Here is a 94,765-nt window from a genome sequence, read left to right on the forward strand (position 1 = left end):
TGAGCGAGTCGCTGCGCAACGACGGCCGGATCTGGGTGCCGAAGGCCGCGGGCGACGACCGGCCCCCGAACAGGATCCCCGAGGACGAGCGCGACTACTACCTGGAGCGCGTCTACCCGTCCTTCGGCAACCTCGTCCCCCGCGACATCGCCTCCCGCGCCGCGAAGAACGTCTGCGACGAGGGCAGGGGAGTGGGCCCCGGCGGCCAGGGGGTCTACCTGGACTTCGCCGACGCCGTCGAGCGCATGGGCCGGGAGGCCGTCGAGGCCAAGTACGGCAACCTCTTCGACATGTACCAGCGGATCACCGACGAGGACCCGTACCGGGTGCCGATGCGCATCTACCCCGCGGTGCACTACACGATGGGCGGGCTGTGGGTCGACTACGACCTCCAGACCACGGTCCCCGGGCTGTTCGCCGTCGGCGAGGCGAACTTCTCCGACCACGGCGCCAACCGGCTCGGCGCCTCCGCGCTGATGCAGGGCCTGGCCGACGGCTACTTCGTGCTGCCGGCCACCATCAACGACTACCTGGCCCGCAACCCCCTGGACGACCAGGTCGACGACGGCCACCCCGAGGTGCAGGAGGTGCTGGCCGAGACCGAGGACCGGCTCAACCTGCTCCTGTCCGTCGACGGCGACCGCACCCCGGACTCCTTCCACCGCGAACTGGGCGAAGTCATGTGGGAGTTCTGCGGCATGGCCCGCACCGAGTCCGGCCTGCGCAAGGCCCTGGAACGCATCCCGCAGATCCGCGAGGAGTTCTGGCGGCGCATCAAGGTCCCGGGCACCGGAGAGGAGTTCAACCAGTCCCTGGAGAAGGCCAACCGCATCGTCGACTACCTGGAACTCGCCGAGCTGATGTGCCTCGACGCGCTGCACCGGGCCGAGTCCTGCGGCGGCCACTTCCGCGAGGAGTCGCAGACCCCGGACGGCGAGGCGGCGCGCAGGGACGACGAGTTCGGCTACGCCGCCGCCTGGGAGTTCACCGGCACCGGCGACGCCCCCACCCTGCACAAGGAAGACCTGGTCTTCGAGTACGTCCACCCCACCCAGCGGAGCTACGCATGAAGCTCACCCTGCGCGTCTGGCGGCAGCGCAACGCCGACGCCGAAGGCGCCATGTCCACGTACGAGGTGGACGGGATCTCGCAGGACATGTCGTTCCTGGAGATGCTCGACACCCTCAACGAGGAACTCATCCTCACGGGCGAGGACCCCGTCGCCTTCGACCACGACTGCCGCGAGGGCATCTGCGGCGCCTGCTCGCTGGTCATCAACGGCGACGCCCACGGCCCCGAGCGCACCACCACCTGCCAGCTGCACATGCGGTCCTTCCGGGACGGCGACACCATCGACATCGAGCCGTGGCGGGCGTCCGCCTTCCCGGTCGTGAAGGACCTGGTCGTCGACCGCTCGGCCTTCGACCGGATCATCCAGGCCGGCGGCTACATCACCGCGCCGACCGGTGCCGCGCCGGAGGCGCACGCCACGCCGGTGCCGAAGCCGGACGCCGACCTCGCCTTCGAGCACGCCGAGTGCATCGGCTGCGGCGCGTGCGTCGCCGCGTGCCCGAACGGGGCGGCGATGCTCTTCACCTCCGCGAAGGTGAACCACCTGAACGTCCTGCCGCAGGGCGCGCCCGAGCGGGAGACGCGGGTGCTCGACATGGTCGGGCAGATGGACGCGGAGGGCTTCGGCGGCTGCACGCTGGCCGGCGAGTGCGCCACGGCATGCCCCAAGGGCATCCCCCTGTTCTCCATCACCAGCATGAACAAGGAGTGGCTCCGCGCGACCCGCAGGGCGGCCAAGGGGTAGCGCCGGTCCGGCCATTCCCAGAACGTTCGCCGACAGGTGCGGACGGACGGGGCCGGGAGAGGTGCTCCTCCCGGCCCCGTTTCGCTGTGCGCGCCCGGCATTCAGGAAGCGCACATCCGCTTTCCCGGCAGTCGTCATGTGCAGTACAGCCGGCGTCGGAAGAACTGTGGCGGACCCGTCCCCGGCCCAGGAGAGCACCCATGACCGGCGTACTGACCGCTGACCGCCCCAAGAAGCCCGCCGCGCCCCGCCGCTACACGATCGCCCTCGCCCGTGACGAGGAGGACGTGCGGGCCGCCCAGCGGCTGCGGCACGACGTCTTCGCGGGGGAGATGGGCGCGCTGCTGGCGAGCCCGCACCCCGGACACGACGTCGACCCCTTCGACGCGTACTGCGACCACCTGCTCGTGCGGGAGGAGACCAGCGGGCAGGTCGTCGGAACCTACCGGCTGCTGCCGCCGGAGCGCGCGGCGGTCGCCGGGCGGCTGTACGCCGAGAACGAGTTCGACCTCGCGCCGCTGGACGCGATCCGGCCCGGGCTCGTCGAGGTCGGCCGCTCCTGCGTGCACCCCGACCACCGCGACGGCGCCGTCATCGGCCTCATCTGGGCCGGCATAGCCCGCTACATGACCGACCGTGGCCACGAGTGGCTGGCGGGCTGCTGCTCGCTGCCGCTCGCCGACGGCGGAGCCCTCGCCGCCGGTACCTGGGACCGGGTGCGGGCCAAGCACCTGGCGCCCGAGGGGTACCGGGTACGCCCGCTGCTGCCGTGGGTGCCGCGCCCGGCGGCGCCCGCCGCGCGCACCGAACTGCCGGCGCTGCTGCGCGGCTACCTGCGGCTCGGCGCCTGGGTCTGCGGCGAGCCCGCGCACGACGTGGACTTCGGCGTCGCCGACCTGTACGTGCTGCTGCCGATGAGCCGGGTCGACCCGCGCTACCTGCGGCACTTCCTCTCGCTCGTCCCGGCCTGATGAGCGCCTGGCTGCCCGTCGCGCCCTGCACCCCCGGGGCGTGCGTGGAGGCGTCCCGGCGCGCGGTGGCCGCGCCGCGTGCCGTGCTGCGGCTCACCGCGGTCGCCGCGCTGCTCCTCGCCGGGATCGTCGTCGTGTGCGCGCCGCCCGGCCTGCGGCGCAGGCTGCCCGCGGACCTGGTGCGGCGCTGGTGCCGGTGGGTCGTGCGCGCCTCGGGCGTCCGGGTCCGCGTCACGGGGGCCGCCGCGCCCGAGGGCGGACTGCTGCTCGTCGCCAACCACGTCTCCTGGCTCGACATCCCGCTGCTGGCCGCCGTACGGCCCGCCAGGATGCTGGCCAAGAGCGAGGTCCGGCGCTGGCCGGTGGCGGGGGCGCCCGCCGCCCGCGCCGGAGTGCTGTTCATCGAACGGGACCGGCTGCGGGCCCTGCCGGGCACGGTCGACGCGATCGCGGAAGCCCTGCGCGCGGGCGCCGCGGTGGCCGCCTTCCCCGAGGGCAGCACGTGGTGCGGACGCGCACGGGGGCCCTTCCGCCGGGCGGTGTTCCAGGCCGCGCTGGACGCCGGGGTGCCCGTCCAGCCGGTCCGGATCCGCTACCGGTCCGGGCGGCGGGAGGTGAGCACGACCCCCGCCTTCGTCGGCCTGGACACGCTGCTCGCCTCGGTGTGGCGGGTGGCGTCGGCACGGGGGCTGACGGCCGAGGTGGAGGTGTGCCCGGTCCTGCCGCCCGGCCGCTCCGGCGACCGCCGGCGCCTCGCCGAGATGGCCGAGCACGCGGTCCACGACGGAGCCCGAAGGGAGGGGGCTCACGGCCACCAGGGGAAAGCACCTTCGAAAAGTATGTGTGCTTTGTGAGGTTTGTTCCGTTTCCGGACCGCCGGATGCGGACAACCGGAGAGCAGGCACTCGAAAGGAGGGTGATGGCAGATGATCACCCGTGAGGAGATCGCCAACGTTCTGGACCAACCGGTCTATGACGGGGACGGCAACAAGATCGGCGACGCCAAGCATGTCTTCTTCGACGACATGACGGGGCGCCCCGAGTGGGTGAGCGTCAAGACCGGCATGCTCGGCTCCAGCGAGTCCTTCGTGCCCGTCCGCGACGCCGCACTGGTGCAGGACCACCTCGAGGTTCCCTACGGCAAGGACCAGGTCAAGGGCGCGCCCACTGTCGACGTCGACGCGGGCGGCCATCTGTCGGAGAGCGAGGAGCACCGGCTCTACGACTACTACGGCATCAACTTCGACAGCGTGCTGTCCGAGGCCGAGCGGACGGACGACGGCCGCTGGGCGGCGGGCCCGGGCACGGCGGGCGCCGCGGGCACGGTGGGCGCGGCCGGCCTGGCCGGCACGGGCCGGGCCGGTACGGGCCGGGCCGGTACGGACGGCGGCACGACCGGTCGGGAAGACGCCTGGGACCGGGCGGACATGACCGACGAGAGGGCCATGACCCGCTCCGAGGAGCAGATGCACCTCGGCGTGGAACGGCGCGAGTCCGGCCGCGCCCGGCTGCGCAAGTACGTGGTCACCGAGGAGGTCCAGCAGACCGTCCCGGTGACGCACGAGGAAGTGCGGGTGGTGCGCGAGCCCATCACGGACGCCAACCGCGACGAGGCCCTGGCCGGTCCCGAGATCAGCGAGGCCGAACACGAGGTCACGCTGCACGCGGAACGCCCGGTCGTGGAGACCGAGACCGTCCCGGTGGAGCGCGTCCGGATGACCATGGAGGAGCACACCGAGAACGAGACGGTGCGCGGCCAGGTCCGCAAGGAGCGGATCGAGGCCGAGACCGAGCTCATCGAGGAGGACGACATGCGGCGGGACCGCGAGTGACCGCACCCCTCCGCACCTGCGGGACCGGGCGCCGGTGAACGCCGTTCGCCGTCACCCGGTCCCGCCGTTCAGCGCCCGGGCCAGATGGGGCGCCGTGGCACTTCCCGTGGCGGCGGCCACCTCCGCAGGGGTGCCCGTCGCCACGATCCGGCCCCCGGCGTCGCCGCCGCCCGGTCCGAGGTCGATCACGTGGTCGGCGCCGGCCACCACGGCCATGTCGTGCTCGACCACGACCACCGTGTGACCGGCGTCGACCAGCCCGTGCAGCTGGCGCATGAGCACCTCGACGTCGGCCGGGTGCAGCCCGGTCGTGGGCTCGTCGAGCAGATAGAGGGTGTGCCCCCGCCGCCCCCGCTGCAGCTCGCTCGCCAGCTTGATGCGCTGCGCCTCGCCGCCCGACAGCTCCGTCGCGGGCTGCCCCAGCCGCAGATACCCCAGACCGACGTCCAGCAGCGCGGCCAGACTGCGGGCCACCGCCGGCGTGTCCGCGAAGAAGTCCGCCGCGCCCTCCACCGTCAGGTCGAGCACCTCGGCGATGTTCCGCCCCCGGTACGCCACTTCGAGCGTCGCCGGGTTGTAGCGCGCCCCGCCGCAGTCGGGGCACGGCGCATAGGTGCTCGGCAGGAACAGCAGCTCGACGCTGACGAAGCCCTCGCCCTGGCAGGTCTCGCAGCGCCCTCCCGGCACGTTGAAGGAGAACCGGCCCACGCCGTAACCCCGCTCGCGGGCCTGGCCGGTGGCCGCGAAGACCTTGCGCACGACGTCGAACAGGCCCGTGTACGTGGCCAGGTTGGAGCGCGGGGTGCGGCCGATCGGCCGCTGGTCGACGCAGACCAGGCGGTCCACTCCCGCCAGGTCCTGCGTGATCTCGCCGACCAGCGTCGACTTCCCGGATCCGGACACGCCCGTGACGGCCGTGAGCACGCCGAGCGGGAACCGCGCGGTCACCGAGCGCAGGTTGTGCCGTTCGACCGGACCGACCGTGACGCCTCCCTCCGGCGCGCGCACCTCGCGCACGGGTACGGGGGAGCGGTCGAAGAGGTGGCGGGCAGTGGCGGACTCCGCGACCCCGGCGAGCCCCTCGACCGGACCGCTGTAGAGCACCCGTCCGCCGTGCTCGCCCGCCCGCGGGCCGACGTCCACGATCCAGTCGGCACCGCGCATCACCCCGAGGTGGTGCTCCACCACGAACACCGAGTTGCCGGCCGCCTTCAGCCGCTCCAGCACCGTCAGCAGGGCCTCCGTGTCCGCCGGGTGCAGTCCCGCCGACGGTTCGTCCAGGACGTACACGACTCCGAAGAGGCCGGACCGCAGCTGCGTCGCCAGCCGCAGCCGCTGCAGCTCGCCCGCCGACAGGGTGGGCGTGGCGCGGTCCAGGCTCAGATAGCCGAGGCCCAGCTCCACGACGGGCGCGATCCGCGCGGTGAGGTCGCCGGTGAGCACCCTCGCCGTCTCGCTCCCGGTCGGCAGCAGCCCGGCGAGGTCGGTCAGCGGCAGCGCGGCCAGCTCGGCGATGCCGCGGCCGCCGACGGTCACCGCGAGCGCCTCCCGCCGCAGCCGCCCGCCGCCGCACACCGGACAGGGCGTACTGGTCAGGAAGCGCTCCGCCTTCGCCCGCAGGGCGGCGCTCTTCGAGTCGGCGAACGTCTTCAGCACGTACCGCCGGGCGCTCATGTACGTGCCCCGGTACGGCCGCTGGATCCGTCCCGCCTCCCGGACCGGGTCGACGGTGACCACCGGCTGCTCGTCCGTGAACAGGATCCACTCCCGCGCCCCGGCGGGCAGCTCGCGCCAGGGCCGGTCCACGTCGTACCCGAGCGCGTCCAGGACGTCCCGCAGGTTCTTGCCCTGCCAGGCGCCCGGCCAGGCGGCGATCGCGCCGTCCCGGATCGACAGCGACGGGTCCGGGACCAGCAGTTCCTCCGTCGTACGGTGCACACGGCCGAGCCCGTGGCACTCCGGGCACGCCCCGGCCGCCGTGTTCGGCGAGAAGGCGTCGGAGTCGAGCCGTGCCGCGCCCGGCGGGTAGTCCCCGGCCCGGGAGAAGAGCATCCGCAGGGAGTTGGAGAGGCTGGTGACCGTCCCCACCGACGAGCGGGACGTCGGCGTGGCCCGGCGCTGCTGGAGCGACACGGCGGGCGGCAGCCCGGTGATCCCGCCCACCTTCGGCGCGCCGACCTGGTGGATCAGCCGGCGCGCGTACGGCGCCACCGACTCGAAGTAGCGCCGCTGCGCCTCCGCGTACACGGTCCCGAAGGCCAGCGAGGACTTGCCGGAGCCGGACACCCCCGTGAACACGGCGAGCACGTCCCGGGGGATGTCCACGTCCACGCCCCTCAGGTTGTGCTCACGGGCGTCGCGCACCCGGACGTACGGGTCGTGGGGGCTGTGCATCGGGGAAGCTCCGTTCACGGACTCCGGCCGCGGCGGCGGCCGTGCGGGCGAGGGCGGCAGGGGCGGGCGGCCGGGACAGACCGAGGGACGGACGGCGGGGCGGTCGGTGGGGGCGGTCGGCGGGTGCGGACAAACTCCGCGATTCTACGCCCGGGCAGCGAGCGGTCCCGCGCCGACGACACGGGCGAGCCGCCGGTAGGAGTCGAGCAGCGCCGCGCGGTCGTACGTGCTGGTCGTGACGAGCACCTCCTGCGCGCCCGTCTCGCGCACGAGCGCCTCCAGCGCGTCGGCGACCTGCTCCTCGGTGCCGGCGATCTGCCCGGTGAGACCGGACTCGTACAGGTCGCGCTCCTTGGCGGTCATCGTCCGCGCCTCGACCTCGTCGGCCGGCGGCAGGGGAGGGAAGGCGCCGCGGGTGCGGGCCTCGGCCATCGACCAGGCCTCCGGCACCAGCAGCCGCCGGGCCGCCTCGGGGGTGCCGGCCACCGCGACCGTGCCGGAGACGACGACGTACGGCTCCCTGCTCCACCCGGAGGGGCGGAACGCGGCGCGGTAGCGGTCGATGCCGCGCCGCATGCGGTCGCGGTCGCGCAGGTCGCCGATGACCATCGGCAGACCGGCACGGGCGGCGACGGCCGCGCCCTCTCCCATGGCCAGCACGAACGGCGGGACGGTCAGCCCCTCCGCGGGCCGGGCGTGCACGCCCGTGGCGGAGGTGCCCCGGAACCAGCCGAGCAGCTCCGCGAGCTGGGCGTCGAAGTCGTCCGCGTCGTCCTTGTCCCGCCCCAGGGCCCTGCGCACGCCGTCGGTGAAGCCCACCGAGCGCCCGAGACCCATGTCGATCCGGCCCGGGAAGAGTGATTCGAGCACGCCGAACTGCTCGGCGACCACCAGCGGCCGGTGGTTCGGCAGCATGACGCCCCCGGTGCCCACGCGGATGCGGGCGGTGGCACCGGCCACGGCCGCCGCGAGCACGGTCGGCGCCGAGCCCGCCACTCCGGGCACGCCGTGGTGTTCCGCCACCCAGAACCGGTGGTAACCCAGCGCCTCCGCCTCCCGTGCCAGCTCCACGGTGTCGCGCAGCGCCTGGCCGGCGCTGCTGCCCGCCCGGACGCGGGAGCGGTCGAGAACGGAGAAACGGGTGGTGGCGGTCGCGGAGGTCACACCTGCTTCAACGCCCGCACGCCGCACAGATTCCCGGTCCCCGCGCCAGGTTCTAGGGTGGCCGGGTGAGTGACAGCAGCCGGCCCGCGGTGGCCGTGTTCGACCTGGACAACACCCTCGCCGATACGGCGCACCGGCAGCGGTTCCTGGAGCGCCGCCCGCGCGACTGGGACGCGTTCTTCGCCGCCGCGCCGCAGGACCCGCCGCTCGCCCGGGGAATCGGGCTGGTGCGCGCGAGCGCCGAGGAGTGCGAGATCGTCTATCTGACCGGGCGGCCCGAGCGCTGCCGCCGCGACACGCTGGACTGGCTCGCCGCGCACGGCCTCCCCGAGGGGCCGGTCCACATGCGGGGCGACGCCGACCGGCGGCCCGCCCGGCGCACCAAGCTGGAGATCCTGCGGCGGCTCGCCCGCACCCGAGAGGTACGCGTCCTCGTCGACGACGACGAGCTGGTCTGCGACGACGCAGAACGGGCCGGTTTCCGCGTCGTCCGGGCCCGCTGGGCGGACCGGTCGGCGGAGCTGCGCGCGGCGCAGGAGCGTGAGGGGCGCACCTGAGCGCCCGGTGACCGTGCCGGGCCGCCGGGTGCCAGGGCGGTGAGCCGTCAGTCCGACTCCTCCAGGCGGAAGCCGACCTTGAGGCCGACCTGCCAGTGGGCGACCTCGCCCTCCTCGATCTGGCCGCGCACCTGGGTCACCTCGAACCAGTCCACGTTGCGCAGGGTCCGACCTGCACGGGTGATGCCGTTGCGGACCGCCTGGTCGACGCCGTCGGGCGAGGTGCCGACGATCTCGGTGACCCGGTAGGTGTGGTTCGACATGCGGGTACTCCCTTCCACGGGCAAGTTGCGTGCCGTACATCCCTCATCTGCCGTACGTCCCTCCACCGTGCCCCACGTCGCGACGGACCGCGAGGCGCCGGGTTCCGGCGCGGCAACTCTCCGTCATCCCTTGACCTTCTCATTGGTACATACCAAAATCCCAGACACCCGTACGAGCTGTTCCGGGCTCGTCCCCCCCTGTCGGGTCTCCTTTCGTGTGCGCAGGACATCCATCCCTGTCCGCTCCGCCCCCTGTCCGTCCGTGAGACAGAAGGACCCTTCGTGAGACGTCGCCTCCTCGCCCTTGTCTGTGTGTCCGCCTCCCTGACCGGCGGCTGCGGCCTGATGCCGCAGGACGACGGCGGTGGCCGGAGCACCGTCACCGTGTGGCTGATGAAGGACAGCGCCTCGCAGGACTTCCTGCGCCGGTTCACCGAGGGCTTCGAGCGCGAGCACTCCGGCCTGGCCCTCGACATACAGATCCAGGAGTGGACCGGCATCGGCGAGAAGGTGCAGGCCGCGCTGAAGGCGGACGGCTCGGACGGGCCCGACGTCATCGAGGTCGGCAACACCCAGGTCCCGCAGTACGCGGAGGGCGGCCGGCTGCAGGACCTGACCCTGGAGTCGATGCGGGACTGGGGCATCCGCGACTGGCTGCCCGGCCTCGCCGATCCCGGGCAGTACCTGTCCCAGCAGTTCGGCATCCCCTGGTACGCGGCCAACCGCGTCGTCATCTACCGCAAGGACCTCTTCGAGCAGGCCGGCGTCGACGAGCCGCCCCGCACCCGCGAGGAGTGGCTGAGCGCGACCGAGAAGCTCGACGCCGACGGCAACCAGGGCATCTACCTCGCCGGCCAGGACTGGTACACGCTGTCCGGCTTCATCTGGGACGAGGGCGGCGAGCTGGCCACCCAGGCCGGCGACGGCGGCAGCTGGACGGGCGCCCTGGACTCCGCCGCGGCCCTGCGGGGCATGGACTTCTACCAGGAGCTGCAGGCGCTGGGCGACGGACCGGTCGACGCCGACGAGGAACACCCGCCCCAGGCCCAGGTGTTCGCGAAGGACGATGTCGCCCAGATCGTCGCGGTGCCCGGACTCGCCCAGTCCGTCGTCCGCGACAACCCCTCGCTCAAGGGCAGGCTGGGCTTCTTCCCGGTGCCCGGCAAGAAGGCCGGCAAGCCGGGCGCCGTCTTCACCGGCGGTTCCGACCTGGTCGTCCCGAAGAACGCCGACGAGCGGGAGGGCGCCCTGGCCGTGGTCGACGCGCTGGCCGGGGACAAGTGGAACACCGACCTCGCCCGCGCCATGAACTACGTGCCCAACAAGAAGTCCCTCGCCGGGGCCGTCTCGGGCGACGAGGGGTCCGCCGCCATGGCGGCCGGCGCCGCACAGGGCCGGGCGACCCCCGGCACCCCCCGGTGGGGCGCCGTCGAGGCGGACAACCCCATCAAGGAGTACATGACGAAGGTGCTCAACGGCGCGGACGCGAAGTCGGAGGCCCGCCGGGCCTCCGACCGCGTCACCGAACTCCTCGACCTCAACGCACGCTGATCCGCAGCGGGTTCAGCGCAGCACGCTCAGCGACAGCGCGAACCGGTCCGCGCCGTCCGTCCACCAGTGGGCCAGCTCCAGACCGGCAGCCGCCAGCTCGTCGCGCACGCCCTCCCGCCGGAACTTCGCGGACACCTCGGTACGCAACTCCTCCCCTTCCGCGAAGTCCACGGCCAGGTCGAGCGCCTGCACCTTGACCGTCTGCGCGGTGCGCGCCCGCAGCCGCATCTCGACCCACTCCCGCTCGGCGTTCCACAGTGCCACGTGCTCGAACGCCGCCGGCGCGAAGTCGGCCTCCAGCTCACGGTTGACCACGGACAGCACGTTCTTGTTGAACGCGGCCGTCACCCCGGCCGCGTCGTCGTACGCCCGGACCAGCACCTCCTCGTCCTTGACCAGGTCCGTGCCGAGCAGCAGCGCGTCGCCCGGGGCGAGCCGGGCGCGCACGCCGGACAGGAACGCGGCGCGCTCCTCCGGCAGCAGGTTGCCGACGGTGCCGCCGAGGAACGCCACCAGCCGGGGACCCGGCGTGTCGGGCAGCGTCAGTCCGCCGGTGAAGTCGGCGATCAGGGCGTGCACCGCCAGGCCGGGCCGCTCGGCCACGAGGGCCTGCCCGGCCTGGGTGAGGGCACTCTCGCTGACGTCGACCGGCACGTAGCCGCGCAGCCCGGTCAGCGCGTCGAGCAGGACCCGGGTCTTCTCCGACGAGCCCGAACCCAGCTCCACCAGGGTGCGCGCGCCGGTCGCCGCGGCGATGTCACCGGCCCGGTCGACGAGGATCTCCCGCTCGGCCCGGGTCGGGTAGTACTCGGGCAGCGCGGTGATCTCCTCGAACAGCTCGCTGCCCCGCGCGTCGTAGAACCACTTCGGCGGCAGCCACTTGGGCGTGCTCGTCAGCCCCGCCAGGACGTCGGCGCGCAGGGCGGCGTCCGTGGCGTCCTCGGGCAGCGTGCGGGTCAGTCGGAACTGGCTCACGTGCGGGGCTCCTTCTCGGCGGCGACAGCGTCTGCGGGGGCGGGCTCGCCCGGGTCCTTGAGCGGGGTGAGCAGCACGTCGGTGCGGGTGGCGGTGAGCAGGGTGCGGTCGGGCACCTGCTGCCAGCCGGGATCGTCGTCGTAGGGCTCCGAGGCGACGACGGTGCCCCCGGCACCGGGGCGGGTCAGGTACCACAGGGTGTCGCCCCAGGTGGTGGCGGTGACCGTGGTGCCGTTGCTGAGCAGCAGGTTGAGCCGGGAGGCCGGGGCCGCGCCGGCGACCTCGAGGACCGTCTCGGCGAGCGCCCGGCCCTCGTCGTCCCCGGCGCGCAGCCGGGACAGGACGAGCGCCCACACGAGCGCGGAGTCGTTGCGGGCCTCCAGCGACAGCAGCTCTTCGGGCGGCAGGGCCGCGGCCACCGGCGCCAGCGAACCGGGCCAGCCCCCGACGGCGCCGTTGTGGCTGAACAGCCAGGCCCCGGCGGCGAACGGGGCCGCCGCGGCCTCGGCGTCGGCACCCGCGAGGGTCGCGTCCCGTACGGCCGCGAGCAGGGCGCCGGCGCGCACCACCCGGGCCAGGTCGGCGAAGGACTGGTCGGCCCAGATGGGCCCGGCCCGGCGGTAGCGGGCCGGGACCGGGTCGCCCTCGGCGTACCAGCCGACGCCGAACCCGTCGGCGTTGACCGTGCCGTGGCGCTGGTGCCGGGGCGCCCAGGACTGGCGGTACAGGGCGTGCGGCGGGGCCACGAGGAGCCCGCCGAGCGGCTCGGCGGGGCCCACGTAGGCGAGGTGACGGCACATCAGCCGACCTCCGCCGACCGGGCGGTGCGGAAGCCGGAGAAGATCTGCCGCCGGATCGGGTAGTCCCAGTTGCGGAACGTGCCCCGGCAGGCCACCGCGTCGACGGCGAAGGAACCGCCGCGCAGCACCTTGTAGTCGGGCCCGAAGAACACCTCCGAGTACTCCCGGTACGGAAACGCCCTGAACCCCGGGTACGGGGCGAAGTCGCTCGACGTCCACTCCCAGACGTCGCCGATCAACTGCCGTACACCGAGCGGCGACTCGCCGGCCGGGTAGCTGCCGGCCGGTGCCGGGCGCAGGTGCCGCTGGCCGAGGTTGGCGTGCTCGGGGCCCGGGTCTGCGTCGCCCCACGGGTAGCGCCTGGTGCCGCCGGTGACCGGGTCGTACCGGGCGGCCTTCTCCCACTCGGCCTCGGTGGGCAGCCGGCGCCCGGCCCAGCGGGCGTACGCGTCTGCCTCGTACCAGCACACGTGCAGCACCGGCTCGTCGGCCGGCACCGTCTCCGTGACGCCGAAGCGGCGCCGCAGCCACTGCCCGCCGTCCCGGCGCCAGAACTGCGGTGCCGTGACGGAGTGCCGGCGGATGTGGTCCCAGCCGTCCGGGGTCCACCAGCGCGGGTCGTCGTAGCCGCCGTCGTCGATGAAGGCGCGGTACGCGCCGTTGGTCACCGGGACGGTGTCGATGAAGTACGGCGCCACCTCGCGCCGGTGCGCGGGCCGTTCGTTGTCCAGGGCCCACGGCTCGGTCCCGGTGCCCATCGTGAACGGGCCGCCGGGGACCAGGACCTCGGACGGCCCGGTGTACAGCGGTACCGGCTCCGGGTCGGGGGCGGTCAGGGCCTGCGGGCCCCTGCGGAGCTGGTGCGTGATCAGCATGGTCTCGTCGTGCTGCTGCTCGTGCTGGGCGATCATCCCGAAGGCGAAGCCCGCCTCGGTGAGCCGGGTGCCGTCGAACGCGGTGCGCTCCAGCACGTCGAGGGCCCGTCCGCGCACGTCCGCCGCGTACCGGCGGGCCTCGTCGGGCGCCAGCAGCGGCAGGCTCGGCCGCGCGGAACGCGGGTGCTCGAAGGCGTCGTACAGGCTGTCGATCTCCGGGCGTATCGCCTCCTGCCCGCCCACCGCGCGCAGCAGCCACTGCTCCTCCTGGTTGCCGATGTGCGCCAGGTCCCAGACCAGCGGGGACATCAGCGGCGACACCTGGCCGGTGAGGTCGGGGCCCTCCACACAGCTGGTCAGCAGCGTCGTGCGGTCCCGCGCGGTGAGCAGCGTGGCCAGCGCGCGCTCCCGCAGGGCGTCCGCGGTGGCGGTGGCGGTGGCGGTCGGGGTCTCCTCGGTGTCCTCAGTGTCTCGGGTGCGGTCGGTGCGGTCTGTCATGAGTGGGTTTCCCTCCCGTGCGGGCCGCGGCCGGCGCCGCCCGGTCCGTCCAGCAGATCGTCGGCGGGGCAGCGGCCCCGCAGGACGTAACGCTCCAGGTACCCGGCGACGGCACCGGTCACCTCGGCCGTCGCACCGAGCCGGGGCAGCGCGTCCAGCGCCGCCGTGAAGCAGGTGACGGCCGCCTCGCGCAACTCGGGGTCGGTGAGGGCGTCCCGGGCCGCGGCCTCGTAGAGCGGATTGTGGGGTCCTGGCCGGCCCAGCGTCCGCTCGGCCAGCGGCTTCACGGCCCGGTAGGCCGTCTCGGCGGCCTCCGGGTCGTCGAACAGGGCCGCGGTCACCGCCAGCGGCACGATCCAGCCGTCGTCCCCGGGCTGCGCGTCGATCATGCGCAGCTCCAGGTGCCCGCGCGGCCGCACGGGCGGGAAGAGCGTGGTGAGGTGGTAGTCGAGGTCCTCCCCGGTCGGCGGCCTCGGCACCTGGTTCCGGGTCCACTCGCGCAGGGTCAGGCCCTCGGGCACGTCCCAGGGCCCGCCGTCACGGCGTACGCACATCACCTCGGCGTCCAGGACGTGCCGCGTCCAGGCGCCGCGCGGGTCGGAGTCGAGGGGCGGGCCGCCCGCCCGGCCGGGGCCGATCTGCGTCCACCGCAGCTGCCGGGTCGACCGCCAGCCGGTGGGCCGGCCGCCGGCCAAGGGCGAGTTGGCGAACGCGGCCACCAGGACGGCGCCCAGCTGGTGGGCCAGCCACCAGCGGCGCACATGACCGAGCGGGCCGGGCTCCTCGTGGCCGGCGTCCACGCACACCTGCACGGAGGCGGACGTGCACATCATGAAGCGGCCACCGGGGCCGGTACGGTCGAGACAGGCCTCCATGGCGTCGTAGCGGGGCTGCCGGAGATAGCGGCGCGGCTCCTGCCAGGGGTCGTGACCGAGGCCGACCAGGGCGAGACCGTCCTCGCGCAGTACCGCGCGGACGGCGTCGAGATCGGCGGAGACGGTACGGACGCACTCCATGAGGGAGGCGGCGGGGAGCGAACTCAGCTCCAGCTGACCACCGGGTTCGACGGTCAGCGCCGACTTGAGCGGGACGGCCCGCAGGGCGGTGTAGAGCGCCCGGAGCCGTTCGGGTGACACGGGGAGCCGCGGCGCGCGCAGCTCGTGGACGAGCCATTCCACTTCGACGCCGAGGAGCGCGGGCGGACCGGTCTTGAAGCATATGCCGTGGACCAGCGCCTCGACCTCGGCCTCACTGACCGCGGTCCGCGGCCGGATACAGCCGTCAACCGAATCTGACATGTCTGGATCCTCCTGAGATTCCACACCATGTCGCCGACCCGTGTACGGGGTGGATCAGGGCCGGCACACCGTCCCACCCAAGACCCTCGGGCCGCTCGGCACAAGGACGCGCAGCGGGACGTTCCGGCTCGGTAATGTCCGTGAACCAGCCGTTCGCAGGGGCTTCTCCCGGCGTCTGCCGACAGCAAAACCCCGTTGCGACGCGTCACCAGCATCACCCAGGATTGCCGTATGAGCACGACGGGGGAGACCGCGGGGCACGCGGTCACGGCGTCCACGGGGGTGTCGCCGTGAGCGCGCGCCTGCGGGGCATCGCACAGCAGACGGAGCAGATCGTGGCGGCGGGGAGCTACCGCGCGCCCGACGGCCGCGAGGTGCCGGTCGGCGCGGCGGTCGAACGGGCGCGCGAGGGCACGCGGATGCGCGGGCCCGAGTCCTTGGCGCCCGGCCCGTACGCGGCGGTGCGGACGGTCTTCGAGGTCACCGGCGAGAGCAGCCTGGAAGCCGCCCGCCGGCTCGGCGGCGAGGTCGCCGTGCTCAACTTCGCCTCCGCCCGCAACCCGGGCGGCGGCTACCTGAACGGCGCACAGGCCCAGGAAGAGGCCCTGTGCCGGGCCTCGGCCCTCTACACCTGCCTGCTGCGGGCCCGCGAGTTCTACGACCACCACCGCGCCCACCGCGACCCGTTCTACACGGACCGCGTCATCCACTCGCCCGGCGTGCCCGTCTTCCGCGACGACCGCGGCAGCCTCCTCGACGAGCCGTACACGGCCGGTTTCCTCACGTCCGCCGCGCCGAACGCGGGCGTCGTGCTGCGCACGGCACCGCAGCGCGCCTCCGCCCTGCCCGCCGCGCTGACCGCCCGCGCCGAGCGGGTCCTCGAGACGGCCGCCGCCCACGGATACCGGCGGCTGGTGCTCGGCGCCTGGGGCTGCGGAGTGTTCCGCAACGACCCCGCGCAGGTCGCCGGGGCCTTCCGGACGCTGCTCGGGCCCGGCGGCCGGTTCGCCGGGGCCTTCGAGCGGGTGGCCTTCGGCATCCTCGACCGCACGCCCCGCGGCACCGTCCGGGAGGCGTTCGCCCGCGCCTTCCCAGGGCCGGCTGAAGGGGCCGGGACGGCACCGGCCCCGTCAGCCGCCGGCGCCGGTCAGGTCCAGCCGTAGCGCTCGCGCAGCCGCTGCCGTACGAGGTTGAACCGCATCCGGTCCAGGGCACACGCCTCGCGGCGCATACCGGCGTCGTGCAGCCGCAGCACCCGGTCCACGTCGACCCACGAGTCGCGCCCGGAGCGGTCCCAGGGCCCGTTCCCGATCGGCACCCAGTCCCGGTTCCCGTCGTGGCGCTTGCTGGACAGCTGTACGGCCAGCACGGTGCCGCCCGCCTCGCGGGCGACCACCAGCACGGGCCGGTCCTTGCCCCTGCCGTCCGCCTCCTCGTAGGGGACCCACGTCCACACGATCTCGCCCGGGTCGGGGTCCCCGTCGTGCGCGGGGGAGTACTCGGTACGCACCCGGCCCACGTCCTTCGGGTCGGCCTCCGTGGTGGCGGTGGGACCGTAACGGCCGGGGACGGCGTCACCGGTGCTGTCGATGTCGTCGGTAAAGGCGCTCACGGGCCGTACCGTACGGGACGGCCCCGCACGCGCGTCCGGCAGCCTGCGCCGGAGCGTCCCCGCACGTCGCACGGCGGGCGAGCGTCCCGTGCCGGGGCGGCGCCGTGCCCGATCGGATGGCAGGCTGATCACCGGGCCCCGCTCGCGGCGGGGCGCGGCCACCGTCCGCACGAGTCAGAAGGCGACGTCATGACCGACCAGCTCATCGTCAGCGTCCTGGGCACCGGCATCATGGGTGCCGCGATGGCCCGCAACCTCGCCCGCGCCGGACTCGACGTCCGGGTCTGGAACCGCAGCCGGGACAAGGCCGAGCCGCTGGCCGCCGACGGCGCACGGGTCGCCGCGGACCCGGCAGAGGCCGTACGGGACGCGGACGTGGTCCTCACCATGCTGTACGACGGACCGGCCGCCCTCGACGTCATGCGCCGCGCCGTACCCGGCCTGCGCCCCGGCACGGTGTGGGCGCAGGCCACCACCGCGGGCGTCGACGCGGTCGCCGACCTGGCCGCCTTCGCCGACGAGCACGGCCTCGTCTTCCTCGACGCGCCCGTCCTGGGCACCCGGCAGCCGGCCGAGGCGGGCCGACTGCTCGTGCTCGCCGCGGGCCCCGCCGCCGTCCGGGACCGGGTGGCGCCCGTGTTCGACGCCGTCGGCTCGCGCACGGTGTGGACCGGCGAGGACGGGGCGGCCGGCAGCGCGACCCGGCTGAAGCTGGTCGCCAACAGCTGGGTCCTCGCCGTCACCAACGCGGGAGGCGAGACCCTCGCGCTCGCCAAGGCCCTGGGCGTGGACCCGGACGCCTTCTTCGACGCCATCGCCGACGGGCCGCTCGACATGGGCTATCTGCGCACCAAGGCGTCCCTGATCCGTGACGGCGCGCTGACGCCCGCCCAGTTCGCCGTCACCACCGCCGAAAAGGACGCCCGGCTGATCGTCGAGGCGGGCGAGGCCAACGGCGTACGCCTGGACGCGGCCGCCGCCGGCGCGGAACGCCTGGCGCGGGCCGCCGCCCAGGGGCACGGCGACGAGGACATGGCGGCTGCGTACTTCGCCAGTTTCGAGGAGAAGCGGCAGGAGAAGCAGGAGAAGCAGGAGAAGCAGGAGAGGCAGGAGGAAGAGCAGTCGGACTGACCGCGCCGGCCCGGCCACGCGGTGCGCGACCACCGACGCACACCGGAACCGGAGCGCAAGAACCCGGCGCACCAGAACCAGCACGCAAGGGCCCGCTGCACCAGAACCAGCGCACACAGCACCAGGCAGATCAAACACACAAGGAGTTCTCATGTCCAAGCCGCCCCTGCCCCCAGAGGCCGTCGCACTGCTGCGCCGCGCCAACCCGTGCGTCATGGCCACCCTCCGCTCGGACGGCACCCCCGTCTCCACGGCGACCTGGTACCTGTGGGAGGACGACGGCCGCGTGCTGGTCAACCTCGACGCGGGCCGGGTGCGTCTGGGACACCTGCGCCGCGACCCGCGGGTCACCCTCACCGTCCTCGCCGAAGACGACTGGTACACGCACGTCACGCTCATCGGCCGTGTCACCGAGATGCGCGACGACGAGGACCTCGCCGGCATCGACCGGCTCTCCACGCAGTACACGGGCAAGCCGTACCCCGACCGGCAGCGCCCCCGGGTCAGCGCCTGGATCGAGGTGGAGCGCTGGCACGGCTGGGGCTCCATGAAGGACAGCGACCAGCCGTCCACCTGACGGCACGCCGGCCGGTGACGGGGCGCGGGGTGCCCGCGCCCTGTCACCGGCGGTGCCTACTCGATCTCGCGCATCATCTTCTCCATGGAGCCGACGGAGAGCCGGGTCCGCGTCAGCTCGTCCAGGGTCTGGCGCTGTTCCTCCGCAGTGCGGCGCTGCAACTCCACGGTGTCCTCCAGGAGCCGCGCGTATCGCGTGGCGAGCTCCTTGTACTGCTCCTCGCGCGCCGCCAGCATCCGGGCCCGCCAGGTGGCGGCGACCTGCCAGACGATCACGATCAGCAGACCGAAGAACCCGGCCGCGCCCACGGCGCCCACCAGGCCCCCCACTCCATTGCCGTCCTCCCCGGCCTCCAGCGTGCCGACGACCAGCCCCGCGGCCTCCAGCCGCTGCAGGTGCATGTGCAGCAGTGGACGGCCCATGCCGATCAGCCGGGCCAGCGCGCTGACGTAGCAGGGGCGGCTCAGGGGCGAGTCGGGGACGGCTCGGGGTGGGCTCCGGGGTGGTGCACGGCGTAGCATCCTTCGCGCGGCATCGCGTGTCGGTCACCGTCCGGGTGAGGCATGGAGGCGCCGCGGAGATGCCCGTGGAGGCATTGACCCGTGTCAGTCGAGTTCAACCACACCATCGTCCTCTCCCACGACCGGGAGGAGTCCGCCCGATTCCTCGCCGGAATCCTGGGCCTGGAGGTCGGCGAACCGGCCGGGATGTTCCTGCCCGTGACCACCGCCAACAGCGTCACCCTCGATTTCGCCACCGTCGACATCGACTTCCCCATGCAGCACTACGCGTTCCTCGTCTCGGAGGACGAGTTCGACGCCGTGCTCGCTCGCCTCGTCGAGGGCGGGATCCCCATCCACGCCCATCCGCACGGCCAACACCCGCGCCGGATCAACCGCAACGACGGCGGCCGGGGCGTCTACTTCATCGACCCGTCGGGGCACGGCATGGAGGCCTTCACCCGCCCCTACGGCAGCGATCCGTCCTCGCCGTTGAACGGCGTCACGGAGGACGTGCCCGGGGCCCGCTGAGGGTCCGCCGACCGGCGTCCGCCCCGGTCTCCGCGCACCGCTGCCCCGTTGTCAGACCCCTTCCGCATACTGGTGGCCACAGGAGCGGGATGTGAGGGGGGATGGACGTGCGGACGGTGTACAGGGGCGAACTGCCGGTCGTCCACGGCGGGTTCCACGTGGACAGCCGCCGAGGGGCGTACGATCCGCGGCCACCGGAGTCGTCGGAGGCCTGTGCCGGGCAGAGCAACGGCCTGTGCGGCGCGGCCGTTCCGGGCTGCCTCTTCCTGGGCACGGGCCTGCGCCGCGGCCGCGTCGCCCTGACCGTCGAGGTGCACCGGGCCGCCCCGCCGCTCGACGACGGCTGGGAGGACGTCGTGGAGGCGTCCTTCCGGCCGGCCGCCGCCTCCGCGGCCGTGCTGCGCTGCTGCCACGGCACGCTGTGCGAGGTGGACCTGCCGGCCGCCGACCACCGGGTGCGGTACTGCGGGCGCGGCATGGACCCGGCCGCCGACGGTCCCGCCCGCGCCGCCGGTTCCGGCCGCCCGGTCGGGCAGTACCTGCTGCAGTTCTGGCCTGCCCCGCCCGCCGCGGACCGGGTCGTCCGCCAGACCTCGCGCAGCGCCGAGAGCCGGCACCGCCACGCGCGGGCCCTGACCCGGCCCGCTCCCCGCGCGGGAGGCGAGCGGGAGTGGGCCGAGGCCAGGTCCTGGGGCGGCCGGCTGCCCAGCCGGCGGGTCCGGGCCGTCGGCGACGACGCGCGGGGACTCGTGCCGCTGGACCGGGACCTGCTCGACGCCGTCGACGCCCTGTGCCCGGCGGCGCAGCGGAGCCTGGCGCGCTGGGCGGCCCGCCGCGCCTTCAGCGAGACGGGACTCGAGGACCTCGGCTGGATCGCGCCCGCGCTGGCCGCGCTCGACCGGGGAGATCCCCTGCCGGCGCCGTTCGACGATCCCCGGCGGCCCTGGGACCGCTTCTTCCACGACGACCGCATCGCCTGCACACCGCCGGACGCGTCCGGCGGGCCTCCGGACCTCCCCCTGCGACAGGCCCTGGCCCTGCCCGCACTCCGTGCCGCGGCCGACCCCGACCCGCTGCGTGCCGCGCTCGGTGCCCTCTTCGCCGCCGCAGTCGCCCACGGCACCGGCTACCCGGCCCTCTTCGCCGCGGCCCGCCGGACCTTTCCCGGCCTGGGCACGTGCGCGCCGGCGCGCCCTCCTAGCGGGCCTGGCGGGCCAGCAGCTTCCGCAGCGCCCCCGCGACCTCGTCCGGCGCCTCCTCCGCCATGAAGTGCCCGCAGTCGACGGTGTCGTGCCGCAGGTCGGGGGCCCAGGCCCGCCACAGCGCGGCGGCGTCGTAGCCGAGCGCCGCGCCCCAGTCCTGCTGGAGCACGGTCACCGGCATCCGCAGCCGATTGCCCCGCTCCCGGTCGGCCAGGTCGTGGGCCACGTCGACGCCCGCCGAGGCCCGGTAGTCGGCCACGATCGAGGGCACCGCCTCGCGGGAGGCCCGGAGATAGGCGGCGCGGACGTCGGCCGGCAGGGCGCCGGGGTCCCGGGCCCACAGATCGAGGAAGTGGCCGAAGAACGCGTCCGGCGCGGCGCCGATCAGCTGCTCCGGCAGACCCGGCGGCTGCGCCATCAGGTACAGGTGGAAGCCCACCGCCGCCGTCGTGCCGTGCAGCACGTCCCACATGTCCAGGGTCGGCAGCACGTCCAGCGCGGCCAGGTGCGTCACCGCGTCCGGGTGGTCGAGCCCCGCCCGCACCGCGACGAGGGCGCCCCGGTCGTGCCCGGCCAGCGCGAACCGGTCGTGCCTGAGCGCCCGGGCGAGGGCCACGACGTCGGCGGCCATGGCCCGCTTGGCGTAGGCGGTGCCGTCCGGGTCGGCGGGCTTGTCGCTGGCGCCGTAACCGCGCAGGTCGGGGCAGATGACCGTGTGGTCGGCCGCCAGGTCGGCGGCGACGTGCCGCCACATCAGATGGGTCTGCGGGAAGCCGTGCAGCAGCACGAGGGGGCTGCCCGAGCCGCCGACGGCCACGTGCAGGCCGATGCCGTCGGCGACCTGGACGCGGTCGTACGTGAAGCCAGGGATGGTCGGGGTCGGTTCCATGACTGGGTCGTGCCTTTCCGAAAGGTTCTCGTGGTGCGACGGTCGCTGCCCGGCGTGCCGGGACACACCACGAGCCTCGCGCGCCCGGATCAGCAACCGATCAGCACGCGTACCGTGGTGCGGGAGTGGCGGTGGCTGATCGGAGAGCGGACGCAACATGGAACCGGTCACGTTCGGTGTCCTCGGACCGGTCACGGCCGAGCGCGGCGGTGCCCCTCTCGCCCTGAAAGGCCCCCGGCACCGCGCCGTACTGGCCCGGCTGGTCGTGGCCCGGCGGCGGGTCGTCCCGCTCGCCCGGCTGGTCGAGGACCTGTGGGACGCGCCGCCACCGCGGGCCGTGGGAGCCGTGCGCACGTTCGTCGGAGACCTGCGCCGAGCCCTGGAACCCGAGCGCCCGCCGCGCGCCCCCGCCGGACTGCTGGTCACCGAGGGCCCGGGCTACGCCCTGCGCGCCGCGCCGGACGCCGTGGACGCGTGGCGCTTCGAGACGGCCGTCACCGAGGCCGGCCGGGGACCCGCGTCCCGGGCCCCGGACCGGATCCGGGCGGCGCTGGGGGAGTGGCGCGGGCCCGCCTACGCGGGGTTCGGCGAGGCGGACTGGGCCCGCGGCGAACGCTCCCGGCTCACCGAACTGCGGCTGGGCGCCGTCGAACGCCGGGCGGAGCTGCTCGTCGGCCTGGGCCGTGCCGCCGAGGCCGTACCCGACCTGGACGCGCACCTCGCCGAGCACCCCTGGCGCGAGGAGGCCTGGCGGCTGCTCGCCCTCGCGCTGTACCGGACCGGACGCCAGGCGGACGCCCTCGACGTGCTGCGCCGGGCGCGCACCCTGCTGGCCGGACGCCTCGGCATCGACCCGGGCCCCCGGCTGCGCCGCCTGGAGGCCGGCATCCTCGCCCAGGACCCGGAACTGGACCCGCCCCACGAGCCGGCGGAGGCGGCCGCGCGGCTGTGGGCCCGGGCGACCGAGGCGTACGACCGTACGGTCGCCGCCGGTGCCCACGCCCGCCTCGAATCGACCGTCGGTCTGCTGCGCTCCCTCGCCGTCACCGGCGGCGGCGGTCTGGAGGCGGCCCGGGAGCACCGCACGGCAGCGGTCGCGGCGGTGGAGGAGACGGGCGACCCCGAACTGACGGCCCGGGTGATCGGCGCCTACGACGTCCCCGCCAACTGGACCCGCAGCGACGAGCCGGAGACGGCCCGCCGGATCGTCGCGGCGGCCGAACGCACCCTCGCCGCCCTGCCGGACACCCCGGCCACCGAGGCGTCCCGCTGCCGCCTGCTCGCGACCGTCGCCCTGGAGTCCCGCGGCGTCCGCTCCCCGCGCGGGCCGCGTGCGGCGCGCGAGGCCGAACACATCGCCCGCCGCCTGGACGACCCCGCGCTGCTCGCCTTCGCCCTCAACGGCGTCTTCATGCAGTCCTGCACCGCCGCCGGCCTCGCCCCGCGACGCGACGCGGTCGGCGCCGAACTCGTCGCGCTCGGCACCCGGCACGGGCTCGTCAACCACGCGGTACTGGGCCGGCTGATCCGCCTCCAGGCCCGCTCGGCCCTCGGCGACTTCACCACCGCCGACACGCACGCCGCCGCCGCGGACGACCTCGCCGCACGCCACGAACGGCCCCTGGTGACCGTCTTCACCGGCTGGTACCTGGCGCTGCGGACGGCCGCCACCGGCAGCCCGTACGACAGCGCCGAGGCCGCCTACCGCCGCGCCGCCGCGCGGCTCGACGGCGCCGGGATGCCGGGCCTGGAACGCGGACTCCTGCCGTTGGCCCTGCTCGGGCTGCGGCTGGCCCGCGGCCGTCCGGCCGCCGTGGACGCGCGCGCCGACTGGGGTCCGTACCGGCCCTGGGCCGAGCCGTTCGCCCTGCTCGCCGACGGCCGCACCGCCGCGGCCCGGACGGCACTCGGCGCCCTCGCCCAGCCGCCGCCCGACCTGCTGTACGAGGCGCTGTGCTGCGCCGAGGCCGCGCTCGCCCTCGACCTGGGCGACCGAGAGGCCCTGGAGCGGGCGTACGAACGGCTGCTGCCCGCGTCGGGCGAGCTCGCGGGCGCCGGCAGCGGGCTGCTCACCTTCGGCCCCGTCGACGCCTGGCTCGCCACGATCCGCCGGGCCCTCGGCCGGTGAGCGACGCCCGGGGGCGCCGGGGCCGAGGTTGCGCCGACCCGCGACGGGTACCCGCGGGCGCATGAAGTGGCAGCAGGTGCAGGACGGTCCGTCGGCGGTCTACGTGGTGGTGCTCGACCCCGGCGAGGACCCGGTCGCCGAACTCACCGCCTTCGCCCGTGACAGGTCCCTCGGCGCGTCCCAGGTGACGGCCGTGGGCGCCTTCTCGCAGGCGGTCGTCGGCTGGTTCGACCGGCAGGCCAAGGACTACCGGCCCATCCCGGTGGAGCAGCAGTGCGAGGTGCTGTCGCTCATCGGGGACGTCGCCGTCGCCGACGACGGTCCCACCCCGCACCTGCACGCCGTACTCGGCCTGTCCGACGGGTCGACCCGCGGCGGCCACCTGCTGTCCGGCCGGGTCTGGCCGACGCTGGAGGTGGTCGTGCGGGACAGCCCCGCCGAACTCGCCAAGACGCACCGTCCCGACATCGGCCTCGCCCTGATCGACCCGGGATGAGCGGGCCGCAAGGGAGGAACGGCATGAGCGAACGACGCCGCCCCCGATGGGCCGAGGACCCGGATCCGCGCGCACGGTCCGGTCTGATCGGCCGCCGCTTTCCACGTACCGGAACCGAGCCGGCCACCGCCCAGAGCCCGCTGCGGCTCAGGCTGGTGCTCTCGGCCGTCTTCCTGCCGCTGTTCCTGGCCGGGGCCGCGTACTGCGGCGTGTGGGCGGCCGGCACCGGCCCCGGCGACAGTCCCGGCCGCGGCACGCTGGTGGCCGTCGCCGCCGTGTGCGCGGCGTTCGCCCTGCTGGCCGTCGCGGACCTCGTGGTCGTGGCCGGACGGCTGCGCCGCGAACGCGGCACCCCGGTTCCGCACTGAGGTCCCGTACTGGTCGTCGGTGCGCAATCCGCGCCCTCCGCAGCCCGGCCCGCTAGTCTGCGCCCCTCCGCGGCCCGGCCTGCTGGTCCCCGCCCCTCCGCGGCCCGGCCCGCTAGTCCGCGCTCGTCCGCAGCCTGGCCCCCTGCCGCAGCAGTTCCCGCTGGACCAGCCGGTAGGGCAGACCGCGGGGACCGCGCCCGTGCCGGACGGTCAGGGCCGCGCACACCCCGGCCGCGTGGCCGGTCGCCATGGCGATGGGCATCACCCGGTACGACGAGTGCGCCACGTGCGTCCCGGAGATGCAGCGCCCCGCGACCAGCAGCCGCTCGGTGTCCCGCGGCACCAGGCAGCGCAGCGGGATGTCGTAGAAACTCCCCTGCGGAACCCTCTTGAGGACGGTGCCCGAGCCGCGCGGATTGTGGATGTCGACCGGGTAGGCGCCGTGCGCGACCACGTCCGGGAAGGTGCGCGCCGCCAGGATGTCGTGGCCGGTGAGCCGGTAGTCGCCGAGCACCCGGCGGCTCTCCCGCACGCCGATGTGGGTGCCGCTCTGCACCACGTACGACTCCTCGAAGCCGGGCACCCGCGTGCGCAGGAAGCGGTCGATCTGCGCCAGCTGCCGCCGGGCCGTGTACTCGGCGCGGGTGAGGTCCCAGACGTTGCTGCCGAGGACGCGGTTGACCCGCGTGCTGTTGACGGCGATCTCCCGCGGGTGCGGCGTCGCGAAGAAGAGGATGTCCTCGCGCGGCAACCGCAGCTCGCCCTCCGCCCTGGCCTCCTCGATCAGGTCCCACAGGCCGTGCACACCGCGCCACTGGTCGGGATGCTCCCGCACGTAGTCCGCGAAGTCGGGCCGCGCGAAGTCCGCCACGCGGAACATCAGCGTCATGGGCTGCACCAGCCCGTCCTCGGGCCTGCCGATCTCGTACGGTGCCCCGCAGGCGGTCGCCACGTCGCCGTCGCCCGTGCCGTCCACCACCACCCCGGCGTCGATCACCACCGGTCCCGACTTCGTCTCGAACACCACCCGCCAGCCCGAGCCGTCGTCCAGCGGCAGTGCGCCGGAGGCGAAGGAGTGGAACAGCATCCGCACCCCGGACTCGTCCATCATCTCCAGCAGCGAGAGCTTGAACAGCTCCGGGTCGAAGGGGACCGTGTACCCGGTCTTCGGAGACGGCGGCAGGCAGCCGCCGCGCCCCATGAGCCGGTCGAGCAGCTGCCACAGCACGCCCGCGACCACCGGTTCGCCCTCGCCGTGGTCGGTGGGCAGCAGCCGGGAGGTGTCGCCGGCCTCGGTGAACGCGGCCTGCCGGTGCTCGTTGTGGAACGACATCAGCGGCATCACCAGCGCCACGGTCGCGTTGCCGCCGAGGAACCCGTACCGCTCGACCAGCACGACGTCGGCCCCGGCGTCCGCCGCGCCGACCGCGGCGGCGAACCCGGCGGGCCCGCCGCCCACCACCAGGACGTCGCACCGGCCGCCGTGCCGGGCGGACCGCGGGGGCAGCGTGACCATACGGGGCTCGCGGGGCTCTTCCAGGACCGGCATCGCTCTCCTCCGGGTCGGGCATTCGGCGGTCACGGGTTCCGGCGCCGGGGGGCGCCGAACCGACGTTCGGCCCCCCGGTCAGGCGGTCAGGCGGTCAGCGGCCGAGGCCCGGTCACGTGCGCTCCTCCTCCAGCCGGTCCCCCTTCCGACGCTCCTCCTTCCGCCGTTTCTCCTCCCGTCGCTTCCTCTCCCGTCGCTTCCTCTCCCGCTCGCGCGTCCGCCGCGCCCGGCCGGTCGCCGCCGCCGATCGCGTCCAGCAGCGAGCCGCAGCGCACGCAGGTGCCCAGGGCGGTCGCGGACAGTTCCCGGACCCGCTCGCGCAGATCGTCCCGGCGCTGCGGATACTCGTCCCACAGCCGGTCCACCTCCGCCAGCAGCAGCCCCGCCTGCTCCCGCGCCACCCCCACCAGCGCCGGGGCGCCCAGCCGGCGCGCGAAGTCGAAGACCTTGCCGGAGTACGGCAGCGGCAGCACCGGTACGCCGGTGAGCGCCGCGAAGATCACGAAGTGCAGCCGCATGCCGACGGCCACGTCCAGGTGGCGCATGAAGCCGAGGACCTGCCCCGGGCTGTAGTCGCCGTGCAGGATCCGGCCCTTGTGCGGCGCCGTCATGTGCGACAGCACGGCGTGCGCGTGCCGTACGTCGTGCCGTTCCATCGGCAGGAACACCACGTGCGCGTCGAGCCTGCGCACCAGGAAGTCCGCCACGTCGGCGAGCAGCGCGTGGTAGTCGCCCTCGTCGAGCTTCTCGGCGGCCCGCCCCGGCTCGCGCACCGACATCCCGACCAGCCGCGCACCGGACGGAATGCCCTCGTCGCGCATCATGGCCGCGGTGAACGGCTCGGGGGCCAGCAGCAGCGCCGGGTCCGAGGTGACCACGACCTCGCGCTCCAGGCCGACCTCCTCCAGCACCAGCCGGGACTCCTCGTCCCGCACCACGACGTCGTCCATCTCCGCCAGCACCGTGCGCACCGCTTCCCGGTCCTCGGCGTCCGTCAGCGGCCCGGCGCCCACCGCGTAGGCGAACGTGGGCACCTTCCGCAGCTGGGCGGCCCGCACCAGCCGCAGATAGCGCCGCGCCTCGCCGTCGTAGAGGATGCCGCCGCCGCCCAGCACCAGCAGATCCAGGCCGGGCAGCGCGTCCAGCACGTGGTTGCGGGGGACCCCCTCCCAGGCGACCACCTCGTCGGCGTCGCGGTGATGGGCGCGGGTGTGCTCCGCGTCCCGGCTCAGGACGACGAGGTGGGCGTCCGGCCGGTGGGCCCGCAGACAGCTCAGGACGCAGGTCAGGATCGCCTCGTCACCGGTGTTGAAGCCGCCGTAGGAACCCAGCACGCCGATGCGCGGGCCCGGGCGGGCGGAGTGCGGATGCGAGGGCCGAGTGGTCATCCGGGGCTCCCGTCACGTCGTAGCGAGACCGGGGCGCGCCCCTTTCGGCGCGCGGGCCGCGCAGGGTGCCGGGTTGCCTGCGCCGGATCGCGGAAACACCCTGACCAAGAACCCTTGCGCGCCCCCTGTCTCCCGCCCGTACGAGGAGCCCCGGTGAACGTCTCCCTCAGCGCCTGGCTGCTGACCGTCGCGGGCCTGTGCGTCCTGGTCGCCGCCGACTTCTTCGTCGGCCGCAAGCCGCACGACGTGTCGATCCGGGAGGCCGGGGTCTGGACCGCCGTATGGGTGGTCCTGGCCTGCCTGTTCGGTGTGGGACTGTTCGTGGCCGGGGGCGGCGGTCCGGCCGGGGAGTTCTTCGCCGGCTACGTCACGGAGAAGTCGCTCAGCGTGGACAACCTCTTCGTCTTCGTGCTGATCATGGCGAAGTTCGCGGTGCCCTCGCAGTACCAGCAGCGGGTGCTGATGGTCGGTGTCCTGGTGGCCCTGGTGCTGCGCGCCGCCTTCATCGCGGCCGGCGCGGCGATCATCTCCGCCTTCTCCTGGGTGTTCTACCTCTTCGGCGCCTTCCTCATCTGGACCGCCTGGAAGCTGATCCAGGACGCCCGCGGAGGCGGTCACGACGAGGAGTACGAGGAGAACAGGCTGCTGAAGTCGGTCGAGCGGCGTTTCGGCGTCGCCGACCGGTACCACGGCACCAGGCTGTGGGTGGAGGAGAACGGCAGACGGGTCATGACCCCGATGCTGGTCGTGATGCTCGCCATCGGCTTCACCGACATTCTCTTCGCCCTGGACTCGATCCCCGCCATCTACGGTCTGACCCAGGACCCGTACATCGTGTTCACGGCCAACGCGTTCGCCCTGATGGGGCTGCGGCAGCTGTACTTCCTCATCGGCGGACTGCTGAAGAGGCTGGTCCACCTCTCCTACGGCCTGTCCGTGATCCTCGGCTTCATCGGCGTCAAGCTCGTGCTGCACGCCCTGCACGAGTCCGGTGTGCACGTGCCCGAGATCGGCATCCCGTTCTCGCTCGGCTTCATCGTGCTGGTCCTCGCGATCACCACGGCGACGAGCCTGTGGGCGTCGCGGCGGGAGCGCGCGTGACACCCCGCCCGAGGCTCCCTAGGTCGCCATCTCCTGGGTGCCCAGGACCGTGAGCAGGGCGAGCCGCTCGGCGTCCCGGGTGCCCGGTTCTGCCGTGTAGACCATGATCCGAAGGTCGTGGCCGGCCACGCCGAGCACGTCGCAGTCCAGGACGAGGGGGCCCACCCGGGGGTGGTCGATGGTCTTGCGGGCCGCCTCGTGCCGGCCGACCGCGTCCGCCCGCCACAGCTCGTCGAAGCGGTCGCTGCGGGCACGCAGCTCCTCGACCAGCTGCCCCAGCCGGCGGTCGGCGGGGTAGCGGCCGGTGGTCGCCCGGAGGTCCGATACCAGCGCCGCCTCGAACGCCCGGCGTTCCGCGGCCGTGAACCGGGCCCGGCTGCCCGGTCCCACGAAGTTGCGCCACACGCTGTTGCGCTCCGGACCGCGCCAGTGCGACGGGTCGCCCATCAGCGCCGCGTACGGCGGGTTGGCGAGCAGCAGCGTCCAGGCCGCGTCGTACACGGCCGCCGGAGTGCCGGCCAGCCGGTCGAGGAGCCGGTGGACGCTCGGCGGGATGTACGCCGGCACCGTGTCGGGGCCCGGTGGCACCAGGCCGGCCAGCCGGAACAGGTGCGCCCGCTCCTCGGGGTCCAGCCGCAGCGCCCTGACCAGCGCCTCCACCACCTGCGCCGACGGGTGGGCCGCCCGGCCCTGTTCGAGGCGGGTGACGTAGTCGACGGAGACGCCGGCCAGCAATGCCAGCTCCTCGCGCCGCAGCCCGGCGGCCCGCCGGTGCCCGCCCGCCGGCAGCCCGGCCGCCTCGGGGGAGACCCGGTCCCTGCGCAGCCGCAGCGCCCGCCCGAATTCCGTCGTCGTCATGGTTCCAGTGAACACCGGCCTGCCTCCCGTCTTCCTGGTACCCGTGGTCCCAGGAAGACGGGACGCCTGGCTGCCGGCACCGCACCGACGCAGCCTGGAGCCATGACGAACACACTGATCACCGGAGCCAACAAGGGCCTCGGCTTCGAGACGGCCCGCCGCCTCGTCGCCGCGGGCCACACCGTCTGGGCCGCCGCCCGCGACGCCGAGCGAGGCCGCCGGGCCGCCGCGGAACTGGGCGCGCGGGCCCTCGTCCTCGACACCACCGACGACGCCTCCGTGGCCGCCGCGGTGGAGACGGTCGCCGCCGAGGGCGGCCTCGACGTGCTGGTCAACAACGCCGGCATCGAGCAGCGCGGCGCGGACAACTCCGTGACCGGCGCCGACGGCACGACCGCCGACCTGCTGCGCACCGTCTTCGAGACCAACGTCTTCGGCCTGGTGCGGGTGACCCACGCCTTCCTGCCGCTGCTGCGCCGCTCCGCCGCGCCGGTCGTGGTCAACGTCAGCAGCGGCCTGGCCTCGCTGACCGGGCTCACCTCTCCCGAGAGCCCCGGGTACGGCTATCCCGGGCTCGCCTACCCGGCCTCCAAGACCGCGGTCAACGCGCTGACCGTGCAGTACGCGAAGGCACTCCCCGGGATGCGGGTCAACGCCGTGGAGCCGGGCTTCACCGCGACCGACCTGAACGGCAACACCGGTACGCAGAGCGTGGCCGAGGGCGCCGAGGCCATCGTCCGGATGGCCCTGCTGGACGCGGACGGACCGACCGGAGGCTTCTTCGACGCGTCGGGTCCGCTGCCCTGGTAGCCGGCACCCCGGCACCCCGGGGCCTCCGGCACCCAGGGGTCTGCGGTAGGCCGGTCAGCACTCCACCGGGGACGGCCGGCCGCGCGTGACGACGCGGGTGCCGTTGCCGTCGACCACCCGGGCCTGGAGCGAGCCGCAGGCACACCGGGTCCACAGGGTGCCGCCCGCGCCCGTGGGATGTGCGGAGAGCACCTGGAAGGGCTCGGCACCGTCGGGCCACCCGCAGTGCGGGCAGACGACACCGGTCGTGCTGGGCATGGCGACTCCTCGGGCGTGAGTGGTACGTCGGACGGCTGGTGCGCACGTTGGGTCATGGTGGCGCCACAGACAGAGTGCGGCCGGAGATCCGTTCAAGTCCAGTTTGACTTTCCGGACTTCACCGTGAAGCGTGCGCTTCATGATTGATCTGCGCAGGCTGCACGTGCTCCGCGCCGTCTCCCACTACGGCACCGTCACCGCCGCGGCCCGCGCCCTGCACTTCACGCCCTCCGCCGCCTCCCAGCAGATCCGCCAGCTCGCCCGGGACCTGGGCGTGGATCTGCTGGAGCCGCAGGGGCGAGGGGTGCGCCTCACGCCGGCCGCCGAGAGCCTGCTCGCCCACGCCGACGCCATCGAGGCCCGCTGGGACGAGGCCGAACAGGATCTGCGGGCGGGCGAGGGGGACCCCGCCGGGCCGCTCAGGGCGACGGGCTTCCCGGTCGCCGTCGCGGTGCTCCTGGCGCCGATGGCCGCGCGGCTGCGCGAGCGGCATCCGCGGCTGTCGGTGCGGATCCGGGAGGTCGAGGTGGCGGAGAGCTTCGACCTGCTCTTCGAGGGGGAGAGCGACCTGGCCGTGGTGGAGGCGACCCCGGCCAACCCGCCGTCGGCCGACGCGCGCTTCGACCAGCGGCCGCTCCTGGACGACCCGTTCGACCTGGTCGTGCCCGAGGGCCACCCGCTCGCCGGACGGGACGGGGCGGACCTCGCCGAGGTGGCGCACGAGGCCTGGATCGCGCCGGTGGCGAAGAGTCCCTGCCGTCCGCACGTGATGGCGGCGTGCGGCGCCGCCGGGTTCACCCCCGACGTGGTTCACCACGCGTGCGACTGGAACGTCACCGCGCACCTGGTCTCCCACGGGCTCGGCGTCGCGCTGATACCCCGGTTGGCGCAGCTGACCCCCGAGCTGCCGATCGTCCGGGTGCCCTGCGCCGACCGGCCGCACCGCAAGTTGCTGACCTGCACCCGCAGCGGCGGCCACCGGCGTCCGGCGGTCGCGGCGGCGCTGGAGGAACTGCGCGCACTGGCCGCGGCTGCGGTGGCCTGACGCGGGGCCTGACGCGGGACGGGACCGGGGCTCGGCAGAGCCCCGGTCCCGTCCCGCGTCGTCCTGGAAGCGCGTCAGGCGGCGACGGCCTCGTCGGCGTGGCCGTGCAGGCGCGCGACGACCTCGGTCAGCTGCGCGGCGACCTCGGCGTCGTCCGCCGGGTGGGTCTCGGCGAAGCGGGTCAGCGAGCCGGGGATGGACAGCTTGAGGTCCTCGATCACCTTGCCGCCGGCGATGCCCACGGCCTTGCGGGCCTCGTCCTGCGCCCACACGCCGCCGTACTGGCCGAAGGCGGTGCCGACCACGGCGACCGGCTTGCCGGTGAAGGCGCCGTCGCCGTAGGGGCGGGACAGCCAGTCGATGGCGTTCTTCAGGACGGCCGGGATGGTGCCGTTGTACTCCGGCGAGAAGAGGAGGAACGCCTGGGCGCCCTTCGCGGCCTCGCGGAGCTTGGCGGCGGCGGCCGGGACGCTGCCCTCGACGTCGATGTCCTCGTTGTAGAAGGGGACGTCGGCGAGCCCCTCGAACAGCTGCACCTCGGCACCCTCCGGCGCGAGCCTGGCAGCCGCCTCGGCGAGCTGGCGGTTGGTCGAACCGGCGCGAAGGCTGCCGACGAGCGCAAGGATGCGGACTGACATGAGTACTCCCAATGCAAGAACAGGTGGCCATGCGGAAACAGCAGGCGAACGGCGGCGCCGAAACACTGCCGTTACGATCCGGACCGAGGTCCGTTTAATTTCTAACATCCCAAACGGACCGCGGTCCAGTTTTCTTCCCGATGCTTTACGCTGGATTCATGTCCGCCGCCCTGCCACCGTTCCCGAAACCTCAAGAGGCCCTCGACGCACCTGAGTTGCTGCAGGTCGGCTCGGGGACCGAGGTGGACGAGCCCTGCCTGCGCGCCGACGCCGCGCGCAACCGCGCCCGGCTGCTGGACGCCGCGGGGCGACTGGCCGCCGAGCACGGTGCGGCCGCACTCACCATGGAGGGCGTCGCCGCCGCCGCCTCCGTGGGAAAGGGCACGGTCTTCCGCCGCTTCGGCGACCGCACCGGACTCCTGGCCGCCCTCCTCGACCACTCGGAGCGCAAGTTCCAGGCCGCGATCCTGAGCGGCCCGCCTCCCCTGGGCCCCGGTGCCCCGCCCGTCGAACGGCTGCGCGCCTTCGGCTGCGCGCTGCTGCGGCGCTCCATCGACGAACTCGACCTGCTCCTGGCCGGCGAGCCCAGCGCCGAACGCCGCCACACCTTCCCGCCCCGCCGATTCCTGCGCTCCCACGTGGCCCTGCTGCTGCGGGAGGCGGTGCCGGACGCCGACACCGAACTGCTGTCCCACACACTGATGGCCTACCTCGACGCCGCCCTGCTCCACCACCTCACCGAACAGTGCGGGCTGCCCCCCGAGCGCGTGCGGGCCGGCTGGCTGGACCTCGTCGCGCGAGTGACCCGCACGGACCCGCCCGCCTGATCCGCTCTCCTCCCAGCGGGCCTGAACTCACCTTCCCCCGGGCGGCGTTGCCCCGCCCGCTGCCCCGTATCCGGCTTCTGCCAAGATGCCGTACGTCATGGTGCAGATACCGAATCCGTCCGCCTCCGAGTCCCCCTTACCGCGCTCCGTGCCCACCAGCGCCGACGTGGCCCGCCTGGCCGGGGTCTCCCGCGCGACCGTGTCCTACGTCCTGAACAACACCGACGCCGTCCGGATCAGCGAACCCACCCGCCGCCGCGTCCGCGAGGCCGCCCGCGAACTCGGCTACGTGCCGCACGCCGCCGCCCGCTCCCTGCGCGCCGGGTACAGCCGGATGGTCCTGACCCCCGCGCCGTCCTTCGCCGCGGGACCCCTCTACACCCGCTTCCTCAGCGAACTCCAGTGGGCCCTGGGCCGTCTCGACTACACCGTGGTGCAGTACGGCTCCGTCGGCCTGCACGGGGACGAGGCCGCCCGCGCCTGGGCCGAGCTGCGCCCGGTCGCCGTCCTGGCACCCGGCTCGGACCTGGGGCCACAGGGGGTGGAGGTCCTCAAGCGCTCGGGCGCCCGCGCGGTCGTCACCCTGGGCCCGGAGGCCGTCGAGGGCGCGCACGCCCTGCTCGCGGACCAGGAACGCGTGGGCCGCAGCGCGGTCCGCCACCTCTACGACCGCGGACGCCGCCGCATCGGCGTGGTCGTGCCCGCGGAGGAGGGCCTCGACGCCTTCTCGGCGCCCCGCCTGGCCGGCGCCCGCCGTGCGGTGCACGGCACCGACGCCGCCGTCACCGAACTGCCCCTCGCCTACGAGGAGCGCGATGCCGCCCGGCTGGCCGCCCGCTGGGCCTCCCTCGGCCTCGACGCGGTGTTCACGTACAACGACGAGTACGCGATGCTGCTGATGCGGGCCCTGCAGGACGAGGGCCTCGCCATTCCCGGCGACGCCGCCGTGATCGGCGCCGACGACCTGATGCTCGGCCGCCTGCTCAGACCCCGCCTGAGCACCGTCCACCTCGAACTGCCCTCGGGGCGCGACCTCGCCGCGCTCGTCGACCGCGCCGTGCACGACCCCGGCGCCGCGCCCGAGCGGCACAAGGTGCTGGGCGCGGCGGTGGTCCACCGGGAATCGAGCTGACGGGCTCCGGGCCCGGAGCCCGGTCCCGCCCGTCCCGACCCGGTGCGTGCTACTTGGCGTCCTGACCCGCGGCCTGCGCCTGCTGCTCGGCGACGGCCTTGCGGACCTCGTCCATGTCGAGCTTCCGGGCCTGTCCGATCACGTCCGTCAGCGCCTCCTCGGGCAGCGCGCCCGGCTGCGCGAACACGGCCACCTGGTCACGGACGATCATCAGCGTCGGAATCGACTTGATGTCGAAGGCCTGCGCCAGCTCCTGCTGCGCCTCGGTGTCCACCTTGCCGAAGACCAGGTCGGGGTTGGCCTCCGCCGCCCTCTCGTAGACCGGGGCGAACTGACGGCACGGACCGCACCAGGACGCCCAGAAGTCGATCAGTACGAACTCGTTGTCCGTGACCGTCTGGTCGAAGTTCTCCTTGGTGAGTTCCACGGTGCTGGTCATGAGGTGATCCCTCTTCCTGGTTTCGGGGGAGAAGCCGTCGGCACAACACTGCCGACCTGGTGGGTATTCCGCGCGCGTACCCATGTGGCCCCGTCGCACACCACCCAGCAGACTGGCCCCATGACGCAATCGGAATCCCTCACGTACGACGTCGTCGTGATCGGCGCGGGCCCCGTCGGCGAGAACGTCGCCGACCGCACCCGCGCGGCCGGCCTGTCCACCGCGATCGTGGAGAGCGAGCTGGTCGGCGGCGAGTGCTCCTACTGGGCGTGCATGCCGAGCAAGGCCCTGCTGCGCCCGGTCATCGCCCGGGCCGACGCCCGCCGCCTGCCGGGCCTCGCCGAGGCGGTGAGCGGCCCGCTCGACGCCGCGGGGGTCCTGGCCCGCCGCGACGAGTACACCTCGCACTGGAAGGACGACGGCCAGGTCCGGTGGATCGAGGGCATCGGGGCCGACCTGTACCGCGGCCAGGGACGACTCGCCGGGCCGCGCACCGTGGAGGTGGCCGCGCCGGACGGCACCCGCCGGGTCCTGACCGCCCGGCACGCCGTCGCCGTCTGCACCGGCACCGGCGCCTCGCTGCCCCCGCTCGACGGACTCGCCGACGTCCGCCCCTGGACCAGCCGCGAGGCCACCGCCGCGGAGCGCGCGCCCGGCCGGCTGATCGTGGTCGGCGGCGGCGTGGTCGCCGTCGAGATGGCCACCGCCTGGCAGGCCCTGGGCTCGCAGGTGACGCTCCTGGTGCGCGGCGACGGCGGACTGCTCGCCCGGATGGAGCCCTTCGCCGGAGAACTGGTCGCCGAGGCGCTCACCGACGCCGGAGTGGACCTGCGCACCAACACCTCCGTCGAGTCCGTCACCCGCGAGAACGGCACCGTCGTCGCCGTCACCGCAAGCGGCGACCGCTTCGAGGCCGACGAGATCCTCTTCGCCACCGGCCGCACGCCCCGCACCGGCGACATCGGCCTGGAGACCGTCGGACTGGAGCCGGGGTCCTGGCTGTCCGTCGACGACAGCCTCCGGGTCGAGGGCCACGACTGGCTCTACGCCGTCGGCGACGTCAACCACCGCGCCCTCCTCACCCACCAGGGCAAGTACCAGGCGCGCATCGCGGGCGCCGCCATCGCCGCCCGCGCCTCCGGGGCGCCGACTCTCGATTCCGGCCCGTGGGGCGCGCACGCGGCGACGGCCGACCACGACGCCGTACCGCAGGTCGTGTTCACCGACCCGGAGGCGGCGTCCGTCGGCCTCACCCTCGCCGAGGCCGAGCAGGCCGGCCACCGGGTCAGGGCTGTCGACATCGACCTGGCCACGGTGGCCGGCGCGAGCCTGTACGGCGAGGGCTACAAGGGCCGGGCCCGCATGGTCGTCGACCTGGAGGACGAGATCGTCCGGGGCGTCACCTTCGTCGGCCCGGGCGTCGGCGAGCTGATCCACTCCGCGACGGTGGCCGTCGTCGGCCAGGTCCCCCTCAGCCGCCTGTGGCACGCGGTCCCGTCCTACCCGACGATCAGCGAGGTGTGGCTGCGCCTGCTGGAGGCGTACCGGGACAACTGAGGGGCGCTGCCGGGCGTTGGGTGCCGGTCGCCGGTTGTCACCGGGCGTGGTCCGACGGCCGGACCGCGCGCCGGACTGCACCGCACGGCGGCCGGCGTCACACGGCCTGCGCCCGGCCGGTCCCACGGCCTGCGCCCGGTCCGGTGTCCTGCCCGGCCCGGTCCGTCAGGACGCCGAACCGGGCAGCCCTGGTGAGCCGGACGGTCCGGGCCGTCCGGGCCGTCCGGGCCGTCCGGGCAGCTCGAAACCGAGGGCCGACGCCGCCCGCTCCGGCGTCGGCTGGGACCACAGGTCGGCCATCGAGGCGTTCGACGCCAGGGAGCGCAGCTCGGCCCGGTCCAGGTACAGCGTGCCGTCCAGATGGTCCGTCTCGTGCTGCACGATCCGGGCCGGCCATCCCGTGAACACCTCGTCCACCGCCCGCCCGTGCTCGTCCCGGGCCCGCAGCCGTACCTCGGCGTGGCGCGCGACCACCGCCTGCCAGCCCGGCACGCTCAGACAGCCCTCGAAGAACGCGGCCCGCGCGGCGCCCACGGGCTCGTACGACGGGTTGACCAGTACCCGGAACGGCTGCGGCACCCGCCCGCGCGCCGCCCGCACCTCCTCGGGCACCGGCGCCGGGTCCTCGATCACCGCGATCCTGAGCCCCACCCCGACCTGGGGAGCGGCCAGACCCACGCCGGGCGCCGCGTGCATGGTCAGCCGCAGCGCCGCCACGAACCGCGCGAGGAGCGCGGGCGCCAACTGCCCGTCGAACGGCTCGGCCGCGCGTCGAAGCACCGGCTCGCCGGCCGCGACGATCGGCAACGGCCCGCCGAGGGCCAGCAGTTCCTCGACCCGCTCGGCAAGCGGGGCGCGGTCACTCGGAGTTCCCATGGCGCCAGGATGCCACGGCGTACCGGACCTGCCCGTACCGCCACTGTGACGCACGCCACTTGTGTTGCCGGGAACTCAGGCCCGCTCCGCTCCGACCACTGGGACCGTCCCCTCTTTCACCACGTCCCCGGAGCGCCCACCGATGACCACCACATCCCCGACCACCTCGGACGAGGCATCAGGGTCGGCCGGCCCGCCGCGTCCACCCGGCAGATGGTCCACCCTGCGCCCCCTGATCCTGCGCCTGCACTTCTACGCGGGCCTCTTCGTGGCCCCCTTCCTGCTGGTCGCGGCGACGACCGGCCTCCTGTACGCCGCCTCGTTCCAGGCCGAGAAGATCGTCTACGCCCATGAGCTGACCGTCCCCGACGTCGGTGAACGCAAGCTGCCGATCTCCGAGCAGGTCGCCGCCGCGCGGCAGGCGCACCCCGAGGGCAGTGTCGCGGCCGTACGGCCCTCTCCCGCGGACGACGCCACCACCAGGGTGATGCTGTCCGGAGTCGAAGGCATCGACGAGGGTCACACGCTCGCGGTCTTCGTCGACCCGTACACGGCGAAGGTGCGCGGGGCCCTCGAACAGTACGGTTCCAGCGGCGCGTTGCCGCTGCGCACCTGGATCGACGAGTTCCACCGCGACCTGCACCTGGGCGAAACGGGGCGGCTGTACAGCGAGTTCGCCGCCAGCTGGCTGTGGGTGATCGCGGGCGGCGGACTCGTGCTGTGGTTCTCCCGCCGCCGCGCCCGCCGCAAGCTGCGCGGCACGTCCGGCCGTCGGCGCACCCTGGGCCTGCACGGCTCGGTCGGCGCCTGGGTCGCGGCCGGCTTCGTCTTCCTCTCCGCGACCGGCCTCACGTGGTCGACGTACGCCGGAGCCAACATCGAGGACCTGCGCGTCTCGCTCGGGCAGACCACCCCGTCCGTGTCCGCGTCGGTGAGCGGGGGAGGCGAGCACGCCGGGCACGGCGCCGCGGCGGGCGCCGGCGGGGACGCCGCGCACGGCGTCGGTCTGGACAAGGTCCTGGCCGCCGCCCGCGCCGAGGGACTCGGCGACCCGGTGGAGATCACCCCGCCCGCCGACGCCTCCTCCGCCTACGTCGTCGCGCAGGTGCAGCGCAGCTGGCCCGAGAAGCAGGACTCCGTCGCCGTGGACCCGGCGACGGGAGAGGTCGCCGACGTCCTGCGGTTCGCCGACTACCCGGTGCTCGCCAAGCTCAGCCGCTGGGGCATCGACCTGCACACCGGCAGCCTGTTCGGCCTGCCCAACCAGATCGCCCTGATGCTGCTGGCGGCCTCGCTGATCCTGCTCATCCTCTGGGGCTACCGCATGTGGTGGCAGCGCGGCCGGGGTTCCGTCTTCGGCCGACCGATCCCGCGCGGCGCCTGGCAGCAGGTGCCGCCGCTGCTCCTGGTCCCGCTGCTCGCGGCGATCGCCGTCCTGGGCTACTTCCTGCCGCTCCTTGGCATCCCACTGGCCGCGTTCATCGCCCTCGACGTCGTGCTCGGCGAGATCGCCCACCGGCGGGGCCGCCGGACGTACGCGGGCGGTGCGGCCGGCAGACGCTGACGGCCACGGCAGGCACGGCACCCGGCGGCGTGGCGGCGCGCACCGCCACGCCGCCCGGCGGGGACCGGCGCCCTCAGGGCTCAGCGACCGGCGAAGTCGCCCGCCAGCGCCGAGGCGATCCGCAACTGGGCGTCGGCCTCCTCCTGCCGGCCCTGCCGTTCGAGGGTGCGGCCCAGCATCAGCCGGGCGTACTGCTCGACGGGGTCGCGCTCCACGAGGGTGCGCAGTTCGGCCTCCGCCCGCCCCAGCTGGGCCGAGTGGTAGTAGGCGCGCGCCAGCAGCAGCCGCGGCCCGGTCTGCTCGGGCACCTCCCCGACCAGCCCGTCCAGGACGCGCGCCGCGGCGGCGTAGTCCTTGGCGTCGAAGAACATCCGCGCGCGCTCCCAGCGCTCCGCGGCCGTTCCGTGCTCGTAGTACGTCGTGTCCACTTCCAGCCTCCTTCGGCGCCTTCAACCACGCCTGATGGTTGAACATTCCACAACCGCTCGGGGTGTCGCGCCGCGGCGTCCGGCGACCGATCCGCCTCGCGGAGGTGACGCCGGGGGGACCGTCTGACGGGGGCGGCCGCGCGGGGTTAGGTTGTGCGCCATGAGCAACCTTGACCGCGCGGCGGTCCCCAGCCTGTGCGGCGGCCGCGGCTTCGTCGTGGCGGAACCCGTGCGCGAACTCCTGAGCCCTCGCAGCGTCAAGCTGGGCGAGTCCACCGAGGTCCGCCGGCTGCTGCCCAATCTGGGCCGCCGCATGGTGGGCGCCTGGTGCTTCGTCGACCACTACGGCCCCGACGACATCGCCGACGAGCCCGGCATGCAGGTGCCGCCGCACCCGCACATGGGCCTGCAGACCGTGAGCTGGCTGCACGAGGGCGAGGTACTGCACCGCGACTCCACCGGCAGCCTCCAGACCATCCGCCCGCGCCAGCTGGGCCTGATGACCTCCGGCCGCGCGATCAGCCACTCCGAGGAGAGCCCGCGCTCCCACGCCCGATACCTCCACGGCGCCCAGCTCTGGGTCGCCCTCCCCGACGCCCACCGCCGCACCGACCCGCACTTCGAGCACCACGCCGAGCTGCCCCTGGTCACGGCCCCCGGCCTGACGGCCACCCTGATCCTCGGCACCCTCGACGGCACCACGTCACCCGGCACGACGTACACCCCCCTCGTCGGTGCCGACCTGGCCCTTGCCGCCGGCACGGACGTACGCCTGCCACTGGAACGGGACTTCGAGTACGCCGTCCTCTCCATGTCCGGCGAGGCCCACGTCGACGGCGTGCCCCTGGTGCCGGGCTCGATGCTCTACCTCGGCTGCGGCCGCGGCGAACTGCCCCTGCGGGCCGACTCGGACGCGGGCCTGATGCTCCTGGGCGGAGAGCCGTTCGAGGAGGAGCTGATCATGTTCTGGAACTGGATCGGGCGCTCCCAGGAGGAGATCGTACAGGCCCGCCGGGACTGGATGGAAGGGACACGGTTCGGCGAGGTGAAGGGCTACGACGGGGCTCCACTGCCCGCCCCGGCGCTGCCGCCGGTGCCGTTGAAACCGCGCGGGAGGACGCGCTGACCTGTGGTAATGCGTCGATTTTGCTGATCGCCGGGGTGTGGGCTGCCGGCAATCGTCGTTGCTTTCGGTCCGCGTGCTGGAAAGCTCCTGAACAGCTCGCCGGCCTCAGGCCGGAGTGGTTGGCGATCCCATGGTGTGGCTGTCTGTGGGCAGCTGTGGCAGGACACTTGCTGACTCAATGCTGACTTTGCTGACGTGCCGTCAGTTTAGGTTGAAGGGCCCTTTGCCCATTTCCGGCGATCGCGTGGGTGTCAGCAGGGTTGGTAGGGGTCGGGGCAATGCTGACCTGCCCGGAGATCGAGTCGGGCGTTGGAGAAGGACAGTGCTGTTCGCGCTGCTGTCTTGTGGGGACCCCACAAGACGCTGGTGTCGCCGCTGACCGTCGGCAGCGCGTGCTCGGTCCGATCCGAGGAAGATGTGGCTGAGAGTGACTGTCAGGTTCTTCATCTGCTCGTGGTACGCGCTGGCCTTCACTTCTGACCCGCGGTAATGGGCGGAATGGTCTGCTGTGAAGCCGAGTCGATCCGCGACTGGTCCGGATCTTGGTATGTGGTCCGCAGTCCGTGGTGCCGGCGAGCGACCCCCGTGGTACCACATGGCACAGGTTGTAGAGACCGTCTACGGGCGTCCACGTCAGTCCAGAGTGACCGTGTAAGGCCAGCTCACACCGTTTTGATCTGAGGACGTCGACGCAGTTGGTGACCGGCGTGTGATAGCGGCGTTCGACGAGAAGCTCCGCAGGTGTGGTCCGGCAGAGCTCTTCAGCGGGCGGGTCTTCTGCGTCTGTCGTGAGCGTCCTTTCACTTGGGACTCCTCCTCTCCGAGTACGGAGATGGGGACGCGGTGACAGCAAGCGTCCAGGGTCGAGCCACAGCGTGCGGCCCGGGAACTGTGCGCGGTCGACTGCGGCGCGCACTGTCCGCTACTGCAAAGTTCACGCCTCGGCGTCCCGGCTCTGGCTGTCCTCTCGAGGGCGCGCGGATGGCTGACCGTGCACGCGACCATCCAGCGACCATCCGACGCGGGGAGGGTGAGGGTCGCCGGTGGCTCGGGGAGCAGCCTGGTCCACGGCTGGTTCGGTCTACGGGGGCGCGGGGAGGGGTGCTCGGCATTCTGTGCGGGATCTGTTCATAGCCGGTCGGGCCTGTCAACATCTCACTGACAGGTGACGTTGGGGGGCTTGCGTGGTGTCGGTGCAAAGCAATGATCAGCGGTTGTTGGAACGCATTCTGGAGGACCAGCATCGCAAGCTGGCGCCGGACAAGAACCGGGATGACTTCTTCACGTTCTTCGCCGCGGACAAGGCTCTGCAGGACTGGGATCTGGACAACGACGAGATTACGGACGGAATCGTCGACGGCGCGCACGATTGCGGCATCGACGGCATCTGGACCTTCGTGGACGAGCGCTACATCACCGCTGATGCACATCAGTTTCTCCCGTCACGTGCCGGCAAGATCGAGCTGGTCATCTTGCAGGCGAAGAACTCCTCGGGATACCAGGAGTCGGTGATCGAGAAACTGCACTTTCATCTGCCCGCCCTGCTGGACATGGGCCGGGACGAGGAAGACCTGGTCGCCCACACCAACGCCAAGCTGCTCGAACGCACGCGCCGCTTCCTTCATATCCTCGAAGAACTGGCATCGTCCTTCCCGCAAGTTCGCATCAAGGTCATTTATGCGAACAAGTCGGCAGAGACACCGCACCCCAACGTCAAGGCCAAGGGTGACAGGCTCAGACGTCAGCTGGCGAAGATCACATCCGACACCCGGGCCGACCTGGAATACCTCAACGCCGCTGACCTGCGCGAGCGGACTGCCCGCGGAGCCAAAGCCGTCGCGCAGCTAGTGTTCACCGAAACGCCGATGAGCACATCGCTTGGCGAGGGCTATGTTTGTCTGGCGCGGCTTGACGAGTACTACCGCTTCATCACGTCCGACAACGAGGCCCTGCGGTTGGAGCTGTTCGAGTCCAACGTGCGCGACTACGCGGGGTCCACGGCCGTGAACAACGCCATCGGCGAAACCCTGAAGTCCGGGACTGGCGAGGACTTCTGGTGGTTCAACAACGGTGTCACCGTCGTCGCGGACGCTGCCCAGATCGCCGGCAAGCGAATCGTGGTCAAGGAGCCCCAGGTCGTCAACGGGCTCCAGACCAGCCACGAGATCTACAGCTACATTCAGAACGGTGGTCAGCACCGCGACCGGTCCCTCCTTGTCAAGATCGTCGTCGCGCCTGAGTCCGGCACGGCTCGCGACCGCATCATCCGAGCGACCAACAGCCAGACCCAGTTGCCCGCCGGCGCATTGCGGGCCACCGAGTCCATTCAGAAAGACATCGAGGAGAGCCTCGGCCAGGCGGGCGGCTACTACTACGAGCGCCGAGCCAGCTACTACCGCAACCTCGGCTTCCCCCTCGATCGGGTCGTCAGTATGGCCAGACTTGCCCGCGAGTTCACCGCCTTCGTTCTGCGCGAACCGCATACCGCGCTGCGGCACTCCGACGCGCTACTGCTCGACGACCAGCACTACGCGCAGATCTTCTCCCCTCGGCACGACCTGGACATCTACCCCTTGTGCCTCGATGTGCACACCAGGCTGCGCGCGTTCCTCACAGGCTATGCCGAAGATCGGCCCTTGCTGGGTGACTCGCTGGAGAACTGGCTCTACCCGCTGGCAGCCATGTCCGCCTACACACTCACTCGGCTGCGGCAGCCTTCGCCGCGAGACCTGCTCAACATCGACCCCGGGCACCTCGGCGATGACTTGATGTTCCGCATGACAGGCACTCTGGAACAGAGCTTCAAGAGCGTCCTCCGCCGCAACAAGGCCGGCGGCGTTGACCGGATCGCCCGGACCCCCGAATTCACCACCAAGATCCGCCAAGCCGTCGTGTCCCAGAGCCGCTACCACATCGAAGGCTGAGCGCCGACCAGGAAAGCTGCCGGGCTTGCCCACGGCCGATGATGAGATCGGCTGGTGGGGCCCTGCCCGGTGTCTAGTCATAAGGCGTCACCGAGGGCAGGGTCTGGCGTCCGGCGGCGGGTGAGCCAGCCTCCACTCGTGCCAGAACGTCACAGTCCCCGACGAACCCCCTGAGGGTCAGGTACCACCAGTCGGTCAGGCGGTCGTCGAGGACGGTCGTGCCCTCGAGTGCCTCGGTGAGGGTGCACAGGCCGAAGAAGGCGGGCACCAGGGTGCGGGCCGCGCGGGCGGGGCGGACACCCTCGTTGACGTGCCCTGCCAGCCGGGCCTGCGCGAGCAGTCGCGTGGTGGCGGCGGTCCAGAGCGCGAATGGGTCGGGGATGGGGGCTTTGATGACGGTGCGCTCGGTCCATAGACGGGCGCCGGCGCGCGCTACGGGGTCCTGGGTGAGGGCGTGGGCGATGTCGTAGCTGAGGGTGACGAGTCGTTCGAGCGGCGTTACGGTCTCGTCTCCATAGCGTGCTGCGAGCTCGGGCCAGGTGGCGAACCGGTTTTCAACGACGGCGACGGCGATTCCTTCCTTGCTGGTGTAGTGGAAGTAGACCGCGCCGCTGGTCCGGCCCGACCTCGCGCTTATGTCGTTGACGCTGGTGGCCGCGTATCCGTGTTCGGCGAACAGTTGGGCTGCCGCTTCCAGCAGTGATCTGCGGGTTGCCTTCGCCCGTTCCTGCAACGTTCCGTCCGCCCTCGTCTGTTCTGATGTCGGGTTTCGAGTCACGAACTTAGTGCGCCAGCGTACGCCCGGAGCCCAACGGGAACTTTCGGACGGAAATTACACAGTTCTTTCGAATGCGAACGCGCGCGAGTGGTAGTGGGGCACGACGCTCCGGGCCTTGCACGGTCAAGCGAACGTGCCAACCGTCGGGCAGACGCGTGGCGTTGACGTCCTCCACGGCCGCGCGAGGCGGGTCGCCGCACAGCTACCCGTCTGTTTCCGGCGCCCATCGAGTCACCGAAAAGGGTTATTGCCCGATTTGCCTGGGCGGAAATAACGTAGCGGAAACTATCTTTCCGTTTTCTGCGGAGATGGGAACGCCACATACATGCGAAAGCATGGGAGGCCCAAGTGACCACCTCGGCCCACGATCTGCTCGACTGGTCGCCCGAAGCCGTTGTCTTCGACTGCGACGGCACCCTGATGGACAGCGAACGCCACTGGCAGGAGGCTCGCAGCCGGGCCTTCCGGGAGCACGGCCTTCAGCCACCGCCCGGGTTCGCGGAGCAGGCCCTTGGCCTGCACTACGAGGACTGCGGCCGGCTCATGGCGCGGTCCGTGCACAAACCCGAACTGGCCGAGAACCTGACAGCCGCGCTTCTCGACCACTTCCTGGCACTGGTCACCGACGAGCCGGTGACGATGCCGGGTGCGGTCCGGCTCGTACGGCTGCTCTCAGGCCGCCTGCCGCTGGCGGTGGCCAGCAACTGCCCGAGGGTGGTGGTGGAGGGCAGCTTGGAGCGGGCCGGGCTGCTCGGGCACTTCCAGTACCTCGTCGTCCCCGACGCCGGGGACCGGGTGCGCCCCAAGCCGCATCCTGACGTGTACGCCGTGGCGGCCCGGCTCTGCGGTGTCCCCCCGCACCGGGCGCTGGCGGTGGAGGACTCCCTGACCGGTGTGGAAGCGGCCCGCCGGGCAAGCCTGCGGGTCCTGGGCGTCGGTCCCCGGCCGCAGGGTGACGGCGCCACCCGGGCCGACGGGTGGTTACCGTCACTGGACGCTCCCGAACTGCTGGCCTGGGCCCACGCGCTCGGCAGCTCGCGGGGGCCACAAGCGCCTTGAGGGCCGGCCGCGGTCCGACGACGCCAAGCGCTCACCCCCGGGTGGGTGCAGAAGGCGACACCCTGGTGGTGCGGAAGGCACCCATGACACCGCCGCGCCGTCGGTCTGCACAACCGTCCTCTGGGGGAGAGGACAGCGGCGACTACCGGTTGTTGTGGCCCGGCAATTCCCGGCAGCAGAACCATGCGGACGCGTGCTGCACCTGAGGCGTAGGCGTGAACCACTCAGCCGTGTCGTCGTGAGTGCCGGCTCGACCGTCGGCGCACGGTGAAGACGCAGGCGAGGACGCCAAGCGCCCAGGCGATCAGGAGGGCGCCCCACAGGGGCATCGTGACCATGGGGATGAGGAGGCGGATCTCGACGCTCGACCGGTTCTCGAAGATGAAGACCAGAGCGATCGCAGTGATCAGGGCGAACGGTACGAGGCGGCGGACGGCAGGGCGGGAAAGAAGCGACCTGTGCGTCTTTTCTGTGCTTGGCTGAGTCATGAGGTGCTCCCCATCTCGCTCCCCCTACGATCGGTGTTGCTTCGGTGTACGGACGGCCCTACTGAAGGTGTGGCGCCCGTCGCGGGAGTTTCCGCATCTGTCCCTTCGTCGAGGTCCGGTTGCTCCGGGCACAGGGGCGGTCGTCCCAGTGCCAGCCGGGTCACGCGAGGCCAGTCGGACGCTGTCCCGCGGGGCTTCGGCCTACCAGGGCGGTGGCGTGGCACGCGCACCCGTAGGGCTCCGGGCGCGCTGCGGCACACCACAGGACAGGGCAGAACGACGTGTTCACCGTCGATACCGACCGGCATCGTGGCGGTGTCGGTCTCGACGGTGACCTCGCCGGCGCTGAGCCGGACGAGGCCGCCGGAGCGCGGCCGGCTCGCCAGGCGTGCCGCTTCGGCGGTGCTGCCGACCCGGATGCACACCACTCCCAGGAGCCCCGAGTCCAGCCTCTCTCTGCGCCCCGGGTGGGCTACGTCAATGGCGCGCCCGTAGGAGTTGTTGCCGACTAGCACGGCCTTGAGGCCGGTGACGCGTCGTCCGTCGGCTGTCATCCGCAAGGCGGGCGCGTCCTCGCCGGTGAGCAGTCTGGGGAGGTTCTGCAGGATCGTACGGGCCTTCGCGCCCCGGTAGGCGGGGTCGTTGACGACGGACGCGTACGTGCCGAACGAGGCGTTGTTGACGAAGACGCGGTCCGCGGCGTACGCCAGGTCGACGCGGAGTTCCGCACCTCCCGTCAGGGCTTCCAGCGCCGCCACCGGATCGTCGCGGTCGAGGCCGAGGTCAAGGGCGAAGTGGTTGCGGGTTCCGGCCGGGATCACCGCGAACGGCACGTCATGGCGGGCGGCGACGTCGGCGACCAGAGCCTGGGTGCCGTCGCCGCCCGCCACCCCCAGCAGGTCCGCTCCGTCGGCGACGGCCTGCCGGGCCAGCGCGGTGACGTCCTGACCGGGGTCGAGCACGTGCACACGGCAACCTGCGGCCCGTGCCCTGTCCACCAGGTGGAACCGGTCCACCTTGCCGCCGCCGGATCGGCGGTTCATGAGCACCCAGGGGCGGCGGGGCGTTCCGGCGACCTCTTCGTAGAGGGCGGGAGCAGGGGCCAGGGCCCAGCGCGCCGCGACGACGGCCAGTACCCAAAGGCCCAACGACAGCAGGGCGGCCCCCAGCAGGCCGGCCGCGGCGCAGAGCGCGAGGACGGTGAGCGGCGCGGCCACCGAGAGTGCTGTTCCGATGATGCGGGCGACACCGGTATGGGCCAGGGCCCACCACACGCCGACGGCCGCGAGCGCGAGTCCCGCGATGCCTGTCAAAGCCCACACCACGCTGCGCAGCCCGGCGGTGACGAGCGGCACCAGGATGCAGGCCGACAGAGCCAGCAGGGCGAGGCGGGCGAGAGCGGTGCCGCCCTCGCCCCCGGGCGGTACGCCCCTTACGCGCCGCCTGCTCGTGTCCGCGCCTCGTGCACCCACGTGTTGGTCTTCCGCTCTGTCACACGTCTAGTCAGGGCTGCGTTCCCCGGACAGGTCGTAGAGGTTGCCGCCGGGCTTGATCACGCTGAGGGCCCAGATGATGAAGCCCGACATGGTGATCATCACGACGGACCACAGCGGGTAGTACGGCATGGAGAGGAAGTTGGCGAGGATCACGAGTGCGGCGATGACCACGCCGGACACGCGCGCCCACGTCGCGATCTTGAGCAGCCCAGCGCTGATGATCACGGCGAGTATGCCCAGGACGAGGTGGATCCAGCCCCAGCTGGTGAGGTCGAACTGGAAGATGTAGTCGGGTGTGGTGACGAAGACCTCGTCCTCGGCGATGGCCATGATGCCCCGGAGGATGTCGAGAAGGCCGACGAGCAGGAGCATGACGGCGGCGAAGACGGTCAGGCCGGTCGCCCACGCCTGCCTCGACGAGTGCGTCGGCCGGGTGTGTGTGGCGGTCATCGTGCGCCTCGATTCGTGGCGTGCGGATGGTCAGCGGGTGGAAGAGCTGGATGCGGTGGGGGCCTGGCCCGCGTGTTCCGCCGGGCTGTGGCCGCTCAGGACCAGTTCCTTCGCCCTGCGGAACTCCTCGTCCGTGATGGCACCCTGATCGCGGATCTCGGAGAGCCGGGCCAGTTCGTCGACGCTGGAGCGCTGTCCGTCGCTCGCGGTCTTCCTGATGTAGGCGTTGAACTCCTCCTGGCGCGCGCGGGCGTGTTCCGTCTCCCGGCGGCCCATGTTCTTCCCGCGTGCGACGACGTAGACGAATACGCCGAGGAAGGGCAGGAGGAGGCAGAACACCAGCCAGCCGGCCTTGGCCCAGCCACTCAGCCGGTCGTCGCGGAAGATGTCACCGATGACCCGGAAGAGCAGGACGAACCACATGATCCACAGGAAGACCAGAAGCATCGTCCAGAACATGTTGAGCAAGGGGTAGTCGTACGCCAGGTAGGTCTGCGCGTTCATGTCCGTCCTCCGTCCCGGGCGGGCCGTCGTTGCGTACCGACCTCAGGGTGGTCATGGAGCTCGGCGCCCGGCATCACCCGGCACGGGTGAGCTGGCCGCAGGTCCCGCGGCTGCCGCCAGGACCGCCATGACGATCAGGGCGGCTGAGGTGATCCCGAGGACGAGCGCCACCGTGGTGACCGTGGTGTCGTTCCAGAGCAACAAGGTCAACGCTCCCGCCGTGAGGACGGCGCCGGTGGCCCACGTCCGGTGCTTCGCCAGCAGACGTCCCGTGGACCCGGTGTCCACACCACTTCGGTGCAGGGCCCGGCCGGCGGCGGCCGTGGCACGTACGGCCGCCCCTCGGGCGGCACGGGCGGCGCGCCCGGGCCCGTACAGGTACGCGGCCAGCGCGGTGACCACCGCGACGACCAGCAGCGTGCGGGTGCTGTCGTGCAGGAACCGGACGAACGTGTCGTAGACGGTCGCCGCCGCGTCGGGCGGCAGCGTCGCGGGCGGTACCGAGTCCAGGTAGGCCCCGCGCACCACCGCCAGGGCCACGAGCAGCAGCGCCATCATCGCCCCGACACCGGTCGCGGTGGCCATCAGCATCACACGGTGGGCGGGTGCGGTCCACACGGCGAGCGCGGCCAGGACGGTGGTCAGCACGGGCAGCCAGACGCCGACGACGTTCAGCAGCCGCATCAAGTCCTGCGCCTTGCCCAGCTGCTCCGACTCGAACAGCGTGACCGTCCGGTCGCTGTCCGGGATCGCGGCGGCGGCCTTGTCGAAGCCCGCGTCGGCCAGCCGCGCCTGTACTTGATCGACGACCTCCCCCACGTTCAGCAGGACGGAGCCCTCCCCGATACTCAGAGCACCCCGCCCTTCACCGGTGAGCATGTGTACCACCGCGGCGTGCGACCGCTGGTTGGCCCCCTCCCACGCTCGCCGGAAGACATCGCTGGTGACCACGCCGCTGACGGTGGCCTCGGCGGTGGACCGTACGGCGTCGCGCAGTGGGGCTTCCAGGGACTCGGCGCCGTCCACGATGCGGGGCGGTGCCCCGGCCTCCCGGAGCGTGGCAGCGAGCGAGTCGGTCACCGCCTTCACGTCCACCTGTGCCACCACCCGGTCGGTGAGCCGGTCGGTCAAGGCGTCCTGCACGGCCGGCGCGGACGCCAGCGGCGCCACGGTCGCCACGTACCGGTCGGTGTCGGAGACGGTGTCTTGCACCCAGGCCGCGACCACGGCCAAGGGGGCGAGCAACAGAGTCAGCAGGAGAAGGACCGAGGAGCCGGCCACGCGGGCCCGCCGGTGGCGTACCGACGCCTGCCGGCGCAGAAGCTCGTACTCCGCCCGCTCACCGGCCGACAGGGCGGGGGAGCGGTCGCCAGGCCCGCCGGAGCCGGGCGCTCCGGCCGGGGTGCTCGGGGCCATCGATGTTCCTTCCACCGGCCCGTGGTCAGGTCATGGCTGCGGGCGTTCCTGCCTTCGGCGGGCGTGCCCCGCGCAGCGCGGACCGCCACCCCAGGGCGGCCACCGCCTCGGCCAGCCCCAGCAGGACCAGCCACAGGCCGAGAAGCCGGGTCAGGGCACGGGCCGACTCCGCGGGCAGCGCGAGGACGACGATCCCGGCGACGACCGCCAGTACCGCCATCCCCATGACCAGGCCGCGGTGCGGCAGATTCTGGGTGACCAGGGCGGTGTAGAGGGTGAGGATGCCGGACACCAGCCAGACCATGCCGACGATCAGTGACAGCGCGGCGATGGTCTGCAGCGGGTTGCGCAGACACAGCACCCCGGCCAGCAGGTACAGCACGGTCAGCAGAAGCCCGGGCAGCCGCTCGTGTCCCTCCCGCGCGAAGACGGCTACGAACCGGAACACACCGGTCAGCAGCAGGTACAGGCCGACGAGGACGGCCAGGACGTGCAGGGTCGCCTCCGGCCAGACCAGGACCAGGACGCCGGGGACCAGCGTGGCGACGGCCGATCCCATGAGCCAGGTCCAGGACCGGCCGAGCCGGGTGAGGACGTGCGCAGGGTCGTCCATGGCTCCGGGGACCGCCCCGCCGGACCCGCCACCCCGGCCCGGGGGTCCCGCATCTCGGGGCACGGTCATGGCGCCTCCTCGTGGACCGGCCGGTCGCCGCCGGGCCGCCCGGTGGGGACAGCCCGTGAGCACCGCAGGACTGATAGGTGTCCGTTTCAGGGTCGGGGCCGGCACCGAGGGCCGGGATCACCCGTCAGGGGTGATCCCGGCCTGACGGCGTGGCAGTGAGGTGGGATTCGGGAACACCTGTCCACCGGGCCCGGACGAGACGAAGAGACGTGAAATGAGCGATACCACCTCAGGAGGCGGCAAGGGCCGCACCTCGTCAGGACCGCCCCCACGTGGCGGGCACCGTTCTCGCCGAGCCGCCGGGGCGATCACGGTCGTGCGCGCTGTGTCCGTCGCCGTCGGGCTCGTCACCGCCTACTACCTGCTGCCGCTGGACGAGCGGCTCACGGCCGGTACAGCGGTGCTGCTGGTGTGCGGCCTGCTCGCGGTCCTCCTGGTGTTCTGCTGGGAAGTGCGGGCCATCGCACGTTCCCCTCATCCGCGTCTGCGAGCCATCGAGGGCCTGGCCGCGACCCTGGTGCTCTTTCTGGTCCTCTTCGCCGGCTCCTACTACCTGCTGGAGCGCTCCGCGCCCGGCTCGTTCAGCGAGCCGCTGAACAGGACGGACGCGCTGTACTTCACCCTGACCACCTTCGCCACCGTCGGCTTCGGCGACATCACGGCACGCTCCCAGACCGGGCGAGTGCTCACGATGGCCCAGATGACGGGAGGGCTGCTGCTGGTCGGTGTCGCCGCCCGGATCCTGGCGAGCGCGGTGCAGGCAGGACTGAACCGCCAGCGCCGAGGGGCGACGGCGCCGCCGCGTTCCGCAGCCGGGTCCGTGGAAGAACCGGAGGCCGGACCATGACGATACCCAGCGTCTTCACCGCCTCCCTGCCACCCGCCGAGCGAGCCGCGTACGGCAGGAAGGCCCGTAAGCGGGCCTCGCGTTCGTGTCACGGCTGGTACGAGACGGGACAACGACGAGGCGATCCGGTCGACCTGCTGGAGCGCCAGTCCGGCGAGCGTGTCCCGGCCCTGGTGCCCATCCGCTACGGCCGTATGCTGGAGTCGCCGTTCCGCTTCTACCGCGGCGCGGCAGCGATCATGGCGGCGGACCTGGCGCCCCTTCCCGGCAGCGGACTCCAGGTGCAACTGTGCGGGGACGCACACCCGTTGAATTTCCGGCTTCTGGCCTCACCGGAGCGCCGCCTGGTCTTCGACATCAACGACTTCGACGAGACGCTGCCAGGTCCCTTCGAATGGGATGTCAAACGTCTTGCGGCCGGGTTCGTGATCGCGGCCCGGTCGAACGGCTTCTCGTCCACGGAACAGGACCGCACCGTACGGGCCTGTGTGCGGGCCTACCGGCAGCGCATGCGGGGATTCGCCGGCATGCCGACCCTGGACATCTGGTACGCCCAGGACGACGCCGACCACGTACGGCGACTGCTGGCGACGGAGGCCGCGGGGGAAGCGGAGCACCGGCTCAGGATCGCGGCTGTGAAGGCCCGTACACGCACCCACATGCGAGCGTTCGCGAAACTCACCCGCGTCACGGCCGAAGGCCGGCGCATCACCCCCGACCCGCCGCTGATCACCCCGCTCGCCGATCTGCTCACCGACCCTGCCGAAGCCGGACGGGAGGAGGAACTGCGGTCCGTCGTGAAGGGCTACGCACGGTCACTGCCGCCCGAGCGCCGGCACCTGCTGCGCCACTACCGGCTCGTGGACATGGCCCGCAAAGTGGTCGGCGTCGGCAGCGTAGGAACCCGCTGCTGGGTACTGCTCCTGCTCGGCAGGGACGACGACGACCCCCTGCTGCTCCAGGCCAAGGAAGCCTCGGAATCGGTGCTGGCGGCCCACACGGGCGGCGAACGCCACGCGAACCAGGGCCGCCGGGTCGTGACCGGCCAACGCCTGATCCAGACAACCAGCGACATCTTCCTCGGCTGGACGCACGTCACCGGCCTCGACGGGAAGGGTCGGGACTTCTACGTGCGTCAACTGTGGGACTGGAAGGGCATCGCGCGACCAGAGACCATGGGACCCGACCTGCTCTCCCGCTTCGCCCGGCTGTGTGGAGCCTGCCTGGCCAGAGCCCACGCCCGCTCCGGCGACCCCATCGCGCTCGCGGCGTACCTGGGTGGCAGCGACCGCTTCGACCGCGCGCTCACCGAGTTCGCCCACGCCTACGCCGACCAGAACGAACGCGACCACGAAGCCCTGACGGCGGCCTGCCGCTCCGGCCGGATCACGGCCGCCCGGGTGTGAGGCCGGCCGTGGAACGACGAGCGGGCCGACGCACACCGTCCGCGGGCGTCATTCCGGGAGTTGCCGCATCTCCATGACGCGCAGTCCCAGTGACTGGCAGCGGGTGAGCAGCCCGTACAAATGGGCCTCGTCGATCACCGTGCCGAACAGAACGGTCTGGCCGGACATGACGACGTGCTCCAGCTCCGGGAACGCGTTGGCCAGCGTCTCCGACAGGTGTCCCTCGATGCGGATCTCGTAGCGCACGAGCGGTCCCTCCACCGGACGGGGCTCGGGACACCGTCCGGGGCTCCGGGGCGGACATTGTTCTGTGCGACGATCCTGCGCCTTCTCACCCCCCGGCGCCCTCACCCGGTACAGGTGACTCCGGCCGCAGTGCCAGTGCCTTTCAGTGCGTCACTGCGATCTTGACGACGACGATCGCCAGACCGAGCAGTACATTGACCGTCGCCGTGGTGGCCATCAGCCGCAGTGGGGCGCCCGCGCGGTGTGCCGCGGCGAGGGACCAGCCCACCTGCCCGGTGACGGCGACGGACAGCGCCAGCCACAGGGTGCCCTGGACGTCCAGCCCCAGCACGGGGCTGACGGCGATCGCCGCGGCCGGAGGCACGGCGGCCTTCACGATGGGCCACTCCTCGCGGCACACCCGCAGGATCACCCGCCGGTCCGGAGGGCGCCGCGCCAGACGCGCACCGAACAGTTCGGCGTGGACGTGGGCGATCCAGAACACCAGGCTGGTGAGCAACAGCAGCAGAACCAGTTCGGCGCGGGGGAACGAGCCCAGGGCGCCGGCGCCGATCACGACGGAGGCCGCGAGCATGGACCCGTAGACACCGCCGGTGTAGTCCGCGTGGGCCCGGTGCGCGGCCCGCCGCTCCCGCCGGTCCGTGGATCGCCCTGTCCCGGTCTCGCCCGCGGTCACCTGTGTCTCCTTCGAGTTCAGCCCGTCGGCCCGGACGGTTCGGCTGTCCGGTTCCCAGCACCGGGTTCGGGCTCGGGTTCGGACGGGCGGCCTGCTCGGGCGGTCGGAAGGTGTGCGGTGACCAGGAAGCTCGCGAGCGCGACGCCGCCCGTGGCCAGGATCGCCGCCTTCAGCCCGTCCAACTGGGCGGAGGCGTAGGAGTCCGTCACGGCGTCGACCTCGGACGGCGGCAGCCCGGCTTCCTCGGCCGCGGAACGCACCTGCTCGGTCGGGACGAAGGTGATGCCGGCCTCCAGACGGACCCCGACCTCGTCCCGGGCGGCCGGGGACAGCCGGGGGTCGTCCGCGACCTGGGTGGTGAAGGCGCCTGCCAGTGCGCCGACCAGTATGGAGCCGATGAGCGCGGTGCCCAGCGACGAGCCCAGATTCTGGGCCGTGAACTGCAGCCCTCCGGCCTCGCTGCGTTCCTCCTCACCGACACCGGACTGCACGACGTTGCCGAGCTGCGAGGCGAGCAGTCCGACGCCCACCCCGAGCACGGCCATCGCCCCGGCGAACTGGGCGTCGTCGATGACCGGGTCGATCGTGGCGAGCAGCCACACGACGGCCGCCGCCAGAATCGCCAGGGCCAGCCGCACCACCCGGCGCGGTCCCATCCTGTGCCCCAGCGCGGACCCGCACAGGGAGGTCACCAGCATGGTGGCCGACACCGGCAGCAGGCGCAGCCCGGTCTGGAAGGCGTTGAAACCCTGCACCACCTGGAGGTAGAGCGGGATGGCGAAGAACAGGCCGAGGAGGATGAGGTTCTGGCTGAGCAGGGTTGTCAGGCCGGCCCGCAGTACGGGTCTGCCCAGCAGGGACAGGTGCACCAGAGGGTCGGTGCCCCGGGCCTCTCGGCGCCCTTCCCAGACCCGGAACAGGGCCAGCACGGCGATTCCGGCAGCGATGACGAACAGGGTGGGGGAGAAGCCCAGGACGGTGAAAGGTGGGTTGCGGGGATCGACCCAGCCCCAGGTGCTGCTCTGCAGCACCCCGAGTACGCCCAGTCCCAGCCCGACGGCGGAGAGCGCCGCGCCGACTCCGTCCAGCCGGGGGCGCTGCGCGGCCGGGATGGGTGTCGCGATCACCCGCCGGCACAGCAGCACGGCCACGACGACGAGTACCTCACCGGCGAAGACCAGCCGCCAGGTGAGGTAGGTCGTCATCCAGCCGCCCAGCAGTGGGCCGACCGCGATCCCGGCGCCGGCGAGCCCTCCGACGACCGCGTAGGCGATAGCGCGGTCCCGTCCGCGGTACGACTCCGCGACCAGGGCGGCCATGGCCGGCAGCACCATCGCGGCCCCGAGCCCCTCGATGACGGACCAGCCCAGCGTGAGCACCCACAGGCTGGGTGCCACGGCGGTCACGGCCGACCCGACCCCGTAGACGGCCATTCCCGTCAGGAACATGCGCCGCCGTCCCAGGATGTCCCCGAAGCGGCCGCCGATGAGCATGAAAGCGGCCATGACCAGCGCGTACAGGGTGATGACGGCTTGGATGGCGGTGACCTCCGTGTCGAAGTCCTCGACCAACTGGCTGATCGACACGTTCATCACGGACGTGTCCAGAACCATCAGGAACTGGGCCGTACCGAGGACTGCCAGGGCCCGCCAGTGCTTCACGTCGTCTCACCTCGCCGGGTCGACCGGTGCGCTGCGGCACGTTCCTCCCATCGCACCTCTGCGGCGGCGCCGCGTGCCTCACCCCTCGCGGGGGAGGTCACAGGAGGCCGAGGTCGCGCGCCCGGCGTACGGCGTCGCTGCGCCGGTTCACCGCCAGCTTCCGGTAGGCGCTCTTGAGATGGGTCTTCACCGTGTTGACCGACACGTAGAGGTCGGCGGCGATCTCCTCCGCGGACATCATGCGGGCCAGCCGTCGCAACACGTCACGTTCGCGTCCGCTCAGTTCCACCGGCACCAGGAGCGCGGGGTCGGCTACGGGCTGCACCGGCTCGCCGTGCGTTTGTCGTCGGCCGGACGGGAGCCAGCCCTCGGTGAGCTCGTGCAGCGGGGCTGCGGCCAACAGCGGCTCGATCCAGCCTCCTGCCTGGAGGAAAGGACGCCGCAGTCGCTCGCGCCGGGCGTCGAGAAGCGCACGTGCGACGAGCCGGCGGGCGGTGACCGTGTCTCCCGACTCCTGCGCCACCCGGGCCCGCACCAGCGCCGCCCCCACGCTCACCGCGGGGCCGGTGCGTCCCTCGGAGCGAACGGCGCCGAGCAGTTCTGCCGCCGCGCGGGGACGCCCCGCGGCGACCTGGATCCCCGCCGCTTCGACGGCGCACACCGGTTGGTCGCCACCGACGCCTTGGAGAAGGCGCACGGCTTCGTCCGGCCGTCCGTCGGCGAGGCAGGCGGCGGAGCGGACGACCGCCGCGTGACTCTCCGCCCAGGGAGACGCCACTGCCGCGGACACGGCCGGATCCGCCGCCTCGGCAGCGGCGTCCGCTTCACCGCCGTCGAGGAGAAGGCGCGAGACGGTCATGGCCCGACCCGCCGTCGGTACCGGGTCGTGCTCCCGCGCCGGGAGCCGTGCCGTCTCGTCGAGCAGGACTCGGGCCCGGTCCAGTTCCTGTCGGTCCACGGCCACCGCGGCCAGGACCAGTCGGCCCAGGCCCGCGCCGGGGGGCCGGGGCAGACCCGCCCGCTCCGCCTCGGCCACCGCGGCCAGCGCCCTGCGTTCCGCCCGCCCGGGCCAGCCGCCCAGGTAGTCGAGCAGGGCCAGGTGCCCCATCGACTCCGTCCGGGGCAGGACGGTGGCGGATCCGCCCGGGGCACTGGCCACACGGGTCAGTACGTCACGTGCGTCGTCGAAGCGTCCTTCCCACAGGCGGGCCGAACCCACGTGTGTCATCAGCAGGGCGGTCAGTTCCGGGTGCTCGTCCAGCAGGTGGTCAGGCAGGTCCTGGCGCAGCGCCTCGGCCGTCGCGGCGGCCTGCTCGGCCCGTGGAGGGCATCCGGTGAGCCGGGCGGCGAGCGCCTCCAGCAGCGCCCAGCTCAGCCGGGCCGCCGCCAGGACGGGAGACTCCTCGGTCGCGGAGAGCTGTTCCTGGGCCCGTCGCAGCCAGCCCAGCCCTTGATCGAGGTCGCGTCGGTCCAATGCCCCGGCCGCCCGCACGAGGTCGCTCGCCGGGCTCCTTGCTTCGGGCCCCATGCCGGTGAAGAGCTGGGCCAGAGCGTCCGAGCGCAGGCCCGTGAAGAGCTGCCCGATCGCAAGGTCATTGACGAGCGCGCCGGCGGCCAGGTCGAAGTCGCCGCCCGCGGCTCCATGGACGAGCGTCTCTGGGAGGAAGCCGGAACGGCGTAGCCATCGCGCGGCTCGCAGGTGCAGCTCCGCTTCCGCACCGGGCAGGCGTTCGCGCAGATGGGCCCTTAGGCCGTCCGCCAGTAGGTGATCGTTCAGCGCCTGCGGGGTCCTCCGTCGGCGTCAGGGAGCTGGTGCCGTGGCGGCGTCGTAGGTGGCGCGGGCGGCGGTGATGTCGGCTCGGTGGTGTTCCGCCCAGCCGACGAGCTCGGTGAGGGTTGCGTGGAGTTCGCGGGCCATGGGCGTGAGGCTGTATTCCACCTTGGGTGGCACGGTGGGGTAGACGGTCCGGATGAGCAGGCCGTCGCGTTCCAGCTTGCGCAGGTTCAAGGTGAGCATGCGTCGGCTGATGCCTTCGATGCTGCGTTCCAACTCGGTGAACCGGACCGGCCCGTGTACGGCGGCGACGAGGATTCCGATGCTCCATTTGCCCGCGACGTGGTCGAGGACCTCGGTGATCGGGCATGCCTCGTTGCCGACCTGGTCGGACACACCGGTGTGACTGCGTGACATGAAAGTGCCTCCTTCCGCAGCGCGTCATGGTTACAGAAGATGGCTGCTGTAACAAGTCGTGCACCATTGGAAGGGGTTCCCGTGCGGAGAACCAACTCATCAGCACAGACATCGCGTTGGTCGGCACTGGCCGTGCTCTGTGCCGGGCAGTTGATGGTCATCCTTGACGGGACCATCGTGAACGTGGCGTTGCCGTCCATCCAGCGCGACCTCGGGTTCTCCTCGTCGGGTCTGGCCTGGGTGGTCAACATCTACCTGGTCCCCTTCGGTGGTCTGCTGCTGCTTGCCGGACGGTTCGGCGACCTCATCGGGCGCAAGCGCGTCTTCATCACCGGCCTCATCCTCTTCACGGCTGCCTCGCTGCTGTGCGGTGTGTCCCAGGACCCGGCGGTGCTGCTGGCCTCCCGGTTCGTCCAGGGCATCGGCGGCGCGGTGACCTCCGCCGTCACCCTCGGCATGGTCGTGAACCTGTTCCCGCAGCCGAAGGAGCGGGCCAAGGCCATCGGCGTCTACAGCTTCGTCCAGTCCGCCGGCGGCTCGATGGGCCTCCTCGCCGGCGGCGCCCTGACGCAGACCGTCAGCTGGCACTGGATCTTCTTCGTCAACGTACCGATCGGCATCGTGGCCGCGCTGTTGGCCGGGCGCGTGCTCGCGTCCGAGCACGGTGTCGGCCTCGGCAAGGGGACCGACGTCGTGGGTGCGCTCCTGGTCACATCCGCACTGATGCTCAGCGTCTACACGATCGCCGAGACCACCAACTACGGCTGGACTTCCGCGCACACGCTGAGCTTCGGCGCCGCGGCGCTCACCCTGCTCCTCGCCTTCGTCGCCCGCCAGGCGAAGGCGCCCCAGCCGCTCCTGCCGTTGCGTGTGTTCCGCTCGCGCAACGTCTCGGGAGCGCTCGGAATCCAGGCCCTCATGGTGGCCGGGATGTTCAGCTTCCAATTCCTATGCGTGCTCTACCTGCAGAAGGTGCTCGGCTTCGACGAGATACACACCGGCCTCGGCATCTTCCCGGTCTCGGTCGCGATCGGCGCACTGTCCCTCGGCCTCTCGCCCAAACTGATCGCGCACTTCGACCCCCGTGCCGTACTCCTTCCAGGACTCGTGCTGATCGCGGCAGGACTCGCCGCGCTCGGCCGCGTACCGGCAGGCGGGAGTTATGTCGTGGACGTCCTGCCCGCGCTGCTGCCGCTCGGCATCGGCTTCGGCCTTGCGATGCCGTCGCTCGCCACGCTTGCGATGTCAGCGGCCACGCCCCAGGATTCGGGGATCGCCTCCGGCATGTTCAACACCATGCAGCAGATCGGCAGCGCGTTCGGCCTCGCGGTCCTCAGCACACTCGCCACCTCGCACACGGATGCCCTGCTGGGCGACGGGGCAAGCACCGCCTCGGCACTCACGGGTGGTTACCAGCTCGCCTTCCGCATCGGCTCGGGCCTCGTCGCCGTCGCTCTCCTCCTCGCCGCCACCCTGCTGCGATCCCCCGCCACAGCGCAACCTCCAGCGGCCGAGACAAAGCCGGTCGCCGAGAACGCCGCTCACTGACCAGGCGGCCACGCCACCCCAGGCCGAGCTGCGCTCACAGGAGGAGATGTGCCTGTCGTGCCCTCGTTGATCATCGCCCCCATCCGTGCCGAGTTCCTTGCGTCATTGCCGCAGCGGGTCAGTACCCATCCGCTGGGATGTCATCGTCGGCGGATCCCGGATGAGGTGATCTTCGACAAGCTCATCGAAGTACTGGTGTCCGGGATGGGATACGAGCGAGTGGCGGACGCGACATGCTCGGCGACCACCTTGCGCAGGCGCCGTGACGAGTGGATAACGGTCGGCGCGGGCGAGGCCCTGCGCCTGGCCGCGCTCGCCGCCTACGACCGCATGATCGGCCTTGGCCTGGAACAGCTCAGCGCCGACGGCTGCCAGACCAAGGCCCCCTCGGGCGGCGAATGCGCGGGCAAGAGCCCCGTCGACCGGGCCAAACAAGGCATCAAACGCTCACAGCTCACCGATGCGTACGGCATCCCGCTGGTCACCGAGCCCGCACCGGCCAACATTCGCGATCACACCATGCTGCCCGCCACCCTCGACCGCTACGCCGACCTCGCCAAGACGCTCGGCCCGCTGCCCGAGCGACCGGCGCTGAGCCTGGATGCGGGCTACGACTACCGGCCGGTCTACGCCCACCTAGACACACGCGGCATCACCGCGAAGATCGCCAAACGGGGTGAACAGACCCCGATCCAAGCCGACGGACGGTGGGTCGTGGAGCGCACGAACTCGTGGATGAACAACTTCGGCAAGCTCCGCCGGTGCACCGAACGCCGCCGCGTCTGCGTCGAGTTCTTCATCGCCCTCGGCACCGCGATCATCACCATCCGTAGCCTCATCCGCCGGGCAAGGACCCTCTATCGCTGGCCCAACCGCCCCCGAAGCCCCCGCATCCGGTGACCTACTGGCGGACGCTCTTAGTATCTCCCGGAAGAGAGGGTGCAGCCGGTACCAGGAGTGTCCCAGCCGCTCGATGAACGCGTTCTCCCGGTGCAGGTTTGCGAGGAGCCGTTCGGAGTCGGTCCGCAGTGTGAGGGCGTCGGCCAGGTCCGGGCAGAATCGGTCCAGGACGCTGACCCGCAGCAGCAGGTCCTGCGACTCCTCCGTTCTCCCCTTGAGGACCTCCGCCAGCAGAAAGTCCGCGACCGTGCTGTGGTCCGCCTCGAACTCCTTCAGATACCGCTCGGGGTCGGTGCTCTCCCGGGCCGCCAGGGCGGACAGCCGCAGCCCGGCGGCCCAGCCCCGGGTGCGGTCCACCAGGGCGGACGTGGCAGGCCCGGGAAGGTGCACTCCGTGCAGTCGCAGCAGCGCCCCGGCTTCCTCCGGCGTGAAGGACAACTCCGCGCCGCGGATCTCGGTCAGTTGGTCGGCAGCCCGGTAGCGGTGCAGTGGGAGCAAGGGCTCGGTGCGGGTGACGAGCACGAGGTGCAGTCCCGGCCCGGAGTGGTGAAGGACGAACTCCAGCTGTCGGGCGACCTCGGGGTTGGTCATCCGGTCGTACTCGTCGAGCACGAGGACCACGGGATGGTCGAGGCCGTTCAGTTCGGCGGCGAGCGACGCCAGCAGCCGTTGCCCCACGCCGCTCGCGTCAGCGGGTGCCCCCGCGGCGTCGGCCGCCCGTGCCCCACACAGGCGCAGGGACTCGAAGACGTAGGCCCAGAAGACACCGGGCCGGTGATCGCCGGCCTCTACGGTCAGCCAGGCGACCGGCAACCGCAGACCCGCTGCCCAGTCGGCTGTCAGAAGTGTCTTCCCTGCGCCAGCCGACCCGTTGACCAGCGTCAGCGGTGTGTGTAGGGCCTGGTTCAGGTGAACGACGAGCCGCTGACGCCGCAAGAAGGTGGCGGGCCGAGAGGGAAGCGCGAACCGTGTGCGCAGGTACGGGTCCCCCAGCGGGTCGGTGCCCGTTTCGGCCGGTGACCGCCCAGTGCCGTCGGAGGGGCCCACGTCCCTCACGCCCACGGCCCGTGGCAACGCCTACGCGAGAACGGCACGTTCAGATGGGGCGTCCGACGGACGCCCACCTTCGCGCTGACCGGGACGAGGGTGACGGGTGCGCCCGAGCAGGCGCTCCAACAGCGCATCGTGACGCCCCCTTCCGGCAGCGACCGCGCCGCCGCGGTGGCCGGCCGTGGATCTTCCGAGTCCCAGGGACTCATGGCAGGTGCCGCCCTGCGGCTGGTACCAGTATCGCTTCCGGCACCTGTCTGGGCATGTGGAAGCGATCTGGGCGGCCCACTCCTGGCAACGCTTGCTGAACAAACCGGACGGGCGCAGCGCAGAGGCGGTTGAACTGCGAGGCACGGGAGGGTTCGGTTCGAGATTACCGTCGGCAGGGTCCTCGCGATCGCCGTCGGCCGTGCCTCGTGGGCTGCGGTGGGATACTCCATCCTCATACGGGTCCGTGGGAGCAGGCAGCGGGGCGTTCCAGGCTGCCCACGCGTGCAGCGCTGTGATGTGCGCGCCGTGCGCGTGACGCCCACCCGAAGGCGAACCGGACGCTTGTCACCCCGATGGGCGGTCCGTCCACGCCCAGCACCAGAGGCCCTGTCCGTGCCGCGGTTCCCCGTACGACGACCACGGGGCACTCGGCGTGTGCGGCGAGCCCGGTCGTCGTGCTGCCGAGAATCAGTTCGGTGAACGGGTTCAGGCCGGAGATCAAGGTTCCGTACTTCGGCATCCCGGGCCGCCCAGGCGATGGCATGGAGACTCGAGGCGGAACCAGCCACCCTTCCGATCAAGACGCCGCTCAGCGCCTCTCCTTCCGCCTCACGGTCTCTCGAAGCCCGGAGAGGACTCTTCCCCGGCCACGCTCCGGGAGGTCGGTCCTCAGGCCCCACGGGGCTCGGCTCAGATGGCCGTGCGTCCCCACTGGGACCCGATCTGCTGCCACTCGTCCTCCCATGCCGTGCGTCGTCGACGGTTGAGGACCAGCCTGGCTCCGTAGTAGCCGGCAGCCGCCGCCGTGACGACGGCGAACGACGAGGCGGCGCCCATGAAGGCGGCGTCCACGCCTGCCTGTGTCACGGTCGGGGGCGCGGGCGTCAAGTTGTTCTGCCGGTCCGTCCAGACCGACACGCGGGAACCCGCCTTGAGTCCTCCGTCGACCGCGGCCTTGCCCGAGTGCCGGGTACCGTCGGACGCCGTCCAGCGCACGGTCGCGTCGACGCGGCCCCCCGTCGTCCCGTCGGCCAGAGCGTTGTGGGGTACGTCCGACACCAGCGTGGCGGTGACGGCATGGCGTTCCGCGCGTCGCTGCGCGGCGCTGTGGGCGGAGACCTGTGCCCCGAGCACTCCTGCGACGGGGCCCACCAGAGCGATGACGAGCCAGACGATCAGCAGGATCCATGCCTCGAGCACGTCCTCGCGCCGACGCAGCGGATTGCGGCGCCAGCGCCACAGAGACCGTCGAATGGTTCTGTTCCAGCGCATCGTGACCACCTCCGGCTGTCGTCTCCAGCGTCACGCCGTGGGACCCGGTGCAACAGGGGCCCTTCGGGCACCGCCCGGGTTCCTCATGGGTCGTCCGGCCCTGATCGTTCGCGGTGCTCCGTAGGACGTCTACGACGCGTCGACGTGCGGACGGCCGACGAGGAGATCGCCTCCCGTCGATGCCCGCAGAGAGCCGACGCAGCCGCCCTGTCAGGTCACTACGACGCTCGTGGGGGACCGGCCGCGTTTCATGCCTTGGTGCACGCGCGAAGAGGGCCGTTCGGTACCACGTCGGGACCCTCAGCCGTCTAGTGGGCACGGCGCCGGCGCGTAACCCTGGGTGGAGAGCCTCATCGACGGAGAGGGACGGTCATGTACGCACACGTTGGCGACCGGCTTGTCGTCGAGAGCCCTTCCACCGGTGTCACTCGGCGGGACGGTGAGATCGTCGGCCTGCACCACGACGACGGGACGCCCCCGTACGACGTGCGCTGGTCGGACACCGGGGACGTCACGCTGGTGTTCCCCGGCCCCGACGCGCATGTGGACCGGCTCGGGGAACCGCGGCGGTCGATGCCGCAGGCGACGCGGACTGCCGGCCGGACGCACCATGGCTCGGTGTACGGCGGTGACGCGGGGGACGTGGGGCGGCGCCTGGCCGCAGCCCGTCGCCGCAAGGGTCTCAGCATCGAAGCGGTTGCCGAGAGAGCACGTATGGCACCCGGCTATCTGTCCTACTTGGAGACGCATACGGCCGACCCGGGCTCCGGCACTCTGGTGCGGCTGGCAGACGCCTTGGGGACGACGTACGGCGCATTGCAGGGAGGTGGCACGGACCGACCGCCCGGGCGGGGATCGGCGCTGCGCGACCCGCACCTGCTCGGCCTCGGCGAAGAGGAGTGCCGGGGCCTGCTCTCCACTCACGGAGTGGGTCGCATCGCGTTCACTTCGGAGCACGGTCCTGCCGTGTTTCCGGTCAATTACGAGGTGACGGACGGGGCCGTGGCCTTCCGTACCGCCCCCGGCTCCACAACGGCCTCGGCCGTGGACCAGCGGGTCGCCTTCGAGGTCGACCAGGTGGACGACGCCATGAGCCAGGGATGGAGCGTCCTGGTCGTGGGTCGTTGCCGGGCCGTGACAGATCCCGTTGAAGCGGAACGGCTGGACGAGGCCGCGCACACCAGGCCCTGGGCGGGGGGACGGCGGATCGACTGGCTGGCCGTGGACATGGAACATCTGACCGGGCGGCGCATCACCTCGGCGGCCGAGTCGTGAGCGGTGCGCCGTTGGGCGCGGCAATGGAATCGACTCGGCCGACATGGCTTCCCTGCCCCTGACCGTCGTGGCGCCGGAGCTGCCGCCGGAGGAAGTGGCTGCCCTGCGTGCGGTGTGTCCCACTGCACAGTGACGCACTCGATGGCCGTCCTCCGGAGATGGAGCTACGGGTTTCGAGTGACGGTGGCGTGTAAGTCGCCTGCGAGCCAGGTGACCAGCGCCCTGACCTCACCCGAGCGTCCCTGATCCACGGCGGCTCAGTGGGCGGGGTCTGTCTCCCGCTCCTGGCGGACGACGACGACCGGGCAGGCTGCGTGCTGAGCGCAGCGCTGGCTGACCGAACCGAGCATGGCCCGGGCGAACGCGCCCCTGCCGCGGCGGCCCACCACGAGGAGGTCGGCCCCTTCCGAGGCGCGGATCAGGATCTCCGACGGGTCACCCTCGACGAGTACCTCTTTGAGACCCGGCGGCCGTTCGTCCGGGAAGATGGCATGCAGCTCCTCGGAGAATCGCTCACGGGCCTGCTGGAGGTCGAAGTCGGGGTCGATGGCGGGACCGGTGAAGCCCGCCGCGGACGGTGTGTCCCACACGTGGACCGCCTCCACGACACCACCGATGGTGCGCGCGTACCGATCCGCCCAGCGCAGCGCGGCGTAGGAGGAAGGGGACCCGTCCACGCCCACGACCACGCGTGCTGTCGGCTCAGAGGATTGCATGGCCACCTCACTCGTACGTGCTTCCCGTCTCTGTCCACGCTGCCCGCTGTCGGCGTGACGCGCCAGCCGACTACATCGGTGGTTCACGCCGTGTATCCGGTGCCCCTTGGGCCCCGGGGAGGAGGTGCGAGGCGAGCAGTTGTTCCCGAAGCCCTTCCGCCAGCCCGGACAGCCGCTGCGAGATCACGGCCCGCCCCGGCTGAGGAGCGCGTAGCCGAAGGGTCTCGGAGGGAAGAGCCGCCAGGTCCGCCGTCAGGCGGACACGTGCCGCGGACAGGGTGTCTGGCTGGCTCAAGCGATGTCCGTCGCGCATCAGCGTGCGAAGGAGTGGTTCCGCACCGGCCGGTGCCTCTTCCTCCCGTAGCGCGATGATGTCCGGGTGGCCCGGACGTCGGTACACCTGCTTGCTCCCCGGCAGCGTCGTCTTGCCCGACGCCAGTTTCATGACCGGGTGGCCGTCGTACTCCACGAGCTTGTAGGCGGAATCGAGGTAGGGAGCGTCGGCGGAGGTGCCGACACGGGTGCCGACCGCGTAGACGTCGATGGGCGCGCCCGAGCGGACCAGGGCGTCGACCCGGTACTCGTCGAGGCCACCGCTGGCGATGACGCGCACGCCGGGCAGGCCGGCGGCGTCCAGTTCGCTTCGGGCCCGCCGGGAGAGATCATCCAGGTCGCCGCTGTCCAGCCGGACGGCGCAGCCCGGCCTCCGCTCAAGGTCACGCAGGACCCGGGCTGCCGTGCGCACCCCGCGCACCGTGTCGTACGTGTCCACCAGGAGTGTCACGGGCCCGGGATGGGTGCGGGCGAAGGCGCGGAAGGCCGCCTCCTCGTCAGGGAACGCCTCGACGTAGGAGTGGGCCATCGTGCCGGACGCGGGCAGCCCCCATCGGGCAGCCGCGGCCACGTTGCTGGTGCCCGCGAAGCCTGTCAGCGCCGCGGTGCGGGCGGCCTGCAGCCCGGCGCAGGTGCCGTGCGTGCGGCGCAGCGAGAAGTCGACCACCGGGTGCCCGGCAGCAGCCAGGACGGAGCGTACCGCTTTGGACGCCACGGTCGTCTGGTGCGAGATCTGGTTGAGCAGAAAGGTCTCGACCAATTGGGCCTGCGAGATCGGAGCGGTCACCTCCAGGAGTGGCTCTCCCGCGTACACGATCCGGCCCTCGGGCACGGCGCGAACCTCGCCGGTGAACGTCATGCCACTCAGGGCGGCGACGTCGGCGGTGGGCCGACGCAGGGCGGAGGCGAACACCTCCAGGTCGGCGGCGGTGACGTGGAAATCACTGAGGTAGTCGAGCACCGGTTCCGTCCCCGCGCTCACGAGGAAGCCCCGCTCGGGAGGCAGTGAGCGGACGAAGAGGCTGAAGGTCGCCGATTCGTTCATGCCCTCACGCAGATACGACAGGGCCATGGTGACTTCGTACAGGTCGGTGGTGGTCACTTCCGACATCGCAGTCACCTGCTCGCGACGGTCGAGGTCCCTGTCCGAGTCCAGTCTTTCGCGCTGTTGCAACGCGGGGAAGGGCCGCACGGCCTCTTCCCGCTCCTTCCGCCAGCGATCGGTCCCGGAAGTGCGGGCGGGAGGGTGAGACCATCAGGGCGCTGTAAGGGGCTGCCGGTCCGGCCCGATCTGCTTGCCCGCGCACCGCTGTCCGGGTACCGACTGTCGTGCGCGGAAAGTCGTCGGGTCAGTAGATTCGGGGGAGCTGCTCGCCGAGCGGCATGTCGATCACGCGTCGGATCCCTGCAGGTGTGCGTAGGACGACTCGACCGGCGGTGCTTCGCGTATGCACATCGCCGATACGCACCGCGTCCCGTCCCTCCGGGAGCGAGCGCAGCGCGGTGAGCGCGTCGGCCTCGTCCGCGGGGGCGACGAAAGCTACCAGGCATCCGGCGCCGCCCAGGGTCAGTGGATCCAGGCCGAGCAGGTCACAGGCCGAGACGACCGCCTCGGGGACCGGAACGGAGCCCGCGTCGATCTCGACCGCCACCCCCGAGTCACGGGCGATCTCGTTGAGTGCTGCGGTGAGGCCGCCCCGGGTGGGATCACGCAGGCTGTGGATGCTCCGCCCGATCGGCGCCAGCGCGTCGACGAGCCGGTGCAGAGGTCTGCTGTCCGAGGCGACGCCGTGGCAGGTCAGTCCTTCGCGTGTCGACAGGATCGCCGTACCGTGCAGGCCGATCGGGCCGGAGAGCAGCACCGCGTCCCCGGGGCGGGCGAGCGAGGCGGACGGGCGCAGCGCCAGGTGCCGCTGGCCGACGCCGGTGGTGGTGATGAACACCTTGTCCACCGCGCCGTGTCCCACGACCTTCGTGTCGCCAGTGACGACGGGTACTCCGACGTCGAGGGCCGCCGCGCGCAAGGAGCGAGTCACCGCGCGGAGTTCGGCATGAGCAAATCCTTCCTCGATGATCAGAGCTACGGCGAGGGCGATCGGTCGGGCACCGCGCATGGCCAGGTCGTTGACCGTGCCGTAGACGGCCAGGGAGCCGATGTCGCCTCCGGGGAAGAAGAGCGGGCTGACGACGAAGCCGTCGGTGCTGACCACGAGGTCGGGGTGGTCGGGTAGCAGGGCGGCGTCCTCCAGGGCGCCCGGTCGTCCGCCGAGAGCGTGCAGCACATGGGTGTTGTCCAGCAGGTCGTCGGTCATCCGGCCGCCCGCCCCATGGCCGAGCGGAACCGCCTCGTCCTCGTGAGCGGGTGGGAGGCTGGTGGCGTTCATGAGGGCGCTCCTTCTTGGGACGTCCGGGCAGTGGTGTCCGTGGGAGGCGGGTATCTGTGAGCACGTCGCCGGCTGCGCACTCGGGATCTTCGGCGGTCGTGGGACCACCAACGGCACTTCGCACGGCGGCATCGTCGACCGGGCGGAAGCCTCGGCGGGACCCGGGCCGTCGGCCGGCCCGGACTCGGCCCTGGTCGGTCGCCCGGAACATCGGCTAGTACGGCATGGGGCGTCCCGACGGTGTACGAAGGTCAGGTGGATCCGGCCGGCGCGGTGGGCGCGGGCGCCTTGTCATCTGGAGCCGTTCCATGACGATCGCCTCGTCTCGCGGTAATCCCCTGATTCACAGCCTCACTCACGTACGGGGGCCGGACCAGGGGCCTCTGGGTTCATGGCGCGGCCCCGGTCGGCCTAGTCCGGGGCCGAAGGTCCCTCCTTGCGGGCCCAGACAGTCCCTGCCACGTCGGCCGTGGCGGTGCGACCGTAGAAGTGGCAACCCACGCCGCACGAGGTGGCTGGAAGAAAGAAGGCGGTGGGGATGATGGCACTTCCCCTGGTTGTGGGCGTCGACGGGTCGGACGGCAGTGTTCTGGCCATCGACTGGGCGGTGGACGAGGCGCTGCGTCGACGGCTTCCGCTGCGCCTGGTCTACGCATCTTTGTGGGAGCGGTACGAGGGCGTTCTGCCGACCATGACCCGGGAGCGCTCCTCGGGGCAGGTGATGGCGGACAACATCGTCGGAACTGCCGCCGAACGTGTCCGGCGATACGACCCCGACCTGGAGGTCTCCACGGACACCGTGCCTGCGGAAGCGGTGTCCGCGCTCCTGGCCGAAGGGATGCACGCCACCGCCGTGGTCACCGGCTCACGAGGACGTGGGGAACTCAAGGGAGCACTGCTCGGCTCGGTCAGCCTGGCCGTCGCCGCCCGGTCCGACTGTCCCGTGATCGTCGTCCGAGGTGACAAGTCCGCGTTGTCAGGCGCCCACGAGCGCGTCCTCCTGGGCGCAGGCGACCCCGGCACAAGCCGGGAGGCGGTTCGCTTCGCATTCGAGGCGGCCGAGACAAGGGGCTGCGAGCTGGACGTGGTGCGGGCCTGGCGGTGCCCGGAGTACGAGAGTACCGATGTCGGGGCGCCAGCCGGTTCCGAGCATCAGCACGAGGAGCGGGCTTCTGCCCTGATCGACACCTTGATCGCCGAAGCGGTGACGGCACATCCGAGCGTGCGACTGCGCAGGGCGACGATCGAAGGGCCGGCCCGAAAGGTGCTGGTGGCGCGGTCGGCTGCCGCCGATCTGGTCGTCGTGGGTGCCCGGCACAGGTCGGGCCATTTCGGCCTCCAGCTCGGACGCGTCACTCACACCTTGCTGCAACACGCGGCCTGCCCGGTGGCAGTGGTCCCGCAGGCGGCGTGACACCTGCCGGACCATCCGGTGCGCGGTGCCGCAGACCGGCGCCGCGCATCCTGTGTGACGCATCGGGGTCGACCTCACTCGGGCATGGCGTCCACCCGTCGGGGGAGAAGGAGGGCCGACCGGCCCTGGCACCCGGACCCGGCTGGGGGAAGACTGGCCCTGTAGGCGGGACGCCTCCTTGAGGAGCGATCGATGATGCACAGCGAGCCGGCCGGCCGGGCGACCGCGATCAAGGTTTTCCTCCTTGACGATCACGAGGTCGTCCGGCGGGGCGTTCACGACCTGCTGGACGACGAACCGGACATCACCGTGGTCGGTGAGGGGGCCACCGTCGAGCAGGCGCTGGTGCGCGTTCCCGCGCTGCGTCCGGACGTGGCGGTGCTGGACGTACGCCTGCCGGACGGCGACGGGGTGAGCGTCTGCCGGGAACTGCGCTCGAGCATGCCGGACCTGGCCTGTCTGATGCTGACCTCGTTCGACGACGAGGAAGCACTGCTCGACTCGATCATGGCGGGCGCGGCCGGGTACGTCCTGAAACAGATCGAGGGTTCCGACCTGGTCTCCGCCGTGCGCACCGTGGCCCGCGGCCAGTCGCTGCTGGATCCGAGCGCCACCGCGAGACTGATGGCGCGGCTGCGGGGCGGTGAGGAACAAGGGGAGGAGCCGGAAGCGCTGCCCGGTCTGACCGAGCGGGAACGGGACATCCTGGCCCTCATCGGAGAGGGCCTGACCAACCGGCAGATCGGCCAGCGTTTGTACCTGGCCGAGAAGACCGTCAAGAACCACATCTCCCGCCTGCTCGCCAAGCTCGGTGTGGAGCGGCGAATCCAGGCCGCCGTCATCGCCACCCAGGCGCAGGACCGGATGCGAGCCGAAGGCCGCTGAGCGCCGTCGCGAGTCCCTGTCCCGGTGATCTCCGGCCGGCCCCGAAGCAGCAGCGAGCTCCCGTGTCAGGGTCGCTCCGCAGCCGCTACCGTGGCACGTAGGCGGTCGGAAAGCCGCACTGTCCCTGGGCGTGGAGGCCGGCGGTGGACGAGTCCGAGGAGACGCGGGAGGCCAGTGTGCGCCTGCCGCAGCTGCGGCTGGACGAACTGCTGGGCGAGTTGCAGGCCAGGCTGGACGCGGCTCGCGGCACTCGGGACAGGGTGCACAGCCTGCTGGAAGCGGTGCTGTCGGTCGGCAGGGAACTGGACCTGGAGCAGGCCCTACGTGGCATCGTCGAGGCCGCGGCGACGCTGGTCGACGCCGAGTACGCCGCGCTGGGCGTGATCGGCCCGGACGGCAGGCGGCTGTCCGCCTTCCACACGGTCGGAGTCAGCGAGGAGGAGATCGCCCGCATCGGGCCCTTCCCCGAGGGACACGGCATCCTGGGTGAGCTGATCAGGCACCCGGAGCCGTTGCGTCTGGCCAAGCTGTCCGACCACCCCGCCTCCTACGGGTTTCCGGCACACCACCCGCCGATGAACAGCTTCCTGGGCGTCCCCATCCGGGTCCGCGACCACGTCTTCGGCAACCTGTACCTGACGGAGAAGCGCGGCGGGCAGGCGTTCGACGAGGACGACGAGTCGGTGCTGTCCACCCTGGCCGTGGCGGCGGGCGTGGCGATCGACAACGCCCGGCTGTACGAGGAGACCCGGCTGCGTGAGCGCTGGCTTCAGGTGAACGCCGAGATCATGCACACGCTGATGTCCGGCGCCGAACAGGGCGGCGCGCTGCGGCTGATCGCCGAACGGGCCCGGGAGATCACGGCCTGCGCCCTCGGCGTGGTGGCCCTGCCGGTGCCGGGTACCGACGAGCTGGCGGTGGAGCTGGCGATCGGACGCGAGGCCGGGGCCTGGCGCGGACGGGTGCTGCCCGTGCGCGGCAGCCTCATGGGGGAGGCGTTCGTCCGGAGCGTGCCCGTGAGCAGTCAGGATGTGTCGCACGACGAACGGATCACGGCGGGTCCGCCGCGGTTCGCGGGCCTCGGGCCGGCGGTGGCGGTCCCCATTGGTGCGGACGAGCACGTGCGCGGCGTGGTGCTGCTGGTCCGCGAGGCGGGCGGGCCCGTGTTCACCGAGAAGGAGACGCAACCGCTACAGGTGTTTGCCGCTCAGGCGGCGGTGGCGATGGAACTGGCGGAACGTCGCCGGGACGCGGAGCAGATCGCCTTGCTGGAGGATCGCGACCGCATCGCCCGCGACCTGCATGACCTGGCCATCCAGCGCTTGTTCGCCACGGCCATGACCCTGCAGAGCGCAGGGCGGTTCATCCAGCACGACAAGGCGGCGGAACGCGTGCAGCGTGCGGTGGGCGACCTGGACGAAACGATCAAGATCATCCGCTCGACGATCTTCGGCTTGCGTTCCAGGGAGGACGACCCGGTGTCGTCCACACTGCGGGCCCGCGCGGTCCGGGCGGTCGCCGAGATGGCGCCGGTGCTGGGCTTCGCGCCCGGAGTCCGTATGGAGGGCCTGCTCGACACGCGCGTACCGAAGGAGACCGCCGACCAACTCGTCGCCGTCATGACGGAGTCCCTGACCAACATCGCCCGCCACGCGCACTCGAGCCATGCCGACGTCGCGCTGGAGACCGACGGCAAGTGGGTCCGGCTCACGGTCTCCGACAACGGCGTCGGCATCGCGCCCGGCGGCCGCCGCAGCGGACTGCGCAACATGGAAGAGCGCGCGAAAAAGCTCGGCGGAGAACTGCGGCTGGAGCGCCCCCAGGACGGAGGCACCCGCCTCGTGTGGCGGGTGCCCGTGGATCAGGCGGAGGGGGAGGACGCCGGAGCGACGCCGTGATCGTCGAGGCCGGTCTGGGCCCCGTCCGCCTGTTCCGTGCGTCATGGGCTCCGGATGTGGTCGACGCCGCGTCGCGGTAACGCGGACCCTTCGGGGCCGTACCCGAAGCGCACCACTATCGGTGTCGGACCACGGCGTGTCGTCGTCGGCCCGATCTGCTCGGCATCGGCGCCGCGCTGACGCCGACGAACCCCGTCGTCGGCTACCACCTCGTCTACGCGACGGTACTCGTCGCCCCCTGGCCGCTGGATCCGCCGGTGACGTACCCGGCCTCGGTCGCCTGTGGGCCCGCCTTCCCGTCGTCCGCGGCCGGAAGTGGCTGCGCCGTACAGGATCGGTGGTAGGGGCCCGGCGAGGGGACTCTTGGCCGCGACCGGGGACCTGCGGTCCCTGTTCCTGGGACCGGGCGTGGGACACGCTGAAATCAGAGGACCGATACAGGAGGTGGGCAGCATGACCCGCACGATCACGGTGGGGATCGACGGTTCACCCGAGAGCCACGCCGCCGCCGAGTGGGCGGCCCGCGAGGCCGGGCTGCGCGACCTGCCGGTACGGCTGCTTCACGTGTGGGAGCCGGTTCCGGCTCCCATGGCCGAGGACCCGGTTCTCGGCACCGAAACCCACCAGTACTGGACCGAGCATGTCCCACGGAAGATGGGTGAAGGGCTCCGGCTGCGCCACCCCGGTGTCGAGGTGAGCTGCGACCAGCGGTCCGGCCCACCGGCGAACACACTGGTCGAAGCCGTCGAAGAGGCGGAACTGCTCGTCCTCGGATCACGCGCCCTGAGCGGCCTTGGCGGATACCTCGTCGGTTCCGTCGGACAGGCCGTGATCGCCCACACCGAGATTCCCGTGGTCCTCGTACGGGCCGGTGAGATGGCCGCCGACGAACACGTCATGGATCCCGCCGGGATCCCGTCCGCGGCGACCGCTTTCCGGCCGGTCGTGGTCGGCATCGACATCGACGGTTACGACGGTGACGTGCTCGCCTTCGCCTTCGAGGAGGCACAGCGCCGCAGGACGGCGTTGCACGTGGTCAGCGGCTGGCAACTGCCGCCCTACTACCCCTACGTGCTGGCCGCCGGCTCCGTGCCCGACGAGGGAGTGGCCCGCAGGAAGGCGGCCGACCTCACCCGGGTGATCCTGCCCTGGCGGCAGAAGTACCCGGACGTCGAGGTCGCCGAGGTGTCTCGCTCCGGCAGTCCCGCCCGCCGCCTGGTCGACGTCGCACACGACGCGTCCCTGGTGGTCGTCGGCAGGCGCATCCGCCGCAACCCGTTCGGCGCGCACATCGGCGCCGTCACCCACGCGGTGCTGCACCACGCCACCGCACCCGTCGCCGTCGTCGCGCATCCCTGACGGTCCCCGTCGCGAGGAGGAGGCGTCATGTATCTGCCACTGGTGGCCGGCGTGGACGGCTCCGAACCCAGCCTGCGGGCCGTCGACTGGGCGGCCGACGAGGCATCCCTGCACGAAGTGCCCCTCCTCGTGCTCTACGGAGCGCTGTGGGAGCGGTACGAAGGGGCGGCGCTCGCACGTGAATTGGGCAAGCCGTCCGCTCAGGTGCAGGCCGAGGACATCCTCCGGGCCGCCGCCCGGCGCGTCCGGCGTCGGCATCCCGACCTACCCGTCACCACCGAAATGGTGCCCGACGAGGCTGAGCACGCCCTGGTCTGCGCCGGACGCAACGCGTCCATGATCGTCGTGGGCAGCCGCGGCCGCAGCGGCGTCGCGGACCGGCTGCTGGGGTCCGTCAGCCGGACCGTGGCCGCCGCGAGCGACTGCCCGGTCGTCGTGCTGCGCGGCAACCACGACAACCGGGCTGTCGCCGGACGGCACAGCAGGATCGTCGTCGGTCTCGGCGAGGCACCGGCGTCCGTCCTGCGGTTCGCCTTCACCGAGGCACGCCTGCGCCGCGTGCCGCTGACTGTCGTGCGGGCTTGGCGCTGCCCCGCCCACGAGACGGTTGATCACCCCCTGCTGACGGGGGAGCCCGCCCGGCTGTACGAGGAACGGGCAGCCAAGGAGCTGGAAGCAGCCCTGGAAGACGCACCGTCCGACATCGCTGTGGGTCGGCACACCGCCGAGGGCCCGGCGCGCAGCGTGCTGCCCGCTGCTTCCGCCGAGGCCGACCTGATGGTGATCGGCCGTCGCGCCCATGGACGGCTCGGCCGGGTCGCCCACTCCGTACTGCACCGCTCGGCCTGCCCGGTCGTCGTCGTGCCCGAGCAGAGGTGAGCCCGACGCCCGGCTACCAGGCCGTCGGCACCGGAGCGATGGAGCGACGGGGGACCGGTCGACGCAACCCGGCCCAGGAGAGAGGACAGACCGATGACGCATGACCTGGGGCGTCCCGCGATCCACGCTCTGCTGGCGGACGGCATCACCGTCCGTATCCGCGCCGTGGAACCCGAGGACCACGATCAACTCCATCGGCTCTACGAGGAGATGTCACCCGAGAACCTGCGGATGCGCTTCTTCGCCGTGAGTCCGCACTCCGCCGCACTCGCCGCAGACCACGCCTGTGAGCCGCCCCGCCCAGGGCACCGGGCGCTTGTGGCCGAGCTGCGCGGTCGGATCATCGGCCTCGCCGAGTACGACGAAGGGGAGGAGCGGGGATCGGCCGAGCTGGCCGTCGCCGTCGCGGACCGCTTGCATCACCACGGCGTGGGCACCCTTCTCGTCGAGCACCTGGCGTCCGCCGCCCGGGCCGACGGCCTCACGTGTTTCGTGGCCGACGCCCTCAGTGAGAACCGGGAAGTGCTCCGTCTGTTCAGCGACCTCGGGCTGCGTGTCACCCACTTCATGGACGGGCCCGAGACACGCTGCACCATCGCGCTCGACCAGGACGACACCTATCTGAGGGCGGTGGAGGAGCGCGGGCGCACCGCGGACGTGGCCAGCATGGAGCCGCTGTTCAGACCGCGGACGGTCGCCGTCGTCGGGGCCGGCCGACGGCCCGGCTCCGTGGGACGCGCCGTGCTTCGCCACCTGCGTACCGGCAACTTCACCGGCCGGTTGTTCGCCGTGAACCCGCATGCCCACGCACTTCTCGGCGTTCCGTCGTATCCCGCGGTCACGGCGCTGCCCGTCCCGCCCGACCTCGTCGTGATCGCCACCCCGGCCGCCGCCGTGCCCAGCGTGGCGGAGGACTCCGGGAAGGCGGGCGCACGTGCCCTGGTGGTCGTGTCGGCAGGTCTTGACCCCGCTCAGGCAGGGGCGCTGCTCACCGCGTGCCGCACCCACGGTATGCGCCTCGTCGGCCCGAACTGCCTCGGTGCCGCCAACACCGACCCGGCGCTGCGGATGGACGCGACCTTCGCCGCCGCACACCCGAGCCGCGGGACCGCCGGTATCGCCGTTCAGTCCGGTGGTGTCGGCATCGCCCTGCTCGACGGGCTGTCCCGCCTGGGTATCGGGGTGTCGACGTTCGCCTCGCTCGGCGACAAGTACGACGTCAGCGGCAACGACCTGCTCCAGTGGTGGGAGAACGACGGCGTCACCGATCTCGCCCTGCTGCACCTGGAGTCCTTCGGCAATCCGCGGGCCTTCTCCCGCACCGCCCGGCGGGTCACCCGCCGGATGCCGTTGCTGACCGTCGACGCCGGCCGCACCGACGCGGGCCGTCGTGCCGCCGCGTCCCACAGTGCCGCCGCGGCCACCGGCACCCTGACCAGACAGGCGCTGTTCACCCAGGCCGGCATCACCGCGACCCGCTCCATCGGCGAACTGCTGGAGACGGCAGCCCTGTTCCACGCCCAGCCTCTGCCCGCCGGGGCCAGGGTCGCCGTCGTCACCAACGCGGGCGGAGCCGGCGTACTGGCCGCGGACGCGTGTGCCGAGGCGGGGCTCGTCCTGCCCACCCCCACCCCCGAACTGGTCCAGGACCTGCTTGCCGTGCTGCCCGACGGGGCCGCCGTCGGCAACCCGGTGGACGTCACCGCCGCTGTCGCCGAGGACGAGCTGCGCGATTGCCTCGACCGGCTCACCGCCCACCGCGTTGTCGACGCCGTCGTGGTCGCCCTCGTCCCCACGGCCGTGGCCGCCGCGACCGGTGACGACCTGGTACGAGCCGTCACCCAGGGCCCCGGCAGACGGCGCATCCCCGTCGTCCTGGTCCGCCTGGAGCAGGACGTGCCCGTGCGCCTGCTGCCGGCCGCAGAAGGCGGAGCGATCCCCTCCTACGCCGAACCGCACGCGGTGGCACGCGCGCTGGCCCACGCTGCCCGCCGGACCGCCTGGCTGGCCCGCCCGCCCGGCACCAGGCGGGTCCCGGACGGCATCGACGCCCAACGTGCGCACGCCCTGGCCGACGACTGGCTCACCGCACACCCGGACGGCGGCTGGCTCGGACCGCGGACGTGCGCCGAACTCCTGAGCTGCTACGGCATCCCCCAGTCCCCATGGGCCTGGGCGGAGACCGAGGATGACGCCGTATGTGCCGCGGAGCGTCTGGGCGGCCCGGACGGCCGGGTCGTCCTGAAGGCGTACTGGCCGGGACTGGTGCACAAGAGCGCGCAGCGTGCCGTTCGTCTCGATCTACGGGGCGAATCCCAGGTGAGGGGCGCTCACCGGGACCTCCGGACACGCTTCGACGGACTGATGACCGGGGCCGTCGTGCAACCGCTGGCGGAACGCGGCAGCGAACTGCTTGCCGGTGTCGTCCAGGACCAGGTCTTCGGACCGCTGGTCGTGTTCGGACTGGGCGGCACCGCCACGGAGGTGTTCGCCGATCGGGCGGCCCGTCTCGCCCCTCTCACCGACCTGGACGTGCACGACCTGATCACCTCACCGCGCTGCGCTCCGCTGCTCTTCGGCTCGGTCGGCTCGGACCCCGTCGACCTCGACGGCCTGGAGCAACTTCTCCACCGCCTCTCCCGGATGGCCGAGGACCTGCCGCAGCTGGCCGAGGCCGACTTCAACCCGGTCCTCGCGACATCCGGCGGCCTCACGGTCCTGGACGCCCGTGCACGCCTGCTGCCGTGCAGCCCGCAGGACCCCTATCTGCGCCGCCTCCGCTGAGGAGACAGCACGTGAGCAGTAGACCGACCCTCGAAAGAAGGTGAACCGCCATGCCGGAGAAGGTGCTCGTAGCCTACGGATCGACCAACGGGTCGACGGCCCGGATCGCCGAGACCGTCGCCGCGGTCCTGCGCGAGAAGGGCGTCGCGGCCGAGGCGCTGCCCGCCCGGTCGGTGACGGATGTGAAACCGTACGACGCCGTGGTGGTCGGCGGCGGGCTCTACGCGGGACGCTGGCACAGGGACGCCCGCCGCTTCGCACGCAGGTTCCGCCATGAGCTGCGCCTCAGGCCGGTGGCGTTCTTCAGCAGTGGACCACTCGACCCCTCGGCCCGGGAGCGGAACATCCCGCCCGTGCCCGGAGTCCAGCGGGCCATGAACGAACTGGACGTTGCCGAGCACGTCACCTTCGGGGGCTGCCTGCAGGAGGGCGCCCACGGGTGGGTCGCCGGCATGATTCTGCGGAGCGGCAAGGGTGGGGACTTTCGGGACTTCCGGGCCATCGAGTCATGGGCCGCCGGTTTGGTGGAGGAGCTTGCCACAGGTCGGGAGGCGTTGCGGTAGCACGAACAACGGCGCGTGTGCGACGTTCCAGGTGCCAGAGCTCCTTCGGGACACCTGGAACGCCACGCCGGGGCTGACCGTCACACCGAGTGAGGTCCACCGTCAGGGAAGTGCCGGATGCTGTGCTGCGGCCTTCACTCCCGGCCGGTCGTGAACCAGTCGCGGATCAGATCCGTGAGGGTCTCTGCGGCACCGGGACCCGCCAGGACGCCCGTGGCGCCGGGCACCACCGTGACGTGGTGCCGACAGTTCATCCAGTCGGCAGCGAGCCGGCTGAGGCCCGCGCCCTGGGGGTCGAGGCCGCCGACCACGAACAGGGTCGGCGCCCGTACCCGGGCCAGTGCCGCAGGGCCGGCCAGCTCCGGCCGGCCGCCCAGGGAGACGACGGCTCGGATCTCGTCATCGGCCGCCGCCCACAACGCGGCAGGCGCACCCGCTTCGCTCCCGACGTACCCCACGGGCAGTCCGGTCTCCCGGCGCAGCCACTGCGTCGCTGTTTCCAGGCGCCGGGCCAGCAGCACCACGTCGAAGAGCTTGTGCCGGTCACTTCGCTCCTCCTCGGTCAGCAGACCGAGCAGCAGAGTGCCGATCCCGGCGCGATGGAGGCGCGGGGCGGTGTACTCGTACCACGGACCGGGGCGACCGTCTCCGGCACTGTGGGCGATGGACAGCACGACGTGGGTCGGGGCGGGCAGGGAGAGCCGTGCGGTCAGGTGAGTCCGGCCGGCGGGCACCATCACCTGCTCCTCGCGCGGTCCTTTGGCGGGCCACGTCGCTATTGGCCCGTGCGGCGCATCCGGCCACGGGGTGAGGGGCCGGAGGAGGGCCAGCCGCTCGACGTCGCGAGTCGGGTGCCGATCGGCTTCCGTGCGGCTCACGGTGCGCATGACGCACCTCCTGGCTTGCGGTGGGGCGGTGGTGGCGGCTGCCACCACCTGCACTGCCATTGCACTGCGCGCTCACCGGGCGGGGCAGAGGCAATCGGTCCCGACCAGCCGGGCCGACCGGCCCTGCTCGGAGGCCGACGGGGCCGGACACGCGGCCGGAGCACGTCCGGTTGCGGCCGGTCACTCGGAAGTGGCGCGCGCGCCGATACCAGGTCGGGGCCGACAGGCGGGGCACGAGGGCCGACCGGCCCAAGCGCGTACGCGAACCCCAGGGAGAGTCTGGAGTTGTGGAGCAATCCCCGTCGCACCGACGGTCGAGGGCCCGCCGGGCGGAGGCTGGTCAGCGAGGCTCCGGATGCTCCCGAGCGCAGAGAGGGTGAGCATCGCGATGAAGGGTTACGTGTTCCACGGGCCGGGCCGGTCCGCGTGGGAGGACATACCTGACCCGGACCTCAAGGAGCCCACCGACGCCGTGGTCCGGGTCGACGCCGTCACCATCTGCGGGACGGACCTGCACATCCTGAAAGGGGACGTTCCCGAGGTGCGCCCCGGAACCGTCCTCGGCCACGAGGCGGTCGGCGAGATCGTCGAGGTCGGCACGGACGTGCGCACCGTACGTCCGGGAGACCGCGTCCTGGTGTCCTGCATCACCGCCTGCGGAAGGTGCCGCTACTGCCGTGAGGGCGTGTACGGCCAGTGCCTCGGCGGAGGCGGCTGGATCCTCGGCCACCTGATCGACGGCACACAGGCGGAGTACGTACGAGTTCCATACGCCGACCTCTCCGTGCACCCCCTGCCTGGCGCGGTCACCGACCAGGACGCCGTACTGCTGGCCGACATCTTCCCGACGGCCTACGAGGTGGGAGTGCTCAATGGGAGCGTCCGCCCCGGGGACACGGTCGTCGTGGTGGGCGCCGGGCCCATCGGACTGGCCGCCGTGGCCACGGCACGGCTGTTCGCCCCCGAGCGCATCGTCGCCGTGGACCTGGCCGGCGCTCGGCTGGAGGCCGCCAGGAAACTCGGTGCCGACGCGGTGGCCGACGCCCGGGAGACCCCGGAGCAACTGGTCGCCGACCTGACCGGAGGACTCGGCGCCGACGTTGTCATCGAGGCCGTGGGCATACCCGAGACGTTCGAGATGTGCACCCGCATGGTGCGCCCGGGCGGACACGTCGCCAACGTCGGCGTGCACGGCAGGCCGGCGACCCTGCACCTGGAAGACCTGTGGATCAAGAACGTCACGATCACCACCGGCCTGGTCGACACCCGGACCACGCCGACTCTGCTGCGCATGGCGGCATCCGGACGGCTTCCCACCGCCCAGTTGGTGACCCACACCTTCCCGCTGGAGCGCATGGAGGAGGCGTACGAGGTCTTCGCCGGTGCCGCGGACACCGGAGCACTGAAGGTGGCCCTCGGCGGTCCGCGCCGGGAAGTCGTCGCACCCAGGACGGTGTGACACGGCCCGTCCAGCACGAGACCCACGAGCGAGAGACGGCTGGCGGATGTACCGCAACGACGGGTTCCGGGAACTGAGCCGACAGGAGTGCCTGAGGCGGCTGTCGCAGGCCGACGTGGGCCGTGTCATCTTCACGCGCGACGCTCTGCCGGCGGTGCTGCCGGTCAACTTCCTGCTGGAGCCGGACGGCGCCGTGCTGCTGCGTACCTCGGCGTCCTCCGAGATGGCCCGCGCCGTCGACGGCGCCGTGGTCGCCTTCGAGGGGGACGAGGTCGATGCCGCGGCGCACGCGGGCTGGAGCGTCGTCGTCACCGGGCTCGCCTCCGTGGTGACCGACTCCACCGATCACGACCGGCTGACGAGGGCCGGCCCTCGTTCGTGGGTGGCCTGGCCGGACGAAGTCTTCGTCCGCATCGAGCCAGAACTGGTCACGGGACGCGAACTCCTGGGCGGCCGCACCATGTACGGACTGTCCCTTCCTTCATGAGCGGCGTCGGCGCCAGTCGGTACACACGTACCACCTACTGGGACGGGAGTACGCGGCCGGACGCTGCATGCATCCGGCCGCGCACACCGTAACCGGTTTCGTCAGGGCTGAGTAGCTGCGACGGTCTCACGGGGTCCGCCGCGCTCTACCCGGCACTCGACGTCGACGACACCCTCTACGGCGCGAACCAGTCGGATGGCGACGGGAACGAGGGCAGTGTCGCGGAACGGACCGGCGAGCGTGACCACGCCGTCGGAGACGGCCACCCGGACAGGCTGGGAGGGAGCCGGGAAGAGGTACGGCACGATCTCCCGGTCGATCTCCTCGGCGATCTCCTCGTCCGAGCGCAGGAAGACGCGCAGCAGGTCGCCTCGGCTCACGACGCCCTCCAGCAGCCCTTCGGAATTGACCACCGGCAGGCGCTTGACCCTCCGCTGAGCCATGATGCGGGCCGCCTCCGCCAGCGTGGCGTCGGGGTGGACGGTGACGGCCGGCGCGGACATCACGTCGGCGGCCGCCAGTCCGCCCGCCTTGGCCAGATCGGCCAGGCGGCGCATCTGGGTGAACCGGTCCGGGTCGCTGTCGCGGAACTCCTCCTTGGGCAGCAGGTCGGCCTCCGAGACAACGCCGATGACACGGCCCTCACCCGCCAGCACGGGCAGGGCACTGACCTTCCACTGCTGCATGAGCGTGACGATGTCCTTGAACGGTGCGTCGCGGCCCACGGCCACGACGGTGTGCGTCATGACATCACTCACGACGCGCGGGCTGCCATACAGCATGATTCTCCTCCTCTCGGGGCGCGACACATGTGTCACAGGAGGCTTCCGCTCCCGTGGGGGCCGTACAGGTCGAGCAGCCGGATCCGGGCGGCGTGCAGCCGGTGGGCGACGACGTTGCCGACCCAGGTGGCGACCGCGCGGCCGAACACCGGATCCTGGGCGCACAGGGCACGGACGGCCTCGGCGTCGAACTCCCAGGCCCGTACCGGGGTCATCGCCTCGGCACCCAGATGCCACAGGTAGGGCGGGAAGTGCCAGGACCAGCCGACCAGTTCCCCGTGTCCCAGCGACTCGATGACGGCGGCCCGGCGGCCGGGGACGCGGAGGTCGAGGGTGACGGTGCCGGTGCGGACGATCCAGAACCTGTCGGCACGACCGCCCTCTTCGAACAGCCGCCCGCCTGCCACGTAGGACACCTCGCGTGCGACTCGCATCAGTCGTTCACGGTGTTCGACCGGGAGGCCCCCGGTCAGTGTGGTGGTGGAGGTCATCGTTGCGCTCCCTACTTGTCGGGGCACGCGGCCAGGCAGCGTTCAGCGGTGCCTGCGTCCCGGACGTGAACCGGGTGGCGCGTCCTTCGCTGATTCCAGGCTGGTCCTGTCCAGAGGCGGAAGCCATGGGCTGTCCGGGTCCGATCGCCGGCCGTTCGGCCCTGACTGCACCGGTGAAGTCTTTTTCGGCTGGGTCCGGAACGACGCCGACGACGCCCAGCCGCACAGGGCTGTCCATCGCCGGCGGGATACCGTTCCGACAGGGCCGCGACGGCGTGGCCGGTTCATCTGCTGTCACTCGCCCCGGCCCCGTCCAGCGCGGCACGCCCAGCCTCCAGCCGTGCCACCGGGACCCGGAACGGTGAACAGGAGACGTAGTCGAGACCGGCGCTGTGGAAGAAGTGCACCGACTCCGGATCTCCGCCGTGTTCGCCGCACACGCCTGTCTCCAGGGCGGGGCGGGCGGCCCTGCCCTCGGCGACGGCAATCTCCACCAGCCGTCCGACACCCTCGCGGTCGATCGTCTCGAAGGGGGAGGCGGCGAAGACTCCCTTGTCGAGGTAGGCGGAGAAGAAGGCCGCCTCGACGTCGTCGCGGGAGAAGCCCCAAGTGGTCTGGGTGAGGTCGTTGGTGCCGAAGGAGAAGAACTCCGCGACCTCGGCGATCGGGCCGGCGGTGAGCGCCGCCCGCGGAAGTTCGATCATGGTGCCGACCGGGCAGGCCACCGGGACGCCGGACGTGGCGGACACCTCAGCCATGATGCGCTCCACTTCCTCGCGCACCAGCCGGAACTCGGTGACGTCGCCGACGAGCGGGACCATGATCTCCGCCCGGGGGGTGCCACCCGCCCGGACACGCTCCACGACCGCCTCGGCGATCGCCCGGACCTGCATGGCGACCAGCCCGGGAACCACCAGGCCGAGACGGACGCCTCGTAGCCCGAGCATCGGATTCTCCTCGTGCATGCGGTTGACGGCGTCCAGCAGCGCGGCGTCGTGCGTGTCCACGACCTCACCGCGGGCCCCGGCGGCGGCGATGCGGGTGGCGAGGTCGAGGCGGTCGGGCAGGAACTCGTGCAGCGGCGGATCGAGCAGGCGGATGGTGACCGGCAGCCCGTCCATCGCCGTGAGGATGCCTGTGAAGTCCCCTCGTTGCAGTGGCAGCAGGGCGTCGAGCGCCCGGTCGCGGTCCGCGTCGGTTTCGGCCAGGATCATCCGCTCGACCAGTCGGCGCCGCTCGCCCAGGAACATGTGCTCGGTACGGCACAGGCCGATGCCCTGGGCACCGAACCGACGGGCCCGCGCGGCGTCCTCGGGGGTGTCGGCGTTGGCCCTGACCTCCAGCCGCCGTACCGCGTCGGCGCGCTCCAGCGCACGGGTAACGGCGCCGACCACCGCGTCCGGAGCCTCGTCGGCCCCGTCGGCCGCCTTGGTCTCCAGCCGGCGCATCACGGCGGAGTCGACGAGCGGCACCGCACCGGCGTACACCGTGCCCGCGGAGCCGTCCACGGACAGGACGGTGCCCTCTTCGACGACGGTGCCGTCGCCGGTGGTGAGCCGCCGGCCCCGGGTGTCCACGACGAGGTCGTCGGCGCCGCAGACGCAGACCTTGCCCATGCCGCGTGCGACCACGGCCGCGTGCGACGTCTTTCCGCCACGGCTGGTCAGCACCGCCTGGGCGGCGACCATGCCTGGCAGATCGTCCGGGTTGGTCTCCGGGCGCACCAGGACGACCGGCTCACCGGCGGTGTGGCGCCGTACCGCCTCCGCGGAGTCGAAGACGGCCGTACCGACCGCGGCACCCGGCGAGGCCGGCAGGCCGCGTGTGAGCGGGGCGCCCGTCGCGGAGGCGTCGAAGCGGGGGAACATCAACCGGGCCAGTCCCTCCCCGCTCACCCGTGCCAGGGCATCGTCCGCGCTGATGAGGCCCTCGTCCGCCAGAGCGGCGGCGATGGTGAAGGCCGCCTCGGCGGTGCGCTTGCCCACCCGGGTCTGCAGCATCCACAGCTTTCCGCGCTCGATGGTGAACTCGATGTCGCACAGGTCGCGGTAGTGCTGTTCGAGGGCTCGCATGTGCGCCCGGAGCTGCCCGTAGGAGTGCGGGTCCAGGTGCTCCAGTTCGGCGAGGGGGACGGTGTTGCGGATGCCGGCGACGACGTCCTCGCCCTGTGCGTCGGGCAGGTAGTCGCCGTACAGTCCGCGCCGTCCGGTGGCCGGGTCGCGGGTGAAGGCGACGCCGCTGCCGGAGTCGGCCCCGAGATTGCCGAAGACCATGCGCTGTACGTTGACAGCGGTACCGAGATCGTCCGGGATGTGCTCGCGGCGCCGGTACAGCCGCGCCCGTTCGCTGTTCCAGGAGTCGAAGACGGCCAGGACCGCCCGCCGCAGCTGGTGAGCCGGGGACTGCGGGAAGTCCTCGCCGGTCTCGCGGCGGATCAGCTCCTTGTACGCCTCCACGAGCCGGGCCAGGTCAGCGGCGTCGAGATGGACGTCGTCCGGGACGCCCCGCAGCTCCTTCAACCGCTCCAGCGACGCCTCGAAGAGCGAGGCATCGACACCCATCACCGTAGAGCCGAACATCTGCACGAGTCGACGGTAGGAGTCCCAGGCGAACCGCTCGCTGCCGGACGCCTTCGCCAGGCCCGCCACGGAGTCGTCGTTCAGCCCGACGTCGAGGATCGTCTCCATCATGCCGGGCATGGAGAACCGGGCACCCGACCGCACGGACACCAGCAGCGGGTCGTCCCGCTGCCCCAGCCGCCGCCCGGCAGCCCGCTCCAGCTCGGCCAGGTGCGCGGAGACCTCTCGGGCGAGACCGGCGGGCTCCGCGCCGGTCTCCAGATACGCCCGGCACGCCTCGGTGGTGAGAGTGAAGCCCGGCGGGACCGGCAGGCCGAGCCGGACCATCTCGGCCAGGTTGGCGCCCTTGCCGCCGAGCAGACCGGCCAGCTCACGCCCGCCGTCGGTGAAGTCGTACACGTATCGGACCATGACGCCCGCTCCTCGGCTCGGAGGACTGTGTGCCGGTTCCAGCACGGTGTGCCGTTTCCAGCGTCCCTCCCCCGACCGGTCCGGTGCGAGGCCCGCCGGTCCCGGCAAGGGGGGCCGGCCGGCCCTGCTACCGGTCGGCCGAGTCCGGCGGTGACGGCTCCCCAGCAGGTGCACCGGGGCGGCGGGGGTGGGCCATACGTCCCGACGCAGCGGGACGGCCGGAACGTGGAAGTGCGCCGGTCGGCACTCCCCGAGGACGCGGCCGAGGACCAGCATGGACGGTGAGGGACCCATCGAGGGAAGGACCCGTGATGACCGCGACGGCGACAGCAGCGGGGCCGGTCACGGCGAATACCGCGCTTTCGTCATGACGGCCGGGGGAGGCGTGACCGTCAGCGGGGGAGAGTCCCTGCTCCAGCCGGCCTTCACGGCGGCCGTCCTGCGCCGCTGCAAGGAATGCGGCCTGTACACGGCCCTCGACACGTCCGGATTCCTCGGCGCCCGAGCCGAAGACGCCCTCATCGGGGACCGGCCTCGTGCTGCTGGACATCAAGGCCTTCGACGCCGACGTCTACCACACGCTGACGGCGGCGACCTCGCCCCCATCCTGGAGTTCGCCAGGCGCCTGGACCGGCTCGGCGCGCGCATGTGGATCCGGTACGTGCTGGTGCCGGGGTGGACCGACGACCTGAAGGCAGTGGACGGCCTGGCCGGTTCGTCGCAGGGCTGCACGGCGTCGAACGCGTCGACGTTCTGCCGTTCCACAAGCTCGGAGCGCCGAAGTACCAGCAACTCGCCATCTCGTTCCCCTTGCGGGACACGCCGGTACCCGATCCCGCGCTGACGTCACGCGTCCGTGAGGTGTTCCGGCAACGGGGCGCTTCCGCGTACTGACCACCCTCCGGTCCGTCGAGCGACGGAACAGACGTGACTTGTCGACGGTGGCAGGCGCGGGTCACGACAGCCCGACCGATCGTGCCGCCCTCGGCGGAGCGGGAAGGACGGCCCCGTGGAACGGACCGTTCGGCCCATGCCGGCCCAGGCGACAGGGCTGACTCTGGACATGTGAGAACGCCGCCATATGCGCGGGAGGAAGCGATGTACGGCTCCGTCTACACCGTGAGTGACGTCATGACCCGTTCCGTCGTGGCGCTGGCCGCCGGGGCGGGGTTCAAGGACATCGTGCGGACCCTGCGAACGCAGCGGATCAGTGCGCTCCCCGTCATCGACGAGGGAAACCGGGTGGTCGGCGTCGTCTCCGAAGCCGACCTGCTGCGCAAGGAGGAATTCCGCGACAGCGACCAGGACGTGCACCCGAGGACCGGGCCCGTCCCGGCCCACGACAAGGCACGAGGGGTAACCGCGACGGACCTGATGACGTCCCCCGCCATCACGGTGGGTCCCCACGAACCCCTGGCCGGAGCTGCCCGCGTCATGGCGCGGCGTGGAGTCAAACGCCTGCCCGTCGTCGACGCCGACGGCGTGCTGCGGGGGATCGTGAGTCGTGGCGATCTGCTCAGGGTCTTCCTCCGGCCCGACCCAGAGATCGCTGAGGAGGTCCGGCACGAGGTCGTCGGCGGCCGCCTTCCGGACGGTATCGGTCCGGTCCGGGTCGAGGTCCATGAGGGCGTGGTCACACTGGCCGGACGGGTGCGCGACACGTCGGTCGTCCCGCTGGTCGAACGGCTGGTGCGCTCGGTCGAGGGCGTGGTCGACGTCCGCTGCGAGCTGGCCGGGCCCCGCCACAGGCCGGCGCTCGAGCCCGACCTGGCGGCCGAACAGCCGAGCGGGCCGTGACAGCGCTCCCGCGACGCGGCCCGCACGCAGCGACGCTGGCGGCGCCAGTCGCACCCGCGGAGGCAACGGCGGCCGGGTGCCTAGCCAGGTCCCGCCCGGTGACGAACGGACTGAGGAGATGGATACCGGTGAACGTTCGACCACCATCCGACGAACATGTGATCAGTCTGGTCGGTGACGCTGTCGCCGCGCCCTCGATGCACAACGCGCAACCGTGGCGTTTCCGCTACGTGCGTCAGACGCGGACGTTCGAGCTGTACGCCGACTTCGACCGTGCCATGCCGTACTCCGACCCACGCGCCCGTGGCCTGCACATCGGCTGTGGCGCGGCCCTGTTGAACCTGCGGGTGGCCGTGGCCCACGACGGCCGGCACGCGGAAACGCGGCTGCTGCCCCGCCCCGAAGATCCGGCGCTCCTCGCGACCGTGCGGCTGACCGGCCCGGGAGGCGACGACAGCGACCTCGCCGCGCTGCACCCGGCCATCATCGAGCGGCACAGCAGCCGTTTCCCGTTCGAGGAGAAGCGCATTCCCGACGACCTGCGCGGCGAGCTGGTCGAGGCCGCCCGTCGCGAAGGCGCCATCCTGACCTTCCCCGCTCCCTGGCATCTACAGCATGTGCTGGATCTCGTGCGGGAGGCCGAGGCACGCGATCTCACCGACCGCGCGTCCGAACGGGAACTGGCGGAGTGGACCCGCACCGACGCTCCGTCGGTGAACTGTACGGACGACGGCGTCCCGGACTACGCCTTCGGCCCCGTCAGAAGCGGGGGCCGGGCGCCCCTGCGGGACTTCGCGGGCACACGCCGCGTGGCGGGACGGGGCACCGCGGTCTTCGAAGCGGCACCCCAGCTCGCCTGCGTCAGCACGACTCACGACCGCCCGGAGGACTGGCTGCGGGCCGGCCAGGCCATGGAACGTGTCCTGCTGCTGGCCACAGCCGAAGGTCTGGTCGCTTCCCTCGCCACACAACCCCTCGAACGCCCCGACCTACGATGGCTCCTGCGCGATCCGATATCCGGTGCCGGCCACCCGCAGATGCTGCTGCGCCTGGGATACGGCCCCAAAGGGCCTCGGACGCCCCGGCGGCCGGTGTCCGATGCGCTCGACGTGCAACCCCGGGGCCAAGGGGAGGCGGGATCGGAGACCGACGACGACATTGGCTGCCGAGGGCCGATGCGGTGAATCCGAGGGCCGTCCGCTTCTTGCGTTCCCTCGTTGCACGGTGCGTGTCTCGATAACTCCTCCGCAGGCCGCTCTTGCAGCCGGCGCGTCTTCACAGTCGGTGGTGCTCGTCCGTAAGAGAGGTGCGGGCTCCTCCTGGCGCAGCTCGTCATGTGGGGGGGGGGCGGGAGCAATTAGGCGGGTCGACTAGCTAGGGCTTGTAGGTTGCATTAGCTGATAGGCAGTCCCGGGCCCACACATCGGATCGATCACGGTACGCCTCGTGCCCGTCAACCGCAGCCGTTCCTTCTGTGAATGCTGTGAGGCTGAACAGCAGGGCGTGTCCAGTTAGTTGATGTACGACCGGGGCGATGCTGGCGGCGGCGGCCGCGGTGACCGGGCCGCCGTGGGCGAGGGCGTTGCGGACCAGCCGCAACCGACCCAGAGTCCGCGTCCATCTGTTCTCCAGCTCCGTATACCAGGCGCGCACTCCTTCAGGGGTAGAGATCCGGCGGGCTGCGGCAGCGGTGCGGCGATGCTGCAGGGTGTGTTCCGGTAGAGCTGCTGCCAACGCAGGAAGTGCGGCAATCACCTCGGCCATGTCGACGCTGGATTCCCAACTTTCATGACGCAGTAGCTTGTCATGGATCGAAATGACCGCTTCCTGCTCCTGAGGGCTCCACCAGTGAACGTCATCGCGCGCATGCCACACCACATGGAATAGCTCGGTTGACATGGAGTGCCGGACCCATCCGTTTTTGTGGTAGGCGTCGAGATACCCGTACCAGGTGTCTCCAAGCCCGCACACCATCCCTGCAACGGTCTCCAGGATGCGTACATCCAGCAGTACTGAGGCGTACGGGGGTTGCACTCCGGAGGCTTTCCACCAGCCGATGGCGTCAACGACACCGGACAGGTCTGCAAGCCCAGACGACAAGTGTGGAGCTATGCGCGGTGCCATCTCGGATAGGCGTCTGGCAGTTATGTCCAGCGGCCCGTATGGCATTTGGGCTTCGATGTCCTCATCGAGCAGACGAAACACCTCCCAGCCGCAACTACCATCGGCGGAATGGATGTAGCCGTTGTAGAGCTCCCAGCCATGCCGGTCTTTGGGGAATGCGGCCGCCAGAACCAGAGACTGCACCAGGACCCGGGAGTCGGCCGGCGCATCGGCCCGGGCTCCGGAACCCAAATCGACTCTGGCTATTACCACGTCCTTCCCATCAGGCAGCATTTCCGCGGGAAAGAAGCTGTCGTCGGCCTTTGTCTCGACAGGTAGATCGCTCTTGAATGGCCCGTCATTGAGCAGATTCCCACGTAGCCATTCGCCGTCGTACAACGTGACGGGACCATACTCCTCGACCATCTTGCTGATGGCCGCCCGTCTGAACGCGTGCCACACCACGTGATGGGCTGTGAGGGGCCCGGCCGCCACCAAACGCTCGCACAGATCGGCACGCGCCTGCGCGCTCCACCCGGCCGCAGAACCCACACTGTCTCTCAACGGAGCAATGACGTCGAGATCGCCCAGCCGCATCTGAGCCCGTTGCACAGACACTGCATCATCGCGCATCACCCCGGACAACTGGCGGCACAACCGATCGGCCTGATGCTGTGAGCGCTGCAACAACACCTGCAGCAGTGCCTGGCGCCCGTCGAGTGCGTCAAAGCCAGCACTGTCACGCACCGATCCCAGCAAGTCCCGCCATGCCGCGGGCAGCAACTGCCCACTATCCGCCTGCGTGAGCAGCTCATCGGCCAGCCGTGCCGTCTTGGCGATGCGGTCCGTGGCGCTGGCGTTCGGCGGCGTCGCCAGTGCGGCAAGGAGCTCCGAGAGCCGAGGCTCCAGCTGCTGGCGTACCGCCGGGCCCAATTGGCTGGCAGCATGCATGAGATCGGCAATGGTTGCTTGCCAAGGCTGCCGCTGACGCCCTGTGTAGGGTCCGTCGCCAGCCCGCGCACGCAGCTGCTCCAGCGCATCCGGCCAGTTCAACTCCTCCTGCGAGGCGTCGATCTTGCTGCCTCGCAGGGTTTGCGCTAGCTCATCAGCCCACGTTCGACCAGCGCGCGTCTCACCCTCACTCATGGACGCAGTCTGTCACCGCTGTTCAACAGCTGGCTCACTGCGATCGCCCAGGTATAGCGAACTGAGACCTCACACATCGATGCGCAGCTGGGGACGGCCGACAGGACGCGGGGCGTTTTCAGGATGCGCAGCCTCATGTAGCCGCTGCGCGTCTCGGCTCACGCGGCGACGGCAGCGACGAGGACGCCAAGCCACCCACATGACGTTGCGCACGCTCGCCGAGCGCATCAAACAGCTCACGGCGCAGATCAATGAGCTGAATCAACGCCTGACCCGGCTCGTCGAACACCGTGCCCCACAGCTACTCGTACTGGTGGGCGTCGGCCCGGACAGCGCAGTCACTCTCCTGATCACCATGGGAGACAACCCCGAGCGACTGAACACCGAGGCGTCCTTCGCCGCCCTTTGCGGAGTCAGCCCCATCGAATATTCCTCCGGCCAGCGGAGCACACGCCGGCTCAACCACGGCGGCGACCGCCAGGCCAACGCGCCCTGCACCGCATCGTCTTCACCCGGCTGCGCCACGATCCCCGCACCCAGGCGTACTACCAACGCCGCACCCAGGAGGGCAAGACCCGCCGTGAGTTCATCCGATGTCTCAAGCGATACGCGGCCTGCCAGGTCTTCGACCTGGTCAGACCAGATTCCCGCACCCCCGCGTTATAGGGGCGTCCCTTCGAGATATCCGGCTCGCCGGCGGTGATCAGGCCGTGCCCACTTGTCTCGTGTCTCGCAGCAGCATTGCCCGTAATCAAGGAAGCGCGTCTCCAGGATCATCGGGGTGGTGCCCGTGAACGCGGTACACGAGCTCGTCCGGGTGGCGCATGACCCTGGCTAGTCGCCACGCGGCGTCATACGGCCTGCGGCCGCGCTCCCGGGACCACAGGCGTAGGGCGAGCAGACTGGTGAGCGGGTCAAGCAGCCAGCGCAGTAAGGAGGTCTTCACTGCTCATCCTCCGCTGCTAAAGGGACGGTTGCTGGGGACGGCGCCACGGGCTCTAAATCGCCGGACGGTGACGGCCAGGGGAATCCGTCGGCCCAGCCCATCTGCTCGAAGAGCGTGCGGGCCGTGGCCATGAACCGCGCCTGCCGTCCCGGCACGTCGTCCAATCGCTCCCAGACGTAGAGGAGGGTGTGGGCGAGCCGCTCGGCTTGGGTGCGTTCGGTGACCGACGTCCCCACCAAAGGGAGGATCGTGTCCCTGAACGATGCCCAGTTGAGGGCCGACAGGTCGTCCAGATGTTGCTCCAGCCACCAGAGGCGGGCGCTGTCCCCGTCGGTGCACACGATCCGAGCCAGCTCCTGCCGACGCAACCGGTCCTGCGCGAGCTGGAGTTCGATGTCGCGCAGGGCGTTCTGGTGCCTCTGGGCCCGGTCGGCGTCCTGCTGGGGGAGCACCAGGGTGAGTCGTGCCCTGAGCCAGAGGCCGGGATAGCCGTCGGGGTTGTGCCACGGCGAGACCGCCAGGGTGAGCCTCTGCTGAGCGCATTCCAGTTCCTCGGGCTGGTGCTCCCCGGCGATGCCGCGGCCGAGTTTGTCCAGGGCCAGGCGGGCCGCCGCTCGCGCGGCGACCCCGTGGTGGGTCCCGGTCGTCCTGAGCGGGATCTGATGGGTGAGAGTGCCTCGCGCCAGGAAGCGGACGCCCGGCAGGCAGGTGGGCCAGTACGCCGTGAACCGGCCGACCCGCCGTCTCCACCAGGGACCGGGACTATCGGTCATGCCTCCGACGCTTTCCGGACGAGGCTGTAGTGCTGCATGGCGTGGCCGAGGATGTCCCGCCAGAACGGCCGGACTACCGCTCCGTCGGCCACCAAGAGCCGGTCGAGCCGCAACCGCAGCCGCGGCGGGGCGAAGACCTCCGCAAGCAGGGCGATCACCGCGTCCCTCTGGTCGGCGTCGTGCTCGAACCGCTCCTGCCACCGGGTTAGTTGATCGAGCACGGCGTCCACGGCGTCGTTGGTGGACAGCAGCGTCTGCCAGGCATGCACGAAGTGCTCCTTGCTGGACGCGTCGCGGGCCGAGGCGAGGACCAGGTCCGTACCCGTGTCACTGGAGACGAGTGCGAGGAAGGCCCCCAAAGCTTGGCGGTGCGCCTTTCCATCGGCCTCGACCCCATGCTTCTTCAGCCACTGCACGACCGTCTTGTCCACAAGGCCAGGAGCGTGCCGGACGAGCTCCTGGAAGGCGTCGACCAGCTTCTCGGCGCCGAACTCCTTTCCGCCCGCTGCCTTGCCCAGGCGGGTGAGGGCGAGCGCCGGCTGTTCAAGGCCCCAGGGCCCGCCGCAGACGTCGATGACCAGATCGACCTTCTCGGCGTTGTTGGACTCTGCCCAGTTGAGGAGTCGGTCCCGGACGTAGCGGCCGAGTTCGGCGTCGGTTGCGGCCTTTGTGAGCGCCTCGACGGCCAAGATGCGCCGAGGGCCGGTGAGCCCCGTCGCGAGGGCGTCGAGCACCTTCCTGTCGTGCCGACGTACCGCCAGGCGCAGGAGGGCTTCGCTTGCCAGACGGGCGTCGTCCTCCGGGACGGACCGATTCGCGGCGACACCGACCGCCCACGTCGTCAGCAGGTCATGCTGGGTGGGGAACTCGTCCCACAGATGACGCAGGATGGCAGCAGGCAGCCCCTGACACGTGCGGTCGTGGTGGGCACGTTCGCCGACGGGCTCGATCTCGGCTGCTTTAAGCCGACGGGACGACGTCGCGTCGGTGAGCACATCGGCCGGCCCGCGGGCCTGGCCCAGCGAGGCGAGCAGGTCGTCGGAAGCGCGGACGATGGAACCGCGCCGCCCTCCGTCGAGCAGCGCTCCCGCCCATACCGTGACCCGAGTGGACAGCAACGACGGACTCCCGTCCACCGCACCGCGCTTGTTGAGCAACTTCTCTACCGTGGTATGCCAGTCCCCGAAACGGTCCACGGCTTCCTTGAGCTGTTCCCTGCCGTTGGCCGCACTGAGGAGTACGGCCAGCCGGCACGCCTCACGGGCGGACGGGTCGGCTTCCCAGATCGGGGAAAGTTTCTCGTCCGCCAGCCAGGCCAGCCGGTCCCCGTGACCGTGCGCGTCGAGCTCGGCCTCGACCAAGCGCCGCGCACCGGGAGACTCCAGCCGTACGGCGACATCGCCAGTGGCATCCGCCCATGCGCCCTGCCAGTCGCCCGGGGTGGCGAGCACGACCAGGAACGACCCCTGTTTACGCAGCGCCGCTCCATGACGGATCAAGTCTTGGCCGAAGCGAGCGGGCGGCTCTTCCGGGAGGTCGGAGAGGTCGAGCAGGTAGCCCGTCGCCGAGCGCACCGGCAGGCACTGGGTCCCGGGCTTGGTCCACTCCGGTTCCAGGTCGAACAGCTCCGGCTCCTGCGGTCCCGCCGTATGGCGCAGGAGCCGTACCGCCGCGGTCCGCCGGCCGCTGCCAGCGGGGGCGCACAGCACCACGACGCCGTGCGCTTCGAGGATCTTGGCGGCGTCGGGCAGACGGTTCGGTTCCCGGGGCTCGACGAAGCGCCCATCTTCGCTCGCACGGTAAGCGGGGTCGCGGCCGTCGATGGGCAGGGAGTGAACGTAGTCACCGTTCAGGTGTACGGCGTAGTGGACCGCCTGGACGCTGTGGTCGCCGTATTGGTGGAACTCCGACGCGTTCGACGGCGGCGCGCCGGCCGGATCCTCGTGCGCCTGGGGCCCCACCGGATCGATTCCCCCGTACGTCGGGTCGGGTGCTTCGCTGGTGAGGTCGCTCATTGCCGCCCCCGCTTGTCGTAGAAGTTGTAGCCCTGCTTGCCGTGCTCGCCGTACTGGTTGAAAGTCACCGCGCCGGGACCCGCCGGAGCCGTGGGCGCCGACGCCACGAGCGCCTCGGCTCCCGGCTCCTCCTCACCCCCCGCCGTTGTGGACGGCTCGAAGAAGTCCGGATCCGCGAGCCCCCAGTCGAAGCCCGGGAGGTGCAGATAGGCCGGCTGCTCGAACTTCTTCACCCTCACCAGATGCCGGTGGAAGTGCGCCGGCAGTACGTCGCCGTTGACACAGCCGCTGTCGAAGACGTCCTCGTACACCCGCTGGGAGACGATCACGGCGGTGTTGGTGATCTCGGGATGGCCACGTTCGAGCACCGCCCGCAGCGCCTTGTCGTCCAGGAGTCGGTGGGTGTGCACCATGGGCACGCCCAGACCGCTTTGAGGCAACGGGCCGACGTGGATGCTGACCCGCAGCTGGAGGGGCTTGAGGTGCGGGTTCTCGGCCCGCCGACGGGAGAGCGCCTGGCGCAGTGCGTCGGGGAAGTGCCCCACCAGCGCGGGCAGGACCTCGGGGTCCATGCCGGCGACGTAGCCATCACCCGTGTGCTGGCCGAACACGCGCCGTTCCCAGTGCGCGCTGACGTTGCTGGCGCTCAGCGCCTGGGCCAGCAGAGGTGGGATGTCGGCGTTGACTCGCTGCATCCCTTTGCTGTCGAGTGATCCGAAGTCCCTGGCGTCGACAGCCAGCACGGCCCGGTAGGGCCACAAGGGCTCCCATGACGGCAGCATGCGCCGCTCCTCTCGTAGCTCTCCCCGCCCATGCGGTGGGGAGAGCACCACCCTGTTCGAGGAGCGGGGAGCCGACCGTCCAGCGCTGGACGGTACGGGCGTGCCGCACGTCACTTCACAGGAGCTCCGCGCGGCGGTCGGTCGCCGTCACCCACCCCGTCGTCTTGGGCTGCGGCTCTCAGCTGGGCAGGATCTCTGACAACGAGCCGCCGACGGCCGAGCGTGACAATGCCGTCGGACTGGAGACGCGCGAGGGCGGCAAACGCTGATGACCGGCTCATGCCCGCCATCGTGGCCAAGTCCTCTCTGGGTATGCCGAGTTCGACGACAAGACCGCCACTCCTGTCGCGGTGACCCACCTCGTCAGCGAGATAGACGACCACCCGTGCCAGGCGCGCCGGCGGCGGCAGATGAGCAAGGTCGGCGCGCAGACGCTCCTGGCTGTTCAGCCGTTCCACGCTCAGCCGGTACACGACCGGCTCCAGGCGATGCCGGGTCACGAATCCACGGAAGGCGTGTGCGGCCATGACGACCCCGGTACAGGGGCGTACCGCGGTCACGGTCGCTGAACGCGGCCGGTCGAGCAGCACGCCCATCTCGCCGAGGACTTCGCCGGGGCCGCGGAGCATTAACGTCAGACGGTCCCCGGCCTCATTGCCCTGCACCACCTTGACGAGACCATCGACCAGCGCGATCACACCGTCTGGCGACTCGCCCTGTGCCAGGAGCACCGCTTGGCTCCGGTAGGTGCGCCGATGCCCGCGTTCGAGGAAGTCGCGCCATACTTCAGGAGAGACGAGGGAGAGGAAGTTCACCGTGACACCTCCTCGCCCTCATGCGAAGACGGTGGCCACGGCGAAGCAGCCGCAGCCCGCGACTGCCAGGACGAGAGAGCACTGCACCCGGCGGTGTTTCGCCCAGGCGATCTCGCTCATCACCACCACCTGCCGGGTAAGCGAAGGCAGTGGGTCTGTGTTCCGCAGCGCGCTCTCCAGTACGGCGGGTTCCATGAGCCGCAGGTGTCCGAAGTACAGGAAGTCGCCATCCGGTTCTGGCCCCCGCCGCTCCTTGCCGAGCCGGGGAGAAACAGCCCATGCGGCACAACAGGCACCCGCCATGATGAGCACGATGCCGGTCCACAACAGCGCCTGCGACGCGCCGGACTCGAACTCGCCTACCGCCCGCCGGGAACTCGCCAGCAGGCTCAGTACGGCCAGCGTGGTGGACTGCAGGGTCAAGGCGAGCGCGGCTTTCGAATCCGCCTTGGCCGTTGCATCCGCGACGGCCAACTGGATCTTCCACGCTGTTTCGGTCGGCTCAGTCGGCACGGTGGCATCCCCCTGGGTGCAGCAGGTAGCACTCACTGGTGCTGCGCTGAAGGCTGCGCAGGCATGACCTTCCTAAAACGTGCGGCGGATATCTTGGCCTGAACACGTGGGAAAGCGGGCGATCCCGGTACGCGAGGTGGGCCGGAAGATCAGAGCTTCCGCCGGGCGATGGACTCAGAATTCCGCTAGCCGGAGGGGGACCCTGTAGCGGCCCGAAGCACTCGTTGGAGCCTGATCTCTCGGGTCGTTTACCGCTCCCGCTCCATGGCCCTCTTTTGCTCAACGGGTGGCCTGCCCGCCGTGGCCCGCGACGCCCGCATGTTAGGGGCGTCAGTGAGTCTGCGACTCCCCGCAGAGTGTTTAGAAGTCATCTCATTTGGCCAGCCTGCGGTAGCAGATGAGGGTGCAGGCGATGCTGGTGAAGGCTAGGAAGTGATCGGCTCTGCGTTCGTAGCGGCGGT

86 protein-coding genes and 4 pseudogenes (1 of these 90 running past the window's edge) are annotated in these 94,765 nt (G+C 71.8%); 43 read left to right on the top strand and 47 right to left on the bottom strand.

All coding sequences use genetic code 11. The features are described from left to right. The 5 genes from IG94_RS0120020 to IG94_RS0120040 form a co-directional block, all read left to right on the top strand. A protein-coding gene (locus tag IG94_RS0120020) for a fumarate reductase/succinate dehydrogenase flavoprotein subunit (protein ID WP_031038483.1) crosses the window boundary here: on the top strand, positions 1–1,070 show its 3' portion. Its footprint begins 880 nt before the window's first position; the window shows 1,070 of its 1,950 coding nt (coding positions 881–1,950); the start codon falls outside the window, past its left edge; its stop codon occupies positions 1,068–1,070. Further along, the gene (locus tag IG94_RS0120025) at positions 1,067–1,816 is read left to right on the top strand and encodes a succinate dehydrogenase/fumarate reductase iron-sulfur subunit (RefSeq protein ID WP_031038486.1); all 750 of its coding nucleotides are present in this window, start codon (positions 1,067–1,069) and stop codon (positions 1,814–1,816) included. The genes IG94_RS0120020 and IG94_RS0120025 overlap by 4 nt, the downstream gene beginning before the upstream one ends. Positions 1,817–2,016: 200 nt before the next feature. After that, positions 2,017–2,787 carry a GNAT family N-acetyltransferase gene (locus IG94_RS0120030; RefSeq protein WP_031038489.1) on the top strand — a complete coding sequence of 257 codons (771 nt, stop codon included), beginning with the start codon at positions 2,017–2,019 and terminating at the stop codon, positions 2,785–2,787. Beyond that, positions 2,787–3,641, top strand: coding sequence for a lysophospholipid acyltransferase family protein (locus IG94_RS0120035; protein ID WP_031038492.1), 855 nt, complete (start codon positions 2,787–2,789; stop codon positions 3,639–3,641). Before IG94_RS0120030 ends, IG94_RS0120035 begins: the two co-directional genes overlap by 1 nt. A gap of 72 nt (positions 3,642–3,713) precedes the next feature. Then, a complete protein-coding gene (locus IG94_RS0120040; RefSeq protein ID WP_031038495.1) occupies positions 3,714–4,619 on the top strand; it encodes a DUF2382 domain-containing protein in 906 nt (301 codons plus the stop codon). A 51-nt stretch (positions 4,620–4,670) separates the two neighbouring features. On the opposite strand, the gene IG94_RS0120045 is transcribed toward IG94_RS0120040, so the two are convergent. Continuing rightward, entirely contained in the window at positions 4,671–7,013 is a 2,343-nt protein-coding gene (locus IG94_RS0120045; RefSeq protein ID WP_031038497.1) for an ATP-binding cassette domain-containing protein, read from the bottom strand. A 144-nt stretch (positions 7,014–7,157) separates the two neighbouring features. Then, positions 7,158–8,177 (bottom strand): LLM class flavin-dependent oxidoreductase, encoded by a 1,020-nt coding sequence (locus IG94_RS0120050; protein ID WP_031038500.1) that lies wholly within the window; start codon positions 8,175–8,177, stop codon positions 7,158–7,160. 65 nt (positions 8,178–8,242) lie between these two features. Between IG94_RS0120050 and IG94_RS0120055 the strand changes: the two genes are divergently transcribed. Further along, positions 8,243–8,734: a phosphatase domain-containing protein gene (locus tag IG94_RS0120055; protein ID WP_031038504.1), complete on the top strand. Its 492-nt coding sequence runs from the start codon at positions 8,243–8,245 to the stop codon at positions 8,732–8,734. A 47-nt stretch (positions 8,735–8,781) separates the two neighbouring features. Here the strand turns inward: IG94_RS0120055 and IG94_RS0120060 are convergent, their stop codons facing one another. Continuing rightward, positions 8,782–8,997, bottom strand: a complete 216-nt coding sequence (locus IG94_RS0120060; protein WP_031038507.1) for a dodecin — start codon at positions 8,995–8,997, stop codon at positions 8,782–8,784. 282 nt (positions 8,998–9,279) lie between these two features. Between IG94_RS0120060 and IG94_RS0120065 the strand changes: the two genes are divergently transcribed. Then, positions 9,280–10,548, top strand: a complete 1,269-nt coding sequence (locus IG94_RS0120065; protein ID WP_031038511.1) for an extracellular solute-binding protein — start codon at positions 9,280–9,282, stop codon at positions 10,546–10,548. A gap of 12 nt (positions 10,549–10,560) precedes the next feature. On the opposite strand, the gene egtD is transcribed toward IG94_RS0120065, so the two are convergent. The 4 genes from egtD to egtA are packed head-to-tail and all read right to left on the bottom strand — an operon-like array spanning position 10,561 to position 14,994. Then, complete coding sequence (gene egtD, locus IG94_RS0120070) at positions 10,561–11,523, bottom strand: L-histidine N(alpha)-methyltransferase (RefSeq protein ID WP_031038515.1); 963 nt, start codon at positions 11,521–11,523, stop codon at positions 10,561–10,563. Beyond that, positions 11,520–12,323 (bottom strand): ergothioneine biosynthesis protein EgtC, encoded by an 804-nt coding sequence (gene egtC / locus IG94_RS0120075; protein ID WP_031038518.1) that lies wholly within the window; start codon positions 12,321–12,323, stop codon positions 11,520–11,522. The genes egtD and egtC overlap by 4 nt, the downstream gene beginning before the upstream one ends. Continuing rightward, positions 12,323–13,696: an ergothioneine biosynthesis protein EgtB gene (gene egtB, locus IG94_RS0120080; RefSeq protein WP_031038521.1), complete on the bottom strand. Its 1,374-nt coding sequence runs from the start codon at positions 13,694–13,696 to the stop codon at positions 12,323–12,325. The genes egtC and egtB overlap by 1 nt, the downstream gene beginning before the upstream one ends. Next, positions 13,693–14,994 (bottom strand): ergothioneine biosynthesis glutamate--cysteine ligase EgtA, encoded by a 1,302-nt coding sequence (gene egtA, locus IG94_RS0120085; RefSeq protein WP_031038525.1) that lies wholly within the window; start codon positions 14,992–14,994, stop codon positions 13,693–13,695. Before egtA ends, egtB begins: the two co-directional genes overlap by 4 nt. Before the next feature lie 290 nt (positions 14,995–15,284). Here egtA and IG94_RS0120090 point away from each other — a divergent pair, with 290 nt between their 5' ends. Continuing rightward, entirely contained in the window at positions 15,285–16,157 is an 873-nt protein-coding gene (locus IG94_RS0120090; RefSeq protein WP_052410769.1) for a TIGR02452 family protein, read from the top strand. Here IG94_RS0120090 and IG94_RS0120095 read toward each other — a convergent pair. Further along, complete coding sequence (locus tag IG94_RS0120095; protein WP_031038532.1) at positions 16,142–16,606, bottom strand: type II toxin-antitoxin system PemK/MazF family toxin; 465 nt, start codon at positions 16,604–16,606, stop codon at positions 16,142–16,144. The two genes, IG94_RS0120090 and IG94_RS0120095, sit on opposite strands and share 16 nt — an antisense overlap. A gap of 189 nt (positions 16,607–16,795) precedes the next feature. Here IG94_RS0120095 and IG94_RS0120100 point away from each other — a divergent pair, with 189 nt between their 5' ends. Continuing rightward, on the top strand, positions 16,796–17,737 hold the full coding sequence (locus IG94_RS0120100; protein WP_052410770.1) for an NAD(P)-dependent oxidoreductase: 942 nt from the start codon (positions 16,796–16,798) through the stop codon (positions 17,735–17,737). Positions 17,738–17,888: 151 nt separating this feature from the next. Beyond that, positions 17,889–18,314, top strand: a complete 426-nt coding sequence (locus IG94_RS0120105) for a PPOX class F420-dependent oxidoreductase (protein ID WP_031038535.1) — start codon at positions 17,889–17,891, stop codon at positions 18,312–18,314. Between the two features lie 56 nt (positions 18,315–18,370). On the opposite strand, the gene IG94_RS0120110 is transcribed toward IG94_RS0120105, so the two are convergent. After that, positions 18,371–18,715 (bottom strand): hypothetical protein, encoded by a 345-nt coding sequence (locus IG94_RS0120110; RefSeq protein WP_263439801.1) that lies wholly within the window; start codon positions 18,713–18,715, stop codon positions 18,371–18,373. Continuing rightward, positions 18,692–18,835: pseudogene (locus IG94_RS44360) on the bottom strand (hypothetical protein); the annotation flags it as partial. The pseudogene IG94_RS44360 and the gene IG94_RS0120110, both read right to left, overlap by 24 nt. An 81-nt stretch (positions 18,836–18,916) precedes the next feature. Here IG94_RS44360 and IG94_RS0120115 point away from each other — a divergent pair. Both IG94_RS0120115 and IG94_RS0120120 read left to right on the top strand, forming a co-directional pair. Beyond that, positions 18,917–19,345 (top strand): VOC family protein, encoded by a 429-nt coding sequence (locus IG94_RS0120115; protein WP_031038540.1) that lies wholly within the window; start codon positions 18,917–18,919, stop codon positions 19,343–19,345. Between the two features lie 101 nt (positions 19,346–19,446). After that, positions 19,447–20,613 (top strand): hypothetical protein, encoded by a 1,167-nt coding sequence (locus IG94_RS0120120; protein WP_063763397.1) that lies wholly within the window; start codon positions 19,447–19,449, stop codon positions 20,611–20,613. On the opposite strand, the gene IG94_RS0120125 is transcribed toward IG94_RS0120120, so the two are convergent. Beyond that, positions 20,543–21,436: an alpha/beta fold hydrolase gene (locus tag IG94_RS0120125; RefSeq protein WP_031038548.1), complete on the bottom strand. Its 894-nt coding sequence runs from the start codon at positions 21,434–21,436 to the stop codon at positions 20,543–20,545. The genes IG94_RS0120120 and IG94_RS0120125 overlap by 71 nt on opposite strands. A gap of 157 nt (positions 21,437–21,593) precedes the next feature. Here IG94_RS0120125 and IG94_RS0120130 point away from each other — a divergent pair, with 157 nt between their 5' ends. The 3 genes from IG94_RS0120130 to IG94_RS0120140 all read left to right on the top strand — a co-directional run bounded on the left by IG94_RS0120130 (position 21,594) and on the right by IG94_RS0120140 (position 24,428). Then, a complete protein-coding gene (locus IG94_RS0120130; RefSeq protein ID WP_031038550.1) occupies positions 21,594–23,564 on the top strand; it encodes an ATP-binding protein in 1,971 nt (656 codons plus the stop codon). A gap of 61 nt (positions 23,565–23,625) precedes the next feature. Continuing rightward, positions 23,626–24,060 carry a PPC domain-containing DNA-binding protein gene (locus tag IG94_RS0120135; RefSeq protein ID WP_031038551.1) on the top strand — a complete coding sequence of 145 codons (435 nt, stop codon included), beginning with the start codon at positions 23,626–23,628 and terminating at the stop codon, positions 24,058–24,060. A gap of 23 nt (positions 24,061–24,083) precedes the next feature. Then, positions 24,084–24,428 (top strand): DUF6343 family protein, encoded by a 345-nt coding sequence (locus IG94_RS0120140; protein WP_031038553.1) that lies wholly within the window; start codon positions 24,084–24,086, stop codon positions 24,426–24,428. A gap of 112 nt (positions 24,429–24,540) precedes the next feature. On the opposite strand, the gene IG94_RS0120145 is transcribed toward IG94_RS0120140, so the two are convergent. Beyond that, positions 24,541–25,977: an FAD-dependent oxidoreductase gene (locus tag IG94_RS0120145; protein ID WP_031038556.1), complete on the bottom strand. Its 1,437-nt coding sequence runs from the start codon at positions 25,975–25,977 to the stop codon at positions 24,541–24,543. A gap of 86 nt (positions 25,978–26,063) precedes the next feature. Beyond that, positions 26,064–27,365 carry a polysaccharide pyruvyl transferase family protein gene (locus IG94_RS0120150; RefSeq protein ID WP_052410771.1) on the bottom strand — a complete coding sequence of 434 codons (1,302 nt, stop codon included), beginning with the start codon at positions 27,363–27,365 and terminating at the stop codon, positions 26,064–26,066. 153 nt (positions 27,366–27,518) lie between these two features. On the opposite strand from IG94_RS0120150, the gene IG94_RS0120155 reads away from it, so the two are divergent. Then, positions 27,519–28,466 (top strand): TerC family protein, encoded by a 948-nt coding sequence (locus IG94_RS0120155; RefSeq protein WP_031038560.1) that lies wholly within the window; start codon positions 27,519–27,521, stop codon positions 28,464–28,466. An 18-nt stretch (positions 28,467–28,484) separates the two neighbouring features. On the opposite strand, the gene IG94_RS0120160 is transcribed toward IG94_RS0120155, so the two are convergent. Continuing rightward, the gene (locus IG94_RS0120160; RefSeq protein WP_031038562.1) at positions 28,485–29,324 is read right to left on the bottom strand and encodes a helix-turn-helix transcriptional regulator; all 840 of its coding nucleotides are present in this window, start codon (positions 29,322–29,324) and stop codon (positions 28,485–28,487) included. 102 nt (positions 29,325–29,426) lie between these two features. Between IG94_RS0120160 and IG94_RS0120165 the strand changes: the two genes are divergently transcribed. Continuing rightward, a complete protein-coding gene (locus IG94_RS0120165; protein WP_031038565.1) occupies positions 29,427–30,134 on the top strand; it encodes an SDR family NAD(P)-dependent oxidoreductase in 708 nt (235 codons plus the stop codon). A 54-nt stretch (positions 30,135–30,188) separates the two neighbouring features. On the opposite strand, the gene IG94_RS0120170 is transcribed toward IG94_RS0120165, so the two are convergent. Then, positions 30,189–30,392 (bottom strand): hypothetical protein, encoded by a 204-nt coding sequence (locus IG94_RS0120170; RefSeq protein WP_031038567.1) that lies wholly within the window; start codon positions 30,390–30,392, stop codon positions 30,189–30,191. Positions 30,393–30,531: 139 nt separating this feature from the next. On the opposite strand from IG94_RS0120170, the gene IG94_RS0120175 reads away from it, so the two are divergent. Next, positions 30,532–31,437, top strand: coding sequence for a LysR family transcriptional regulator (locus tag IG94_RS0120175; protein ID WP_031038570.1), 906 nt, complete (start codon positions 30,532–30,534; stop codon positions 31,435–31,437). Between the two features lie 74 nt (positions 31,438–31,511). Here IG94_RS0120175 and IG94_RS0120180 read toward each other — a convergent pair whose 3' ends face one another. Beyond that, positions 31,512–32,075 carry an NAD(P)H-dependent oxidoreductase gene (locus IG94_RS0120180; RefSeq protein ID WP_031038573.1) on the bottom strand — a complete coding sequence of 188 codons (564 nt, stop codon included), beginning with the start codon at positions 32,073–32,075 and terminating at the stop codon, positions 31,512–31,514. A gap of 158 nt (positions 32,076–32,233) precedes the next feature. Between IG94_RS0120180 and IG94_RS0120185 the strand changes: the two genes are divergently transcribed. Both IG94_RS0120185 and IG94_RS0120190 read left to right on the top strand, forming a co-directional pair. Further along, a complete protein-coding gene (locus tag IG94_RS0120185; protein WP_043484113.1) occupies positions 32,234–32,902 on the top strand; it encodes a TetR/AcrR family transcriptional regulator in 669 nt (222 codons plus the stop codon). Positions 32,903–32,999: 97 nt separating this feature from the next. Beyond that, positions 33,000–34,034 (top strand): LacI family DNA-binding transcriptional regulator, encoded by a 1,035-nt coding sequence (locus IG94_RS0120190; protein WP_078535945.1) that lies wholly within the window; start codon positions 33,000–33,002, stop codon positions 34,032–34,034. A gap of 49 nt (positions 34,035–34,083) precedes the next feature. Here the strand turns inward: IG94_RS0120190 and trxA are convergent, their stop codons facing one another. Next, entirely contained in the window at positions 34,084–34,473 is a 390-nt protein-coding gene (gene trxA / locus IG94_RS0120195; RefSeq protein ID WP_031038579.1) for a thioredoxin, read from the bottom strand. Positions 34,474–34,593: 120 nt separating this feature from the next. Here trxA and IG94_RS0120200 point away from each other — a divergent pair, with 120 nt between their 5' ends. Next, the gene (locus IG94_RS0120200) at positions 34,594–36,030 is read left to right on the top strand and encodes a dihydrolipoyl dehydrogenase family protein (RefSeq protein ID WP_031038582.1); all 1,437 of its coding nucleotides are present in this window, start codon (positions 34,594–34,596) and stop codon (positions 36,028–36,030) included. A gap of 165 nt (positions 36,031–36,195) precedes the next feature. On the opposite strand, the gene IG94_RS0120205 is transcribed toward IG94_RS0120200, so the two are convergent. Further along, on the bottom strand, positions 36,196–36,906 hold the full coding sequence (locus tag IG94_RS0120205) for a peptide deformylase (protein WP_224326308.1): 711 nt from the start codon (positions 36,904–36,906) through the stop codon (positions 36,196–36,198). Between the two features lie 142 nt (positions 36,907–37,048). On the opposite strand from IG94_RS0120205, the gene IG94_RS0120210 reads away from it, so the two are divergent. Continuing rightward, complete coding sequence (locus tag IG94_RS0120210; protein ID WP_031038587.1) at positions 37,049–38,470, top strand: PepSY-associated TM helix domain-containing protein; 1,422 nt, start codon at positions 37,049–37,051, stop codon at positions 38,468–38,470. A gap of 80 nt (positions 38,471–38,550) precedes the next feature. On the opposite strand, the gene IG94_RS0120215 is transcribed toward IG94_RS0120210, so the two are convergent. After that, positions 38,551–38,898 (bottom strand): tetratricopeptide repeat protein, encoded by a 348-nt coding sequence (locus IG94_RS0120215; protein ID WP_031038590.1) that lies wholly within the window; start codon positions 38,896–38,898, stop codon positions 38,551–38,553. 160 nt (positions 38,899–39,058) lie between these two features. On the opposite strand from IG94_RS0120215, the gene IG94_RS0120220 reads away from it, so the two are divergent. Both IG94_RS0120220 and IG94_RS0120225 read left to right on the top strand, forming a co-directional pair. Further along, positions 39,059–40,024: a pirin family protein gene (locus tag IG94_RS0120220; protein ID WP_031038593.1), complete on the top strand. Its 966-nt coding sequence runs from the start codon at positions 39,059–39,061 to the stop codon at positions 40,022–40,024. 1,184 nt (positions 40,025–41,208) lie between these two features. Next, entirely contained in the window at positions 41,209–42,948 is a 1,740-nt protein-coding gene (locus IG94_RS0120225) for an AIPR family protein (RefSeq protein ID WP_031038596.1), read from the top strand. 73 nt (positions 42,949–43,021) lie between these two features. Here the strand turns inward: IG94_RS0120225 and IG94_RS0120230 are convergent, their stop codons facing one another. After that, entirely contained in the window at positions 43,022–43,681 is a 660-nt protein-coding gene (locus tag IG94_RS0120230; RefSeq protein WP_031038600.1) for a ScbR family autoregulator-binding transcription factor, read from the bottom strand. A gap of 393 nt (positions 43,682–44,074) precedes the next feature. Between IG94_RS0120230 and IG94_RS0120235 the strand changes: the two genes are divergently transcribed. Then, positions 44,075–44,785 carry an HAD family hydrolase gene (locus IG94_RS0120235; RefSeq protein WP_031038603.1) on the top strand — a complete coding sequence of 237 codons (711 nt, stop codon included), beginning with the start codon at positions 44,075–44,077 and terminating at the stop codon, positions 44,783–44,785. Between the two features lie 224 nt (positions 44,786–45,009). Here the strand turns inward: IG94_RS0120235 and IG94_RS0120240 are convergent, their stop codons facing one another. The 6 genes from IG94_RS0120240 to IG94_RS38750 are packed head-to-tail and all read right to left on the bottom strand — an operon-like array spanning position 45,010 to position 49,821. After that, on the bottom strand, positions 45,010–45,273 hold the full coding sequence (locus IG94_RS0120240; RefSeq protein ID WP_031038606.1) for a hypothetical protein: 264 nt from the start codon (positions 45,271–45,273) through the stop codon (positions 45,010–45,012). Next, positions 45,270–46,745: a diacylglycerol/lipid kinase family protein gene (locus IG94_RS0120245; protein WP_031038608.1), complete on the bottom strand. Its 1,476-nt coding sequence runs from the start codon at positions 46,743–46,745 to the stop codon at positions 45,270–45,272. Before IG94_RS0120245 ends, IG94_RS0120240 begins: the two co-directional genes overlap by 4 nt. Before the next feature lie 27 nt (positions 46,746–46,772). Then, entirely contained in the window at positions 46,773–47,219 is a 447-nt protein-coding gene (locus tag IG94_RS0120250) for a DUF7144 family membrane protein (RefSeq protein WP_031038612.1), read from the bottom strand. Between the two features lie 30 nt (positions 47,220–47,249). Next, entirely contained in the window at positions 47,250–47,723 is a 474-nt protein-coding gene (locus IG94_RS0120255) for an SHOCT domain-containing protein (protein WP_031038615.1), read from the bottom strand. 51 nt (positions 47,724–47,774) lie between these two features. Further along, positions 47,775–49,139 (bottom strand): hypothetical protein, encoded by a 1,365-nt coding sequence (locus IG94_RS43165; protein WP_031038619.1) that lies wholly within the window; start codon positions 49,137–49,139, stop codon positions 47,775–47,777. A 25-nt stretch (positions 49,140–49,164) separates the two neighbouring features. Beyond that, entirely contained in the window at positions 49,165–49,821 is a 657-nt protein-coding gene (locus tag IG94_RS38750; protein WP_052410772.1) for an HdeD family acid-resistance protein, read from the bottom strand. Between the two features lie 214 nt (positions 49,822–50,035). On the opposite strand from IG94_RS38750, the gene IG94_RS0120270 reads away from it, so the two are divergent. Both IG94_RS0120270 and IG94_RS0120275 read left to right on the top strand, forming a co-directional pair. Then, positions 50,036–50,668, top strand: coding sequence for a potassium channel family protein (locus IG94_RS0120270; protein WP_031038626.1), 633 nt, complete (start codon positions 50,036–50,038; stop codon positions 50,666–50,668). Continuing rightward, complete coding sequence (locus tag IG94_RS0120275; protein ID WP_031038629.1) at positions 50,665–52,074, top strand: DUF2252 domain-containing protein; 1,410 nt, start codon at positions 50,665–50,667, stop codon at positions 52,072–52,074. The genes IG94_RS0120270 and IG94_RS0120275 overlap by 4 nt, the downstream gene beginning before the upstream one ends. Positions 52,075–52,122: 48 nt before the next feature. On the opposite strand, the gene IG94_RS0120280 is transcribed toward IG94_RS0120275, so the two are convergent. From IG94_RS0120280 to IG94_RS0120300, 5 genes and pseudogenes are all read right to left on the bottom strand, one after another. After that, the gene (locus IG94_RS0120280; protein WP_003972591.1) at positions 52,123–52,320 is read right to left on the bottom strand and encodes a hypothetical protein; all 198 of its coding nucleotides are present in this window, start codon (positions 52,318–52,320) and stop codon (positions 52,123–52,125) included. A 142-nt stretch (positions 52,321–52,462) separates the two neighbouring features. Then, entirely contained in the window at positions 52,463–52,996 is a 534-nt protein-coding gene (locus IG94_RS0120285) for a hypothetical protein (protein WP_031038639.1), read from the bottom strand. A gap of 17 nt (positions 52,997–53,013) precedes the next feature. Continuing rightward, a complete protein-coding gene (locus tag IG94_RS0120290; RefSeq protein WP_031038642.1) occupies positions 53,014–54,657 on the bottom strand; it encodes an MFS transporter in 1,644 nt (547 codons plus the stop codon). Between the two features lie 97 nt (positions 54,658–54,754). Continuing rightward, positions 54,755–56,422: pseudogene (locus IG94_RS0120295) on the bottom strand (LuxR C-terminal-related transcriptional regulator); the annotation flags it as partial. Between the two features lie 36 nt (positions 56,423–56,458). Next, complete coding sequence (locus IG94_RS0120300) at positions 56,459–56,848, bottom strand: winged helix-turn-helix transcriptional regulator (protein WP_052410773.1); 390 nt, start codon at positions 56,846–56,848, stop codon at positions 56,459–56,461. Between the two features lie 153 nt (positions 56,849–57,001). On the opposite strand from IG94_RS0120300, the gene IG94_RS0120305 reads away from it, so the two are divergent. Together IG94_RS0120305 and IG94_RS0120310 are read left to right on the top strand one after the other, a co-directional pair. Beyond that, positions 57,002–58,396, top strand: a complete 1,395-nt coding sequence (locus IG94_RS0120305; protein WP_031038651.1) for an MFS transporter — start codon at positions 57,002–57,004, stop codon at positions 58,394–58,396. Positions 58,397–58,444: 48 nt separating this feature from the next. After that, positions 58,445–59,296, top strand: a complete 852-nt coding sequence (locus IG94_RS0120310) for an IS5 family transposase (protein WP_031038655.1) — start codon at positions 58,445–58,447, stop codon at positions 59,294–59,296. Here the strand turns inward: IG94_RS0120310 and IG94_RS43580 are convergent. The 3 genes and pseudogenes from IG94_RS43580 to IG94_RS0120320 form a co-directional block, all read right to left on the bottom strand. Next, positions 59,297–60,343 (bottom strand): annotated as a pseudogene (locus IG94_RS43580) (winged helix-turn-helix domain-containing protein); the annotation flags it as partial. It abuts the gene before it with no gap. Positions 60,344–60,788: 445 nt separating this feature from the next. Further along, entirely contained in the window at positions 60,789–61,100 is a 312-nt protein-coding gene (locus tag IG94_RS44365) for a universal stress protein (protein ID WP_107060619.1), read from the bottom strand. Positions 61,101–61,246: 146 nt separating this feature from the next. Further along, entirely contained in the window at positions 61,247–61,828 is a 582-nt protein-coding gene (locus IG94_RS0120320; protein ID WP_031038661.1) for an Rv1733c family protein, read from the bottom strand. 372 nt (positions 61,829–62,200) lie between these two features. On the opposite strand from IG94_RS0120320, the gene IG94_RS0120325 reads away from it, so the two are divergent. Further along, a complete protein-coding gene (locus IG94_RS0120325) occupies positions 62,201–63,103 on the top strand; it encodes a pyridoxamine 5'-phosphate oxidase family protein (protein WP_031038664.1) in 903 nt (300 codons plus the stop codon). A 257-nt stretch (positions 63,104–63,360) separates the two neighbouring features. Here the strand turns inward: IG94_RS0120325 and IG94_RS0120330 are convergent, their stop codons facing one another. From IG94_RS0120330 to hypE, 3 genes are all read right to left on the bottom strand, one after another. Next, positions 63,361–63,819: a universal stress protein gene (locus IG94_RS0120330; RefSeq protein ID WP_031038667.1), complete on the bottom strand. Its 459-nt coding sequence runs from the start codon at positions 63,817–63,819 to the stop codon at positions 63,361–63,363. A gap of 70 nt (positions 63,820–63,889) precedes the next feature. After that, a complete protein-coding gene (locus IG94_RS0120335) occupies positions 63,890–65,263 on the bottom strand; it encodes a nicotinate phosphoribosyltransferase (RefSeq protein ID WP_031038670.1) in 1,374 nt (457 codons plus the stop codon). Between the two features lie 238 nt (positions 65,264–65,501). Continuing rightward, on the bottom strand, positions 65,502–66,536 hold the full coding sequence (gene hypE / locus IG94_RS0120340) for a hydrogenase expression/formation protein HypE (RefSeq protein WP_031038673.1): 1,035 nt from the start codon (positions 66,534–66,536) through the stop codon (positions 65,502–65,504). A 532-nt stretch (positions 66,537–67,068) separates the two neighbouring features. Here hypE and IG94_RS0120345 point away from each other — a divergent pair. The 7 genes from IG94_RS0120345 (at position 67,069) to IG94_RS0120375 (ending at position 76,318) form a co-directional block, all read left to right on the top strand. Continuing rightward, positions 67,069–67,950 (top strand): universal stress protein, encoded by an 882-nt coding sequence (locus IG94_RS0120345; protein WP_031038676.1) that lies wholly within the window; start codon positions 67,069–67,071, stop codon positions 67,948–67,950. Between the two features lie 192 nt (positions 67,951–68,142). Next, a complete protein-coding gene (locus tag IG94_RS0120350; protein ID WP_031038679.1) occupies positions 68,143–68,835 on the top strand; it encodes a response regulator in 693 nt (230 codons plus the stop codon). Positions 68,836–68,978: 143 nt separating this feature from the next. Continuing rightward, on the top strand, positions 68,979–70,733 hold the full coding sequence (locus IG94_RS0120355) for a sensor histidine kinase (RefSeq protein WP_031038682.1): 1,755 nt from the start codon (positions 68,979–68,981) through the stop codon (positions 70,731–70,733). A 453-nt stretch (positions 70,734–71,186) separates the two neighbouring features. Beyond that, a complete protein-coding gene (locus IG94_RS0120360; RefSeq protein WP_031038685.1) occupies positions 71,187–72,092 on the top strand; it encodes a universal stress protein in 906 nt (301 codons plus the stop codon). A 27-nt stretch (positions 72,093–72,119) separates the two neighbouring features. After that, positions 72,120–72,971, top strand: coding sequence for a universal stress protein (locus IG94_RS0120365; protein ID WP_031038688.1), 852 nt, complete (start codon positions 72,120–72,122; stop codon positions 72,969–72,971). A gap of 93 nt (positions 72,972–73,064) precedes the next feature. After that, positions 73,065–75,755 (top strand): bifunctional acetate--CoA ligase family protein/GNAT family N-acetyltransferase, encoded by a 2,691-nt coding sequence (locus IG94_RS0120370; protein WP_031038691.1) that lies wholly within the window; start codon positions 73,065–73,067, stop codon positions 75,753–75,755. Between the two features lie 50 nt (positions 75,756–75,805). Next, on the top strand, positions 75,806–76,318 hold the full coding sequence (locus tag IG94_RS0120375; RefSeq protein WP_031038694.1) for a flavodoxin domain-containing protein: 513 nt from the start codon (positions 75,806–75,808) through the stop codon (positions 76,316–76,318). A gap of 134 nt (positions 76,319–76,452) precedes the next feature. On the opposite strand, the gene IG94_RS0120380 is transcribed toward IG94_RS0120375, so the two are convergent. After that, the gene (locus tag IG94_RS0120380) at positions 76,453–77,205 is read right to left on the bottom strand and encodes a dienelactone hydrolase family protein (protein WP_224326304.1); all 753 of its coding nucleotides are present in this window, start codon (positions 77,203–77,205) and stop codon (positions 76,453–76,455) included. 388 nt (positions 77,206–77,593) lie between these two features. On the opposite strand from IG94_RS0120380, the gene IG94_RS0120385 reads away from it, so the two are divergent. Both IG94_RS0120385 and IG94_RS0120390 read left to right on the top strand, forming a co-directional pair. Then, complete coding sequence (locus IG94_RS0120385) at positions 77,594–78,664, top strand: zinc-dependent alcohol dehydrogenase family protein (protein WP_031038702.1); 1,071 nt, start codon at positions 77,594–77,596, stop codon at positions 78,662–78,664. A 46-nt stretch (positions 78,665–78,710) separates the two neighbouring features. Next, the gene (locus tag IG94_RS0120390; protein ID WP_031038706.1) at positions 78,711–79,151 is read left to right on the top strand and encodes a pyridoxamine 5'-phosphate oxidase family protein; all 441 of its coding nucleotides are present in this window, start codon (positions 78,711–78,713) and stop codon (positions 79,149–79,151) included. A 101-nt stretch (positions 79,152–79,252) separates the two neighbouring features. Here IG94_RS0120390 and IG94_RS0120395 read toward each other — a convergent pair whose 3' ends face one another. The 3 genes from IG94_RS0120395 to ppdK all read right to left on the bottom strand — a co-directional run bounded on the left by IG94_RS0120395 (position 79,253) and on the right by ppdK (position 83,414). Beyond that, complete coding sequence (locus IG94_RS0120395; protein WP_043484123.1) at positions 79,253–79,933, bottom strand: CBS domain-containing protein; 681 nt, start codon at positions 79,931–79,933, stop codon at positions 79,253–79,255. Positions 79,934–79,965: 32 nt separating this feature from the next. After that, positions 79,966–80,424, bottom strand: coding sequence for a cyclic nucleotide-binding domain-containing protein (locus IG94_RS0120400; protein ID WP_031038715.1), 459 nt, complete (start codon positions 80,422–80,424; stop codon positions 79,966–79,968). A 284-nt stretch (positions 80,425–80,708) separates the two neighbouring features. Then, positions 80,709–83,414, bottom strand: a complete 2,706-nt coding sequence (gene ppdK / locus IG94_RS0120405; RefSeq protein ID WP_031038718.1) for a pyruvate, phosphate dikinase — start codon at positions 83,412–83,414, stop codon at positions 80,709–80,711. Between the two features lie 349 nt (positions 83,415–83,763). Here ppdK and IG94_RS43585 point away from each other — a divergent pair. The 3 genes and pseudogenes from IG94_RS43585 to IG94_RS0120420 form a co-directional block, all read left to right on the top strand. Continuing rightward, positions 83,764–84,308: pseudogene (locus IG94_RS43585) on the top strand (radical SAM protein); the annotation flags it as partial. 204 nt (positions 84,309–84,512) lie between these two features. Continuing rightward, positions 84,513–85,211, top strand: a complete 699-nt coding sequence (locus IG94_RS0120415) for a CBS domain-containing protein (RefSeq protein WP_031038720.1) — start codon at positions 84,513–84,515, stop codon at positions 85,209–85,211. A gap of 128 nt (positions 85,212–85,339) precedes the next feature. Further along, entirely contained in the window at positions 85,340–86,395 is a 1,056-nt protein-coding gene (locus IG94_RS0120420) for an Acg family FMN-binding oxidoreductase (RefSeq protein ID WP_428837410.1), read from the top strand. 190 nt (positions 86,396–86,585) lie between these two features. On the opposite strand, the gene IG94_RS0120425 is transcribed toward IG94_RS0120420, so the two are convergent. Continuing rightward, positions 86,586–88,460, bottom strand: coding sequence for a hypothetical protein (locus tag IG94_RS0120425; RefSeq protein ID WP_031038726.1), 1,875 nt, complete (start codon positions 88,458–88,460; stop codon positions 86,586–86,588). Positions 88,461–88,815: 355 nt separating this feature from the next. On the opposite strand from IG94_RS0120425, the gene IG94_RS40610 reads away from it, so the two are divergent. Next, on the top strand, positions 88,816–89,163 hold the full coding sequence (locus tag IG94_RS40610; RefSeq protein ID WP_248783081.1) for an IS110 family transposase: 348 nt from the start codon (positions 88,816–88,818) through the stop codon (positions 89,161–89,163). Positions 89,164–89,402: 239 nt separating this feature from the next. Here IG94_RS40610 and IG94_RS39695 read toward each other — a convergent pair whose 3' ends face one another. From IG94_RS39695 to IG94_RS0120450, 5 genes are all read right to left on the bottom strand, one after another. Beyond that, positions 89,403–90,179: a hypothetical protein gene (locus IG94_RS39695; RefSeq protein ID WP_052410775.1), complete on the bottom strand. Its 777-nt coding sequence runs from the start codon at positions 90,177–90,179 to the stop codon at positions 89,403–89,405. Then, complete coding sequence (locus tag IG94_RS41805) at positions 90,176–92,194, bottom strand: hypothetical protein (protein WP_031038729.1); 2,019 nt, start codon at positions 92,192–92,194, stop codon at positions 90,176–90,178. Before IG94_RS41805 ends, IG94_RS39695 begins: the two co-directional genes overlap by 4 nt. Beyond that, positions 92,191–92,976 carry a hypothetical protein gene (locus tag IG94_RS39700; protein ID WP_052410776.1) on the bottom strand — a complete coding sequence of 262 codons (786 nt, stop codon included), beginning with the start codon at positions 92,974–92,976 and terminating at the stop codon, positions 92,191–92,193. The genes IG94_RS41805 and IG94_RS39700 overlap by 4 nt, the downstream gene beginning before the upstream one ends. Before the next feature lie 110 nt (positions 92,977–93,086). Next, complete coding sequence (locus tag IG94_RS0120445; protein ID WP_052410777.1) at positions 93,087–93,791, bottom strand: Crp/Fnr family transcriptional regulator; 705 nt, start codon at positions 93,789–93,791, stop codon at positions 93,087–93,089. Between the two features lie 18 nt (positions 93,792–93,809). Further along, entirely contained in the window at positions 93,810–94,304 is a 495-nt protein-coding gene (locus tag IG94_RS0120450; RefSeq protein WP_031038736.1) for a Pycsar system effector family protein, read from the bottom strand. Positions 94,305–94,765 lie beyond the last annotated feature (461 nt).

This window comes from Streptomyces olivaceus (genome assembly GCF_000721235.1).
Classification (GTDB): Bacteria; Actinomycetota; Actinomycetes; order Streptomycetales; family Streptomycetaceae; genus Streptomyces; species Streptomyces olivaceus.

Bases quoted from the DNA above. Each gene is read 5' to 3' on its own strand.
- IG94_RS0120025 (WP_031038486.1), top strand. From the start codon at position 1,067: ATGAAGCTCACCCTGCGCGTCTGGCGGCAGCGCAACGCCGACGCCGAA.
- IG94_RS0120030 (WP_031038489.1), top strand. From the start codon at position 2,017: ATGACCGGCGTACTGACCGCTGACCGCCCCAAGAAGCCCGCCGCGCCC.
- IG94_RS0120035 (WP_031038492.1), top strand. From the start codon at position 2,787: ATGAGCGCCTGGCTGCCCGTCGCGCCCTGCACCCCCGGGGCGTGCGTG.
- IG94_RS0120040 (WP_031038495.1), top strand. From the start codon at position 3,714: ATGATCACCCGTGAGGAGATCGCCAACGTTCTGGACCAACCGGTCTAT.
- IG94_RS0120045 (WP_031038497.1), bottom strand. From the start codon at position 7,013: ATGCACAGCCCCCACGACCCGTACGTCCGGGTGCGCGACGCCCGTGAG.
- IG94_RS0120060 (WP_031038507.1), bottom strand. From the start codon at position 8,997: ATGTCGAACCACACCTACCGGGTCACCGAGATCGTCGGCACCTCGCCC.
- egtC (WP_031038518.1), bottom strand. From the start codon at position 12,323: ATGTGCCGTCACCTCGCCTACGTGGGCCCCGCCGAGCCGCTCGGCGGG.
- egtB (WP_031038521.1), bottom strand. From the start codon at position 13,696: ATGACAGACCGCACCGACCGCACCCGAGACACTGAGGACACCGAGGAG.
- egtA (WP_031038525.1), bottom strand. From the start codon at position 14,994: ATGTCAGATTCGGTTGACGGCTGTATCCGGCCGCGGACCGCGGTCAGT.
- IG94_RS0120100 (WP_052410770.1), top strand. From the start codon at position 16,796: ATGACCGACCAGCTCATCGTCAGCGTCCTGGGCACCGGCATCATGGGT.
- IG94_RS0120105 (WP_031038535.1), top strand. From the start codon at position 17,889: ATGTCCAAGCCGCCCCTGCCCCCAGAGGCCGTCGCACTGCTGCGCCGC.
- IG94_RS0120110 (WP_263439801.1), bottom strand. From the start codon at position 18,715: ATGCACCTGCAGCGGCTGGAGGCCGCGGGGCTGGTCGTCGGCACGCTG.
- IG94_RS0120120 (WP_063763397.1), top strand. From the start codon at position 19,447: ATGGACGTGCGGACGGTGTACAGGGGCGAACTGCCGGTCGTCCACGGC.
- IG94_RS0120125 (WP_031038548.1), bottom strand. From the start codon at position 21,436: ATGGAACCGACCCCGACCATCCCTGGCTTCACGTACGACCGCGTCCAG.
- IG94_RS0120130 (WP_031038550.1), top strand. From the start codon at position 21,594: ATGGAACCGGTCACGTTCGGTGTCCTCGGACCGGTCACGGCCGAGCGC.
- IG94_RS0120135 (WP_031038551.1), top strand. From the start codon at position 23,626: ATGAAGTGGCAGCAGGTGCAGGACGGTCCGTCGGCGGTCTACGTGGTG.
- IG94_RS0120140 (WP_031038553.1), top strand. From the start codon at position 24,084: ATGAGCGAACGACGCCGCCCCCGATGGGCCGAGGACCCGGATCCGCGC.
- IG94_RS0120145 (WP_031038556.1), bottom strand. From the start codon at position 25,977: ATGCCGGTCCTGGAAGAGCCCCGCGAGCCCCGTATGGTCACGCTGCCC.
- IG94_RS0120150 (WP_052410771.1), bottom strand. From the start codon at position 27,365: ATGACCACTCGGCCCTCGCATCCGCACTCCGCCCGCCCGGGCCCGCGC.
- IG94_RS0120160 (WP_031038562.1), bottom strand. From the start codon at position 29,324: ATGACGACGACGGAATTCGGGCGGGCGCTGCGGCTGCGCAGGGACCGG.
- IG94_RS0120165 (WP_031038565.1), top strand. From the start codon at position 29,427: ATGACGAACACACTGATCACCGGAGCCAACAAGGGCCTCGGCTTCGAG.
- IG94_RS0120170 (WP_031038567.1), bottom strand. From the start codon at position 30,392: ATGCCCAGCACGACCGGTGTCGTCTGCCCGCACTGCGGGTGGCCCGAC.
- IG94_RS0120175 (WP_031038570.1), top strand. From the start codon at position 30,532: ATGATTGATCTGCGCAGGCTGCACGTGCTCCGCGCCGTCTCCCACTAC.
- IG94_RS0120180 (WP_031038573.1), bottom strand. From the start codon at position 32,075: ATGTCAGTCCGCATCCTTGCGCTCGTCGGCAGCCTTCGCGCCGGTTCG.
- IG94_RS0120185 (WP_043484113.1), top strand. From the start codon at position 32,234: ATGTCCGCCGCCCTGCCACCGTTCCCGAAACCTCAAGAGGCCCTCGAC.
- IG94_RS0120190 (WP_078535945.1), top strand. From the start codon at position 33,000: ATGGTGCAGATACCGAATCCGTCCGCCTCCGAGTCCCCCTTACCGCGC.
- trxA (WP_031038579.1), bottom strand. From the start codon at position 34,473: ATGACCAGCACCGTGGAACTCACCAAGGAGAACTTCGACCAGACGGTC.
- IG94_RS0120200 (WP_031038582.1), top strand. From the start codon at position 34,594: ATGACGCAATCGGAATCCCTCACGTACGACGTCGTCGTGATCGGCGCG.
- IG94_RS0120205 (WP_224326308.1), bottom strand. From the start codon at position 36,906: ATGGGAACTCCGAGTGACCGCGCCCCGCTTGCCGAGCGGGTCGAGGAA.
- IG94_RS0120210 (WP_031038587.1), top strand. From the start codon at position 37,049: ATGACCACCACATCCCCGACCACCTCGGACGAGGCATCAGGGTCGGCC.
- IG94_RS0120220 (WP_031038593.1), top strand. From the start codon at position 39,059: ATGAGCAACCTTGACCGCGCGGCGGTCCCCAGCCTGTGCGGCGGCCGC.
- IG94_RS0120240 (WP_031038606.1), bottom strand. From the start codon at position 45,273: ATGACTCAGCCAAGCACAGAAAAGACGCACAGGTCGCTTCTTTCCCGC.
- IG94_RS0120250 (WP_031038612.1), bottom strand. From the start codon at position 47,219: ATGACCGCCACACACACCCGGCCGACGCACTCGTCGAGGCAGGCGTGG.
- IG94_RS0120255 (WP_031038615.1), bottom strand. From the start codon at position 47,723: ATGAACGCGCAGACCTACCTGGCGTACGACTACCCCTTGCTCAACATG.
- IG94_RS43165 (WP_031038619.1), bottom strand. From the start codon at position 49,139: ATGGCCCCGAGCACCCCGGCCGGAGCGCCCGGCTCCGGCGGGCCTGGC.
- IG94_RS38750 (WP_052410772.1), bottom strand. From the start codon at position 49,821: ATGACCGTGCCCCGAGATGCGGGACCCCCGGGCCGGGGTGGCGGGTCC.
- IG94_RS0120270 (WP_031038626.1), top strand. From the start codon at position 50,036: ATGAGCGATACCACCTCAGGAGGCGGCAAGGGCCGCACCTCGTCAGGA.
- IG94_RS0120275 (WP_031038629.1), top strand. From the start codon at position 50,665: ATGACGATACCCAGCGTCTTCACCGCCTCCCTGCCACCCGCCGAGCGA.
- IG94_RS0120300 (WP_052410773.1), bottom strand. From the start codon at position 56,848: ATGTCACGCAGTCACACCGGTGTGTCCGACCAGGTCGGCAACGAGGCA.
- IG94_RS0120305 (WP_031038651.1), top strand. From the start codon at position 57,002: ATGGTCATCCTTGACGGGACCATCGTGAACGTGGCGTTGCCGTCCATC.
- IG94_RS44365 (WP_107060619.1), bottom strand. From the start codon at position 61,100: ATGCCATCGCCTGGGCGGCCCGGGATGCCGAAGTACGGAACCTTGATC.
- IG94_RS0120320 (WP_031038661.1), bottom strand. From the start codon at position 61,828: ATGCGCTGGAACAGAACCATTCGACGGTCTCTGTGGCGCTGGCGCCGC.
- IG94_RS0120325 (WP_031038664.1), top strand. From the start codon at position 62,201: ATGTACGCACACGTTGGCGACCGGCTTGTCGTCGAGAGCCCTTCCACC.
- IG94_RS0120330 (WP_031038667.1), bottom strand. From the start codon at position 63,819: ATGCAATCCTCTGAGCCGACAGCACGCGTGGTCGTGGGCGTGGACGGG.
- IG94_RS0120335 (WP_031038670.1), bottom strand. From the start codon at position 65,263: ATGTCGGAAGTGACCACCACCGACCTGTACGAAGTCACCATGGCCCTG.
- hypE (WP_031038673.1), bottom strand. From the start codon at position 66,536: ATGAACGCCACCAGCCTCCCACCCGCTCACGAGGACGAGGCGGTTCCG.
- IG94_RS0120350 (WP_031038679.1), top strand. From the start codon at position 68,143: ATGATGCACAGCGAGCCGGCCGGCCGGGCGACCGCGATCAAGGTTTTC.
- IG94_RS0120360 (WP_031038685.1), top strand. From the start codon at position 71,187: ATGACCCGCACGATCACGGTGGGGATCGACGGTTCACCCGAGAGCCAC.
- IG94_RS0120365 (WP_031038688.1), top strand. From the start codon at position 72,120: ATGTATCTGCCACTGGTGGCCGGCGTGGACGGCTCCGAACCCAGCCTG.
- IG94_RS0120370 (WP_031038691.1), top strand. From the start codon at position 73,065: ATGACGCATGACCTGGGGCGTCCCGCGATCCACGCTCTGCTGGCGGAC.
- IG94_RS0120375 (WP_031038694.1), top strand. From the start codon at position 75,806: ATGCCGGAGAAGGTGCTCGTAGCCTACGGATCGACCAACGGGTCGACG.
- IG94_RS0120380 (WP_224326304.1), bottom strand. From the start codon at position 77,205: ATGCGCACCGTGAGCCGCACGGAAGCCGATCGGCACCCGACTCGCGAC.
- IG94_RS0120385 (WP_031038702.1), top strand. From the start codon at position 77,594: ATGAAGGGTTACGTGTTCCACGGGCCGGGCCGGTCCGCGTGGGAGGAC.
- IG94_RS0120390 (WP_031038706.1), top strand. From the start codon at position 78,711: ATGTACCGCAACGACGGGTTCCGGGAACTGAGCCGACAGGAGTGCCTG.
- IG94_RS0120395 (WP_043484123.1), bottom strand. From the start codon at position 79,933: ATGCTGTATGGCAGCCCGCGCGTCGTGAGTGATGTCATGACGCACACC.
- IG94_RS0120400 (WP_031038715.1), bottom strand. From the start codon at position 80,424: ATGACCTCCACCACCACACTGACCGGGGGCCTCCCGGTCGAACACCGT.
- ppdK (WP_031038718.1), bottom strand. From the start codon at position 83,414: ATGGTCCGATACGTGTACGACTTCACCGACGGCGGGCGTGAGCTGGCC.
- IG94_RS0120415 (WP_031038720.1), top strand. From the start codon at position 84,513: ATGTACGGCTCCGTCTACACCGTGAGTGACGTCATGACCCGTTCCGTC.
- IG94_RS0120425 (WP_031038726.1), bottom strand. From the start codon at position 88,460: ATGAGTGAGGGTGAGACGCGCGCTGGTCGAACGTGGGCTGATGAGCTA.
- IG94_RS40610 (WP_248783081.1), top strand. From the start codon at position 88,816: ATGGGAGACAACCCCGAGCGACTGAACACCGAGGCGTCCTTCGCCGCC.
- IG94_RS39695 (WP_052410775.1), bottom strand. From the start codon at position 90,179: ATGACCGATAGTCCCGGTCCCTGGTGGAGACGGCGGGTCGGCCGGTTC.
- IG94_RS41805 (WP_031038729.1), bottom strand. From the start codon at position 92,194: ATGAGCGACCTCACCAGCGAAGCACCCGACCCGACGTACGGGGGAATC.
- IG94_RS39700 (WP_052410776.1), bottom strand. From the start codon at position 92,976: ATGCTGCCGTCATGGGAGCCCTTGTGGCCCTACCGGGCCGTGCTGGCT.